Genomic DNA, 109,845 nt, shown 5'->3' with positions numbered 1-109,845 from the left:
TGCCGGAGTTCGGCGATCGCCTTCTCCGGAAGCGCGGGAAAGACCGCGTTGGACTGGACGGGATAGCGGAGCGAGACCCCCGGGAGATCGGCGACACCGTCGGCCAGGCGACGGGCCATGGCGTTGGCGTGGTCGGCGTTCTCGCGCCAGAGGCCGTCGGTGAGGAGTGCGGTCAGCTGCGCGGAGACGAAGCGCATTTTGGAGGCGAGCTGCATTCCCTGCTTGCGAAGGAACAGCGCCGGAGCGTCCAGTTCGGGATTGAGGATGACGAGCGCTTCGGCGCCCATGGCGCCGTTCTTGGTGCCGCCGAAACTGAGGAGATCCACATTCACGTCGGTGGTGAGCGCGCGCATCGAGCACCCGAGTTCGGCCGCCGCGTTGGCCAGGCGGGCGCCGTCCATGTGGAGGAAGAGGCCATGCGCGTGGGCGAACTCCGCGAGTTCGGCGATCTCGTCGGCGGTGTAGCAGGTGCCGCACTCTGTCACCTGGGAGATGGAGATGACGCGAGGCTGGGAGTGGTGCTCATTACCCAGAACGGAGAGCTGGTCGCGGACGGCGTCCACGGTGATCTTTCCGTTGTCCATGGAAAGAGGGATCAGCTTGGTTCCCAGCAGGCGTTCGGCCGCGCCGCATTCGTTGGTGTTGATGTGGGCGGTGGCCGGGCAGAGCACGGCGTCATAGGGGCGCAGAACGAGGCCCAGTCCTACGACGTTGGCGCCGGTGCCGTTGAACATGGGGTAGGCGGTCGCCCCGGTGCCGAACTCGGAGCGGAAGGCGTCCTCCATCGCCCGAGTCCAGGGGTCTTCGCCGTAGGCGGGAGCGTCTCCGGTGTTGGCTTCGATGATGGCGGCGAGAACCGCGGGATGCACGCCCGCGTGGTTGTCACTGGCGAAGCTCTTGGGGAAGAGCGGGAAGGTCGACACATCGCCAGCTTAGGCGAGCGGTTCTGGGAGCCGATCTCTGTGCCCGGGGGAACGCGGTCGCTCTCCAGCCGCGCCCGGCCGTACGAAGAACTCCTGCTGCCCGGAAGGAGCGCTGTCGTACGGAGGTCCGAGACGGGTGCGCAGGCGCCTCGCCGTACGGGTGCCGCGTTGAAGTCTTGTACCTCACCGTAAGGGAGGCACGGAGAGGCCTGTGGGTGAGTCTCACCGTAAGGGAGGCACGGAGAGGCCTGTGGGTGAGTCTCGCCGTACTGGAGGCACAGAGAGGCGTGCGGGGGTGAGTCTCGCCGTACGGGAGGCATGGAGAGCCGCGGGGGTGGGCCTCCCCTAAGGGAAGGCGGGAAGGCTTGTCTGCCGCCGCACGGGAGGGTGTGGAAGTCCTGCCTGCCGTTGCCTGTCTTCGTCGATCAGGAACTTCTCGGGACTCTCTGGGACGAGAAGAAGATCACGGCGTCGCGCCCCGGGGCGGCGGATTCGACCGCCGCCGCGGGTGAAGGCGAAGGGCCGTGGGAAGCCCGATGGGACCGTCAGCGAAAGCCGCGAAAATGAGCGGCGAAAGCGGGGCACCGTGGTGTCAGGTGGCGCCCCGACGTTGAGCGGTGCCGTGGCGTCAGGCGGTGCCGCGGGCGGCGGCCTGCTCCAGGAGGAGTCGGCAGAGGGTGCCGAAATCGTCGCCGGAGGCTTCGACCGCCATGGGGAAGAGAGACGTCTCGGTCATGCCGGGGGCGACGTTGACTTCGAGGAAGTGCGGCAGGCCGTTCTCGTCGACGATGAGGTCGGTACGGGAGATGTCGCGGAGGCCGAGCGCGGTGTGGGCGGTCACCGCCATCTCGGCGCAGGCGGCGGAGACCTCGGGGGACAGACGGGCGGGGGCGAAGAACTCGGTGTGCCCGGCGGTGTATCGGGCCGCGTAGTCGTAGACGCCCTCGTCGGGGACGATCTCCACCGGAGGCAGGGCAACCGGGCCGTCGCCGAGGTCGACCACGGAGACGGCGACCTCGACGCCCTCGACGCAGCGCTCGATCAACGCGGTGTCACCGTAGGCGAAGCAGCCGACCATGGCGGCCGGGAGCTCTTCGGCGACGCGGACGATCGACGCGCCGAGCGCGGAGCCGCCGCGGGACGGCTTGACGAACAGGGGAAGGCCCAGCCGTTCCACGATGCGGGTCAGCACCGTGGAGGCACCGAGATCGTGGAACGTCTCCTTGGGAAGCGTCACGGAGTCGGGGGTGCGCAGGCCGACGGAGCGGACGACCGTCTTGGCGGTGGGCTTGTCGAAGGCGATCCGGCAGGCGTCGGGACCGGCACCGACGTAGGGAACGGAGAGCAGTTCGAGCACCGAGCGGATGGCGCCGTCCTCACCCGCTCCGCCGTGGAGGGTGACGAAGACCGCGTCCGGCGGGTCGGCGAGCACGGAGGGCACCAGTGAGGCGTCGGTGTCACGGGTCTCCACGGAGATTCCCGCCCCGCGCAGCACCTCGCTCACCCGGCGGCCCGAGCGGAGGGACACCTCCCGCTCGTAGGACAGTCCGCCTGCCAGGACGAGCACATGGCCCAGATCACTCATCCGAAACACCTCTCCTTTATGGCCCATGCCGAGCTTGCGGGGTCGTTCTCACCACGACCGGGGCGATCGCCGCACAACGACGCCGGAAGTCACCGTACGGCACCTCGCCGCCTTGGTGTGCACGCGAGAGCCCCATGTCGGCAGACGGATGCATCTCGCGAGGCGTCTGCCATGCGAGGGCGCCGGATCGTGTCCTGCGGATCTTTGCCTGCTCGGTGGATCTTCCGCGTGGTCGCGGCCTTCATCTCATGAAGCGCTTCACCCCGCGGCACCGCTGTCCGGCATCCTCCCGGCCCTTGAAGGGCAGGACGACGCCCGGTGGTTCGCGACCCGCCCCAGTGGCCCGAGGGCTCTCCACGCCACCGACCTCACGCCCTGAGACGGGCCGGACGACACCGGCTCAGACGACATCGGCTCGGGCGACACCGGTTTGGTCGTCGGCGGCCTGGTTGTCGCCGGCACGGTCGTCTCGATCCGGCGCCCCCATCCGATCCTGTCGGCTCTCCGCCCGCCGCGACGGCTCCGGACTGATACCCGTGGCGGCGCCACGTACTCTCCCCGGAGCCCCGAGAGGCGTCCGGGCGTCCGTTCAGGTTGCCGGCTCCGGTGGCTCCTCTGGCTCCTCCGCCCTGCGAGGCGTCCGTCTGGATCGCCGCTCACGGCGGAGGAGACCCGGGAGAACTCTCTAGGCGAGATCGGGCCCCGGAGTGTCGACCCCGATGTGGTCGGCGGACGAGCCGGTGCCGAAGGTGTCGCGCAGCCGTAATTCCTGCTCGATCACCCCGGCCAGGCGTCGAACACCCTCACGGATGCGCTCGGGCTCCGGGTAGCAGTAGGACAGCCGCATGTGGCGTCCGCCGCTGCCGTCGGCGTAGAAGCCGGTGCCCGGCACGAAGGCCACCCGCTCGGCGACCGCGCGGGGCAGGAGCGCCTTGGAGTCCAGCCCTTCGGGAAGGGTGGCCCATACGAAGAACCCGCCACCCGGGCGGGTCCAGGTGAGGCCGGCGGGCATCAGGGCTTCGAGCGAGCTGAGCATGGCGTCTCGGCGCTCGCGGTAGAGCTCCCTGAAGGTCTTGATCTGCTCGCGCCACGGCTGGACGGCGAGATACTGACCGACGGCGAGCTGGGTGAAGGAGGAGTGGGACAGGACCGCGGACTCCATCGCCAGGATGAGCTTGTCGCGGATGGCGTGCGGGGCCAGGGCCCAGCCGACCCGGAAGCCGGGGGCCAGGGTCTTGGAGAACGAGCCCAGATAGACGACCCCGTCGGCGTTGTCGGCGCGCAGCGCCCGCATGGGCTCGTCGTCGAAGCCGAGCAGGCCGTACGGGTTGTCCTCGACGATCAGCACGCCCGCCCGCTGGCAGATCTCCAGCACCTGCTGCCTGCGCGTCTGGTTGAGCGTCACGCCGGCGGGGTTCTGGAAGGTCGGGATCGTGTACAGGAACTTGATCGGGCTGCCCGCGGTCTGCAGGGCGTAGATGGTCTGGGCGAGCGACTCGGGGACGATCCCCTCGTCGTCCACGGCGATGTGGACGACCTTGGCCTGGTAGGCCGCGAAGGTGCCCAGCGCGCCCACGTAGGAGGGCCCCTCGGCGAGCACGACGTCGCCGGGGTCGATGAAGATGCGGGTGATCAGGTCGAGGGCCTGCTGGGAGCCGACGGTCACGACGACGTCGTCGGCGTTGGCCTCGATCCCCTCCATGCGCATGACGTCGCAGATCTGCTCGCGCAGGTGCGGATCACCCTGGCCGGAGCCGTACTGGAGCGCGACCGGGCCGCGACGGGACACCAGGTCGGCGACGAGTTCGCCCACCACGTCGAGGGGGAGGGCGGTGACGTACGGCATGCCGCCGGCCAGCGAGACCACCTCGGGCCTCGATGCGACGGCGAAAAGAGCTCGGATCTCGGAGGCGACCATGCCGGTTGCCCGGGCAGCGTACCGATCGACATAGGCGTCGATCCGCGACCCGTGGGCCGCGAGGGTCTGACCGTGATCTGACTCTTGGGGCACGGTCCACCTCCTAGATCATGAGGAGCACGAGTGCTCATGCTAGAGAAACCAGCGTACGTCAGTGGCTGTAGTCGCCCGCGTGGGGGGACGGGACACCCTGAAACCAAGGGCCTTACTGGGCTACGATGCCAGCTGAAGACGCCGTTTTCGCGCGTTTTTCGCCATGGCTTGCACTCGTCTCGCCAGGATTGGGGCCAACAGGTGTCGCGTCGGCTGGCAAACGTCACTCTCGACAATCTCGACGACCTGCCGCACCGCTGCCGCCGGTGCGTCTTCTGGGAGCTGGATCCCGTGAACGGGAACCGGGCGGTCGAAGCGGGTGACCCCGGGCTGGAAAAAGAGGCGTGGATCTCGTCCACGCTGCTGGAGTGGGGAAGCTGCGGGAAGATCGCCTATGTGGACGGCGTGGCGGCGGGCTTCGTGCTCTACGCGCCGCCGCACTACGTGCCGCGCTCGGTGGCCTTCCCCACCTCGCCGGTCAGCGCGGACGCCGTGCTGCTGATGACCGCGCACATCATCCCGGAGTTCTCCGGCGGCGGCCTGGGCCGGATGCTGGTGCAGGGCGTGGCCAAAGACCTGACCCGGCGTGGGGTGCGGGCGATCGAGGCGTTCGGCGACCTGAAGTGGGAGCAGCCGGGGGCGTGTGTGATGCCCGCCGACTATCTGCTCTCGGTGGGCTTCAAGACGGTTCGGCCGCATCTGCGCTTCCCCCGGCTTCGCCTTGAGCTCAAGACCGCCGTGTCGTGGCGTGAGGACGTCGAGGTCGCGCTGGAGAGGCTTCTGGGCTCCATGAGCCCGGAACGGGCCCTACGACCCGTCTAGGGCCATCTGAGCCGCTTCCAGGAGACACGAAAGCCCCCTGCCGTCAGGCGAGGGGGCTTTCGCTGGGTGGGTGTGCCGCTCGGAAGCGGGTGGTACGGCATGGCGCTGTGGGGTGCGGCAGGCCGCAGGGGGCGTTTCCGGGCCCTCCCTCGGTCTCTCCCGCCCGGGTCGCCCGGACGGCGCCTCACCGCGACGTCGTGACGCGCCACCCGGCTGATCCGCGATGGGGTGAGATCTGCGGGAAGGGCTCAGATGATGCCCTCAAGCTCGCGAAGCAGCATGGCCTTCGGCTTGGCGCCGATGATCTGCTTCACAACCTCTCCGTTCTTATAGACGTTCAGCGTCGGGATCTGGAGTACACCGTAGGTGCGGGCGGTTTCCGGGTTCTCGTCGACGTTCAGCTTGACGACGTTCAGCCTGTCGGCCTGCTCCTTGGCGATCTCTTCCAGGATCGGCGCGACCTGACGGCACGGACCGCACCACTCGGCCCAGAAGTCGACGACGACGGGCTTGTCGCTCTTGAGGACGTCGGCATCGAAGCTGGCGTCGGTCACATTCTTGATGGCGCCCAAGGTTCCTGTTCTCCCTCTATCCGGGTGTTGCGGTCGGTCTCAGTTCTCGTGGTCGGCCAGCCAGCGCTCGGCGTCCAGCGCCGCGGCGGAGCCGGTGCCCGCGGCGGTGATCGCCTGGCGGTAGATGTGGTCGACGACGTCACCGGCGGCGAAGACACCGTCCAGGTTGGTGCGCGTGGAGGGTGAGTCGACCTTGATGTAGCCCTCGTCGTCGAGATCGATCTGGCCCTTGACGAGTTCGGTGCGCGGGTCGTGGCCGATCGCGATGAACAGGCCGGTGGCCGCGAGCTCGCTCTCCTCGCCGGTCTTGAGGTTGCGCAGGCGCACCCCGGCGACCTTGGATTCGCCCAGGACCTCGACGACCTCGCTGTCCCAGACGAAGCGGATCTTCTCGTTCGCGAACGCGCGGTCCTGCATGATCTTGCTGGCGCGCAGCTCGTCGCGGCGGTGCACGACGGTCACCGAGCTGGCGAACCGGGTGAGGAAGGTGGCCTCCTCCATGGCGGTGTCGCCGCCGCCGACGACCACGATGTCCTGGCCGCGGAAGAAGAAGCCGTCACAGGTGGCGCACCAGGAGACACCGTGGCCGGACAGGCGCTTCTCGTTGGGCACACCCAGCTCGCGGTAGCCGGAGCCGGTGGCCAGGATGACGGCCTTGGCGTAGTAGGTGTCGGTGGCGGTCTTGACGACCTTGGGGCTGACGGCCAGGTCGACCTCGACCACGTCGTCGGCGACCAGCTCGGCGCCGAACCGCTCGGCCTGCTTGCGCATGTTGTCCATGAGGTCGGGGCCCATGATGCCGTCGGAGAAACCGGGGAAGTTCTCCACCTCGGTGGTGTTCATCAGCGCGCCGCCGGCGGTCACCGAACCCTCGAAGACCAGGGGCTTCAGGTCGGCGCGCGCGGAATACACGGCCGCTGTGTAGCCTGCGGGACCCGATCCGATGATGATCACATTCCGGACGTCGCTCACTGATACGCCTTTCCCTCTGTCGTTGCCAGTGGCGACAACAGATCCTAGGCGCAGGTGATTCCCTCTTGACACGGGCAAAGCCCGGCATGGACGAATCCATACCGGGCTTGTCTCCGATGAGCCGACAGTTCGGGTCAGTTCCAGTGCGCGAGAGCCGGCTTGCGCACGGCCTCGCACTGCGGGCCCACGACGTGGACACGCACCGAGTTCTTGGCCTGGTTCTGCCAGAAGACCAGGATGTTGGCCTCCTGCCCGTTGTAGAAGCCCTGGTCCACGGCGAACGGGGACTTTCCGACCTTGTTCGAGATCCGCTGGACACATTGCTCGATCTTGGACGCCTTGGTTCCCTCCAGGGCGTCCGCCATCTGTGCCGGACCGATGTATTCCAGCAGCGAGCCGCTGAGATCCTGCTCGGTGTAGTTCCAGTTGCTGTCGGTCAGCTGGTAGACCGGCTTGCTGGCAGACGCCTCCGGAGGAAGCGTCTGAGCGACGTTCGCGCCGGGTGCCGAGAGCACTCCGGTCGTCATCACCACCGTGCCGATCACCGCCGCCGCAACTCCCGCCGACGCGACGGCGGGCAACGCCCACCGGCGCCGCCGGGTGGCCTTACGCCGCCTCGCCGGAACGACGGTGCCGTCGTCGCCGACGACTCCCAGCCGTGTCACAGGCTCCGGCTCGGGGAGAGGCGTCGTCTCCTGCTCCCACGGCGCGTCGCGCATTATGTCGTCCCAGGCCGGTGCTTCCACCAGGCCCACTCCACCTCCACGGAAGCTTTCGGCCTCAGCAGCCAGTGCGCGGTCGATCCTCAGGGCGACCCCCATCGGCATTGCCGGTGTGGGCGTCGCCGCAAGCACCTCACGGACCGCTGCGAGGTCGGCGAGGCTTTCGCCACAGGGATCGCAGATCGCGAGATGCTCGCGTACCTGCAGGGCCGTGGCGGCGTCGAGAAGACCCTCGGCCAGCTCGGCGAGGATCTCCAGGTCGTAGTGCGTATCACCCGTCACGAAGTTCTGCTCCCTTCGCGGATGAGACGCGAGACAGGTTGGATCGGTTCCGTAAATGGGAAAGAATTGGGGCAAGCTTCGCCCGTCCACGCGCGCATCTGCTCTTGACTGTTCCACTTGGCACCTCAAGGACCTGGGCGGCGTCCTCTACGGAGTAGCCCATCATGTCCACGAGCACCAGTGCGGCCCGCTGGTCGGAGGGCAGCAGCTTGAGCGCCGCCGACACCTCCATGGAAACCTCGCGCTCGGCTGTCTGGTCGAGCACCGGGGTCTCACGCTCGGCGGCCTCGACGAGCTCGTCGTCGGCGACCGGCCGGATGGATTTCCTGCGCATGCGGTCCAGGCAGGCGTTCACCACGATGCGGTGCAGCCACGTGGTGACGGCCGCCTCGCCGCGAAAGCTCTCGGCCTTGCGATAGGCCGAGACGAAGGCGTCCTGTACGGCGTCGGCCGCCTCGTCGGGGTCGCCCAGCGTGCGCAGGGCGACCGCCCACATGCGGTCTCGGTGCCGCTTCACTATCTCGCTGAAAGCGTTCGGATCCCCGGCGATGTGCCGGGTCAGCAGATCGGCATCGGACATTGCCGCCCGCGCCATCTGCTGTTCCGCCGCTGGCGGGGTGTCTGGTGGGGAATTCACAAGGAAAGTCCTGCTATGCCGGTCCGGGGAGAACACCACTACGTGATAGATGGTGCCACGAAATCTCCCATGATCGGCAAGAAGCCGGGTAAAACCGATCAAATCGCACCGGCGTCACTTCGTTGCGAGGACCTTCACGTCGAACACGGTGCCACGGAACTTGCCCTGGTAGGTGGGCAACTTGGTGAACCAGACCACGACGTAGCGGCCCTTCTGCGGAGAGTCCGCGCTGAAGGTCTTCTTGCCCGAGGCGTCGGTGGACTTGCCGACCGTTTCCATGGCCTTCAGATCTTGGGAGTCGCCGACCCTGATTTCCACGGTGCCGCCGGAGCCGCCGCCGAAGTCGACCGAGACCTGCTTCACCGGCACGTTCTGCCCCATGTCGAGCAGGAGGCCGACGCCCTCCTTCAACCGGCCGAAGTCGACCGAGTTGTAGGACTCGGAATGCCAGTCAGTGGAGGACTTGCCGTCCACCGCGTTGAGGGCGAGCTCGCTCCGTTCCTCGCCGTCTTCGCTCAGCGGGTCGAAGCCGGTGACCCGGGCGGGCTTCACCTCGCGGGTGGCGACGGCGGAGGCGGTGGGTGCGGGTTTGGCGGTCTCGCCGGCGGCGGGGGTTCCGGTGTTGCCGATGCTGCGGCCGAGCGTCCAGGCGCTCAGGCCGACGGCCACCATCACCAGCAGCACGACCAGGGTCATGGCCACCTTGTTGAGCGTCCCGCCACCCGACGGGCGCGGTTGGTGGGGCTGCGTCGGCACGGAGGCGGGAATGCTGGGGCGCTGAGGGGGCGCCGCGGCGCCCGGGGTCTCCGGTCGCGAGGCCGGCACCGGGTGCAGCGCCGGCATGGGCATGGGCATGGGAGCGGGCCGGGGCACCGAGCTGAGGGCCTCGGCGAAGTCCGCGGGTGTCGTCAGCGGCTCAAGTCCTCGCCTGCTCTCCGGCAGCAGCGCGCGGCAGGTGATGGTGTCGAGATAGCCGGGGACGCCCGCGGTGACCTGACGCGGCGTGCAGAAGTGGCCGTCGCTCATGGGAGCGGCGGGGAGCCCGCCCTCCTGCTCGTCGCCCGGCCAGTGGCCGGTCAGCCCGGCGTACAGCAGGCGGCCGAGGCCTTCGGCGTCGTCGCGGGCCGGATCGTCGCTCGTCCGGTTGTCCAGGGCGGCGTCGATCCCCACCCCGAGCAGCTTGACCGTGCCGCCCGCCGTCCAGACCAGGTGCTTGGGGGTCAGGCAGAGGTGGGCGAGGTTCGCCTCGTGGGCGTGGGCCAGCGCCTCGGCGGCCTCCGCGACCAGCGCGGCGGCCCGCTCGGGATCCAGCGGCCCACCGGCGATCATGTCGGCGAAGGTCTCTCCGCTCACCCACTCGCTGACGACGTAGGAATGCCCGTCATCCTGGGTGGCGTCGAAGACCTGGGTCAGCCGGGGGTCGGTCAGCCTGCTGGCGGCACGGGCGGCCGTGACGACCTCGGGCAGGCGGGAGAAGCCGGGGGCGAAGGTGTGGATGGCGACGGGCCGGGCGAGCACCTCGTCAATGGCCTTCCACAGCGTGGCCCCGCTGGACTCGTGGACACGATCCTCAAGTCGGAAACGCTCTGCCAGCTTCGTGCCGGGCTCGACGGCGGGCGAACTCATGAGCTCTCCTCAACCGGGCACGCACTGGCGTCATGCCAGGTAGAAATATCAGGACACATCACGCGATGCCGGGTGGATCCGCCCACGCCCTCCTGCTTCCATTAGCCGCATGTCGTCACACGCGTCGCACCATGGTAGTCCCGCGCCGGTTCCGCCCGTGTCTTGCTTGTCAGACGCTTGGGACAAGTCTTGGGGTTACCGGCCTAGCCGTCCCGCGACCATTCCAACGATCGAACTCACCTCCGGGATGCGCATCCGGTTCGCGATGACCAGGTAGAGAACCATACCGAGCCCGCCGCCCGCGGCCAGCATGATGGCCGCGCTGAGCGGGGTCAGACCGGCCAGTTCCCGCGTGAGCCACAGAACGCCGAGGGCGATCGCCGCGGCGGGAACCGCCGCGATGTGCATCTGTGACAGCCCGGCGGCCACCTTGCCGCCCTGAAGGCCCCCCACGCGACGGCTGGCGAGGGTCCAGGCGACCACGGTGCCCACCACGTAGGTGACGGTGAACGCGAAGGCCAGCCCCATCACGACGTATTTCGCCGGAAGGATGAAGTAAGCGGCGAGGCTGAGCACGGCGCTCACCGCCACGTTGCCGACGGCGATGAAGACCGGCGTGCGGGTGTCCCCGAAGGCGTAGAAAACCCTCAGCAGGAGCTGGAAGAGCGAGAAAGGGACCAGTGCCAGGCCGAAGACCTGGAGCACGTTGCCGATGTAGATCGCGTCGTCCACGGTCATGGTGCCCCACGAGAAGATCAGCACGGTCACCGCTGGGCCCAGTACCATCAGCAGCAGCCCGGCGGGCACCATCAGCACCGAGACCAGCCGCACGCCCGAGGCGAACTCCTCGCGGACCTGGCCCAGTTCCCCGTCGGACACCGAGCGGCTCATCCGGGGCAGCATTGCGGTGATTATCGAGACCGCGATGATCCCATAGGGAAGCTGGAAGAACTGGAAGGCGTAGGCGTAGGCGGAGTTGCCGGCGCCCTGGACCGCGTCACCCGCGCCGGACGAGAGCTTGGTGGTGATCAGAAAGCCGATCTGGTTGACGCCCACGAAGGCGAAGGTCCAGACCGCGGTCCGGCCCATCTCGCCGAGCCCCACGCCGCGCAGGTCGAACCGGGGCCGAAACCGGAAGCCCACCCGGTGCAGCGAGACGATCAATACCAGGCACTGGGCCACGATCCCGGCGGTGGTGCCCAGGCCGAGCAGGGCGAGGTCGGCGTCGCTCACCGTGCCGACGTTGGCGCCCGCCTGCCCGGCCATCAGCGAGTAGGCCACCAGGACGCCGATCATCACGATGTTGTTCAGCACCGGAGCCCACATCGGAGCGGCGAACCGGTCCCGGGTGTTGAGGATCGCCCCGGCGATCGCCCCGATGCCGAAGAAGGCGATCTGCGGGAGGATGTACTGCGCCAGCATGACGGCGACGTCGAGTTTCCTGCCTGTCCAGCCCTCCGTGTAGAGGCTGATCAGCGGCCGGGCGAGCAGCACGGCGACCACCGCCACCAGCGTCAGCCCGATGATCCCGATCGTCATCAGCCGCTGCTCGTAGGCTCGGCCGCCGTCGGGGTCGCTCTTCTGCCGCCGGACGATCATCGGCACGACCACGCTGCTCAGGACCCCGCCGATGAGGAGGTCGAACAGAATGAACGGGATCGCGTAGGCCACGTTGTAGGCGTCGCCGAGCGCACCCGTGGTGATCGCCGCCGCGAGCACCGCCGTACGGACGAAACCCGTGACGCGGGAGACCATCGTCCCCGCCGCCATGATCGCGCTCGCACGCAGGACCCTGCTCATGCGCTTTCCTCCGCTAGGTGCTCAGGACTCATTGCCGGCCGGTGCGCCCGCGGGTCTCGGCGGTATGGCAGCCGTGGCGCGACGGGCTCCTCGGCGGCGCAGGACGCGCATGATCACGGCGGCCAGCATCACCATGAGGGCCGCGCCCACGATCACCAGCGCGATCCCGGTGTAGCCGGTGGTCCGCACGGTCAGCTCGACCGGCTTGCCGTACTTCCGGCCGTCGCTGGTGGTGAGCTGGACCGTCACGGTGGTCTGGCCGCTCGCCGTCGGCGTCGCCGTCATCGGGACCCGGATGGTCTGGTTCTGGCCACTCCGGATGATGATCGGGTCTTCCTGGTTCTCGTAGGGCTCGATCTTCAGCAGGTCGGGCTTGTCGGAGGTGACCTTGAGCCGGACCGCGACCTCGCTGTTCGGGCTCCTCAGCTCGTTGCGGACGCTGATCGGCACTTCTCCGTCGGCACCGGCCAGGGTGCGGAACTGCGGCTGGTCGCCGCCGGTGATGTAGACCTTGCCGATCCGCCCGTCGACCGTCGTCCCGATCTGCTTGACGTACGGCGCCGCTGCCGATGTCCTGCCCCGCCAGGCGGAGGAGGTGAGCCGGAGCAGCGCCAGGTCGAAGAGATGGAGGTCTTTGTTCTTGGTGACCGCGGTGGTCAGGTCGATACGGGCGCTGACGCGCTTGACCTTCGACATGTAGGACTTGTCGAGCTCTTTGCGCCGGTCCTGGTCGGTGTAGGCGAGATCGGCCCGGGGCGTCCGGGCGGTCTTGGCCGGTTTCATCGTGTCGAGCGTGGCCGGTGCGAGCCAGGGCAGGGCGGCGGCCGTCTTCACCAGCTTGGTCACGTAGGCCGGGTCGGGATCCCATCGCCGGTCCGGGGCGGCGACCACGGTTCTCGGCGTGGTGACGGGCTCGGAGCTGATCATCGCGGTCTCGGCGATGAACCGCTGGCGGTTCAGCAGGGCCGCGCCGGGGGTCGAGGTCTCCGCGTCGATGATCTCGCTCAGTGCGGCGTCGGCGACCAGGGCGGTGACCGGGCCGTTCACGCTCGCCACGGTCGTGGCGGCGTCCGGGGTGGTGACGACGGGCGGAACCGCCTGCGACGGGTTCGACGGGCTCGACGGGTTCGGCAGGTTCGGTGCGTTCAGCAGCACGGTGTCGACCCCGCCGACCCCGCCGCTGGACAGCAGGTCCAGCCCGTCGTAGTCGATCGATCCGTTCGCCGGCCAGTTCACGTTGGTGATGACGTCGCGGCCGAGGGCCTGCCTGGCGACGAGTTTCGCCGCCTCGGTCCCTTCCCTCGTCACGTCGTCGACGCCGTTGTGGGCCAGGGCGGTCACGTCGGGGTCGCCGTAGGGGGTGGCCACGACCGGAGGCTTGGCGAGAGCCGTACGGAGGTCGTTGAGCCACTTGGCGGCCGCCGGGTTCGCGGGCGCCTGCGTGGACTTGACCGTGTGCGGCTTGCCCATCGCCTGCGCGTCGTCGAGCACGGCGGGGTCGAACACCCAGGTGATGTTCTTGGCCGAGGCGGTGTCCTGGGCGATCTTCAGCAGGTCGCCGAGGCGTTTGCCGGTGGCCATGGAGGCGGGCAGGGTGTCGTCGATGAAGGTGCTGTCGTCGGCCCGGCGCGGCTGGTCGATGATCGGCAGGACCAGGGCGAGCCTGGTGCGGGTCACCTTGGCGTTCTTGGGCATGTAGGACACGAAGGTCCGCTGGACGGCGATCTGCTGGCCGAGGGAGTCGAGCGCCTCGATCATGATCGGGTAGACGCCGAACCGGGAGATGCCCAGCTGCTGCGGCGTGAAGGCGAACTCCCACGGCGCCTTCGCCGAGGGCGCGACGGTCCCCCCCTGCTGGAGGTACTGCTCGTTACGCCAGGCGGACGGCTGCGGGCCCTGACCGCTCTGGTAGGCCTGCAGGTCGGCGCGCCGGGTGAACGGCTGGGGCGCGTAGTGCATCCGGACGCGCACGCCGCTGAGAGCCTCGGTGCCGGCGTTGACGAAGGACCCGGAGATCTTGATCTCGGTGGTGGGCTCGCGGGGCACGTCCGGGCCGATCGCCTCCACCAGAAGCTGAGGGGTCTGGCGGCTCACCGCGGTCGCCTGGGCGTTCGCCATACCGGGAAGAGCCACGGCCGCGGGAGAGAGCAGCGTGGCGGTCAGCATGGTGAGCAGCGCGGCCTTGCGGATCACGTTCCGGCCAGGGATCGAATACGGCGCACGCCCGTAATGCTATGGCCTATCCGGCGAGCGGAAAGGTCGCAGGCTCTCTCCGTGACCGCGACTGGACCAGGTCGATGGTCTTCCCTGAAACAAGGGTGAGCAGGTGATCGGCGCGGATCAGCAGTGCCGTGCGGCGTTCTCCGGTGGGGGTGTAAACGAACTCCGCGCTCCCGGCCAGCCGCTCGTCAACCAGCACGGGAAGTTCTTCGGGGAGCAGAAGCGGACAGACCAGCCCAGCCGCGTAGTCTGTGGCGGAGTTGACGGTGAAGGCAGAGGCGGGACGAACCCGGCGGGCGCCCAGCACGCCGCCGATCGGGCCCGGCTGGGGAGGGGATCCGACTGAGGCGACGACCGCGACGGGTTCGCGCCCGATCCGAGTCGTGACCTCGAAGACCGTGACCGCGACGCAGGTCGCCGGGCTCGCCGACAGCAGCTCCGGCAACTCGTCGGCGCTCGTCATCGCGCGGGGAAGGCGTACGATCTCATGGTGGACCTGGTGTGCGAGGAGCCAGCGGTGGATCGCGAGGGCGTCCTTCATGTATGTGCTCCTTGCCTCGACGCACGGCCCCCGACGGTCTCTTGACTGACCGTAACCTGGTGATCGCTTCAGGTGTAATCCCCAGAGGGGAACATGTTCCGTAACCGAAGGACCTACCCGGCTTGTCCCTTTCAAATCTGACTGAGAGCCAGCAGCACGGCATGAGCGAGCTGTTCCGGAAGATCGCGCCTGTGGCCGATGAGCTCGGAGAGCTGTTCGCGAAACGGGGCTACCAAATCGCCCTTGTGGGCGGTTCCGTTCGCGACGTCTTCCTCGGCAGGATCGGCAACGACCTCGACCTGACCACGGACGCGCGTCCGGAGACGGTCTTGGAGCTCGTCCGCGACTGGGCCGACTCCATCTGGACGATCGGCATCGACTTCGGCACCGTCGGCGTGCGCAAGGGCAACTGGCTGCTGGAGATCACCACCTACCGCAGCGAGTCGTACGACCCCAGGTCGCGCAAGCCCGACGTGGTCTACGGCGACACGCTGGAGGGCGACCTGGCCCGGCGTGACTTCGCAATCAACGCGATGGCGTTGCGCCTGCCGTCCCGCGAGTTCGTGGACCCGCACGGCGGGCTCGACGACCTGCACGCCAAGGTGCTGCGCACCCCCGGCCCCCCCGAGCGGTCCTTCGACGACGACCCGCTGCGGATGCTTCGCGCCGCCAGGTTCGCCAGCCAGCTCGGTTTCACCGTGGACCCGGCGGCGTTCGCCGCGATGACCGCGATGGCCGAGCGGATCGAGATCGTCTCCGCCGAGCGGATCCGCGACGAGCTGAACAAACTGATCTGCGGCGACCATCCCCGTGAGGGGCTCAAGATCCTCGTGGATTCCGGGCTCGCCTCCCACGTCCTGCCCGAGCTGCCCAAGCTGCGGCTGGAGATCGACGAGCACCACCGGCACAAGGACGTCTACGAGCACACGCTGATCGTGCTGGAGCAGGCGATCGGCCTGGAGGACAGCGGCCCCGACCGGACCCTGCGCTGGGCCGCGCTGCTGCACGACGTGGGCAAGCCCAAGACCCGCCGTCACGAGCCCGGTGGCCGTGTCTCCTTCCACCACCACGAGGTGGTCGGCGCCCAGCTCACCAAGAAGCGCATGACGGAGCTGAAATTCCCCAAGGACGTGGTGGCCGACGTGTCCCGCCTCGTGGAGCTGCACCTGCGCTTCCACGGGTACGGCACGGGCGAGTGGACCGACTCGGCCGTCCGCCGCTACGCCCGCGACGCCGGGCACCTGCTCGAACGGCTGCACAAGCTGACCCGCGCCGACTGCACCACCCGCAACAGGCGCAAGGCCCAGCTGCTGTCCCAGACCTACGACCAGCTTGAGGAGCGCATCGCCCGGCTGGCCGAGGAGGAGGAGCTCGGCAAGATCCGCCCGGAGCTCGACGGCAACGAGATCCAGGAGCTCCTGGGCGTCCCGCCGGGTCCCGTCATCGGCCGTGCCTACAAGTTCCTCCTGGAGATGCGCCTGGACAAGGGCGTCGTCGGCAAGGACGCCGCGGCCGAGGCCCTCCGCGAGTGGGCCCGGGAGAACGGACTCGTCTCCTGAGCGGTGTGCCTGATCTTGACCGTGAGCACGTGTGGCATCCGTACGCCGCGATTCCGCCGAGGGGACCTGTGCACGTGGTCTCCAGGGCCGAGGGCGTACGGCTGACGCTCGCGGACGGGCGGCAGCTGGTCGACGGGATGTCGTCGTGGTGGGCGGCGATTCACGGCTACAACCACCCGAGGCTCAACCGGGCGCTGAAGGACCAGCTGGAGAACATGGCGCACGTCATGTTCGGCGGGCTCACCCACGAGCCCGCCGTACGGCTGGCGCACACGCTGGCAACCATGACCGGGCTGCCGAAGGTGTTCATCGCCGACTCGGGTTCGGTGGCCGTCGAGGTCGCGATCAAGATGGCGTTCCAGTTCACCGGCAGGAGCCGCCTGTTCACGGTCAGGGGCGGCTACCACGGCGACACCTTCGGGGCGATGGCAGTCTGCGACCCGGTCAACGGCATGCATCACCTGTTCTCCGGCGCGCTGCCCCGGCACGTGTTCGCCGAACGACCTCCGGCCGTGTTCGACGAGCGCTACGCGGCCGGGTTGGAGGAGATGGTCGCCGCGCATGCCCATGAGCTCGCGGCGATCATCGTGGAGCCGGTCGTGCAGGGCGCGGGCGGCATGCACTTCTACCACCCCGCCTATCTGCGCAGGCTCCGCGAGCTGGCCGACGAGCACGGCATCCTGCTGATCGCCGACGAGATCGCCACGGGGTTCGGCCGGACCGGGGAGATGTTCGGGTGCGACCACGCCGGGGTGCGCCCGGACATCATGTGCCTGGGCAAGGCGCTGACCGGCGGTTACATGTCGCTGGCGGCGACGTTGTGCACCGAGCGGGTGGCGGAGGGCATCGGGGTCCTGATGCACGGGCCGACCTTCATGGGCAACCCGCTGGCCACGGCCGTGGCGGGCGCCTCCCTTGAGCTCCTTCAGGAGCGCCCATGGCGTGAGGAGGTCGGGCGGATCGAGGCCGGGCTCACGCGGGGGCTGGCGGAGGCCGCGGAGGCGCCTGGGGTGAAGGACGTGCGGGTGCTCGGCGCGATCGGGGTCATCGAGACCCACGAACCCGTCGACGTCCCGAGAATTCAGGACATCGCCATGAAGCACGGCGTCTGGCTCCGCCCGTTCAACCGGCTGATCTACACGATGCCGCCCTACTCGATCGGCGACGACCTGGAGATGGTCACGACGGCGATGACGGCAGCGGCTCGGGCGCTCGGTTCGGCGTGACGGCCCGGTAGAGCACCCCGCCGCCCACATATCCGGCGGCGATGAGCCCCAGCACCATCAGCGACTTGCCGTCCTTCGGCAGGAGCGCCGCGGACAGGGCCGCGGCCAGCACGTAGGTGCCGTTGAAGAGCATGTCGTAGATCGAGAAGGCGCGGCCCAGGTAGGCGTCGTCGACGTCCCGCTGAACGCTCGTGTCCGCGCAGATCTTGATGCTCTGCCCGGCTATGCCGAGCACGAAGCCGCAGGCCGCGAAACCCCACTGCTGGAAGGACACGCAGAGCGCGAACGTCAGCACCCCGGCGGTCACGAGCATGGCCGTGACCCACTTCTCGATGCCGAAGCGCTCGGTGGCCCACGGCGTGACCAGGATGGCCAGGGCGTAGCCCACCCCGGAGGTGGCGACCACGAGGGTGGCCGCGGCGAGCGCCTTCTCGGCGCTCTCGGCGAAGTAGTAGCGGGACAGCAGCACCAGCATCGCCGTGCACATGCCGTACACGAACCGGTGGGTGGCCATCGCCCCCATCGCGGCGGCGGCGGCCCGGTGGTGGACGATGTGCCGCACGCCGTCGGCCAGGCCGCTCAGCACGTGGCGCACGGCCTGGCGGACCTGCGGGAGGTCCGGGTCGTAGGCCGGGCCGAGCAGATCCCTGGGCATGGTCCTGGCGATCAGCGCGCTGAGCCCGAAGACGACGCCGGAGAAAACCATCAGCACCGCCGTGCCCCAGTGGTCCGGCCCGAAGACCATCCGCAGCAGATAGCCCACGCCAACGCCGCAGAAGGTCAGCACCGTGCCGGAGGTGGGGGTGACCGCGTTGGCCACCAGCAGCCGTTCGGCGGGAACCACGTGAGGGAGCGAGGCCCCGAGCGCGGCGAGAAAGAACCGGTTCACCCCGAGGACGGCGAGCGCCACGGTGTAGAAGAGCACGTCGGGGGCGTTCGCGGCGAGGAGTGCGGCGGTCACCAGCAGGAGGGCCCCGCGGACCAGCGGCGCGATCACCAGGATCTGCCGGCGGGACCAGCGATCGATGAACACGCCCACGAAGGGGCCGAGAATCGAGTACGGCAGGAGCAGCACCGCCAGTCCGGCGGCGATCTCGGCGGCGTTTGTGCTCTTGTCGGGGTTGAAAAACGCGAATCCGGCCACCGCGAACTGGAAGATCCCGTCGGAGAACTGTGAGACCAGGCGAGTGGCGAACAGCCGCCGGAAGCCCCGACCTTCCAGGACCACGCGTAGATCGGATACGAATGACACGCGCTCAGCCTACGCGCGACCACCCCTGTTCAGGCATCGGGAACATCCCTGAAGCGCGAACGCGACACTTCCAGACCTTCTATGATCTAACGCTGATCAGGTATAACAAGCCGACATGATCACGTACCCTCGATCGGGTGACACCTGATGAACGCGTTGTACTCGTCGACGCCGAGGGGAACGCGATCGGCACTGCGCCCAAGGCGACGGTGCACGGCCCGGACACGCCCTTGCACCTTGCCTTCTCCTGCTACGTGTTCGACGACCAGGGCCGTGTGCTCCTCACCCGCCGGGCGTCACACAAGATCACCTGGCCGGGTGTGTGGACCAACAGCTGCTGCGGTCACCCGCTGCCCGGCGAGCCGCTCCCGCGGGCGGTGACCCGTCGGCTCTCCTACGAGCTGGGGCTGCGGGCGGAGGAGGCCGACCTGCTGCTGCCGAACTTCTCCTACCGGGCGGTCATGGACAACGGGATCGTCGAGCGGGAGCTCTGCCCGGTCTATCGGGTGGTCGCCGGGGCCGACGCCGTGCCCAACCCCGACGAGGTCGAGGACACACGCTGGATGCCGTGGAAGGAGTTCGCCGACGAGGTGCTCGGCCACCGTCTGGCGATCTCTCCGTGGTGTCGCGAGCAGGTCGCCCATCTCGTCGAGCTGGGCGCCGACCCCCTCCGCTGGCCGGCCGCCGACCCCGCCGGCCTTCCGCCCGCCGCCCGCTGATCGGACGGCGGGCGGGTGCTCAGCGCTCGACCTCGCCGCGGATGAACTTCTCCACGTATTCGCGGGCCTCGTCGTCGGAGTACTGCTCCGGCGGGGACTTCATGAAGTAGGAGGAGGCCGACAGGATCGGTCCGGCGATGCCCCGGTCGAGGGCGATCTTGGCGGCGCGGACCGCGTCGATGATGATGCCGGCGGAGTTGGGGGAGTCCCAGACCTCCAGCTTGTACTCCAGGTTCAGCGGGGTGTCGCCGAAGGACCTGCCCTCCAGGCGGACGTAGGCCCACTTGCGGTCGTCGAGCCACGGCACGTGGTCCGACGGGCCGATGTGCACGTCGGCCTTGCCCATCTCGTGCGGGATCTGGGAGGTGACCGACTGGGTCTTGGAGATCTTCTTGGACTGCAGGCGCTTGCGCTCCAGCATGTTCATGAAGTCCATGTTGCCGCCGAAGTTCAGCTGGTACGTGCGCAGCAGCTCGACGCCGCGGTCTTCGAACAGCTTGGCCATCACGCGGTGCGTGATGGTCGCGCCGACCTGGGACTTGATGTCGTCACCGACGATGGGGACACCGGCGTCGGTGAACTTCTGGGCCCACTCCGGGTCGGAGGCGATGAACACCGGAAGCGCGTTGACGAAGGCGACCTTGGCGTCGATGGCGCACTGGGCGTAGAAGCGGTCGGCCTCCTCCGACCCGACGGGCAGGTAGGAGACGACGACGTCGACCTTGTTGTCCTTGAGGACCTGCACGACGTCGACCGGGGCGTCGTCGGACTCCTCGATCATCTCCTGGTAGTACTCGCCGAGGCCGTCGAAGGTGTGGCCGCGCTGCACGGTCACGCCCAGCGGCGGCACGTCGCAGATCTTGATGGTGTTGTTCTCCGAGGCGACGATCGCCTCGGACAGGTCACGTCCCACCTTCTTGGCGTCGACGTCGAACGCCGCCACGAACTCGACGTCACCGACGTGGTAGTCGCCGAACTTGACGTGCATCAGACCCGGCACCCGGGTGCCGGGATCGGCGTCCTTGTAGAAGTGCACGCCCTGCACGAGCGACGCGGCACAGTTGCCTACACCGACAATGGCTACGCGCACCGAACCCATGGCACTCGCTCCCCTTGTTCTGAGTGATCAGTTGTCTTCCGGGGCGGCGTGCCGCCCCGTGTCATCGGCTCCGGGCGCGGGCGCCCGGGATGGTTCTTCTTGTGTGGGCTGCCGCTCTTCGCTCGCCGAGGACTCTCGCCGCTCTGTGGCGATCAGCTCGTTCAGCCAGCGCACTTCGCGCTCGACCGACTCCAGGCCGTGGCGCTGGAGTTCGAGGGTGTAGCTGTCCAGCCGTTCCCGCGTGCGGGCCAGGGCCGTACGCACGGCGTCGAGCCGCTCTTCCAGCCGGCTGCGGCGCCCCTCAAGGATGCGCAGGCGCACCTCGGCCTCGGTGTGCCGGAAGAAGGCGAAGTGGATCCCGAAGCTCTCGTCTTCCCAGGCGGACGGACCGGCCTGAGTGAGCAACTCCTGGAGCCGCTCCTTGCCCTCCGCGGTCAGCCTGTAGACGATCTTCGATCGACGGCCGGTGAGCGTGATGGGGCTCTCGGTAGCGGCGGAGGCCGCGTCGGACGCGACGTCCTCCACGATGAGCCCGTCGGCCAGGAGCTGACGCAGGCAGGGATAGAGCGAGCCGTAGGAGAAGGCGCGGAACATGCCCAGCAGAGAATTGAGCCGTTTCCGCAGCTCATAGCCGTGTAGCGGGGTCTCGTGCAGCGACCCGAGCACGGCGAGCTCCAGCACGCCACCACGTCCGCCGGCCACTGGAAACCACCACCTCTCGCGTCGATGTATCGAGCCGATACATCGTGAGGATACGTCGGGCAAACATATCTCTGCAATCAACGACTTTCCCAAGAGGTTGGGGGCAAACGGTAAAAAGCCGTAGTGTGGCGCTTATGTGGTCGCAGCGAGCGGTGATAGGGCATAGCCCCCGCACAGCCGGGGCCACCGTCCAATGCGGGGAATGCCAGGCGCATCCGGGAGAGGTCTGCCAAGGTTGTTCGCGGAACCGCCTGACGATCTCGTCCGTTCCTGGTAACGGAGATCCACCCGTATAGGTCGGCTACTTGTCAGCCAAGGTGATGAGATTTTCCGCCCCCGGGAGGTAATCTCACCCGCCTGCACGCCGTCGTAGACCCCAATGACCGAACGAGGACGCGTGAGTTACAGCCACAGCAATGACCCGGAGCCGGGCGGACGTCAGCAGCGCCCGGACGCCTCGGCTCGCCAGGGCCGGCGCCGTCGCTCGAACCAAGGCGCGGCTCCCCGTGCAGTTCCCCCGTCCCAGCCGTCCCAAACCGGCGACATGAGCTGGGGATCGTCCCAGGCCCAGCCGGGGTGGCCACAGCAGGGTGCCGGGTCCGGCTCGCAGGACACGGTGCGGCTGCCTCAGGGCGTGGGGCCCGACCCCCGGAGCACGGGACGGCCGCCGCACGGCGCCTCCGCGCCCGGCCCCGTGAGCGGCGGGACGCGCCAGCGCGACACCGGCCCCGGCGGCGGGCGCCGTCCGGAGGCGGCCTTCGAGGACACCCAGGCCATGCTCGCCGCCCAGGCGAGGGACGCTCGTTCCCAGGGTGACGCCACCGAGTTGATGGGCACTCGCTCCCCGGGCAACGCCGGCGGGCGGGGCAGGCGCGCCCGCGGCGGGCGCGGCGCGGGCGGCCCGGCCGGTCCCACAGGCCCGGGTGGGCGGGGACCCGGGGACGGGGACGGTGACGGTGACGACAAGCCTGGCCGTACGGGATGGAAACGCTTCCTGCCCAGCTGGAAGATCGTCGTGGCGAGCTTCGTGATCCTCTCCGCGGGCGTCTTCGGCATGATCGCGATCGCCTACGCCAACACGCCGATCCCCAAGGCCGAGCAGGCAGACGTGGACGACCAGGGGAGCGTCATCTACTACGGCGACGGAAAGACGGTGCTCGCCCGTCTCGGCGTCAAACGCGTGGTGGTGACGATCGACAAGATCCCGAGGCACGTCCAGGACGCGGTGATCGCGGCCGAGAACCGCAGCTTCCGCGAGGACAACGGCATCGACTTCAAGGGCATGTTGCGGTCGGCCTGGAGCACCGTGAGCGGTACTCAGGTCCAGGGTGCCTCGACCATCACCCAGCAGATGGTCCGCAACTACTACGACGGCCTCAGCCAGGAGCGGTCGGTCAAGCGGAAGATCACGGAGATCTTCGTCGCGATCAAGGTCGACAAGACGCTGTCCAAGGACCAGATCCTGCAGCAGTACCTCAACACCATTTACTTCGGGCGCGGCGCCTACGGCATTCAGGCCGCCGCGCAGGCCTTCTTCCGCAAGAACGTCGATGAGCTCACTCCAGAGCAGGGCGCCTACCTCGCCGGCCGCATCCAGAACCCTGACGCGTTCGACAAGGCCGAGAACAGCAAGGACCTGTCCGCCACTCAGAGGCGCTACGACTACGTGATCAAGGGTATGGCCGCCATCGATCCCCCCAAGTACGGCTCGCTGCCCGCCAAGTCCCCCACGGCTCCCAAGCGGATCACCTACCAGCAGAAGGACTACTACCAGGGGATCAAGGGCTACATGATCACCGAGGTCCTCAAGGAGCTCAAGAGTAGAAGCATCAGCCAGGAGGACGTCGAGCGGGGTGGCTTCAAGATCTATTCCACGTTCGACAAGGACCTGATGATCGCGGCCAAGAAGGCCGTCCAGGAGAACACCTCCAGCCTCTCCCCTGAGATCCACACCGGGCTCGCGGCCGTGGACCCCCGTAACGGGCGGGTCATCGCCTTCTACGGAGGTCCGAACTTCGTCAAGCGCGAGTGGAACGACGCGTTCATGTCCGAGAAGCAGGCGGCGTCGGCGTTCAAGCCCTATGTCCTGGCCGCCTGGCTGGAGGAAGGCAACAGCCTCAACAGCTACCTGCTGGGCAAGGGGCCGATCACGGCGCCGGGCACCAATCCGATCAAGAACTCTCATGACATACCCGGCGGTTCGGTGAACACGATCAGGGCCACCGCCGAATCCATCAACACGGCTTTCGTGCAGATGGGCGAGGAGGTCGGTCTGGACAAGGTCATCGAGATCGCGGCCGGGGCGGGCATCAGCGAGAAGAACCTCAAGGAGACCAAGGAGAAGCACTCCTTCGCCCTGACCATCGGCTCCGGTCCGGTCACCCCGGTCCAGCAGGCGGGCGGGTACTCGATCTTCGCCAACGAGGGCAAGCACTTTCAGAACCACGTTGTGATCAAGGTCGTCGGCCGCGACAAGACGACGGGTAAGAAGGTGACGGTGCTCAAGGAGAGCAGCCAGCCCACCCAGGTCATCAGCCGCGAGAGCGCGGCCGATGCCATCGTCGCGCTTCAGCAGGTGGTGAAGGATCCCCGTGGCACCGGCAGGGCCGCGGCCCTGTCCGACCGGCCGGTGGCAGGCAAGACCGGCACCAACGACGAGAACAAGGAGGCGTGGTTCGTCGGGTTCACCCCGCAACTCTCCACGGCCGTCGGCATGTACCGGCAGGACAAGAAGACGAACGCCGAGGAGACACTGGGCGATATCCAGGGCGCCACCTACCCCACGCGTGTGTGGCACGCCTTTATGGTGGAGGCCATGAAGGGCCAGGAGGTCATGCAGTTCCCGCCGCGTGCCAACGTCGGGTCCGACAAGAACCTCGCGCCCAAGCCCGAGCCCACGCCGACGCCGACGACGGACGACCCGTTCGACACCGACGACCCCGGCGACCTCGGCGACGACGGCTTCCCCAATGAGGACGGCACCCAGACGCCCCCGCCCGGCGAGGGAGAGTGCGTGCCCGGGGACATCAGCTGTGACTCCACGGGAGAGGACACCGGCGATCCCGACGGCGGCGACATCGGAACCAGCGGTGGCGCGGCGATCGATCCGAACCCCCGGCCGTCCGGACGCCGTCCTTGACTAGGAGCATCCAGCCGGTGCGGAGCGAGCGGTCCGGGCTCGGCGCACGAGCGCTTCCGTACGCCCCCCTGGCCCTGTTCGCGGGGCTGGGGGCGGTGCTCGCCTACCTGTGGAAGTGGCCCTGCCGCTTCGGCGGGGCCTGGAACGACGGAACCCTCCAGTTCACGAACTTCTGTTACACCGACATCTATCCGCTGTGGTGGAACGAGAAGCTCAGCGAGGGCAAGATCCCCTACTTCGGGCATCCGGTCGAGTATCCCGTCGGCATCGGCGGGATCATGGAGTTCTTCCGCCGGATCGTCGCGCCGATGGGCGATCCCGGGACGGGGTTCTACGACCTGACCGTGATCCTCATGGCCTTCTGCCTGCTCGTGGGCGTGCTGCTGACGGCCGCGCTGGCGGGGCCGACCCGGCGTTGGGACGCGCTCTGGTACGCCCTCGCCCCCGCGCTGATCCTCACCGCCTACATCAACTGGGACCTTGCCGCGGGCGCCCTCGCGCTGGGCGCGCTGCTCGCCTGGGCCAGGCGGAGGCAGTGGCTGGCGGGCGTCCTGCTCGGGCTGGCGATCGCCACCAAGTTCTACCCGCTGATGTTCCTCGGCCCGCTGTTCCTGCTGACGTTGCGCACCGGCAAGTGGATGCCGTTCCTCAAGACGGTCGGCGCCGTGGCCGGGACCTGGCTCGCCGTCAACCTGCCGATCATGATCTTCGCCTTCGACGGCTGGAAGCGGTTCTACGTCTTCAGCCAGGAGCGGCCGGCCGACTGGGGGTCGATCTGGTATTTCTTCAACCAGAAGCAGTGGCCGATCCTCGGTGACGCCGACCGGCTCGACATGCTGGGCGTCCTGTCGCTCGGCGCGTTCTGCCTGGCGATCGCCGTGCTCGCGGTGACCGCTCCGACCCGGCCCCGGCTGGCGCAGCTGTGCTTCCTCACCCTGGCCGCGTTCATGCTGACGAACAAGGTGTGGTCGCCGCAGTACGTGCTCTGGCTGATCCCCTTCGCGGTGCTGGCCCGGCCCAACTGGAAGCCGATCGCGCTCTGGCAGGTCGCCGAGTGCTGGTACTTCTTCGCGATCTGGCTCTACCTGGTCGGTCTCCAGCCCGGAAACGAGGCCCTGGGCATCTCCGGCGACACCTACTTCACCGCCGTGTGGGGTCGCGCGATCACCATTCTGATCATGATGGCCTTCGTCGTGCGCGACATCCTCCGGCCGGACAAGGACGTGATCAGGCAGGGTGGGATCGACGACCAGTCCGGTGGCGTCTTCGACGGAGCCCCTGACCGGTTCCGCATCGCGCTGTCCTAGCCCTCAGATCACCCCGGCGCCCCGCCGCGTCCCCGATGTCCTCCTTGGCGTCCCCTCAGCACACCCGGCCCTCCCGGCTCCGGCGGCCGCTTCACCGGCAGGCCGAGGTCACAACATCACGGGTGGCCAGAAGACAGGTCAATCCACCACAATTCCACCGTATGATCATCCCCCTTGGGCCTTCACGCCGTACCGCGGTGGAGGCATTACTGCTCTGGCTGAGTTCCCGGCTGGGGATCATCGTCCTCGCCGTCGTGGGAGCCGGAGCCCTGACGGGGGGAGAGACCGTTGCGCCGTTCCTGGAGCGCTGGAAGCACTGGGACGCCCAACTCCTCATCACTATCGCCGAACACGGATACGACGGCGACCCCGCCGCGGAGCCGGACGAGGGATTGCCCGCGTTCTTCCCGGGCATGCCGTTGACGCTCCGCGCGGTGCATCTGTTCGTGGGTGACTGGACGCTCGCCGGGCTGCTGATCTCCTTCGTGGCGGGCGCCGTCGCGATGGTGGCGCTGGCCAGGCTGGCCGAGTTCGAGGGACCGCGGGGAACCGGGTGGCGCGCGGTGCTGGCGCTGCTGCTCTGGCCGATGTCGGTCTTCCTGTTCACGGGGTACAGCGAGGCCCTGTTCCTGGCCTTCGCGATCCCGGCCTGGCTGGCGGCGCGTCAGGGACGGTGGCCGCTGGCCGCCGCTCTCGGGGCGGGCGCCTCCTGCATGCGGATCACCGGCCTGTTCCTGGCCCTCGCCCTGATCGTGGAGTTCTTCACCGGCCGGCAGCCCGTACGGCGGGCGGGATGGCTGGCGCTGCCGTTCGTGCCGCTGGTGCTCTACTCCGCCTATCACTACAGCCGCAACGGTGACTGGATGGCCTGGAAGCACGCCCAGGAGGCCGGCTGGGGACGGCACATGGTGTGGCCGTGGGAGTCGTTCGTCACGACGCTGGACTCGGCCATGGGGGACGGCCGGTTCGCGTGGGCGTTCCGGCTGGAGATCGCCGGGGCGGTCGTCGGGGTCGGGCTCGTGCTGGTGCTGCTCTATCTGCGGCGGTGGAGCGAGCTCGTTTACGTGGGGCTTCAGGTCGGCGCTCTGGTCTGCTCCGCCTACTACCTGTCGATCCCGCGCTCGGCGCTGCTGTGGTGGCCGCTCTTCCTGCTCATCGCCCGGGCGAGCACCCCCGGCTCGCGCTGGAGACAGTGGGTCATCGTCGTGTACGCGCTGGTGGTGGGCCCGTTGATGGTGCTCAACACGCTGACTTTCATGAACGGTGCCTGGGTGGGGTGACCCTCCTTACCCCTTCTTGGCGCGAAGTAATCCAGAAAAGTTATCCACAGGCTGGGGATTACAGGCTCTTCCTGAGGAGGGCGATGTCGTCGGCCTGGCCGTCGAACGGGGTCTCCACCACGATCGGCGCGTTCGCGCTCCGGCACACGCCGAGGATCAGCTCGGTGTCGATCTGACCCGCGCCGAGGTTGGCGTGCCGGTCGGCGCCGGAGCCCGCGGCGTCACGCGAGTCGTTGCAGTGGATCAGGTCGATCCGGCCGGTGATGGCCATGATCCGCTCGACCACGTCGGCCAGCTCCTCACCGGCCGCGTGGGCGTGACAGGTGTCCAGGCAGAACCCCACGTCGAAGCCGTCGAGGGCGTCCCACAGGCGGGCGATGCGCTCCAGCCTGCGCGCCATCGCGTTGCCGCCGCCCGCGGTGTTCTCGATGAGCACGGGGACCCCGTGATCCTCCATGCGCTCGAACACCTTGCGCCAGTTGTCGAAGCCCTGCTGCGGGTCGTCGTCCTTGCCGACGTGCCCGCCGTGGACGATCAGACCCTTGGCGCCCAGCTCGGCAGCCGCCGCGAGGTGTGAACCCAGCAGCTTCCGGCTGGGGATGCGGATCCGGTTGTTGGAGGTGGCCACGTTGATCACATAGGGCGCGTGGATGTAGACGTCCACGTCGGAGTCCTTGATCTCCCGGGCCTTCTCACTGATGACCGGGCCCTTCCACCCCTGTGGATCGCCGAGGAAGAACTGAACGACCTCGGCGTTGCGCGCCCTGGCGTGGAACAGCGGGTCGTCCTGGTCGACATGAGCTCCGATACGCGGCATGTGTCTGAGCGTAGCCGTTTCAACGGTCCGCCCAGGGGCAGTCGCAGGGCGCGCCCCGGTGCCCGCCCCCCAGCGGGCTGAACGCGAGGAGTCGAAGTGGCTTACCACCGCAGAGGAATCAGCCTGATCGGCCTGATCTACATCCTGATCGGCCTCTACGTGGCCTGGGTCTACGACTACATCACCCCCGGGCTTCTCAAGGACGTCGCCGAGGCACTGCTGGCGGTCTTCCTGTGGTTCCTCGTCCTGCTCGGCGTCGACCTGCGCCTGGGCGGCTAGCCCGCGAGACGCGTCCGGTCGCGGCCTTGGGCTCTACGGGTAGTAACCGCCGTGGTAGATGCCGAGGGCCACGCCCACGAACGAGGCCACGATGCCCACGATGTTCAGCGCACGCTCCGGCGTCGTCGCCGAGACGTACTGCGAATAGAGGCCCCCGAGGAACCCCACTGTTCCCAGCCACGCCCCGATCGCGTGTGCGCTCGGGAAGAACGCGCTCACGAAGGCCACCAGCCCGCAGGTGAGTGTGACGACGCTCAGGACGTTCTCCAAAGGGTGCCGCTGTCCGTCGCTGTTCAGCCTGAACCGGGACGGCCGGCCTCTGGCAGGACGAGACGCACGCGCCATGACCCATCACCCCCTCTTTCCTCTGGTACGGGGGTTCCCGGCGAGGTGACCGCCCAACCCTTGACAGCCTGGTAGGCTGGCACGGCTGCGTTGCATGGGCGTGTCATTGCCCGCCCTCCACCACGATCGCCGAAATGGGCGTTCGGGTGAAGACGTCAGCGTCCTCCTGTCACGGCACGGTGTCGTGACCGCAACAGTCCAGAGGAGGTTGGAAGCCAGCATGCGTCGTTACGAAGTGATGGTCATTCTCGACCCTTCGCTCGATGAGCGTACGGTGGCCCCTTCCCTCGACCAGTTCCTCACGGTGGTCCGCAACGATGGCGGCACGGTGGAGAAGGTCGACGTGTGGGGTCGTCGCCGGCTGTCCTACGACATCGCCAAGAAGCCCGAGGGCATCTACGCCGTCATCGACCTGACCGCGGAGCCCGCCACGGTCAAGGAGCTCGACCGGCAGATGAACCTCAACGAGGGCATCCTGCGCACCAAGGTCCTGCGACCGGACGTGCACTAACCGCCGACATTTTGTCGGGCGGCAGCCGTACTCTGAGCCGATAATCAGCGAAGGCCGCAGGAAAGGCAACGCTAGCCATGGCAGCAGGCGACACCACGATCACCATCGTCGGCAACCTCGTCGACGACCCGGAACTGCGCTATACCCCTTCGGGGCAGGCGGTGGCCCGGTTCCGCATCGCATCCACTCCGAGGTTTCTGGACAAGCAGACCAACGAGTGGAAGGACGGCGAAGGCCTGTTCCTGACCTGCAACGTGTGGCGGCAGGCGGCCGAGAACGTCGGCGAGAGCCTGCAGCGCGGCATGAGGGTCATCGTTCAGGGACGGCTGCGCCAGCGGTCCTACGAGACCAAGGAAGGCGAGAAGCGCACGGTCTACGAGGTTGAGGTCGACGAGGTCGGCCCCTCCCTGCGGAACGCGACCGCCAAGGTCAACAAGACCGCCCGTCAGGGTGGTGGCGGTGGCTTCGGCGGTCCGGCCAACGACCCGTGGGCCTCCGCGGCGCCCGCCGCACCTCAGGGTGGCGGCTTCGGCGGCGGTGGCTACGGCGGCGGCGGCCAGCAGGGCGGCGGCAACTTCGGCGGCGGCGACTTCAGCGACGAACCGCCTTTCTAGTCGGCTCTGGCCGGCGGTCCCCAGGGACGGTCGAAGACCGCATCCTGAAACCCAGTCCATATCCGCAGCGACCATTCCCGCCTCACGGCGGGGCTCTGAAAGGAGCACCACGATGGCCAAGCAGGCACTGCGCAAGCCTAAGAAGAAGGTTTGCCTGTTCTGTCACGACAAGATCTCCTACGTCGACTACAAGGACACGGCGCTGCTTCGGAAGTTCATCTCCGACCGCGGCAAGATCCGTGCTCGCCGGGTGACGGGCAACTGCACCCAGCACCAGCGTGACGTGGCGACCGCTATCAAGAACGCTCGTGAGATGGCGCTCCTGCCGTACATGAGCACCGCGCGCTAAGGGAGGTCCGGACAAATGAAGCTCATTCTCACCAGTGAGGTCTCCGGCCTCGGCACCCCCGGCGACATCGTCGAGGTCAAGGGCGGTTACGGCCGTAACTACCTGCTTCCCCGCGGCTACGCGATCCTGTGGACGCGCGGTGGCGAGAAGCAGATCGCCTCGATCAAGAAGGCGCGCGACGCCCGCGAGATCCGCGACCTTGGCACCGCCAAGGAGGTCGCCGGTCAGCTCAAGGCCCTGAAGGTGGTCCTGAAGACGAAGGCCGGCGAGTCCGGTCGCCTCTTCGGTTCGGTCACCACGGGTGACGTCGCCGAGGCCGTCAAGGCCGCCGGTGGCCCCGAGCTCGACCGCCGCCGCATCGAGATCGCTCCCGCGATCAAGAGCCTCGGCTCCCACCAGGTCAGCGTCAAGCTGCACCCGGAGGTCTCCGCGACCCTCGACGTCGAGGTCGTCTCGGTCTGATCGCCGCGTGACAAGGGCCCTTCCCAGTCATGGGGAGGGCCTTTGTCCGTATGGTGAGGCGGTGTCACTCCCGGTCACCCGAGTACATACAATTCGGTGGTCTTTGGTCCACGTTGGAGGTTTGCCATGGTTCGTCCTTCGATGCTGCTCGTGCTCGGTGCCTTGGCGGTGGCTGCGGTAGCCTGTGCGCCGGCCTCGAACACGACGGCCCAGCCCAGCGCCGGCGCCTCCTCCGCCCCGGCGAGCTGCACCAAAGACCAGCTCAAGCTGAAGACCGCGGGCAAGCTGACCATCGGCACCGACAAGCCCGCCTACGAACCGTGGTTCAAGGACGACGCCCCCGCCAACGGCAAGGGTTTCGAGAGCGCGGTGGCCTACGCCATCGCCAAGCAGCTCGGCTTCGAGAACAGCGAGGTCAACTGGGCCACCGTGAAGTTCGACTCCGCGTTCGCCCCGGGCGCCAAACAGTTCGACTTCGACGTCAACCAGGTCTCCGTGACCCCTGACCGGGCCAAGGTCGTCGACTTCAGCAAGGGCTACTACACGGTCAAGCAGGCCGTGGTGGCTCTGAACGGTTCCAAGGTCGCCTCCGCGACGGATCTGGCCGCCTTGAAGGACGTCAAGATCGGCGTGCAGGTCGGGACCACCTCGCTGCAGGCGGTCAAGGACGTCATCAAGCCGACGGCCGAGCCGAACGTCTACAACGAGCAGATCGACGCGGTGAACGCACTGAAGAACAAGCAGGTGGACGCCGTGGTGGTGGACCTGCCCACCGCCTTCTACGTGACCGCCGCCCAGGTCGAGAACTCCAAGATCGTCGGACAGTTCGCCTCCAACACCGGCACGCCCGAGGTCTTCGGCGCGGTCTTCGAGAAGGGCAGCCCGCTGGTGAGCTGCGTGAACGAGGCGATCGACAAGCTGACCTCCTCCGGCGAGCTGACCAAGATCGAAACTGAGTGGCTCGGCTCGGCCGCGGGCGCGCCGGAGCTGAAGTGAGCGGAAGCAGTCCTTCGGGCGCCGGTGTCCCGCCGACGCGGCACGCGTTTCCCGCGCGGGACACCGGAATCCGGCGGAGAACGGTGATCGTGTGACTGCCCACGCCGACTGGGTGAAGAGCGAACGGCAGGTAGAGCGGGAGCGACTCCGCCGAAAGGCGTCGGTCCGGTCGAGCTCGATCGCGACCGCCTCGACGATCCTGCTGATCGTCCTGCTCGTGTGGGCCTTCACCAACTCGCCCGGCTGGCCTCGGGTCCAGGAGACGTTCTTCAACCCCGAGCAGTTCGTGAAGGCGCTGCCGGACGTGTTGAGCGGGTTTCTGCTCAACGTCAAGATCTTCCTGATCGCCGAGCCGCTGATCCTGGTCGTCGGCCTGCTGGTCGCGCTGGCGCGCAACCTCAGGGCCCCGGTGTTCTTCCCCCTGCGTGCCCTCGCGGTGGCCTACACCGACATCTTCCGCGGCGTGCCCACGATCCTGGTCATCTACCTCGTGGGGTTCGGCCTGCCCGCGCTCGGCCTTCAGGGCGTGCCCACGGACCTGGCGACGCTGGGCGTCATCGCGCTCACCCTGTCCTACGGGGCGTACGTGGCGGAGGTGTTCCGGGCGGGCATCGACTCGGTGCACCCCAGCCAGCTGGCCGCCGCCCGGTCACTCGGGCTGAGCCATGGCAAGACCATGCGCTACGTGGTGGTGCCACAGGCCGTGCGGCGGGTGGTGCCACCGCTGCTCAACGACTTCGTCTCGCTGCAGAAGGACACCGCGCTGGTCGCCACGATCGGCCCGCTGGAGGCGCTGCGCCAGGCGCAGATCCACGCCGCCAGCACGTTCAACTACACGCCTTACCTGGCGGCGGCGCTGCTGTTCATCCTGCTCACCATCCCCATGGCCCGCTTCACCGACTACCTGGCGGCCCGTTCACAGCGGCGGAGAGGCCAGTGAGCGAGCGATCCGGCGGAAACGGCCCGGCCGTCCGGCGGCCGGACGACCCGGCGGCTGAGGAGAACCCATGAGCCTGCTCACCATCGAGGGCGTCTGGAAGAACTACCACGACCACAGTGTGCTGCGCGGAGTCGACCTGTCGGTCGAGGCGCACGAGGTGGTCTGCCTGATCGGCGCCTCCGGATCGGGCAAGTCCACGCTGCTGCGCTGCGTGAACCTGCTGGAGACCGTGGACGACGGCGCGATCTACCTGGACGGCGAGGAGATCACCGACCTCCGGGCCAACGCCGACGACGTGCGCAAGCGCATGGGCATCGTTTTCCAGGCCTTCAACCTGTTCCCGCACATGACCGTGCTGGACAACATCACGCTGGCCCCGCGCAAGGTGCACGGGGTCGGCCGGGAACAGGCGGAGGCGGAGGCCCGCGAGCTGCTGACCAGGTTCGGCCTGGCGGACAAGGCGCTTTCCTATCCCGACCGGCTCTCCGGCGGCCAGCAGCAGCGCGTCGCCATCATCCGGGCCCTGGCCACCCAGCCCCGCCTGATGCTGCTGGATGAGGTCACCTCGGCACTCGACCCGGCGCTGGTCAAGGAGGTGCTCGGGGTGATCCGGGAGCTCAAGGAGGCCGGGATGACGATGATCCTGACCACTCACGAGATGGGGTTCTGCCGGGAGATCGCCGACACCGTGTGCTTTCTCGACGGCGGCGTGCTCCTGGAGCGCGGCACCCCTGAGGAGATCTTCACCGCTCCCCGGGAGCCTCGGACCAGGGAGTTCCTGCAGAGCGTGCTTGAGGCGGGACGGCTGTAGGGCCCGCCGGGGCCGTCGCCCGGGACCGGGCCGGGAACGCCGTCCGGCGGGTCGCGAGACCGTCAGCGGCGGTGCCGGCCACGGACCTCGGCGACGAGAGCGCCGCCGGGCGGCCGGATCCCGGAGAGCACGCTGTGGCGCCTGCCGTACACCAGGTAGACCAGGACGCCGAAGGCCATCCAGGCGATGAAGTACAGCCAGGTGATGACCTGGAGGTTCACCAGGAGCCACAGGCAGGCGAGGATCGAGGCGATCGGCACGCCCGGGGAGAACGGGACGCGGAAACCCCGCGGCAGGTCGGGCATCGTCCGCCGCATCCGGATCACCCCGCAGGCCACCGCGATGAACACGAACAGGGCGCCGATCACGACCAGGGGTTCGAGTGTGAGCACCGGCACGAACTCGGCCAGCAGGATCGCCACGCCACCGATGAACAGGGTGACCCGGGTCGGGCTGTGGTAGCTCCGGTTGAGCCTGGCCAGCTGGCGGGGGATCAGCCCGTCGCGGGCCATGGAGAACAGGACACGGGTCAGGCCGACGAGCAGCACCAGCACGACCGTGGTCAGTCCGAGGACCGCGCCGATGTTGATGATGTGCACCATGAAGCCGTCGCCGGCCTGGCGGAAGGCGTTGGCGAGCGGGGCGTTGGAGTCGATCTTGTCGTAGGAGGTCATGCCGACCATCACCAGCGCGACCGCGATGTAGATGACCGTGGCGATCACCAGGCCGCGGATGATCCCCCTCGGGATCGACCGGGGTGCGTCCTCGGACTCCTCGGCCGCGGTGGCCACGACGTCGAACCCGATGTAGGCGAAGGCGATGACCGCCGAGGCGGCGAAGATGCCGAACCAGCCGAACGCGCTCGTCTGGCCGAAGAGGATGCCGAGCAGCGGCGAGTGCAGGGTGTCCTCGGCCGTCCCGGCGGGGGCGGCCGGAACCGGGATGGTCGAGAGGTTCTTCTGGTCGAAATGCGTGGCGCCGACCACGATGACCGCGCCGATGGCCAGAAGCTTGGCGATCACGATGATCCACAGGGTGCGCAGGCCGACTCGGGCGCCCAGCGCCACCACGGCCGTCAGCGCCACCAGGATGAACAGCGCGAACAGGTCGAACCCCTTGACCTGGCCGGTGAACCCGGCCAGCGGGCCGGGCATGCGCACGCCGAGGTCGGTGAGCATCTGGGCGGCATAGAGCGACCAGGCACGGGCCACCACCGCGGTGGCGAGCAGGAGCTCCATCAGCAGCGCCCAGCCGACGATCCAGGCCCACACCTCGCCGAAGATGACGTAGGTGAAGGTGTAGGCGCTGCCCGAGGTCGGCAGGGCCGATGACAGCTCGGCGAAGCAGAAGGCGACGAGCAGGCTGGTGATTCCAGCGATCATGAAGGAGAGGATCACGCCGGGGCCCGCCATGGTCGCCGCCTGGCGGCCGGCGATGCTGAAGATGCCCGCGCCGATCATGACGCCGATGCCCAGGACGATGAGGTCCGCGGGGCGGTAGGCCTGCGGCAGGCCGTGGCGTGCGCCGGTCCATCGGTCTGTCGCCTCACCGGGCGGCAAGCGGCGGGAGATCGATGGGGAGGGAGCTTCGGCCACAGCGCGACCCAATCATGCTGGGTGAAAACCCGTATTGCCGGACTTGTCCCACAGTGCACCAGGGGATTCGTCCGTACAAGGGGCAGCTGGTTACGTGGTGGACACTGCCAGGTCACGCACCGGTCACCAGCCACGCGGAGCCCCGGGCGCGCGACCCCAGAGCGATCAGCCGGGCCGTCAGCCACACCCCGAGCGCCAGCCACAGCGCGACCAGTCCGCCACCGGTGACGACCACCAGCAGCGCGGCGGGCAGGTAGGCGAGTGCCGTCCATAGCTGCGCCCAGGCAAGATAACGCTGGTCACCCGCGCCGATCAAGACCCCGTCGAGCACGAAGACCGCCCCGCCGACCGGCTGCAGGATCGCCACCAGCCAGAGCAGGTCGAGCAACTCCCTGGCCACCGCCGGCTCCGCGTCGAACAGTCCAGGCACGAACGGCCTGGCCGCCAGGAGCAGGAGCCCGAGAACCACGCCGGAGCCGACCCCCCAGGTCACCATCCTCCGGGTCGCCTCCCGGGTCTCCTCCACGTCACCGCCGCCCAGGGCGCGACCGGTGATGGACTGCCCGGCGATGGCGATCGCGTCCAGGGCGAACCCGAGCAGGGTCCAGATCCTCGCGGCGATCGTGTGAGCCTCGATCTGCCCCTCTCCCATGCGGGTGGCCAGGGCGGTCGCGACGGCCAGCACCGCCTGCAGGCACAGCGCGCGGATGACCAGGGCGACTCCGGCGGACCCCGCGGACCTGATGCCCGCCAGATCGGGACGGAGCGGCGCCCTGTGCCGTCCGAACATCAGGGCGAGATAGACGGCGGCGGCCAGTGACTGGGCCAGCACCGTGCCCCAGGCCGAGCCCGCGATGCCCCACCCCAGGCCCAGGACGAACGCCGCGTTGAGCACCGCGTTGAGCGCGAATGCCCCCACGGACACCAGCAGCGGGGTCGTGGCGTCCTGCATGCCGCGCAGCACGCCGGTTCCGGCGAGCACCAGCAACATGGAAGGGACACCCAGCAGGCTGATCCTCAGGTAGGTCACCGCCTGCCGGGCGAGCTCGCCCTCGGCGCCGATCAGATGGACGAGCCAGGGGGCGAGCGGCCACACGACCGCGATGATCGCCAGCCCGACACCGGCGGCCAGCCAGAGGCCGTCCACCCCCTGCCGGATCGCCTGCCGGGTGTTGCCCGCGCCGACCTGCCGCGCCACCGCCGCCGTCGTGCCGTAGGCCAGGAAGATGCACAACCCCACCAGGACGCTGAGCACGGTGCTGGCCACCCCCAGCGCGCCGAGCGCCGGTGCGGGCAGGCGGCCGACGATGACGGTGTCCGTCAGCAGGAACAGCGGCTCGGCGACCAGGGCTCCGAAGGCCGGGACAGCCAGCCGGAGGATCTGCCTGTCGTGGTCGCTGCCGACTCTGAGGGTAAGAGGCACAGGCCTATTCTGCCTATTACCCCCGACAATTTCCCAAGCGGACGAAGACGAGTGAGCCGTACGGTGTGAGAGAGGTCTCGGCGTGTCGCCCCAACTTTCTTTCCTCCACAGGCAGTGGATGACGTTTTCGCTGGCCAGACGGGATTTCCACACCGGAGACAAGAGTTATCCACAGCACTGTCCCCAGGGTGCCCACACCTGTTGGGGAGAACTGCACACGTTATCCACACCTCTGTCGACAGGTCGCGTTGCCACTTGGTGCGGAGAGCGGCGAGACTGTCAGACTGGTCGGTTACAACTAGAGATACCGTAAGTGCGTTCGAATGAAGGGGTGTGCGGTGAGCATTGCAGAGCCACCTGTCTTCGAACCGGGATTCGAGCGCACGCCGCCGAACAACATCGAGGCCGAGCAGTCCGTCCTCGGTGGCATGCTCCTGTCGAAGGACGCCATCGCCGATGTGGTCGAGATCCTGCGGTCCGACGACTTCTACCGCCCGGCCCACCAGATCATCTACGACATCATCACCGACCTCTACGGCCGCGGTGACCCCGCCGACGCCGTCACCATCTTCGACGAGCTGCAAAAACGCGGCGAGGTCGCCCGGGTCGGCGGCGGCGCCTATCTCCACACGCTGACCGCCGTCGTTCCCACCGCAGCGAACGCCGGATACTACGCGCGGATCGTCCGCGAGCAGGCCATCCTCCGGCGCCTGATCGAGGCCGGTACCCGCATCGTCTCCTACGGGTACGGCGGGCAGGACGAGGAGGTCGACGACCTCGTCGACCGCGCCCAGGCCGAGATCTACAAGGTCACCGAGCGCCGCACCTCCGAGGACTACATCCCCCTGGCCGAGATCATGCCGGGCGCCCTCGACGAACTGGAGGCCATCGGCGGCCGAAGCGGCCAGATGGTCGGTGTCCCCACGGGTTTCCAGGACCTCGATGCCCTCACCAACGGTCTCCACCCCGGCCAGATGATCGTGGTGGCCGCGCGACCGGCCATCGGCAAGTCGACTTTGGGGCTGGATTTCGCCAGATCTGCCGCTATCAAGCACGGCATGACGACTGTCGTCTTCTCGCTGGAAATGTCCCGCAATGAGATCACGATGCGTCTGCTGTCCGCCGAGGCGCGGGTGTCGCTGCAGAACATGCGCTCGGGCACGATGACCGACGACGACTGGGCCAAGCTGGCCCGGCGGATGGGCGAGGTGGCCGAGGCTCCGCTGTTCATCGACGACTCGCCCAACATGTCGATGATGGAGATCCGGGCCAAGTGCCGCCGCCTCAAACAGCGCAACGACCTGCGCTTCGTCATCATCGACTATCTGCAGCTGATGTCCTCGCCGAAGAAGACCGAGAGCCGCCAGAACGAGGTCTCCGAGATCTCCCGGGCCATCAAGCTGCTGGCCAAGGAGCTGGAGGTTCCGGTCATCGCGATCTCCCAGCTGAACCGTGGTCCCGAGCAGCGGACCGACAAGCGCCCCATGGTCAGCGACCTTCGCGAATCTGGATCCATCGAGCAGGATGCGGACATGGTCATCCTTCTGCACCGGGAAGACGCATACGAGCGCGAGTCACCCCGTGCGGGTGAGGCCGACCTTATAGTGGCCAAGCACCGTAACGGCCCCACCGCCACGGTGACCGTGGCCTTCCAGGGGCATTACAGCCGCTTCGTCGACATGGCGCCTCACTGAGAAACCGGTCACTGGGAAACCGGCCCCGGGGTCTGGGCCCCGGGTCGCTCTTCGCCGGGTCAGCTGACGCCGCCGCGGAGGAGGGCCCAGATGAGACAGCCGAACGCGGCCGTGGACGTCACCGCCCGGACGAGGTTCCAGCGGACCCACGTGGCTTCGAACTGCTCGCGCACCGCCGCGAGGTCGGTGATGCGGTCGGGTGCTCCGGCCGCGGCGAGCTGGTCGTTGAGCGGCACGTTGAAGACGACCGTGATGATGAACGTCGCCCCGTACAGCACGAGGGCGGCCACGATCCAGGGAAGCGCGGACCGCCCGCCTCCGCCGAGATGAAGCGCCCCGGCCAGGGCGGTCAGCGCCAGTGCGCCCATGAAGCTGGCGAAGAACCAGCCGTTGAGGATGCTCACGTTGATCGACTGCATCGCGCTGACGAAGGTCCGGTCGTCTGTCCGGCCCAGACCGATCATGACGGAGCAGGAGTACGCGTAGAACAGGCCGGCGATGAGCCCCATGGACAGCGTGGCAGCGGCCAACGCGACACTTCTCACCATTTCAAACATCACACCCTCCGTGGCAGAGCCCGGCTTCCGGCGAAGAAGCCGGGCATGTTTCTGTGCGGGCTCTCGAAACGTCTCGGCCTCGCCGCCCGTGGAGCCCGGTCGCGTCACCCGTTCCAGACACCGGTGGCGGCGGCGTCCCGGGCGTAGTCGGCGAAGTCCCGGGGCTGCCTGCCCAGGGCACGCTGGATGCCGTCCTCCAGGTGGGCGTTACGGCCGTCCAGGACCTTGGTGAACAGCTCGGCCAGCATCGTCGCCTCCTCGGCCGGCACGCCGTGCTCCGTGAGCGCCTGCGCGTATTCCTCGGGAGAGACCGGGATGTACTGCACCGGCCTGCCGGAGGCCTTGGCGATCTCCTCGGCCGCGTCGGCGAAGGTCAGCAGCCGGGGGCCGGTCAGCTCGTACACCTGGCCCGCGTGCCCGTCCTCCGTCAGCGCCGCGACCGCGACGTCGGCGATGTCGTCGGCGTCGACGAACGGCTCCGCCACGTTCCCGGCGGGGAAGGCGACCACCCCGCTGAGCACCGGCTCCAGCAGGTAGTACTCGTTGAAGTTCTGGCAGAACCAGCTCGCCCGCAGGATCGTCCAGTCGGCGCCGGACTCCTGCAACGCCCGCTCGCTGACCTGGGCCTCTTCCTCGCCCCGGCCGGACAGCAGCACCAGCCGCCGGGCCCCGCTGCTCACCGCCAGCTCGGAGAACGCGCGGATCGAGGCGGCGGCCGCGGGGGACACCAGGTCCGGGTAGTACGTCACGTAGACCGCTCCCACACCTTCAAGCGCGGGCGCCCACGTGGACTGGTCGTTCCAGTCGAAGGGCGGGGTGCCGGACCGGGAGCCGATCCGCACCGGCAGGCCAAGGGCCGTGAGTCGCTCTGCCACCCGGCGTCCGGTCTTGCCCGTGCCGCCCAGGACCAACGTTGTCGTCTTCTCTTCCATGCCCATAAGTAAAGTGCCCGGAGATGAGACAAACCATGGTTGAAACGCGCAGTTCCATGTTTAAGCGTCTAAGGTGTGATGCATGGATGCACTCGCGGGTCTTCTGGACGGGCCGAGAGCCCGAGGAGCCTTCCTGCTCCGCTCGATCCTCACCCCACCCTGGTCCCTGCGAATCCAGGACCGGGCACCGCTCACGCTGGTCGCCATGCTGCGGGGTGAGGCCTGGGTGATCCCCGACAGCGGCGAAACGGTACGGATGCACCCCGGGGACGTCGCGATCATGCGTGGTCCGGATCCTTACACGATCGCCGACGACCCGGCTACCCCTCCCCACGTGGTGATTCACCCCGGGCAGCACTGCACCACCTTGGCGGGCGAGCCTCTGGCCCAGGAGATGGATCTGGGCGTTCGCACCTGGGGCAACAGCCCGGACGGCTCCACGGTGATGCTCACCGGCACTTATCAGATGCACGGGGAGATCAGCCGGCGGCTGCTCGCGGCGCTGCCACCGCTGCTGGTCCTTCCCGACGACGCCTGGGACTGCCCCCTCATCCCGCTGCTCGATGAAGCGATCGTCAGGGATGACCCGGGACAGGAGGCTGTCCTCGACCGCTTGCTCGACCTGCTGCTCATCGCCGTGCTCCGGGCGTGGTTCTCCCGCCCGGAGGCGGAAACCCCGGCCTGGTACCGCGCCCACAGCGACCCCGTGGTGGGTCGTGCCCTGCGGATGCTCCACAACAATCCAGCCCACCCCTGGACGGTGGCCGCACTGGCCGACAGGACCGGCGTCTCCCGCGCGTCGCTGGCGCGTCGCTTCACCGACATGGTCGGCGAGCCGCCCATGTCGTTCCTGACCGGCTGGAGGCTGGCCCTGGCGGCCGACCTGCTACGCGAGACCGACGCCACCATCGGAGCGGTGGCCCGGCAGGTCGGCTACGGCAGTTCCTTCGCGCTCAGTGCCGCCTTCAAGCGCACATTCGGTATCAGCCCACAGGAGCACCGCGCTCTGAAGGCTCAGGACATCGGAGAGGAGGAGAGTCATCCGTTCGTGCATGTCCCCGTTCGGGGCGCTCGCTGGCGAGAACGGCAGAACGCCTGATTCGCGTGTCCCCACGTGATGATCAGACTTCTTGGAATCACGCGTCCGGCGGCCTGCCGTCCAGCGCCCGCGGGGTGATACTTCCTAGCCGCGCTCTCTCCAGGCGCCGACCAGGCCCGCGACGGCCTGGTCGAGCAGCACGGGCGGGAGCGCGAAGCTGAGGCGCAGGCGGTCGCGGTGACGGCCGTCGGCGGAGAAGAGCGAGCCGGGAGCGACGGCGACGCCGTACCGGCGGGTGAGGGCGGCGAAGCGGTCGGTGTCGACGCCGGGCAGGCGGGCCCACAGGGACATGCCGCCGCGCGGGCGCTCCCAGGTCCACTCGGGGAGCGCGGCGGCGAGCGCGGCGGTGAGGTAGTCGCGGCGGCCGGCCAGCTCGGCGCGCCAGGCGGCGACGGGGTTGCGTTCGAGCAACTCGGCCGCCAGACGCTGGGAGACGGCGCTCGTGGCCAGGTCGGTGTCCTGTTTGGCCTCGGCCAGCCGGGCGAGCAGCGGCTCGGCCGCACCCAGCCAGCCGACCCGCAGTCCGCCCCACAGCACTTTGGACAGCGAGCCCACGGTGACCGTGCCGTGGGGGTGGGCGTCCGCGAGCGGCGCCGGGGGGTCGCCCTCGTACACCAGCTCCGTGAGGGTCCGGTCCTCGACGATCACCACGTCCTCGGCGCGGGCGAGCTCGGCCACGTGCCGCAGGTCGAGGACCGCGCCCGTGGGATTGTTGACGCTGACGACGTAGACGACCTCGGGCCTGTGCAGCTCGATCGCCGCGCGGACCGCCCGCGGGTCCGTCAGGTCGACGGGAACGGCGTGCGCCCCCGCCCGCTTGAAGACCGAGAGCGCGCCGCCGTACGTCGGATTCTCGACCAGCACCCTGTCACCTGGTCGCAACAGGACCCTCGCGGCCAGATCGATGCCCTGCTGGGCGCCGCCGGTGATCAGCACGTCTCCGCCCAGCAGCGCGCGCAGGCGGGGGTCGCCTTCGGCGTCGTACCCGTGGCCGCTGGGGGTGCGCAGGAGCGCGGCCACCTCAATCGGCGGCAGGACCAGGTGCGAGGGGTCGGGCACGACGGAGGTCGAAAGGTCGGCGAGGACGGTGCCCGCGCGCAGCAGTCCTGAGAAGGACGGCGTGCCCGTGGGGGGAGCTTCGCGCAGGTAGGTCCCGCTGCCGTGGCGGCGCTCGCACAGCCCCGTCTCGCACAGGGTGTTGAAGGCGGCGGCGACCGTGCCGCGGCTGATGCCGACGGCCTGGGCGAGGTCGCGTTCGGACGGCAGCCTGCTGCCGGGGGCCAGCGCGCCGATCTCGGCGAGGTCGCTCAGCGCCCCGGCGAGCCTGCGGCTGGGCGGCTCCTTGCCCTCGCGCAGCCGTAGCCGCTCGCGGACGAGGACGGCGAACCTGTTCAGATCCTCACTTCCCACCGAGCCATTGTGCCTCTCTTGCGTGGCTTGGTAGGTCATCGATACCTTTGCCACTTAGCTGAGAAGTGGCACATTTATGTGAAATTGAGCAAGCCACTCAAGGAGGACGCTCATGGCGCTGCCCGAGGCTGAGGCGATCTGGATGGACGGCACGCTGGTGCCGTGGGGGGAAGCGCGCGTCCACGTGCTGTCGCATGCCCTGCACTACGGCACCGCCGTACTGGAGGGCACCAAGGTGCACGACACACCGGACGGGCCTGCGGTCTTCCGGCTCGACGCCCACCTGGCCAGGCTCTACCGGAGCGCCAAGATCATCGGTCTTGCCGTGCCGTACGCCTACGGCGAGCTGCACGCCGCCACCCTGGAGACGGTCGCGGCCAACGGCCACTCCTCCTGCTACATCCGCCACCTCGTCCACCGCGGGTACGGCGAGATGGGCATCTCCGCGCGAGACTGCCCCGTCAGCGTCTCGATCGCGACCTGGGAGTGGGGCGCCTACCTGGGCGAGGGAGTGCGGCTGATGACCAGTTCCTGGCGCCGTAACGACCCCTCGGTGGTTCCCACCGTCGCCAAGGCGACAGGCCCCTACCTGAACTCGGTCCTGGCCAAAGCCGAGGCGCTGGACGCGGGCTTCGACGAGGCCGTGCTGCTCAACGCCGCCGGAAACGTGAGCGAGTGCACGGGCGCCAACCTGTTCCTCGTCAGCGACGGGGCACTCGTGACCCCGCCCTCCAGCGCGGGGGCCCTTGAGGGCATCACCCAGGACACCGTCGAGCGGCTCGCCGCCGACCTCGGCCTGCCCGCCCGGCGGCGTGACATCCTCCGCGCCGAGCTCTACACGGCCGACGAGGTGTTCCTGTGCGGGACGGCCGCCGGGATCGTGTCCGTGGCCTCCGTCGACCGCCGCGAGATCGGCGCGGAGGGTCCGGTGACCGCCAAGCTCAAAGCCGCCTACGAGGCGGCCGTGCACGGCCGCGACGACCGCTACCGTGACTGGCTCACCCCGGTCGGTCAGGACGTGCCTGCCTCGTGATACGGCAGCCGGGCGATTCCCGGCTGCCGTCACGACCCCGGACTACCAGGCGCTGTGAGACGCGTAGAGCTGGCCGCGCACCGCGCCGCCGTCGAATTCCGTGGTGTGCAGGTTGGTGTACCAGTTCTTGGGGTTCTTCTTGATTCCCCGGGCGATGTCGGGCTTCACCGGCGCGGTGCCGGCGATCCCGGTGACGGACGCGGGCAGCCCGTCCGTGTCGGCGAACAGGTCGGCCACGACCGGGCCGTTCTTCCCCTTCTCGCCCCGGTGGATGTGCCCGTTGGTGGGGGCGGCGATCCCGGCCCAGACGGTGGCGTAGCGCAGCTTCGCGCCGTGGACGCCGACGAGCCACTGAGCCTGGCCGTCGGGGTCGCCGACCTTCTTGCCGTCGGCGGGCACCTCCTGGGCACCGTCGGCCTTGGCATGGAGCGAGGGATGGGTCCCGTCGGCCAGGATCGCGGCCAGGTCGACCGGGTTGATCCTGTACAGCTGGGCGCGCACCGCTCCGCCGGGGAACTCGCCGGTGTGCAGGTTGAGATACCAGTTCTTCGGGTTCTTCCTGATCCCGGCCAGCAGATCGCCGTCGTCGACCTTGACGGAGCCGGCCACGGCCTCCGCGCTTCCCGGCAGGGCCTCGCCGAAGAAGCCGATCTTGACGTCGCCGTTGACACCGGCCTTGCCCTGGTGGATGTGGAAGGCGGTGGGCGCGGCCGTCCTCTTCCAGCGCACGGCGTAGGAAACCCTGTTGCCGCTGATGCGGATCACGGCGTAGGCGCTGCCGTTCTTGTCGCCCACGGCCGGGCCGTTCTTGGCGGGCACCTCGTTCGCCCCGACGAGGCGGGCGGCGAAGTAGGCGTCCGAGAACTCCGTGGTCCCGGCCTGCGCTGCGGCCGGAGCCAGTGCGGCGGCGGTCAGGGCGGTGGCGAGGGCCATTCCGGGAAGGGCGAGGGCGCGCTTGAACATGATGAACCTCTCATCGACGTGCGGTGACTGAAGCCGTTGTGCTGTTCCGCCTGTTGTACGGCGCGCCGAGCGTGAGAGGTTCAAGCCGCGAATCCGTAAAATTACACACTCCCGATGGCCGAAGAAAAAGCCCTCTCGCCAGGCGAGAGGGCTAGGTAAGGGTTGCGCGGGCGGTGTCGTGGGTTGTGTGAGGCGGTGTCGCGGTGTCACACGTCGACGGTGAGCAACGTTCCGCCACCGGTCGCGCTCACCTCGAAACGGTCGATCTCACCGGGTGAGAACGCGGTCCCGCCGTGCACGTAAAGCGGTTCCGGGGAGCCGGGGACCCCGTATCCCTTCTCCGGCACCGCCCATCCGGTGACGACCCGTCTTTCACCGGTCTTGGAGACGGCGACCAGCTCGCACTCCAGCGGTCCCCTGACGCCCTTGAGTTCGAGAGCGGCATGGGTGCCCCAGGCCTTCGTCTCCAGCACCAGGCCGCCGGAGACACCGGAAACGCCGGTTCCCGCGATCGGCTTTCCCTGCCTGTAGAACTCCTCCGCCGGGCCGTGCGCGCTGTGGTGGCCACCCGGCGCGGCCCCGCCGCCGGAGATCGTCGCGCCCACCGTGACCCCGCCGCCGACCAGGACGACGGCCGCGGCGGCGCCGAGCAGGAACGTTCTCCTGCGGGCGCGCCGATCGGCCGCCTGCTTCCGCCGGATCAGGTCGATCACCTGGGCCGGGGCCTCCCCGGCGCGGTCGCCGCCCTTGTCCTCCTCGTCCTCGACGGGCTCGATGCCGACGAGGGCGGCCGCCGTGCCGGACAGCTCGGCCAGCTCCGCCGTACAGGAGGGGCAGCCGGAAAGGTGCGCGGAGAAGGCGCGGCGGTCGGCCTCCTCAAGCAGCCCGAGGGCGTAGGCGCCCACGTCGGTGTGCTCCACCTGCGAGCTCATGCCGTCACCCCCCTCTCCTCCAGTGCGACACGCAGCGCGCGGAGGGCGTAGTAGACCCGGGACTTCACGGTGCCCACCGGGATGCCGAGCACGTCGGCGGCCTCGTTCACCGATCGGTCCCGGAGGATCGTCTCGTTCAGGATCTCGCGGTGAGCGGGCGACAAGGACTTGAGCGCGTCCGACACGATCACCTGGTGCAGGAGACCTTCCGTCTGATCGGGCATCGGCACACCCTCCAGAGGTCCGTCACCCGCCTCGTGGGGACGTGCGTCCTTACGGCGTTGGTCGTCGATCACGATACGCCGGGCGACCGTCGCCAGCCAAGGCATCAGGGAGGAGGCCGCCGAGTCGAACCGGTCGGCACTGCGCCATGCCCTGACCATGGTCTCCTGCACCACGTCCTCGGCCCACTGCAGATCGCCCCAGGTGAGCCGTACGACGAAGGAGAGCAGCGGCTGGTGGTACTCGCGGTACAGCTCCGAAACGATCAACTCGTCGTCCGAGGTCCTGGCCGGACGCAGGTCACGAAGCCGGCTCCGTTTCCCGCCCGGTCCGCGGGAGGCGTTCACCATGGGCTCGGCTCCGATCATGATCACGCCCCCTTCTCAGGCGCGGCGGCCTGGCGATTCCGGCGTCAGCAGGCAGTACGGGGCCGGATCCGCGGAGGGTTCAAACGGATTGCAGGGAATTTTTCCGGAGCGCTCCCACCTGCCGGGTTCCGGCTCCAGACCTGACGAAAGTCGGGGGTCGGTCCTGCCGATCGTGCCATGTGAGGAGACCCCCTCGATCATTAGCTTCGTGGCCGTACGAACTGGAAAACCCGAAGGACGGCCTTGTGAACGCCCGGATATTTGTCGTTGGCGCCGCTCTGATCGCACCCCTGGCGGTGGGCCCGGCCGCGTCCGGCGCCTCGCTGACCACCGCGAACGTCGACCGGTACGTCAAGGAGTACATGGAGCGGACCGGGCTCCCCGGCGCGATCGTCACGGTCACCAAGGGCGATCAGGTGGTGCACGCCGCCGGGTACGGTCGCGACGCGTACGGCAAGGCCATCACCCGGGACACGCCGATGCCGCTCGCCTCCCTCTCCAAGTCGTTCACCGCCCTGGGGGTGATGCGCCTGGTCGACGCGGGGAAGGTAAATCTGGACGCGCCCGTGCGCCAGTACCTGCCCGAATTCACCATGGCCGATCCACGCGCCGAGAAGATCACCGTCCGGCAGCTGCTGAACCAGACCTCGGGCATGGCCGACTCCACCTTTCCCGAGCTCACGCTCCCCGCGCCGGACACCCTCAAGGATTCTGTCGCGATGCTGCGCGGCGCGAGGCTGGCCGCCCGGCCGGGCACGAAGATGACCTATCACAACCCCAACTACACCGTCGCGGCGCGCCTGGTCGAGGTGGTGGCCGGGAAGCCGTTCGCCGACTACATGGCCGCCGAGGTGTTTCGCCCGTTCGGCATGCGCTCGACCACCACCGTCGACACCACGGCCCAGCTGCCCGGCGAGGCCAGGGGCTACATCCGGGCCTACCGCCAGGTGATACCGCGCTCCCACCCCAGATGGTTCGTCAACGGCGGCTTCGGCGTCGTGAGCACCGCCGGCGACATGGCGCACTGGCTGATCAAGCAGAACGGCGGCGACAGGGCGGTCCAGGCCACCCACACGCCTTCCGCGGTGGCGGGCAGTGACTACGGCATGGGCTGGTGGGCCAGAAAGACCGCCGGGGGCACGCCGATGCTGCAGCACACCGGATGGCTGCTCACCCACAACTCCGCCCAGACGCTCCTGCCGGGCACCGGGTACGGCATCGCCGTCGTCACCAACACCGGGATGATGTCTGGGGACGACAGCTTGATCATCAGCGAGGGCCTGATCGAGCTGGCCGAGGGCAGGACGCCGCCGGTCGCGGAGCCCTTCACCATGACCGCTGACCTCGTGCTCGCGGCGCTCACCCTGGTGGCCGTCGCGCTCGTGCTCGCGGGGGTCTTCCGCGCCCGCGCCTGGGCCGGTCGCGTGGGCGGCCGCCCGCTGTGGCGGATCGCGATACGGCTCGCGCCGTACGCGCTGCCGGTCGTGGCCTTCGCCACCCTGGCCGACCTGCTGGGCCTCCTGATGAACCGGTCCGGCACCCTGGACCAGATCACCTACGCCTGGCTCGCCCTGTATGTCTTCTTCGCGGCTATGGCCCTGGCCGGTGCGGGGGTCATCGCCGCGCGCACCGTCCACCTGATCCGCTCACGGCTCCACCACCGGCCGCCGCGCTGACAGGTCGCGCGGGCTGTCGCCCCGGGGGTCGAGGGGACGTTCGAAGAAGGTCTCCAGCACGACCACCGTCTGGGTGCTGGTGACCCCGGGGACGTCGTGCAGGTGCCTGAGCACGGCCTGCAGGTCTTCGGGGCTGGACGTGCGCACCTTGACCAGCAGGGAGGCGGCTCCGGCGACGATGTGAGCCTCCTCGATCCAGGGCAGCGCGGCAAGCGCGGCGGCCGTCTCCGCGCCGCCCATCCACGCGTTCGCGTCGATCATCACGAACGCCGCCACGCCTTTGCCGACCGCCGCCGGGTCGACGTCCACCGACGTCCGCCTGATGACGCCGCGCTGGCGGAGCTTGCGCACGCGCTCGTGGGTGGCTCCGCTGGACAGGCCCACGGCCTCACCGAGCGCCGCGTACGACTGCGTGGCGTCGGCTTGGAGCAGGGCGAGGAGCTCACGATCGATGTTATCCACGACAGACATCGTAGCGCCGAATGTCAATCGGAGATTAACTGGCTTGACCGAATGTCATCCTGTGTTCTTTAGTAATACCGGATGAAATCTGGAGGGTGAGTGATGGAGACGGTTGAGGCGCGCTTCGAGACGCTGGACGACCGGTTCAAGGCATGTCGCGGTGACGACCGGATCGAGCGGCTCTACACGGGGTGCCGATGGGCCGAGGGCCCGGTCTACTTCCCGGCCGGTCGGTTCCTGGTCTGGAGTGACATCCCCAACGACCGGATGCTTCGCTGGGACGAGATGACCGGCGCGGTCGGCCCGTTCCGGCAGCCCGCCGGTTACACCAACGGCAACACCGTCGACCGCGAGGGCCGGCTGGTCTCCTGCGAGCAGGGCAACCGCAGGGTCACCCGGACCGAGCACGACGGCTCCATCACGGTGATCGCCGACCGCTGGGAGGGCAAGCGGCTGAACAGCCCCAACGACGTGGTGGTGAAGTCGGACGGATCGATCTGGTTCACCGACCCGTCCTACGGCATCGACACCGACTACGAGGGCCATCGAGCGGAGAGCGAGATCGGAGCCTGCCACGTCTATCGCGTGGACCCGGTCACCGGGGAGGTCCGGATCGTCGCCGACGACTTCGTCCGCCCCAACGGCCTGGCGTTCTCCGTGGACGAGTCCAGGCTCTACGTCGTCGACACCAGGATCAACCACATCAGGGTGTTCGGGGTGAACGAGGACGGCACGCTCTCCGGCGGTGACGTGCCGGCCAAGTGCACCGCCGGCGTCTTCGACGGCATCCGCGTCGATACCGCCGGGCGGATCTGGGCCGCGGCCGGGGACGGCGTGCACTGCTTCGACCCCGACGGCACGCTGATCGGCAAGATCCACATTCCCGAGGCGGCCGTGTCCAACCTCTGCTTCGGCGGCCTCAAGCGCAACCGGATGTTCATCACGGCCTCGGCCTCGGTCTACTCCATCATGCTCACCGTGAACGGCGCCACCCGGCCTGGGTCCTGATCAGGCGGTGGAGCCGCCGTCCACCACGATGTCGCTGCCGACCACGAAGCCCGCGTCGTCGGAGGCCAGCCAGAGGACGGTGCCGGTGATCTCGTCGAGGGAGCCGACTCGCCCGATCGGGAGCTGGGTCTTCAGGCGAGCCGCCCGGTCGGACTCCGTCTCACCCGGCCGCATGGACATCGCGGTGTCGTGCGGCCCGGGGCTGATCGCGTTGATCCGGATGCCCCGGCCGATGTACTCCAGGGCCGCGGTGCGCGTCAGCGCCGTCACCCCGGCCTTGGACGCGGAGTAGGCGCCGAACCCGGGGAGGCGTTTGTGCTGTCCGATCTGGGAGCTGAAGTTGACGATGACCCCGCCGCCACCGGCCAGCATCGCCGGGATCTCGTGCTTCATCGACAGGAAGACCCCGTTCAGGTTGACGTCGATCACGCGGGCGAAGTCTTCCTCGGCCTGGTCGGCGACCTCGCCGGCGGCGAGCACCCCGGCGTTGTTGATCGCGATGTCCAGCCGGCCGTACCGCTCCATGATCTGCTCGACCAACCCGGCGACCGAGGCGGAGTCGGAGACGTCCGCGCTCAGCGCGGTGGCCCGGCCGCCGTCGGACTCGATCAGCTTCACGGTCTGGTCGAGCGCGTCCCGGCCTCGCGCGGCCACCACGACCTGGGCGCCCTCCCGCGCGAACCCCTGCGCGACGGCCCGGCCGATGCCCGCCCCGCCTCCGGTCACCAAAACCACTTTGTCCTGAAATTTCATGATTATCCCCATATTTTAGATCGATCAGTTCAAAATGGTGAGGGCCTGGGCCGCGGCGTCGCGCAGCCGGGCCGGGTCCGGCGGCCCCTTGGCGACCAGCCGCAGCCCTTGCAGGAAGACCAGCAGGAACCGGGCCAGCGCCCGCGGGTCGCGGTCCCGGGACAGCTCTCCCTGCGCCTGGGCCCGGATGAGCGCCGAGGTCAGCGCGGTCTCCAGCGCGGTCCAGTTCGCATCCACGAACCGGGCCACCTTCTCGTCGCCGGGAAGCATCTCGCCGGCCGCGTTCACGATGGCGCAGCCGCGCCGCCGCTGGTCACGAATGGAATCCTCGGTGTAGAGCTCGACCAGCCCCCGTACGGCCGGCAGCGCGGGCCCCGGCTGCGACAGCATCACCACAGGTGACGGGTCGCGGGTCTCCAGGTAGCGTTCCAGGGCCTTCAGATAGAGCTCGTGCTTGTTTCCGAACGTCGCGTACAGGCTCGCCCGGCCGATTCCCAGATGGTCGACCAGGTCGCTCATGGAGGTCGCCTCATAGCCCCGTTCCCAGAACAGCTCCAACGCGGCCTGAAGGGCGGTCTCCGGGTCGAACTCCTTCGTCCTCGCCATGCGAGAACCGTACGCCTAATAAGAACGATCAGTCAAATAAGGTACGGCCTGCTTCCGAGGAGCAGGCCGTACGGGACCGTGACTACTCCCACCGGAACAGCCGCGTGGCCAGCACACCGGTGACCAGCACGGTCGCCGCCATCACCGCCAGGTGCAGCGGCTGCGGCGCGTGGCCCGCCCACGTGTCGCGGAGTGACTGGGCGAACGGCGCCATCGGCAGGAAGTCGCCGATCCGCCGTACCAGGCCGGGGAGCAGCTCCCGCGGGACCCACATGCCGGCCATGAAGAGCAGCGGGAACATCAGGAGCGAGCCGATGGCGGGAGCGGACTTGGCGCTGGGCGCCATGGCGGCGATCAGCAGGCCCAGGCCGAACATCGAGGCGCTGCCCAGCACGAAGACGCCCACGAACGGCAGCGGGCTCCTGGGCATGGCCACGCCGAGGACGAGGTTGCCCAGGCCGATCAGCAGGGCGGTAGCGACGAGCACCACCGCGATGTTGTTCACGACCTGGGCGACCAGCAGCCGGACCGGGCTGACCGGGGTGGTGGACATCCGGCGCAGCACGCCGTTCTCCCGGTAGGTCACCAGGACGGCCGGCAGCGCGGTCAGCGCCATCGTCACCACGGACAGGATCACCATCATGCCGGGGAGCTGGGTGTCGATCACCCGTTGGCCGCCCAGTTCGGGGCTCGCCTCCTGGAATCCGGGGATGCTTCCCAGCCCCAGCAGGAGCGCGAGGGGAAGCAGGACCGCGAAGATCGGGCCGCTCGGCTCGCGGAGGAAGAGCTTGGCCTCGGTGAGAATCATCTTGTTCATGAGGTGATCTTCTTTCCGGTGAGGGCGAGGAAGGCATCGTCGAGGGTCGCCTGCTCCACCCGGAGGTCGGAGGGGGTCACCCCGGCCGCGGCCAGGGCGGTGGTGACCGCCAGGAGCAGGTCGCCGGTGCCGGTGACCTCGACCTGGCCGCCGCTGCGGCTCACCCCGGTCACCTCGGGCAGGGCACTGAGCACCGCGTCGTCGAAGGCGCGGGAGGACCGGAACCTGACACGCTGTGAATCCCCGATCCGGGACACCAGCCCGGACGGGCTGTCGATGGCGACCACCCGGCCGGAGTCGATCAGCGCGAGCCGGTCGCAGAGCCGCTCGGCCTCCTCCATGAAGTGGGTGACCAGCACGACCGTCACCCCGTCCGCGCGGACCTGCTCGATCAGCTCCCAGGTGTCCCGGCGGGCCTGGGGATCCAGACCGGTGGTCAGCTCGTCCAGGATCGCCACGCGAGGGTTGCCGATCAACGCCAGCGCGATGGACAGCCGCTGCTGCTGGCCGCCGGAGAGCTTGCCGTAGGGGGTGTCCCGCTTGTCCGCGAGTCCCACCCGCTCCATCAGGGCGACCCAGTCCGCGGGCGTCCGGTAGAAGGAGGCGTACAGGTCGAGCGCCTCCCAGACCTTGATCCTCGGGGGCATCGCGGAGCTCTGCAGCTGGACGCCGAGCCGCTCCTTGAGCTTGGTGCCGCTGAGGCCGCCGAGCACCTTCACGGTGCCGGAATCGGGGGTGCGCAGGCCGGCGACGCACTCGACGGTGGTCGTCTTGCCGGCCCCGTTGGGGCCGAGGACGCCGAAAATCTCGCCCTCTTCGACGGCGAACGACACGTCGTCCACCGCGAGCCGGTCGCGGTAGCGCTTTCGGAGGTTGCTGACCTCGATGACCTTCATGCCGACGACGGTAGGAATCCTCCGAGCCGCCCGGAATCCGTCTGGGCACCGGGCAGGGGTGTAGCTATCCCCACCTTCGGGTGGTGTTCAGCGCCAATGGTCACGGCGCGTCCGATCGCCGAGACTTCTGGCCATGAGACGACATGCGGTGATGATCGGCCGGGCTCTGGCACTGGGGCTGCTGGCCCTGGCGGACGTCGTCCTGGCGGCGATCGCCCTGATCGCCGCGGTGATGATGGGGGTAGGCCTGATCCTCCTCTTTCCCCCGCTGATCAAGCTGATCAGGCGCCGCACGATGCTCGCGAGGAAGCTGACCGGCCGGTGGCTGGGCACGGAGGTAGCGCCGTCCTACCTGCCCCCGCCGCCCCCGCCGCGGCCCCAGCCCGACGGCTGGTACCGCTACCAGCGCCAGCTCTACAAGACGCCGTGGTGGCCCGCATGGAACGACCGCATGAGGTGGTTGTTCACCGACCCGGCCACCTGGCGGGACGGCCTGTGGCTGTGCCTGAACCCGGTGATCGCCGGGACGTTCCTGCTGCTGCCCTTCGTCGTGATCGGAGGCTGCCTGGCGGCGCCGTGGTACCCGAGCCCGGTCGCCACACCTGCGGGGTTCGTCGCGGCCCTCGCCGCGGTGGCCGCGACGCCCTGGCTACTGAGGGCGTACGGGTGGTGGAACCACCTGCTGCTGTCGCCCACGGCCAAGGCCCTGCTGGCCGGCCGGGTCCAGCAGCTCGACCAGGCCCGCCTGGAGGCCGCCGACTCCCAGGCGGCCGAGCTGCGGCGGATCGAGCGCGACCTGCACGACGGGGCCCAGGCCAGGCTCGTCGCCATGGGGATGACGCTCGGCGCCGTCGAGGAGCTGATGGACAAGGACCCGGCGGCGGCCAAGGTACTGCTGGCCAAGGTGCGCGACGCCTCCTCCGCGGCGCTCACCGAGCTGCGTGACCTGGTCAGGGGCATTCATCCGCCGGTCCTGGCCGAGCGCGGGCTCGGCGACGCCGTACGGGCTCTGGCGCTGGACAGCCCGCTGAAGGTCACGGTCACCGTCGAGCTGGAGACGCGACCGGACCCGCCCGTCGAGTCGGCGGCCTATTTCTCGATCAGCGAGCTGCTCACCAACGCGACCCGGCACGGCGGCGCCGAACGCGTGTGGATCGACATCAGCCGGCAGGGCCGGACGCTGCGCGTCACCGTCACCGACGACGGCGCGGGCGGCGCGGACCCTTCGCGGGGCAGCGGCCTGCGGGGCGTCGAGCGGCGGCTGGCGGCCTTCGACGGGGTGCTCGCGATCAGCAGCCCGCCGGGCGGCCCGACCACGGCCACGATCGACCTGCCGTACGCGCTGGCCTGGTCGGAGCCTGACGAGAAGGTCCAGATGCCACGCTGGAAGCACGCGGTCGTCGCGTTCGGCTGGGGGCTCGGCTGGCTCCCCCTGTTCCCGCAGGGCCTGGTCGTGATGGTCCTGAAAATCATCGATTTCGAGGAGCGCAGCTGGTTCCTCGCGCTCTACCTGCCCGAGCCGTGGCAGTGGCCGCTGATCGTCTTCAACATCCTCCTGGGCCTCACCATGTACGGCGTGGCCATGGCGATCCCCGCCGTGCACGCGCGCCGGCACTTGATGGCGCGGGCCGCGTCGGCGCGTCTAGGGTTGGACCGGTGAGCCTGAGAGTCGTCATCGCTGAGGACCTGTATCTCCTGAGGGACGGCCTGGTTCACCTGCTCCAGGCGCACGACTTCGAGGTCGTCGCCGCGGTCGAATCCGGGCCCGAGCTGCTCAGGGCGCTGACGGAGAAGCGGCCCGACGTGGCCGTGGTCGACGTACGGCTTCCGCCCACGTTCACCGACGAAGGGCTCCAGGCCGCGCTGGCCGCCCGCAAGGCCGTCGCCGGCCTGCCGGTGCTCGTGCTCTCCCAGCACGTCGAGCAGCTGTACGCACGCGAGCTGCTGGCCGACGGCTCCGGAGGGATCGGCTACCTCCTCAAGGACCGGGTGTTCAACGCCGAGCAGTTCGTCGACGCGGTCCGCCGGGTCGCCGCCGGGGGCACCGCGATGGACCCCGAGGTGATCGCCAAGCTCCTGGCCAGCACCGCCCGGCACGAGCCGCTCGGCGCGCTGACCCCGCGCGAGCGCGAGGTGCTGGAGTTGATGGCCGAAGGCCGTTCCAACGCCGCCATCTCCCAGCGCCTGTTCCTGAGCGAGAGCGCGGTCGGCAAGCACACGGCCAGCATCTTCGGCAAGCTCGATCTCGCCCCTTCCGACGACGACAACCGCCGCGTCCTGGCCGTCCTGGCCTACCTCAACGCCGCCCGCGGCTGAGGAGCGGCCCGCGGAGGCCACCCCTCGGCGGGCTCCTACGACCGCTCCCCGGAGTCGCCGGCCTGGGCACGGCTGAAGGGGGCCAAGGCCTTACAGCCACCAGGGACCTGCCGGGCCTGGGCGTGCATGGCGTCCGACAGGCGAGAGAGCAGCTCGACGAGCTGGGTGCGCTCCTCGGCGGAGAAGCTCTGGCTGAGGGCCATCTCGATCGCCGAGGCGGCGATGTCGGCCTGCTCCAGAACCCGGCGGCCCTCGTCGGTGAGCGTGGTCTCCAGCACGTTGCGGTGCCACGGGTGGGGGGTGCGCTCGATGAGGCCCTTGTTCTCCAGGTTGCCGAGGATCGTGGCCATCGTCTGCGGCGTCACCAGGCACGCCCTCGCCAGCGCGGCGGCCGACATGCCGGGGGCATCCGCCAGGCAGTAGAGCGCCGAATATTGCGGCACGGTCAGCCCTGAGGGCTTGAGCGCCACGTGTTTGAGCGCCATCAGCTCCTGTTCCGCTCGCTTGACGTGGATGCCCAGTCGCTCCTCCGGAGGCATTCGCATGCCCGCCAGCATACCTGGCCTCTTACTGATATCAGGGTTTGACTGATTATCAGAACTCTGTCTATCGTCAGCTCTCGTTCGTTGCAGTGAGTTCTGAGAGGCGATGGCGTGGCACTTTCACAACAGGCCAGGCACCGGCCGGGAGTCACCCTGGTCGCGGTGGCGGTGGCGGGGACGATGCTGCCGCTGTCGGTGATGGCCCCGGCGCTGGCCCTGTCCGCCCTCGGCCGGCAGCTGGACGCCGGACTGGTGGGCCAGCAGTGGGTCCTGCACGGATACAACGTCGCGTTCGCCGCGTGCATGCTTCCCGCGGGGGCATTGGCCGACCGGTTCGGCCGCAGGCGGGTCTTCGCGCTCGGCACCCTGCTGTTCGCCCTCGCCTCGCTGGTCTGCGCCCTCGCCCCGACGATCCTGGTGATGAACGTGGCCAGGGTCGTCCAGGGCGCCGCGGCGACCGGCGTGCTCACCGCGGGCAGCGCCGTCCTGGCCGCCACCTTCGAGGGGAAGGCCCGCGCCCGGGCGTTCGGCCTCCTCGGCACGGCCTTCGGAGCGGGCATCGCGTTCGGGCCGATCGTCGGTGGAGGGCTGCTGGCCCTGGGCGGATGGCGGGCGGGTTTCCTGTCCAACGTCGTGGTCGGAGTGGCCGTCGTCGCGCTCGGCGTGCCGTACATGAAGGAATCCCGTGATCCGCGGGCCACACGGTTCGACAGGGCGGGGGCGCTGACCTTCACCGGCGCGCTCGCCTTGTTCACCCTGGGGACCGTCGAGGGGCCCCAGCTCGGCTGGACGCACTGGAGCGTGGCGGCGATGTTCGCGGGGGTGGTCGCCCTGCTCCTGATCTTCGTCAGGATCGAATGGCTGGGCACCCAGCCGATGCTGGATCTGAGCCTGCTGCGTGATCGCCGGTTCCTGGCGGTCATCTGGATGGTGTTCGCGATGGGCTTCGGATTCGTCGCCCCCGCCACTTACCTGCCGCTCTATCTCCGCTCGGCCGCAGGAGCCGGTCCCTTCGAGGCCGGTCTCGCCATGGCACCGCTGGGCCTGCCGGTGGTGCTGGTGCCGATGGCGGCGGGAACGCTCCTCCGAAGGTTCTCGCTGCGGGCGCTGCTGACCGCAAGCCTGGTCCTGATCGCCATGGGCGACCTGTGGCTGGTGACCTTGACCCCCTCGGGCGGCTGGACCCAGGTGACGGGCCCGCTGTTCCTCCTCGGCCTCGGGGTCGGGCTGGCATTCGGCCTGATCGACAACGCGGCGGTCAGCGCCGCGCCGCCCGAGCGCGCGGGGATGGCCTCCGGGGTGTTCAACACCATGCGCCTGGCCGGTGAGGCGGTGGCGGTCAGCGTCACCGGAGCCCTGCTGGTCAGCTTGACCCAGTCGAGTCTGGACGGTGACCGTGACCTCGCCAACCGCGTGGTCGCCGGAGACCTGGCCGGGACCCCGCCGCACGCCGTCGACGTCTACACCGGCTCCTTCCATCTGACCCTCATCATGATCGCTCTCTTCACCGTCGCCTCCGCGTGCGTCTTCCTCCGCCTTCATCGCCGACCTGGCTGAACCGCCGCTTCCCCACCTGGTTGCCGAGATGCGCCGGCAACCGGTGCTTCCCCGTGCTTTCACCTGACACCCCGTCTTTCAAGGAGACATCCATGCCGTTCGTGACCGTGGGAACCACATCCGTCGACTACCGCGTCACCGGTTCGGGACCGGGCCTGGTGCTTGTCCACGGCACCGGCGCCGACGCCGACAACAACTGGGCGCCGCTCGTCGAGGCTGTCGGGCACCGGTTCACCGTGGTGGCTCCCAATCTGCCCGGTGCCGGAGAGACCGCCGACCAGGGTGAGCCGCTGACCGTCGAGGCTCTCGCCGACCAGGTGGCCGCGGCCGCGGCCGACGCCGGGCTGAGGGAGTATCACGTCGTCGGCCACTCCCTCGGCGCGGTCGTCGCCACTGCTGTGGCCACCCGCCACCGTGCCAAGGTCCTGACGCTGTTCGCCCACGCGGGGTGGGTCACCAGCGGTCCCCGCGAGATTTTCCAGTTCGACTACTGGACCCGGCTGCTCCGCACCGACAAGGAACTGCTCGCCCGGCTTCTCCAGATCACCGCGATGGGCCCGGAGACGGTCGCGGCCCGCAGCACCCGTGACTTCGAGGAGGCCTCCGCCGGATTCGCCGCGCTGCTCCACGAGCGGATCCTGCGCCAGATCGAACTGGACAGCCGGGTGGACATCTCCTCGATGCTCCAGGAGATCAAGGCCCCGACGATGATCCTCGCCAGTGCCCATGATCTGATCGTGCCCCCGCACCACCAGCGAGAGATGGCCGACCGGATCCACGGCGCGAGCTATCAGGAGGTCCCGGCCGGCCACGGGCTGCCCTTCGAGAACCCGGACCTGTTCGTGGCGGCCGTCACGGAGTGGCTGGGCAAGTTCTGAGCGAGCCGATCCGGTGAGCCGAGGGAGGCCGGGAAAACGGGCCCCGGCGGCTGAACAACCAGTCTGAACATCTCTTCGCGCAGGTCACCTACCTTTCATCCGGGGAGGGGGAGATGACCGTCTGAAGGTTCTGTCGGTCACACCGGCTACCGTTCTGTTGGAGTGCGGTTTCTCGCACTTGGCGTGCCGTTCAGGACGAAGGGATGATCGGGTGAAGCTGAGGGTTAACCGTGATGTCCTGGCCGACGCGGTGGCTTGGGCCGCCCGAGTGCTGCCGAATCGTCCGGCTGTCCCCGTGCTCTCCGGCCTGCTCCTGGAAGCTGATGTCGATCTCGTGCTGTCGGCCTTCGACTACGACGTCTCCGCCCGTGCCTCGGTCGAGGCCGACGTCGTGGAGCCCGGCAGGGTGCTGATCCCCGGCCGGATCCTCGCGGAGATCAGCCGCAGCCTGCCTGCCGGGTGGGTGGAGATCGTCGCCAGTGGCTCCGAGGCGGTGCTGACCTGCGGCAGCGCCGAATTCGCCCTGCTCACCATGCCGGTGGAAGACTTCCCGACCCTGCCGGCGACGCCGCCCAAGGTCGGTGCGATCGGCGGCGGGATCTTCGCGAGCGCGGTCGGTCAGGTGGCCCCCGCGTCCAGCCGAGACGAGGCGCTTCCCATGCTGACCGGCGTCCGGATCGACATCGCCGGTGAGACCGTGACCATGGCCGCCACCGACCGTTACCGCATCGCGGCCAGAGAGTTCGACTGGCGTCCAGAGCGGGCCGACGTCACGGCCGCCGCGATGGTGCCCGCCCGCGTGCTCGTCGAGGTGGCCAGGTCGCTGCGCGGGGGTGAGGTGTCGGTGGGGTTGGGCGACGGTGTCGCCGGGTTCGAGAGCGTCGGCCGGAGCACCACGGTCCGCCTGCTGGATGAGCAGTTCATCGACTATCGCTCGCGGCTGACCGACGACTGGCCGATCCGGGCCGACGTGCGCGTGGCCCCGTTCATCGAAGCGATCAAGCGCGTCGCGCTGGTCGCCGAGCGCAACACCGCGATCCGGTTGTCGTTCGGTCAGGGACGGGTGCTCATCCAGGCCGGAGGCGGCGAGATCGGCCGCGGTGCCGAGGTGCTGGACGCCGAGCTGTCCGGTGACGACATCCAGATCGCCTTCCAGTCGCAGTTCCTGCTGGACGGCCTGGCCGGGGTCGAGACCGAGTTCGTCCGGCTCAACATGCAGTCCCCGGGCCGCGCCGCTCTGATCACCGAGGTCCCCGGCGACGCCGAGCCCGCCTTCCGCTACCTGGTGATGTCCCGGCGCCTCCCCTGACGCACCCGGCGAAACCCATCGGCCAACGGAAAAGCCCCACCCCCCGGGACGGCTTGGGTTCTCGTGATCGTCGCTACACCCGAGCTTCGGGAGACGACCACGAGAACCCATGCGGGGGGTGGGGCCCTTGTCGTTGGAGCGGACCGGTTGTCGCGGAACCGGACTAGGCGGACAGCTCCTGAGCCTCGGTCAGGGCGATCAGGATGTGCTCCATGCACGCGTGACCGGCGCGCTCGGCCGCGGCCGCGTCACCGGCCGCGATGGCCCGGGCGATGGCGTCGTGGGGGATGTAGGTGCTGTTGAGCGAGGTTCCCGCGGCGGTGATGCTGGCACGCAGGGCAGCCGAGAAGTCCTCGTAGAGGTCGCTCAGAACCCGGTTGTGGGTCGCCTTGACGACCGCGACGTGGAAGGCGAGGTCCGCCTCGACGAACGCGTTGGGCTCGCCGCGCTCCCAGGCTCGCTCGCGCTCGGCCAGGGCGGCCTCGATCTGGACGATGTCGGCCTCGGTGCGCCTCGTCGCCGCCAGACGGGCGGCCTCCACTTCCAGCGCACGCCGTACTTCGAGGATCTCCAGCTGCTCGGCGGTGCGCAGCCGCCGCAGCATGGCCCCCGACAGCTCGCTCGTGGCGCGAACATAGGTGCCGTCGCCCTGGCGGCATTCCAGCAGACCGGCGTGGGTGAGTGCCCTTACCGCTTCGCGCACGGTGTTCCGCCCGACCCCTAGCTGTTCGGCGAGCACGGTCTCGGTGGGGATCTTCGCGTGCATCTGCCAGGAGTTCGAAGTGATCTGCTCCTTGAGCTGATCGATCACCTGGTCGACAAGGGACGCTCGCTGCGCCGTACGCAGACTCACGGTCCGCCTCCTCCGGGGAAACCAATCATCCTATGAGTCAATGACTGGTCGACCCTAATTATTCCGGACGCAGAAAAACAAATCCGGAGCTCAAAGGAGGCGGAGGGTCTTACCGCACCAGCGCCGAATCGACCGTCACCCCCACCATCGCACTACGCACTCCGGCGGTTTCAAGCGCCCTACGATACGCGCTCATCTGCTCCTCACCGGCGCCGACGCGACCGTACAGGTCGCCGAGCTCACGCCAGACCCGCGCGACCTCCCGGTCGGGGGCGGAGAGCCCCGGCCGCAGGGCATCGAGCAGCTGGCAGGCGCTGTGCAGGATGGCCGCCGCGTTGTCCTCGCCGCGCGCGAGCGCGACCTCGGCGAGAACCAGGTGCGCGGTGGCCGCGACCGGGCTGGCCTGGTTGTTCAGTGCGTCGAGAGCGGATTGGGCCAGGTGAGCGGCCTTGTCCGCGTCGCCGCTCCTGAGCTGGACGTAGGCGAGCACGACAAGGCTCTTGGCGTGCTCGTAGGCGCGGTCGGGGAACTTGGCGAAGACTTCGCTCGCGGAGGCGGCGAGCTTGCCGGCTTCGTCGAGCGACTGTTCGCCGAGAGCGGCGGTGAGCCGGGCCCACTCCATCGCGATGCGAGCGAGCCGGAACGCCATCCGAGCCGGACGACCCGTCGCGATCGCGTCGTCGGCGAGGCGGACGGCCAGGGCCGAATCCTCGCCCTCGGCGGCGGCGATGCTCGCCTGCCAGAGAGAGTGGATCTCGGCGGTGCGGTTGACCGCGGCGGGGACGCCGTTGACCGACAGAATGCGCTGAACGTAGGCCAGGCCCGGTGAGTGCGGGCTGCGGCCTGACTCGGTCTCCACGAGGGAGGCGGCCAGGTCCACGGCGATCTCACCCTGGGTGAGGGCCAGCCGGTTCACCTGGGCGAGCGCGTGGGCGGCCAGGTCGTGGGCACGCAGGGTGTCTCCGGCGCGCTGGTAGCAGCGGCTCAGCGCCACCGTCAGGGGCAGGTCGGCCAGCCGTTCGGGATGGGCGGCCGCCTCACGGCGGAGCCGCTCGAACGCTTCCACCGCCGGGCCGAGCTTGCCCTGGGACTCCAGGGACCGCGCCCGGCCAAGCCGGGCGTGCGCGGCCAGCATGGCGTTTTCCTCGCCGGCGACCTTGACGATTTCACCGAACCGTTCCGCGGCCACGGACGGATCGCCGTGCTGCAGCTCCAGCTCCGCGTGGCGGAGACCGAGCTCGGTGTCGATACGCTGGCGCGGCTCGATCCCGTGCAGCAGAAACTCTGTGGTGCACCCCAGCCGTTCGGCGAGAAGGCGCGCGACCACGGGGGTCGGCGTGCGCTTGCCGGACTCGATGAGGGAGACGTAGCTGTCGGAGAGGTCAGGCCCGGCCAATTGGGCCTGAGACATGCGCCTGCTCAGCCGCAGTCCGCGGACGCGGTCACCGATGGTTCCCTGACTCGGCATCTGATCTCTCAGGGCGGGGGATGGTCAATGTTTCCGCCATGATTGCATGAAGCAGGCGAATCGGGTAACCCCACGTGAAGAATCCTCTGGCTGACTCTTTCCTACCCCCCTGCCATAAGGGGCCTGAAGACGCTAATCATCCGAGTCGTTCCCCCCGGGGAACAGCATCTGGCAGACCTCAAGGTAGAGGGTCTCCGGGTAGGGGATGTAGGTGACCGTCGACAGGGCCTGATCCTGACCAGCCGATTCCAGGACGAACTCGCCGTATCCCAGCATGCGGCCCAGAAGCGAACGCTGGAAGCTCATGTCGGTCACCTTGCCCAGCGGCATCATCGCCACCTTGCGGGTGATCAGGCCCGTGGTGAGCAGCATGCGCTTGGAGGTGACCACGAAGTAGTCGACCGACCACTCCGCGACCTTCCAGACGAAGCGGATCAGGAGCAGGAGCCACGCCCACCACACGATGACGAGCGCGCCGCTGCCGCCTTGGTCACCGAACCACTTGCTCAGCAGTCCAGCGAGGATCAGGCCGCCGAAGACCTCGGCAACCGGACGAAGTAGCACGGCCGGGTGACGCCGCACCATGATGACCTGGTGTTCGTGGGGGAGTAGGTAGCGGTTGACCGACGAGGGAGCCGAGTCCCCGTGGGTCACAAGCCTCATGACAGATGGGAAACGAACTGGGCCAGAGAATCGGCCGCGTTATACACCGTGTCCATGGCCCCCCTGACTGCGTTCGCGGCGTCACCTGGTCTCGTGAACAGGAAAAACGCCACGAAAGCGATGCCGCCGTATGTGAGAACTTTCTTGACCTGCACTTTGGCCTCCTACCGCCCACTCACCCACTGCACCCGCCGTATACATTACCCACGCCATTCGTGAGGTAAAGCGCATCAACCCATTCGGTCTCGGCTTGCCGAAAAAAGACCCGCCGAGCCGATGTGATCTTCGTTATCCGCGTTCGCTCGCGACCAGTGCGAGGACCTCGAGATGCTTGCGGGCGATCCGCTCGACCAGCCCGGGGTGGGCATGACCGGTGACCTCCAGTGCCCCGTAGTGCGCCGCCTCTATGCAACGGGTCACCGTGGCAGCCGGATGGACCTCGGAGAACTCATCCCGCAGTGCGGCACTGACGCTCTCGTAGGGGTCCGGCTCCGTGTCCGGAATGATTCGCTCGCTCATGGTTCTCCCTGGTGTGCGCCCGCGGTCGCGCGGACCGGGAACACAGAAGAGATATCTTCGCTACTCCTGGTACCCACATAATCACACTCTGTAACGAAGAAGTGTTGGAGCGATTCTCCTCCCGGAATGGAAGATCCCTCAGACGACGCCGTAGAGGCGGTCGCCGGCGTCGCCGAGCCCCGGAACGATGTAGCCGTTCTCGTTCAGCCGCTCGTCCAGAGCCGCGGTCACCAGGCGGATCGGCTTGTTGCTCCCCGCGAAGACCTTGTCCATGTAGGCGATGCCCTCGGGGGCGGCCAGCAGGCACAGGGCGGTCACATCGTCGGCGCCGCGCTCGAAGAGGAACTCGATCGCCGCCGCCAGGGTGCCCCCGGTGGCCAGCATCGGGTCGACCACGTAGACCTGGCGGCCGGACAGGTCGTCGGGGAGCCGGGTGGCGTAGGTCTCCGCCTTCAGCGTGGACTCGTTGCGGATCATCCCGAGGAACCCGACCTCCGCCGTCGGCAGCAGCCGGGTCATGCCGTCCAGCATGCCCAGACCGGCGCGGAGGATCGGAACCACCAGCGGGTACGGCTGGGCCAGCCGCACGCCTCGGGCCGGGGCGACGGGGGTCTCCACCGTCACCTCGGTGACGCGGACCTGACGGGTCGCCTCGTAGGCGAGCAACGTCACCAACTCGTCGGCGAGGCGCCGGAAAGTGGGTGAATCCGTGTCCGCGTCCCGCAGTGCGGTCAGCTTGTGGGCCACCAGCGGGTGGTCGACGACCAGGGTCTCCATGGGAGCCAACGGTATCCTGAATGGCTGCTCAGGGGATAACAGGCTGGGGGAAGCGGGGCAGGGCGCGCGCACGCGGATTTGATCACAATTTGGTCGGAGAGGCGTACGCTCATGGGCCGCTTCTGAAAGCATTGACATCCGTAGAGGACGTATCGCTGGGGATGGCCATGTCAGACGAAGACTCGCTGGACTTTGCCATCGTGGTCTATCGCGAGGAGGGCAGCTGGGAAGCGGAGATGCTCCCGGTGGCGCTCACCTCGGATCTCCACGGCCTGATTCATGCCCTGCGTCAGCAGCCGAGCATGAACGGAACGATTGGCCTGGTCGCCGTGGGGGATGAGTTCTTCGTGGCGTTACGAGTGTTCGGCGAGCGGGTAGAGGTCTTCCTCTCCGACATCGCCGCGTCTTGGGACTTCCCGCTCGCGGAGCAGGTGCTGGAATACCTCGACGTGCCGGTGCCCGACGAGGACGAGCTCGACGCGATCCTCCAGGACGAGGAGACGGCACTCCCCGCCGGGGATCTGTCGATCTTCGCCGATCTGGGCCTCGACGAGATGGAGCTCGGCATCCTCTCCGGAGACATCGACCTGCTTCCCGAGGACGTGTTGTCCAGCATCGCCGCGCGGCTCGGCTTCTCCGAGCCGTTCGAACGCGCCATCGACTCGATGTTCGGCTGACCTTGGGAGATCGGCCATGTCCTCCAGACCCTCAGGCAACAGCGTGTTCTCGGCAGCCTTCGTCCGCACCGCGGACGGATGGAACGGTGCAGAAATCGATCTCGAATCTGTCGAGATCGCCGATGACCTAGGCGATGCCGTCCAGGAGCATCTCGGGCTCAACGGTGACGAACTGGCTCTGCTGTGCGTCGAAGTGGAGGACGAGTGGTTCGCGATCGTCCGCTACCAGGGTGACGAGGAACCCCGCGCGTTCCTGTCCGACGCCCAGGCCGGTCTTACCGACGGCCTCGGGGAGCTCTTCACCGAGCTGGCCGGGGTCGTACCGGACAAGGAGAACTCTGAGCTGGGCATACGGCCCGCGGGTGACTTCGAGCTTCTGAGCGATCTCGGCGTGAGCCCCGAGGAGCTCATCGAGCTCAGCATGGAAGAGGGCGTGCTCCCGGCGGACACGCTCTCGGTGATCGCCGAGCGGCTGGCCTTCGCGGACGAGCTCGATCGGCTGCGGTGACGGACGACCGCCGCGGGGCCGGGCGGCTGCGGTGACGGACTACGTCCCGGAGATGCGGCTCGCCCTGGCCCAGGCCGTACAGGCCGGCGCCCGCGGGGAGGTGCCGGTCGGCGCGGTCGTCGTCGGCCCGGACGGATCCGTGCTGGCCCAGGCCGGAAACGACCGGGAGTCCCTGAGCGATCCCACCGCGCACGCCGAGATCCTCGCCCTCCGGGAAGCGGCGCGGGCGCGCGGGGAATGGCGGCTGACCGGCTGCACGCTGGTGGTCACGCTGGAACCCTGCACGATGTGCGCGGGGGCCTCGGTGCTGGCCAGAGTCGACCGGATCGTCTACGGTGCCGTGGACCCCAAGGGGGGCGCCACCGGCTCTTTGTGGGACGTGGTCAGGGACCGCCGCCTCAACCACCGGCCCGAGGTCGTCATGGGAGTGCTTGAGGACGAATGCGCCGAAGTCCTGACCGAGTTCTTCGCCGTTCGCCGGATGCGCGAGCAATAGCGGTTATCCGGTAAGCTGCTCGGCGGTGGAGTCGCCTAGTGGCCGAGGGCGCACGCCTCGAAAGCGTGTGATGGGGCAACCTATCCGTGGGTTCAAATCCCACCTCCACCGCCACGAAAAAGGGCTCCCGGCAACGGGGGCCCTTTTCGCGTCCCCGGCCCCTGTTCGTAGATCATTGAACGTCGGCGCAGCCCCCGTGCGGCTGACGAGCGCGTCACCGGCCGCCCCCGGCCTGTTCAGCGGAACAGATTCGTTGCAGCGACCACCTGCGCCGCCATGTCAGTCCCACCATGCCCCTCATCGACGACTACCAGCTCGCTGCCAGGCCAGTTCTTGTGTAGTTCCCAAGCCGTCTCAAGAGGCCCGCTCACGTCGAGCTTGCCGTGGACCAGCACCCCGGGAATGCCCTGGTCATATGGCTCAATCGGGGAATACACAGGCGCAAAGGTAACGGCCTTGCTGCCCAGCCCAGGCCTTGCCGATCAGCGGTCGCCGGAGGTGCAGGAGTACGGCCTGGCCCTCATGGCCGGGCACAGCTACCGGTGGGGCCGAAACGTCACATCCTTCGGCGAGATCGTGCTGGGTTGAAGTCGCCCACCGCTGAACTTCAGACCGCCGCGAGCCCGTCGGACCCCCACCTGACGAGCGCCGCCTGGTGGCCGAGCTGTACACCGGTGTGTGGGTCGATCTTGAAGGCGCCGAACAGCGTGTTCGTCGTCAGCGCCGCGGCCGCCGACCACAAGGCGTCGCGCCCCGTACCGCCGGCCGCTGTCGCGCAGTGGGTCGCGATGGCCGCGGAGGCCGCCGCCTGAACGGCTGGATAGTCGGGGAGCACTCCGGCGCGATCCTGATAGGCAGCCAGAAAGTCGGGCTCCTCGATACCCAACTCTGCCGGACTTCCGGTGCCGGGAAACCACTGCCCGACCCCGTAGACGCCGCGAGGGTCATCGAGCGCTTGGCCGAATTCACGAACGCCTGCTGCCACAGCGCACACCGTCCGCGGTGGCATGGGCAACGCCCTGGCTCGCTTGATCGTTTCGACGTCCTCCTCGAAGGCGCCGGCACAAAAGAGGGCCCACGCTTCCCCGGCTGTCTGCGGTAGGTCGTCCCCGGGGCCGAGCAGGACCGTGTCGATACCGAGGGAGCGAGCGATCGCCTCGGCGCCGGCTGCCACCTGCCGGCCGAAGCTGCCCTCGCCGTGGACGATTCGCACGGGGAGCGCCTCGGCGCCGGCCAGATGCCGTAGGAACGGCTCTGCGTATCGGCTGGCAGGCGTCAAAACTGAGACGATGTGTCCAGGGTGGGCCGCCTCGACGTCGTCACCTGACCCGCCGTGGTTCCAGATCAGGCGGCCGAGTTCGGCGGCGATGTCGCCGGCCTTCCGCATCAGCTGGGTCGAGTACGGGCCGAGCAGGATGTCGCATCGATCCGATAGTCCGCGGAGCGATGCCTGCAGGACTGCGGGGTCGCTCCGGTCGTCCTCGATCACCAGGTCCAGCGCGCCGTTCGAGGCGTGCCAGACCTCCAGGCCGAGCCGGGCCTGCGTGCCGAACCGGGCATGCTTCCCCGAGAGGGACAGGCAGGCGCCGATGGTGAGCGTCACCGCATCTTCACCTCGTATCGGAACTCGTGGCTGTCTGCGGCCACGATCGACTCCTGAACCTCCAGGGGTCGTTTCCCGGAGTCGTAAACCGTCCGCAGAACCCGGACCACCGGCACGCCTGGCATGAGGTCGAGTGCGGATGCTTCCTCCCGGGTCGCCAACCGATTTCCCCGGCGAAACAGTGATGATGCGACCGAACTGCTCGCGGAGGTCTTCGCCGATGTTCGATGAAGAGGGAATGGACGCCTTCATCGAGAGGTACTTCACTCGATCGGCCTTCCGCCTGGAGGTCCTCCCTCAGTACATGGTCGACTCTGACCAGGGAAACGTCACGGCGTACCTCACCGGTGCCCCGGAGCCGAACTGAGCACACGGAGGACCATGGTTCGACCACCTTGCCGCAGAACGCGCCGCTGGCAGACGACGACCTCACCGGTGCCGAAATCCCGTCGACAAAGCTGTTGCTGGCCACCTATGTTGCAGGTCATGACAGAGAGCCCCGTCAGCGGTCAGTGCGACTGCGGCGCAATTGCCGGCCCGCTGGGCGCATGTGTGGACTATTACCACGCCATCCTCTCTGAAGAGCAGGCCGATCCTCAGATGTACAGCTGGCACGCGCCTGTGGTCTGTGCGTATCTCCTGCAGCATCCTTCCCGCGCTCGCGAGAAGTACCTTGACGGTCAATTCCGTCAGCTGCAGCTCTACGTGGACAAGGGCCTTGACGCGATGCTTCGCGTAGCGGCTCATCAGGTGGCGCGGAACAAGCACAGGGCACAGTCGAGCTACGACATGGCGCCATTGGCGGCATACGAGCCGCTCCCACCAGGCGGACCTCCCAGGCACTTCCGCGCTACGTTCTGCGGGTTGCCGTTCAGGGACGGCAGCTTCGTGTCTGATGGGCATCTGGCATACGGACAGCACATCGAGGCCATCGCCGAAGCGACTGTGGAGGCCTGGAGATCTATCCAGGTCTGATACTCGAAGGCCGCGACAGGACCCATCCCAAAAAGCGGAATCCCTGGAAAGCGCCGGAGGGCTGGCAGGGCTAGCTGTCCGGGAGTTCCAGCACCCGGGCGTGGAGGAACGAGCGCTGGTGCAGTGCCGAGCGCAGGGCGCGGTGCAGTCCGTCTTCCAGGTAGAGGTCGCCGCGCCACTGGACCACGTGCGGGAACAGGTCACCGTAGAACGTGGAGTCCTTCGCGAGGAGGGAGTGCAGGTCCAGCACCGCCTTCGTGGTGATCAGCGTGTCGAGCCGGACCTGCCGTGGCGGTATCTGCGCCCACTCGCGATGCGAGAGGCCGTGTTCTGGGTAGGGCCGTCCATCGCCGATCAACTTAAAGATCACACTGTATAGTTTAAGAGAGAATTCGGACTCTTTGCCTGCTCTTGCACCTTTATCGTCGGTCGGCGGTCACTCAGATGGCCCCGGAGAACGTGTCGCATCTGCGAGGGTCGCCAGTCTGGTAGCCAGTGGTGAACCACCTGACACGCTGCGCTGATGTTCCGTGAGTGAAGCCCTCGGGGTTGATCCGGCCCTGGGTGCGCTTCTGGATGCTGTCGTCGCCCACGGCCGCCGCCGCGCTGAGCGCCTCCTCGATGTCCGTCCTGGTGAACGGCTTCTCGAACAAGCCGGTCTCGTAGGCGTTCTTCGCCCAGGCACCGGCGTAGCAGTCGGCCTGCAGCTCCAGCCGGACCGAGCCGCTCCGCGGGCCCTGCCTGCCGTCCTGGGCCCTGGCGTTGGTGCCGAGCAGGTTCTGCACGTGGTGGCCGTACTCGTGCCCGATGACGTACGCCTGGGCGAACGGCCCGCCCTTGGCCCCGAACCGGCTCTGGAGCTGGTCGAAGAAACTCAGGTCCAGATAGACCCGGCGGTCGGCCGGGCAGTAGAACGGGCCGACCGAGGAGTCGGCGGTGCCGCAGGCGGTGTTCACCACGCCGGAGAACATGACGGTCTTGGCCGGTTCGTAGCCCTGCACGACCGTGGGCCAGTAATCCTGGATGCTGTTCACCACACCGACCACCCGGCACTCCTCGTTCTGGTCGGCGTCCAGGCCGGTTCTACATTTCGCGCCCAGGTCGGAGCCTGATCCGACCGGTGCCGGTTCGCTCCCCGTGATGTCGCCGGGGTTGATCCCGAATATCAGCGCCACGATGAGCACGAGAATCCCGGCCGCACCACCGCCGACCGCGAGCCCACCTCCGGGAATTCTTCCCCGGCCGCCGCTCTCGACCTGCGAGCTGTCCAACTGGGCATCGTCTTTGAAGTCCATCGCCGACGTCCCTTCGATCCGCTTGGGACCCTCCACTGCCCTCGGGAGGACCGGACACTCTTTGAGTGTCCCCGCCTGTGCCTGTGGCATGCGAAGACTCCGGCGCGGGACGGCGAGCGCGATCTTCGTCGGTCATCGAAGCGGGGCGCCGGACGGGCGTCGCCGTCGAGCTCCGCCGCTACTTGCCGCTCGCGGGCCCGTATCACTGGAGCGCCTGCCCGGTGACAGCCCAACGCATTCGAAATCACGGTCTCGGTGCAACAAGGTCAGACCCTGCAGTTCCGCCGTGGCCGCCACGACGAGATCCACCGGCCCGGCACCCCGGTGCTGTCCGCGCTTGGTCAGCGCCTCCTGCACCTGCCACGCGCGATCGTAGGCACGATCATCGACGGGCACCCATCCGGACAGCAGCCGTATGTGCGGCACCGAGACGGTCGGGCTGATGCGGCGTCTCGCGGACCAGATCGCCGCCTTCCTGGGCACCTGGCCGCCCGAGGAGGCCCAGGCGTTCGCCAGGAGCCTGCGCCGATTCGTTGAGGGAGGTCCGTTCAGAGGACCGCTCCGCGGCCCGGCGTGGCAATGAAACCGTGGCCCGGCGCGGCGATGAAGGGGCGGCCGAAACCACAGAACGCGAAAGGCCCGGCTGGATAGGTCCGGGCCTTTCGCGTTCTTGCTGCTCAACCAAGCGCGGAGGATAGGAGATTCGAACTCCTGAGGGGTTGCCCCCAACACGCTTTCCAAGCGTGCGCCCTAGGCCAACTAGGCGAATCCTCCGCCGAGAAGCTTACCGAACTTTCGGGAGTGCGTAGACCACATATTCGCTACGCCGAACACTCAAATCAGGGGATAGACTGTGCCAGGACCCCTCGCGCGGCGTCATCCTGTGAACCTCCCCAGGGCCGGAAGGCAGCAAGGATAAGCAGGCTCTGGCGGGTGTGCGAGGGGTCTCTTCGTTTCAGAACCCCTCGCAGGTGGGATCGTCGCATGAGTCTTGCGCTTTACCGCAAGTACCGGCCCGGGACCTTCGCCGAGGTCAAGGGGCAGGAGCACGTCACCGAGCCGCTGCGGCAGGCGCTGCGGAGCGGCCGGATCAACCACGCCTATCTGTTCAGCGGGCCCCGAGGGTGCGGCAAGACGTCCAGCGCCCGGATCCTGGCCCGCTCACTGAACTGCGAGAAGGGCCCGACCCCCGACCCGTGCGGGGAGTGCGAGTCCTGTGTGGCGCTGGCCCCCACCGGCCCCGGCCACCTCGATGTCATCGAGATCGACGCCGCCTCGCACGGTGGCGTGGACGACGCCCGTGACCTGCGTGAGCGGGCCTTCTTCGCGCCTGTTTCGGCGCGCTACAAGATCTACATCATCGACGAGGCGCACATGGTGACCCGTGAGGGTTTCAACGCGCTGCTCAAACTCGTCGAAGAGCCTCCTCCGCACCTGAAGTTCGTCTTCGCGACCACCGAGCCCGAGAAGGTCATCGGGACGATCAAGTCCCGGACCCACCACTATCCCTTCCGGCTGATCCCGCCCGCGGCGCTGCGCGCGCTCATGGAGGAGATTCTCACCTCCGAGAACGTCCCGTTCGAGCCCGCCGCGCTGCCGCTGGTGATCCGGGCGGGCGCGGGTTCGGCCCGTGACTCGCTGTCGATCCTCGACCAGCTGTTCGCCGGTTCCGACGAGGCGGGCATCACCTACGCGCGCGCGGTCTCCTTGCTGGGCTACACCGACGGTGACCTGCTTGACGACGTGATCGCCGCCTTCGCGAGCCGCGACGGCGCCCAGGTGTTCCAGACCGTGAACAGGGTGATCGACGGAGGCCATGACCCCCGCCGGTTCGCCATGGATCTGCTGGAGCGGTTCCGGGATCTGGTGATCCTGGCCAACGTGCCTGAGGCGGCCACCAGCGGCCTGCTCGACCGGCCCGCCGACGAGCTGGAGCGGCTTCAGGCGCAGGCCGCGTCGATGGGCCCGGCCGAGCTGACCCGCGCCGCGGAGATCTTCAACGCCGGTCTGACCGAGATGCGTGGCGCGGCCTCGCCCCGGCTGCTGCTGGAGCTCATGTGCGCCAGGACGCTGCTTCCGGGGGCCGCGCAGGGCGAGGCGGCGCTGCTGGCCAGGCTGGAGCGGCTGGAGAAGGGCGGCGTGGTGGCGGCTCCCGCGGCCTACGCGGCCCCGGTCGCTGCTCCGGTTGCTGCTCCGGTCATCCCGGCCGCCGCTCCGGCGATCCAGGCGGTTCCTCCGGTGATCCAGGCCGCGCCCTCGCCGGGCGGGGCACCTGCGACCGGTACGGCTTCCGTAACGGGTATGACCGGTATGGCACCCGCCGGTACGGCTCCCGCCGCTTCCCCCGAGCAGTCCCGTCCCCAGCGGGACGACTGGCCCGCTGCGGCCAGGCCTGGCGGCCCGGTTTCCGACCCCCAGCCCCATCCCCAGGCTTCCGGCGTTCCGGCGGCCGCTCCGGTCGCGCCGGTCGCCGGTTCCGGAGCCGGCGCGCTCCAGCAGGCATGGCCGCAGGTGCTCGGCGCGCTCAAGCAACGCAGCATCGTCGTCTGGGCGAACGTGAACACCAACGCCCAGGTCGTCGGGGTCGAGGGCAATATCGTCACCCTGGGATTCGCCCAGGTCGGCGCGATGAAGAACTTCACCGGCGGCGGCAAGGACACGGTGGTCGCGGCGGCGCTGCAGGACGTGCTGGGCGGCAATTGGAAGGTCGAGGCCGTCGTCGGCGGAGGTGGCGGGCCTGCCCCGGCTGGGGGAGCCCGTCCCATGGCCGCGCCGCCCCAGCCTCCGGCTCCGCCGCGTCAGGAGGCCGCCCCGAGGCCGGACCCCACGCCCGTTCCGGCGTCTCCGGTGGCTGCGGCGCCTCCGGTGGCTCCGGCCGCTCCGATGGCTCCGGCTGCTCAGGAAACCCCAGCCCGCCAGGCTCCGTCCGTCACCGACGAGTCCTGGCCGGACGCACCGCTTCCCGACGACCCCGGCACGCCTCCCGCCCCAGCCTCCGGTCTCACCCCGGCCCCCGGTCTCGCCGCGGCCCGCTCGGCGGCCAAGGCCGCCGCTCAGGCGGGCCCCAGGGCCGGGGGTGGCAACAAGCCGGCCTGGCCGGACGCGGTGCCGGGCCGTAAGCCCGCCACCGACGTCGACGAGGTCGACCCGCTGAACGACGCGGACGCCGACGTCGACGCGCTCACCGGCATGGCTCTCATCCAGCGTGAGCTCGGCGGCCAGGTCATCGGCGAGATCGACCACACCTGACAGCTGGCTCGCCGCCGCGCCGTACCGGTGCGCACCTGACAGCTGGCTTGCCGCCGCGCCGTACCGGCGGCGGCTATGCCAGGTCGAGGGCGGCGAGCCGGATCCGCGCGGCCACGGCGCGATGGTCGTCCGGGGGGAGCATGGCGACGAGGCGCTCCAGGATGTGGATGTCGTTCTTGGCGTATTCGGTCTCCGCGTAGGCCCACAGGTCGTCGGGACCGCCCTTCAGCAGGAGGCGGGCACGGACCTGGCCTTCGAGCTCCTCACGTTCGCGGCGGATGGCGGGGGCCTCGGAACGGGGAAGCAGCGGACCGCGGTAGGCGCGGGCGATCGGAGCGGTGTCCTCGGCGGCGAGCAGGCGCTTGAGGTCGAGGAAGTCGGCCTCGACCGTGCAGGTCAGGCGGTACGGCTTGGCGGCGACGGTGGGACCGAGCTGGGCGCGGAGACGATGGATCTCCGCGCGGACGGTCACCGGGTTGCCCTCGTCGCCGTACAGGTGGAAGGAGAGCTGGCCGGTCGTCATGCCGTGGGGGTTGAGGGCGAGCAGCGTGAGGATCTCGGCGTGACGCTGGGACAGCGGGACGTGGACTCCGTCGAGCTGGACGGAGGGATGCTCGGCGCCGAGGAAGGAAAGACCGAGCACGGGCACGCGCTGCCGGCCGGAGAGGCGGAGCAGGAAGGCGCCGTCGAGCGGATCGAGGAAGGCGGTCCGGCCGTCGGGAAGGATGACCTGGCCGCCCGACTCGGGCAGGCGGATGCGAGAACCCCACCGCTGTGCCTGATCACCGGCGATGACGCGCCCGGTCGTGGTGACGAGGGCGCCCGGCTCGCCGTGCAGCGCTCTCAGATGCCGGTCGTGACGGGCCCGGAGCCGGTCGTCGCGCTCGCGCATGCGCAGCGCGAGGTGGCTCTCGGCCAGGCGCGCGGTGGTCTCGACGAGGGCGACGGTCGCCGGATGCAGGGCGCGCATGGTGCCGCTGATGTCGATGCAGCCGAGCACGTCACCGCTGTCCGGGTCGACGATCGGCGCGGCGGAGCAGGACCAGACGTGGAGCACCCTGACCATGTGCTCGGCGGAGAAGATGTGGACCGGCCGCCGGGCCGCGAGCGCGGTGCCCATGCCGTTGGTCCCGATCGCGCTTTCTCCCCAGTGGAAGCCGTCCGCCAGGCCCACCTCGTCGGCCCGGTTCATCACCTGGTGGTTGCCGTCGCGCCAGAGGACCCGGCCGTCGGCGTCGGCGACGATCAGGATGTGCGCGCTCGCGTCGGCGGCCTCCAGAAGCGTTCCGGTGACGAGCGGCAGCAGCGCGTTCATGGGATGAGCCGATCGGATCTCCCGGAGGTCCTGGGAGTCGAAGGCGGGCGGGGCCGATCTGGTCTCGGGGTCGATGCCGGCGTCCATGGAGCGCCGCCACGACGCGGAGATCAGACTCCGTGGAGCCTCGCCGGCGGGAGGCTCGCCGCTCAGCACGGCCTCGTGCAGGTGGCGCAGCCGTACCGAGTAGGCGTCCAGATCCGGGACCGGGACGGCTCTCAGGTGGCTGTCGGACATGTGCCACTCCCAGGGATGGAGCCAATGGCCGAAGCATCGGTGGTGAAAGCCTCGCTCGCAACCCATTCGGCCAAACAGGGACGCGAAGGGTGATTGGGCGAACGCAACGTGTGTGCAACGTGACTTCGGTTACCTTCGGATCACACGCAGTCGCATGCGGCCGCTCCGTTGCGTGTGACGTCGGGTCCCGGACGTCTGGAGGGGGGCCGGGACCCGATCAACCCTGCTCACTGGGAACACGTGCTCGTGCCAGTACAAGACCTGGCCGGAACCCCGTAGGCTCGTGACGACTGATGTCATGGACGAGGAGCACACGACAGTGAACCCAGGGGATGTAAACCTGCAGCAGCTGCTGGAGCAGGCACAGCTCATGCAGCAGCAGCTTGTGAGCGCCCAGCAGGAGCTGAACGACGCGGAGGTCGAGGGATCTGCGGGCGGCGGACTGGTCGTGGCCACGGTCAACGGCGGAGGCGAGCTGCTTGAGTTGAAGATCAGCCCGGAGGCGGTCGACCCGGGTGATCCGCAGGAGACGGCCGACACCATCGCCGATCTGGTCATCGCGGCCATCAGGGATGCCGTTCGCGCGGCCGCCGACCTCCAGCAGGAGAAACTCGGCCCGCTCGCACAGGGGCTGGGCGGCGGAGGCGGGCTCGGACAGTTGCCCGGATTCTGAGCCATGTACGAAGGGGTCGTTCAAAACCTGATCGACGAGCTGGGCATGCTGCCCGGCGTCGGTCCGAAGAGCGCACAACGAATCGCCTTCCATCTGCTGGCCGCGGAGCCGGCCGATGTGAAGCGCCTCGCTCACGCGTTGCTGGAAGTCAAGGAGAAGGTTCGCTTCTGCCGGATCTGCGGAAACGTCGCAGCCGAGGAGGAGTGCCGGATCTGCCGTGACACCCGGCGTGACTCCCACGTCATCTGCGTCGTCGAGGAGTCCAAGGACGTGGTGGCGATCGAGAAGACCCGCGAGTTCCGGGGCCGCTACCACGTGCTCGGCGGGGCGATCAGCCCGATCGACGGAATCGGCCCCGACGACCTGCGCATCCGCGAGCTGATGACGCGCCTGGCCGACGGCCAGGTGACCGAGTTGATCCTTGCCACGGACCCGAACCTCGAGGGAGAGGCGACGGCGACCTATCTCGCCCGTCTGGTGAAACCGATGGGTCTGAGAGTCACACGACTGGCCAGCGGCCTGCCGGTAGGCGGTGACCTCGAATATGCCGACGAGGTCACCTTGGGCCGCGCGTTCGAAGGAAGGAGGCTGCTGGATGTCTGACGACGCGTGGAGTGCTCTCGCCGACCGGATCGCGGGGCACGCGGAAAACTACATCTACGGCGTGACCCGGCTGGCGGGCGGTGAGGGCGGTGACGCCATCCTGCCGCTGCTGCTGGTGGAGGTGGCGCAGGTCAGCTCCGCGGGCGCGCAGCTCGGCGCCAGCCAGGACGTGATCCTGGCCGGCAACTGGGAGCCGCATCTGAGCGAGGACCCGGACGTCGACGGCGTCCGTACGGCTCTCGCCGAGCGACTGGGCCCGGTGGACGACTACGCCGAGGTTTTCGACCCGTACAAGGACACCTCGGTCACCGCGTACCGGTTGTCGGACGACCTGACCGCCGTGGCCGCCGATCTCATCCACGGCCTCCGGCACTACAGGGCGGGCCGGCCCCTGGAAGCTCTGTGGTGGTGGCAGTACTCCTACTTCAACACCTGGGGTAACCACGCCGGAGCAGCCATGCGCGCTCTTCAGGCCCTTGTCGCGCATACGCGACTTGACGTGGCAGAAGAGCGTACAACGGTGTGATCGTCCACATGCTGGGCTAAACCAAAGATGCTTACCAGAGCGCCAGTAGACTGAGAGCTCCACAGCCCTAGATTGCTTCGGAGACATCTCGTGGCGCTCGTTGTTCAAAAGTACGGTGGTTCGTCCGTCGCCGACGCGTCCTGCATCAAGCGGGTCGCCCAGCGGATCGTCGCGACGAAAAAAGCCGGCAACGATGTCGTCGTGGCGGTCTCCGCGATGGGCGACACGACGGACGAGTTGCTGGACCTCGCCCAGCAGGTCTCGCCGCTGCCGCCGGGTCGCGAGCTCGACATGCTGCTGACCGCAGGTGAGCGGATCTCCATGGCGCTGCTGGCGATGGCGATCGCCAACCTCGGCTACGAGGCGCGCTCGTTCACCGGTTCGCAGGCCGGTGTGATCACCACCTCCTCCCATGGGCGCGCTCGCATCATCGATGTGACCCCCGGCCGGATCCGCGAGGCCATCGACGACGGTCAGATCGCCATCGTGGCCGGATTCCAGGGTGTCTCCCAGGACACCAAGGACATCACCACACTCGGCCGGGGCGGTACGGACACGACCGCCGTCGCGCTCGCCGCCGCCCTGAACGCCGACGTGTGTGAGATCTACACCGATGTGGACGGCGTTTTCACCGCGGACCCGCGCATCGTCCCGGCCGCCCGCAAGATCCCCAAGATCTCCTACGAGGAGATGCTGGAGATGGCGGCCTGCGGCGCGAAGGTCCTGCATCTGCGCTGCGTCGAGTACGCTCGCCGCTTCAACCTGCCGATCCACGTCAGAAGCTCGTTCAGCGCCAAGGAAGGCACGTGGGTCGTCTCCGACCCCAACAGTGAAGGAACAGAGATGGAGCAGCCGATCATCTCCGGCGTCGCGCACGACCGGAGCGAGGCCAAGATCACCGTTGTCGGGGTTCCCGACAAGGTCGGCGAGGCTGCCATGATCTTCAAAACGCTGGCCGAGGCCGAAGTCAACATCGACATGATCGTGCAGAACGTGTCGGCGGCGGCGACGGGCCGGACGGACATCTCCTTCACGCTGCCCGCGAGCGACGGCTCCACGGCGCTCACCGCGCTGAAGAAGATCCAGGAAGACATCGGCTACGAATCGCTGCTCTTCGACGACCAGATCGGGAAGGTGTCGCTGATCGGCGCGGGCATGCGCTCGCACCCCGGCGTCACCGCGACGTTCTTCGCCGCCCTCGCCAACGCGGGGGTGAACATCGAGATGATCTCCACCTCGGAGATCCGCATCTCGGTGATCGTCGGGCAGGACGAGGTGGATGCCGCGGTCGCGGCCGCGCACCGCGCGTTCGATCTCGACGCCGACCAGGTTGAAGCCGTGGTTTACGGAGGTACCGGGCGATGAGCCGCAAGCCCACTCTTGCTCTGATCGGTGCGACCGGTGCCGTGGGCACCGTCATGCGCGACATCATCTCCAGCCGGGAGGACGTCTACGGCGAGATCAAGCTCGTCGCGTCCGCCCGTTCGGCCGGCAAGGTCCTGCAGGTCCGCGGGGAGGACGTGGTCGTCCAGGAGCTGACCCCCGAGGTCTTCGACGGCGTCGACATCGCCATCTTCGACGTGCCGGACGAGGTCTCCGCCGTGTGGGTGCCGATCGCCGCCGAGCGCGGGGCGGTCGCCATCGACAAGTCGGGCACCTTCCGGATGAACCCCGAGGTTCCGCTGGTCGTGCCGGAGGTCAACCCCGAGGCCGTGCGCAACCGGCCGCTGGGCATCATCTCCACCCCCAACTGCACCACGCTGTCGATGATGGCCGCGATGGGCGCGCTCCACGAGCAGTACGGCCTGCGCGAGCTGGTGGTCGCCTCCTACCAGGCGGTCTCCGGTGCGGGCGTGGCCGGTCCGGCCCGCCTCTACGACGAGGTCGAGGCTCTCGCGGGCGACCGTACGGTCGGCCAGACCGCCGGTGACGTGCGCAAGGCCCTGCAGAACAAGCTGGGTGACAGCGAGTCGCCGTTCCCCGCGCCGATGGCGTTCAACGTGGTGCCGTGGGCGGGCTCGCTCAAGGACGACGGCTGGGCCTCCGAGGAGATCAAGCTCCGCAACGAGTCCCGGAAGATCCTCGGGATCGACGACCTGAAGGTCTCGGCGACCTGTGTCCGCGTCCCGGTGATCACGACCCACTCGCTGGCCGTGCACGCGACCTTCGAGCGCGAGATCACCGTCGCCGACGCGCACCGGGTCCTGGAGGCCGCCCCGACCGTGGTCGTCATGGACGACCCGGCCAACGGCGTCTTCCCGACCCCGATCGACGTCGTCGGCACCGACCCGACCTACGTGGGCCGGGTCCGCCAGGCGCTCGACTTCCCCAGCACCCTCGACCTGTTCGTCTGCGGGGATAACCTCCGCAAGGGCGCGGCCCTGAACGCGGCCGAGATCGCCGAGCTGGTCGCGGCCGAGTTCGCGTAATTTCCGCGCGACTCCCGCGTGGGTTCGTCTCCCCGACGTGGGGCGGGGAGCGTCTTTTCGCCGTACGGCGGCGTTCGGCGCCGCCGTACGGCAAGCACGCCGTGCCGGTGTCACGGCGTGCGGTGAATCACCGTGCCGGTGTCTGCCGGTGCCGCGCGTGCGTGGTCGAGCCGGTGCGAGTCCGTGCGGGTGAGAGAAGGCTTTCAGCGGCCCCAAGCGCTCCAGACGGCCCCAGGTGATCCCAGGTGACCCCAGACGACCTCAGATGGCCCAGACAGCCTCAGATGGTCCGTGGGGGCGTCCGCTGGTCCGTGGGGACGTCTGCGGTGTTCAGCGGAAGAGAATGTCCCAGTGGTCGGGTTCGCGGGCGTAGATGGTCCGTGAGGACCGGTAGAGAGGGGCTCCGTCGCCGCGGATGCGGTCGAAGCCGTGCGTGTGCGTGATGTAGTGATTAATGCAGTTGTTGGGCTTTATATCCAGCTTGTAGCCCCGGTAGTGGCTGTAGCGGCCGGGAGCGTGGCCGGTCTCGGTGCCGCCGGTGATGACCACCGGGCAGTCGCTGCGGCGCTTCAGCGCGATCACTTTGGCCACGGTGGCCGCCCGTACGGCCTCCAGCGAGGTGCAGGTCCTCACTTCGCGGTTGTTGCATCTCCCGGATGACTTCCAGGACAGGCCGGCCTCCCTCAGCTGGCTCGCGGCCTGCCCCTGGCTGAGCCGTACCGGCAGGCGGCGCCTGGCCTCCGCCTCCGCCTTTGCTCCTGCCCCCGCCCCTGCCCCAGCTCCTGCTCCCGCCCCCGCTCCCGTGCGGGTCGCCGTCGCCCGCCGGTACAGGGCCCGCACGTAGCGCCGGGCCGCGCCCAGGATGGCGATGGGCGAGGTCCGGGCCGCCGTGGCGGTCCGGGCCCCGTAGGGCCAGGCCACCGCGGGCGAGTTCACGACCATGATGACGGTGGCTAAGCGCGCCGCCTCGGCCGCGGCGGTGCCGTCCGAGGCCAGCGCGATGATCGATATCTGCAGAGCCAGCAGTGTTCCGGCGGTAAGCCTGGCCGCTCTCTGCGCGCAGGGGCGTTTCCCCATCATTTATCCCTTGTCACGGGAGCCCTTCCACCAAAAGGATCAATCCCACATTCGAACCGGTATGACCCCTCCGGCCGATCGGATTTTGCCCTGTGGCGGTGATCACCGTGCGGCTCGATGACCTAACGGGGTCGTGAGTCGTACAGTGACGAACGTGGCCGAGCCGACCCAGAGAAACCGGAGATCAGACAAGACCCGCGAAGTCATCGTCGAAACCGCTTTGCGGCTGTTTCGCGAGCGGGGATACGAGGCCACCACTATGCGGGCCATTGCCTCCGAGGCGGGGGTCTCCGTGGGCAACGCCTACTACTACTTCGCCTCCAAGGAAGCCCTGATCCAGGCGTACTACGACCGGGCGCAAGCCGAGCACGAGGCCGCCTGCGAGGAGTTGCTGGCCACCGAGCGCTCCTTCGCGCTGCGGCTCGGCGGGGTGCTGCGGGAGTGGGTGCGGGTCTCCGAGCCGTACCACGAGTTCGCGGTGAAGTTCTTCAAGCACGCGGCGGAGCCGAGCAATCCGCTCAGCCCGTTCAGTGCCGAGTCGTCGCCCGCGCGGGACTCGTCGATCGCGATCTACCGCAGGGTGGTGGAGGGGTCGGCGGACCGGATGGACGCCGACCTCAGGGCCGAGCTGCCCGAGCTGCTCTGGTTGATGTCGATGGGCGTCGTGCTGTTCTGGGTGCACGACACCTCGGAGGGCTGCCGGCGGACCTATCGATTCATCGAGCTCATCGTTCCGCTGGTGGATCGGCTGGTCGGGCTCTCCCATCTGCCGGGTTTGCGGGGTATTGCCAGGGATTTCATCGCGGGGGTTCACGAACTTCGCATGTGAAGTCCGTTCCGAACCACGAGAATTAGCGTAACGAACACATTACCCTCGGTAGTTACTTTGGTGGCGAGTTCGAGGGGGTCTCATGGGCTGGGTGACCGTGCTGGTGATCGCGACGGTCGCGATCACGCTGATCGCGCTTCTCATGCTCAGGCGAAAGGGAAAGGGAGACGAAGGCCAGGGAGCGGCGTCGGTGGACTTCTCCGCCAACCTCGCCCTCGCCGTCTATCTGCTGGTGCTGGCCTATGCCGCGGTGCTTTGCCGGGACGCGCTGGCGACGTCGCGGACCGATGTCCAGGCCGAGGTGGAGACGCTCACCGAGATGTACTGGTCGGTGGCGCCGATCCCCGAGGCGGCGCCGGTCCGGACCCAGATCCGGGAATACTCCGCGCAGAGCGCCGCTCTCGACTGGCCGCTGATGGCCGAGGGTGAGATGTCCCCGATCCCCGGGAGGATCCTTGAGGACATGCGCGCCGCGACGATCCGCCTGCGGCCGGTAGGTGACGCGAACAAGAGCCTCCAGCAAGACGCGATCAGCCGGGCCTCCGAGGTCGCCCACGCGCGTGCGGTCCGCGCCGACGACGCCGATGCGGGCCTGGAGAGCATCTTCGTGATCTCGATGATCATCTCCGGGCTGCTGGTGATCGCGTTGCCCTGGACCCTCGGGGTGAAGCCCACACGCCCCTCGATCATCGGTGACGCGGTCCGGGCGAGCGTGGTCCTCATCGGTATCGCCTTCATCATCCTGATCAGCCATCCGTTCAACGGCCTCGGCGCGGTCGATTCCAGCGCCTTCAGGGACGTGCAGAAGCAGTACGACCAGATCGACACCCAGTTCCCGCTGCGGCTTCCCGCCGACTGACCGGCCCTTCCCGATCACGCGAATCATACGAATCACGCGAAGACCCGCCGCTGGAGCTCATCCGAGCCCGTCCACCGGCGGGTCTTCGCGTGTCCGGTCGCTATCGGCGGGACCTGCCGCTCAGCGCGGGGGCCGCGCTGACCGCGATCACGCCGGTGAAGACCATCAGGATGACCAGTTTGCGATCGGTGCCCCGGCGCCGTTCGGCGTAGCGGTCCAGCACCGACTGCCTGTTCATGACGCGGGGAGAGGCGGACGGCACCACCGGCCGGGGTTCGGGGGACCGGGAGGGGCTCGGCGTGACGACCTTCGGCGGGGCGACGGCCGGGCGGGGCCGCGGCGGGGGTGGTTCGGCGGGTGGAACCACCGTGGGCCGGGGCGTGGGCGGTTTCGGAGTCTCCGGAGGCGGCTTGGGCGTGGGGTATCCCGGCTCCACCGGCGTCGGATACGGCGACGTCGGATATCCCGGCTCGGGAGGGGGAGGGTATCCCGGCTCCGGCTCGGGAAGGGTGGGATCCAGCCCGTATCCCGACGTGGAGGTCGCTCTGAGGGCCACCGGATGTCCCGGCTTCGAGAGCGCTCTGAGGGCCGTTTTCGCGCCTGGGCCCTCGCCCAGGTCGGCGGCCGACGCCGCACCGCCCGCCAGTCCGGCCAGCACGGGCGCGGCCACACAGCTCGCCAGAACCGCCGCGCCCAGTGATCCACGTCGTTGCTTGCCTCGCCGCTTCATCATCACTTAAACGTTCTAACACCTAACGCATGGTGATGAAGGGGTAAACGACCGTACCGTAAAGATCGTTCCGGCGCGCATACCGTCCGGTTGGCATGTTCGGCCTATTGACGGCGCCCCGGGCGGGTGCGGCAAGCTGAATCAGAATTTGGTTCTGGACAGGGAGGCGGCACGATGGCTACCGGCGCACGCTGGGGGATGACGATCCCCTTCCACGACCGCACGCTGGCCGAGTCCAGGGAGCTGATCGCCGAGCTGCCCGAACTCGGCTACACCGACGTCTGGTCCGCCGAGGTCAACGGCGTCGACGGCTTCGTGCCGCTGGCCCTGTCCGCCGGATGGGCTCCCGGCGTACGGCTCGGCAGCGCGATCGTCCCCGTCTCCACCCGGGGCCCCGGCCTGCTGGCCATGTCCGCCGCCACTCTCGCCGACCTCGCCCCCCACCGGTTCGTCCTGGGCATCGGGGCCTCCTCCCCGGTCATCGTCGAGAGCTGGAACGCCGGTGAGTTCGCCAAGCCGTTCGCGAGGACCAGAGACACCCTGCGCTTCCTGAAGAGGGCCCTCGCGGGGGAGAAGGTCACCGAGAAATACGAGACGTTCGAGATCAAGGGCTTCAGGTTGGAGCGCGCTCCCGAGGTTCCGCCGAAGATCGTGCTCGCCGCGCTGCGGCCCCGCATGCTCCGGCTGGCCGCGGCCGAGGCCGACGGCGCGATCACCAACTGGCTCTCGCCGCAGGACGTGCGGAAGGTCAGGGCCGAGATCGCGCCGGACACCGAGCTGATCGCCAGGCTCTTCGTGTGCGTGAGCGAGGACGCCGACAGGGTGCGTGAGCTCGGCCGTCGGATGCTCGCCGGATATCTCACCGTCCCTGTCTACGCGGCCTTCCACGACTGGCTGGGACGCGGCGAGGTGTTGCGGCCGATGCACGAGGCCTGGGCGGCCGGTGACCGGAAGGCGGCGCTCAAGGCGATCCCGGACGAGGTCGTGGACGCGCTCATCGTGCACGGAGACGCCGAGACGTGCCGGGCCAGGATCCAGGAGTATGTGGACAGCGGGCTGAACACCCCGGTGCTCGCCCCGATCCCCATCGGCGGGGTCTCGGTCGCGCAGGCCGTACGGGATCTGGCCCCCGGCGGGAGGTGACCGTCTCCGGCGTGTGGGAACCTCGTGCGGAGGGCACGCGTTATATCGTGAGATGGCGGGGTAGGACGCCGCCAGACGAACGTGCTCCCGAGGAGGTTCCCCCATGGCGAAGGCGGCGCGTGCGGCACAGGCCTGGCGGACGTACAAGCAGGTGACCACGCCGGGCTCCCCCGGTCTCGGCACCCGCCTGCGGGCCATTCCACGGATGATCGGCGCGGTGGCGCGCGGGCGGTATCCCGGGATGGGCAGGAGCAAGCTGACCCTGATGGGTCTCGGCGTGCTCTATATGATCTCGCCGATCGATGTCATTCCGGACTTCCTGGTGCTCATCGGGGTGGCCGACGACTTCGGCGTCTTCCTGTGGCTGACGGGCTCGCTGCTCGGCGAGAGCGGGCGCTACGTCGACTGGGAGCGCAGGCGCGTCACAGCTGTTCCATCCTGAGCCAGGCCCGAGACGGCAACGGGTGGCCGAACAGGCGGGCGGCGTTGCCGTAGGCCACCCTGGCGATGTCGGCGGGCGGCAGGCTGCCCAGGCTCGCCGCGACGGCCTGCTGCGTGTCGGGCCAGGTGGAGTCGGAGTGGGGATAGCCGCTCTCCAGCAGGACGTGCTCCAGCCCCACGGCGAGGCGCACCCCCGACAGGGCGTGGTCGTTGAGCGTGCCGAAGAAGAAGTTGCGGCGCAGGACCTCGCTGGGCTTCAGGCCGCCCTCCCAGGAGGCCTCGCCCGCGACCGGGTGGTCCAGCGCGTAGTCGGCCCGCTCGGCCAGCATCGGCAGCCAGCCCACGCCGCCCTCCACGATCAGGATCCGCAGCGCGGGGAAGCGCAGCGGCACACCCGACCAGAGCCAGTCGGCGCAGGCGAACATGGCACTCGTCGGCATCAACGTGGTGATCGCCTCGATGGGGGTGTCCGGGGACGGCACCGGGGCCCAGGAGGCGGCGCCCGCGTGCAGGCAGACGACGGTGCCGGTCTCCTCGCAGGCCTGGAAGAACGGGTCCCAGTGGTCGCTGTGGATGGACGGCAGGCGCAGCCGCGTGGGGAACTCGGGGAAGAGCACGGCCTTGAAGCCGCGGGCCGCGTTGTCCCGGATCTCCTTGGCCGCGATCTCGGGATCGGTCAGCCAGGGAAGCTGCAGGGCGATGATCCGCTCCGGGTAGGTGCCCGCCCAGACCTCCACGTGCCAGTCGTTCCACGCCCGCAGGACCGCCAGGCCCAGCTCCTGGTCACGGGTTTTGGCGAAGACCATCCCTGACTGCAGGGCCAGCATGCCGGGGAAGCACAGCGCCGCCCAGACTCCGGCGCGGTCCATGTCTTCGATCCGGGCCTCGATGTCGTGGCAGCCCGGCCGCATGTGCTCGAACCGCACCGGGTCGAGCGTCCACTGCTCGCGCGGCAGGCCGGCGCCCACGTCGAGCCCGGCGCAGGGGTAGGTGGCCCCGCCGTATCGCCAGACCTGGTGACCGGAGTCGGTCTCCACCACCTTGGGGGCGAGATCGGCGTATTTCTCGGGGAGCCGGTCCTCGAACATGTCGGGCGGCTCGATCAGGTGGTCGTCGGCTGAAACGATCACATAGTCCCGCCGCCTTGGCTCGGGATCGGGCAGCAGCGGCGTAGTCACGCGGTAAACCGTACGTCGCTGGCATAACACTCATCAAGCTGCGAGGTCTCCGCTTGGTATCTCTGTCCGCCGCGACAGGCCCGGGGTCGCCGTCGGGGGAAGGCAACGACCCCGGGGGGCGGGCCCGCCGGGAGGGTGCTGCTCGTGGCGGGCCCTGAGGGATCTTCCTACCCTGAGATCGTCTAAATATTGGGATTTTTCAAAAGATGATCCTGAAGAGTTTGTATGACCTCTTTGTCTAACTCCAGCGTTCGCAGGCAGTAGTCGCGAACCGAGCCGAGTTCGGTCAGGAACAACCGCATCGCTTCGGCGGGCGCCTGGCCGAACCCCGGCCACGGCACAGGCTCGCCCGGATGCTCCTCCTGCCAGGAGGCGATCATCCGGGGCGTGGCCAGCCCGGTCAGCGCGTAGTCGGCGATCACGTCGTCCTCCGCCACCGAGAGCAGCCGCAGGATCAGGGCCGTGAGCACCCCCGTGCGGTCCTTGCCCACCGCGCAGTGGATCACCACCGGCGCGTTGTCCGCCTCGGCGATCACCTCCAGGGCGCTCCTGAGCTCAGCTTTCCCGTCGTGGGCCACCTCGTGGTAGCGGTCGGCCAGAAACCGGGCGACCCCGGCATCCGGGTGGTAGTCCTCTTGGACGTTCCAGAGCCGGTGCTCGACCGCGAGGTTGTGGTAGCGCGGCCCGTGCGGCGCCCGGCCTCGTCGCTCGATCTCCTCGGGGTGACGCAGGTCGATCACCGTCCGAACGCCGAGCGTGTGAAAACGGTCGAGGTCGTCGTCGGCGAGCCAGTGCAGCGAGCCCGACCGGTAGAGCCGCCGCCAGCGCACCTCCCGCCCGTCTTCGGTGGCGTAACCCCCCACGTCCCGGAAATTATGCAGCCGCGCGAACTCGATATGCCGGATCACGCGCTCCAACCTACCGAGGCGTGGCGGCCGGTAAAGGGGCGTCAGAGGCTCTCTTCACGCTCACCGGCGCCCGTCGCCCCCGTCATGGAATCGCAAAGTTTCGACGATGAGGTAGTAAAGAAAGCGTGATCCCGCATCCAGGTGAGGGGAAGGACGGCTGGCGGCGCGCCGCCCGGATCGGCGGACTCGCCGTCCGGATCGTGTTGCTGCTGGTCCTGCTCTGGGGTGCCCTCGTCGTCGCGCTGAGCCTGTCTCCCTCTCCGCGGACGCCGGCCGAGTTCCGCGCCGCCGTGGCGGCCGGCCATGTCTCCGACATCCGCTACCGGGTGGAGGACGGGAATGTCCGCTCCCTGCGATGGGCCGAGGGCCCGCTGAACTGGCACGAGATCGACGTGCTGTCGCTCGGCGACGGTTCGCGGGCCTACACCTCCGAGGAGTTCTGGAGGGAGGTCAGCGGGCTCTCCGTGGAGCCGGTCCAGATGGACGGCCGCACCAACCGCGGGGGGATCATTCCCGACTGGCCGTTCGAGGCGCCCTTGCCCAGGGGCGCCTGGGTGATCGGTGCGGCGTGGGTGGTCACTTTTCTGATCATGCTTGGTTCGGTGCCCCGGCTGGGCAACCGCTGGGCGTGGTTCTGGCTGTTCACCGTCGGGCAGATCGGCGCGATTCTCTTCCTGCTGCTCGAACCCCGGTCCCTCTGGTCCGGGGCCGGAGAGCGGCCCGTGCCGAAGGGGAGGCTGACCGGCGGGCAGGGATGCCTGATGTCGATCGGCCTGTCCATCCTCGCCGGGTTCGCCGCGCTGGGCGTCGGCGCACTCGTGAGGCTGGTTCTCGGTTAGACGCCACCGGCCGGTGCGTCGCAGGCCTCGGATCAGGCGTCGACGGGCTGGGTCCCTTTCCTGTCCGCCTCGGCCCTGAGGTCCGCGGCCTCCCTGCGGATCAGCAGCGCCCAGCCGCCGATCGCGATCCCGATGAACAGCCACCACTGCACGCCGTACGCCAGGTTGAGCCCGCCGCCTTCGCCGACGTCCGGTTCGGGCACCGGCGCCGGTGCGGCGGCGGCCTTGGGCGCCTGCGCGGTCAGCTCCACGTATCCGCCGAAGAGCTTGTACGGCAGGCCGCGCCCGATCGCCTCGGTGTCGATCAGCAGGACCTGCCCCGGGGGAAGGCCCTCACGGTTCCGGATGCCCGAGGACTCCTCGGTCTCTCTAGGGCGTAGCCGGCCGGTGACAGTCACCTTGCCCGGACTCGGCGCTGGGACCTCGGGAAGGGCGTCCGCCGTGGCTCCCGACCTGACCCAGCCCCGGTTCACCAGCACCGCCTGGCCGTTGCCGGTGTCCAGCGGGGTGAGCACGTAGAAGCCGACCACGCTGTCCTGGGTGCGGCGGCGGACCAGGAGCTGGTGGGCCGCGTCGAACGTTCCGGTGGCCGTCACGGTGCGGTATTTGTCTTGCTCGCGCACGCTGCCGCCGGGCGTGGTCAGCTTCTCCACGGGCACGGGGGCGGCCGCCAGGTTGCTGGTGGTCTGGTCGCTGGTGGTGGACCGCTCCTCATAACGCCCGAACTGCCACCGGCCCAGGAAGACGAAGGCGGGGATGACCAGCAGCACCACGATGTGGAGCGCGACCCAGCGGGGAGTCAGAAGGAACCGGTACACGCTCCCAAGGGTAGGCACCGTGGGCACCGCCCTGTCCTTCGAGTGCGTCTTTCGACGTAGTAGGGTGCTCCGAACCGCTCGATCGTCGAAGTCATGGAAAGTCCGCCGGACACTCCGGGCATCCCGTACGGTCGGATGGATCCGTCCCCCGGAACGTTCCGCCACCTCCGGAGCCCGCCCCTGATGACTCTGCTCCTGACGCCCCCCGCGGTTCCGATCGCATTCCCCCGCCTCGGGGCTCTGCTGCGGCATGCCGCTCCCCGGGTGCTGGAGGGCATGATCCTCCCGGTCGCCGTCTTCTACGCCGGGCTGGTGTTCTTCGGTCTGTACGGCGCGCTCGCCGTGGCGGTGGTCTGGGTTTACGGCGGAGTGGTCTGGCGGCTGGTCAGGCGCAGGCCGGTGCCCGGCACGATGCTGCTGGCGGCCGGGACGATCACGGTGCGGGCGGTGCTGGCCGGGGTGACGGGGAGCCCGATCCTGTTCTTCCTCCAGCCCTGCCTGGGGGTGTTCTGCGCGAGCATGGGCTTCCTGCTCACCGCGACGCTGCGGCGGCCACTGGTGCAGCGGGTGGCGACCGACCTGGTCCCGATCCCCGATCACCTGCTGGAACATCCGCGGATGCGCCGCTTTTTCGTGGGGCAGTCGGTGCTGTGGGGCTGTGCCCAGCTCGTCAACGCGGCGCTGAGCCTGTGGCTGCTGTTCAGCCAGACCACGGAGACCTATCTCGTCGTGCGGACCTCGGCGGTCGCGGTGCTGCTCAGCGGCACGGCGCTGATCTCGGTGCTCAGCTTCCGGCGCTGCCTGCGCGCGTTGCAGCGCTGAGGCGCAAGCCGGGTCCGGGAAGCGCGGTGACCTCCCGGGGGCCCGAGACCTCGTGGCCGTCGGCGCAGCGGAAGTGCTGCTCGATCGGGGCTCCGCAGCCGCGATGGGTGAGGATCATGGGTGGGCCGTCCTGGTCGGCGAGATAGCGGTCGCCCCACTGCATCAGCGCCACCAGGATGGGATAGAGGTCCAGCCCCATCTGCGTCAGCCGGTATTCGTCTCGCTGGCGCTGGCCGGGCTCGCGGTAGGGGACCTTGCGCAACAGCCCTTCCTCCACCAGCCGGGCCAGCCGGGCGCTGAGCACCTGCCTGGGCGCTCCCGTGGCGGTCTGCATGTCGGCGAAGCGCCGCACCCCGCTGAACGCCTCCCTGATCACCAGGAACGTCCACTTTTCACCGACGATGGACAGGGCGCGCTCGATAGAGCAGTTTTCCACCCGGAAGGGCACGTTGCGGAGGGGTGCCTCGGTCATGTCCGCATCGTAAGCCGCCATGACATCACCTCCAACGACACCTGAGTCTAATTGACATACCCAGCAGCATGACGAGAACCTAGATCTATGATGCGAACTCAGCTCGTGCGACCGCGCCGCGATCCGGTGCGGGCCACGCCCGGGGACGCCGTCGAGATCCGACCGGCGCGGGTGGACGACGAGGAGCGGGTCCGCCGCTTCCTTGAGGGACTGTCGAACCGGACGCAGGTGCAGCGGTTCTTCACCGTGCTGAGCCGCCCGAGCACGAGCCTGGTCAGGGCGCTGCTCGCGGTGGACGAGCGACGGGACGCGCTGCTCGCCGTACACGGGGAAGCCGTCGTCGGCCACGCGATGAGCTTCAAGGGGAGCGGGACCGATCTGGAGATAGCGGTGGTGGTGGCCGACGAGTGGCAGGGGCGAGGGCTCGGTTCCCGGCTCGTCCGCGAGCTGCTCCGCCGGGCTGAGGGCGCAGGGGCCCGGACGCTGGGGATGGAGGTGCTCGGCGACAACCGCAGGGTGCTCGCGATGGTCCGCCGGGCATGGCCGGAGGCGACGATGAAGGCCTCCGGCGGATCCGTCGAGGTGGTCGCGACGATGGATCCCCTGCCCGGACCGGGGCGCCCCGGCGACTGGGGCGTTATGATTTCCCTGGCCCACGGCGTCTCTGGGGTATTTGCGGAATAAGGTTCTGTTGCCGCACCATTGGCCTTGTGAAGAGTGCCAAGAGCGGACGCGACGGCCGTACCCGGATCATCGAGGGCGCCCTACGCCGGTTCAGCCAGGACGGTGTCTCGGCCACCACGCTGGCCAGCCTCCGGGCGGAAAGCGGCGTCAGCGTCGGTAGTTTCTATCACCACTTCGTCAGCAAGGAACACGTTTTCGGCGTGCTCTACGCGGACACCCAGCGGATGTACCAGGAGGCGTTCCTCGCCGAGCTGCGGCGTCACGAGGGTGCGAAGGAGGGCATCGAGGCCATCGTCGCGATGCACATGGCCTGGTGCGGTGAGAACCGCGAGCGGGCTCACCTGCTGATCAGCGAGCGCCCGCCCAAGCGTGACGAGCCGGGCGGCACCGAGGTGTCGGAGACGCGCCGGGCGTTCTTCAAGCAGGTCTCCGAATGGTGGCGGCCGCACATGAAGAACGACCTGCTCCAGCCCGTCCACGCGACCATGTGTTACGTGCTCTGGCTCGGTCCGGCCAACGAGATGTGCCGCCTGTGGTTCGCCGGAGCCCACCAGCCCACCCAGGAGGAGATAGCGGGTCTCTGCGAGGCCGCCTGGCAGAGTCTGCGCCAGCAACCCGCCTGACCGCTGAAGGTGAGAGCCGCCGCGAGAGTGCTCCGGCCCGGATCACGGGGGCTCCTCCGGGCCGGAGCGGTCTCAGTGCACCCCTGCCAGCTGCCGCAGCCGGGTGGGGACCCGCCAGATCTCCTCGTCCAGCGAGATGTCCAGTCGCAGGTCCTGGCGCCGGCGCCGCAGCCCGGGTACGCGCACCCGGTCGCAGACGTCGAACCTGCCGCGCCGGGGATAGCCGAATCCCAGCTCTCCGGGGAAGACCCGCAGCTCGTCCTGATTTCCGCACCGGGGGCAGGTCCAGGCGACCAGATCCATGCCCCGGTTGTAGTCGTGGCAGGCGCGGAAATACTCGTCAGGGCGGAAACGGGACTCACAGGCGAAACAAGGGATCAACATCACGAATCCTTTAGGGCAGGTATCGCTGCCACCAAGAATTACCGCTTCGCGCTTGAGGTCCGCTTGCAGAACGCTTACGCCGTTCTGTAACAGTCTCATCACCCAGGGTGTGGCTCGCCGGTGCGGCGTCTGACACCAGGCGCCTGCAGGATGGGCTGGCTGAGCGAGTAGCCGCAGCGCGACGAAGGCGTGCGTGACGGTGAGATAGGCCAACCGTGCCGCGGACAGCCGTCACCCCCCGGCGAGCTCGGGTCGGACTTCCCTCAGCGTGGCGTTGAGCGCCTCCGTCCTGGCCACCGTGCCCCACTGCCACTCGACGGTGGCCTCCGCGCGCCGCTCTGCGAGCCAGTCATCGAAGAGCCGCTCCTCAATCGTTCGGCGGACGGCCTCGTCGAGCACCGCCGGCCGGACGTGGAGCACCCGGGCGCTGGCGAAGCCTCCGTCCGAGGGGAAGGGACCGAGCACGTCGCCCTCCCGGGCACCCTCGGCCGGGAGGGTCTTCCTGCGCACCCCCTCCACCTGGAGGGTCGCGCCGCCGCCCAGCACCTCCCGGGTGGCTGCGGGAAAAGGGTCGTCCGCGCGCAGGAGCCCGGCCGCGATCGCCGCGGCCTCGGCTCCCGGATAGCGCAGCCGCAGGATGTACAGCAGGTCGAAGTCGTCACGACGGGCGGCGAAGACCTCCTCGGCGCGCCCCGCCACGATCCGGCGGCGCAGGCGCGCCGCAGCGGCCTGGCCGGCGACCAAGTCCTCGAGACCGGCGTGGGTGAGCCCGTGCCGGTCCATCCACTCCAGTGTGGCCCGCTCGGTCAGCAAGCCCTTGGCGCGGCGGAAGGCGTCCATGGCCTCCTGGAGCTCGGCATCGGTCAGCCCGACCGTGCCGCTGTGGACCTCCTCCTCGACCAGGCGGGCGTTGACCAGACGTTCGGCCAGCCGTACATCGTCCCAGAGCACATCCAGGATGGAGATCGCCTGGCTCATGGAAGTGTCGACCCCGTTGATGCGCATGATGATGTCGTCACCGCTGTGCTGGCTGCCGCGCAGCGGCCAGGGCAGAGCCCGGTCCGGGGAGAGGGCCAGTGAGACCGTGCCATCCGCCATCCTGATCAACAGATCGTAGTGGTACGTCCCGTCGGCGGGTTCGCGACGCCACACCAATCGCATCGGCACACCGGGATGGCGGTCATGGAGAGGAGCCAGCTGCTTCCTCGCCCCCTCCGGCTGGGTGTCCGTCATCTGGCGGAGACAGGCCAGCGCGTCCATCAGAAGGGAGGCGGGAAGACGGTCAGACGGTACGGACACGCTCAAGCTCCTTCAAGCAGGACGTCGCAGACAGCCTCGCTGATCGGCAGGCCGGTGAGCTTCTCGATCCAGAGCCACTGGCCGTTCGGGTTGATCTCCAGGAAGAAGTAGCGGCCTTCGGGGGTCAGGATCAGGTCGATGGCCCCGTACCGCAGATCGAGCCGGTTCAGCAGGGCCAGACATCGGGCGGCGACCTCGTCGGGCAGCCGGTGAACCAGGTGCGGGGTGGCCTGGATGTCGTAGCGCCGCCAGTCGAGGCGGGACCGGTTGGACGCCTGGGAGTGGATCTCGGCGGCGAAGACCCGCCCGCCCACCGCGGTGACCCGCAGTTCGACGCTTTTGGGTATCCGCTCCTGCACAATGATCGGGCAGAACCGTAGCGCGTCGGCGTAGGCCACGTCGCGGGGGGAGACCGTCTCGCAGTATCGCGCGACCATGCCGCCGTCCGCCAAGCCCTGCACCCAGGGGGTGTTCAGCGGCTTGGTGATGATCTGGCCGTCGTGCCGGTCGTGGAAGTCAAGGAAGGCCTCCGCGCTCGTGGTGATCACTGTCTCCGGGACCACGAAGCCGAGCTCGGCCGCCAGAGCCAGCTGGAACGACTTGTGCCCCGCCCGGCGGAGGATCGACTCCTTGGCAGGGAATTGGGGGCAGCCGAGGTGCTCCCAGAGCCCCGTAAGAAAAGTCTGACACTCCTTGGCGACGTAGTCCGCGATCGCCGGGTCGGTGAGGGCGGGGTCAGGCTCCACGGGCATCGGGCGACGCAGCCACAGCGCCGCCAGGCCGTCCAAGTCGACGGTCTCCCCTGACGTGCTCAGGAACCTGCGAACCTGTCCGCTCCGGTAGGTCAGATCGACCTGCCCGGCCACCGGGTAGCGCCGGGGATCGAAGATGGTGGTGCGCGCCCCGCGCCTGGCGAGGTGTTCGCGGACGAGCGTGGTATGCGGATCGTCCTCGTGATCGTAGGTGAGGACGAGCACATGAGGGGGAGGCAACGAGGTCCCTTCGTGGTGGATCCCGGTGCGGGGCGTCCGGAACGCCCCGCACCGGATGCTCCCGGGCCTAGCCCGGCCGGGAGCCCGTGCTGTCTATGGCGGCCGCCGGGCCGCCTGGCTCGCGAGAGGCCGGCCGCGCCCCACCCGCGAGGTCAGGCGATCCCGGCGGTCATTCGGCGGCTAGTAGATCCAGTCGTCGGTGTAGCAAGCGTCGTTGATGTAAGTGCCGCAGGTGTCGATCGGCGGCAACCCCCCGCTGACGCCGAGAAGCCGGCTCTCGTCCAGCTCCACGCCGACGGCGGCGATGTCGGCGAGCTTGGTGCGCGACATGGTGCTCCTTTCCCGTTGGAGACCCCTGTGGGCCTCTCGCGATCCACACTGCGCCACCCGGCTTGTGGATCACTTGTGTCTAGGCTTGTGGATCACTTGCGTCCGGTGAAACGTCTTGCGGACCCGCCAGCCGGGCGTACGGCCCGCCCGCGCGCAGCAGCTTCTCGTGGGTGCCCGCCTCCACGACGCGGCCCCTGTCCAGTACGAGGATCAGGTCGGCATCCCGCACGGTGCTCAGTCGGTGGGCGATGACGACGCGCGTCTGGTCGAGCCGCGCCAGGTTCGCCTCGATCGCCGCCTCGGTCGTCGTGTCCAGGTGGCTGGTGGCCTCATCCAGGAGCAAGAGCCTCGGCCGGGAAAGCAGCGCCCTGGCCAGAGCGATGCGCTGGCGCTGCCCACCGGACAGGCCGCTGCCTTCGGCCAGCCGGGTGTGGTATCCCATCGGCATGGCCACGATCTCCTCGTGTACACAAGCCAGCCGAGCCGCCTCAGCCACCTCCTCGGCCGAGGCGTCGGGGGCGTTGAGCGCGATGTTCTCGGCGATCGTCCCGGTGAACAGCACGGGCTCCTGCGGAACCACCCCGAACTGGCGGCGGAGCGCGCTGGGGTCGAAACGAGAGGCAGGCACCCCGTCGTACCGGATCTCACCCTCATCCGGGGAGAAAAGCCCGAGCAGTAACCGGGCGAGGGTGCTCTTGCCCGATCCCGATCGCCCCACCAGGGCAATCTTCTGCCCGGGGGTCACCTCCAAGCTGACACCCCGCACGACCCACGGCCCCTCAACCGCATAGCGGAAACCGACCCCGTCCAGACTGATGCCGCCGGCCAGGGGCATGGTCACCGCGTCGATCGGGACAGGCTCGGCTTCCACCTGCCAGACATCGGTCAGGCGCTCGGCGTACGGCCTGACCACCTGAAGCGACCGGAGACCACCAATGAGCGTGGTCAGCAGCGACAACGCCACGGCGGCCAGCGCCTGCAAAGCGAGCATCTCGCCCAGAGAGAGCTCTCCCGAGACGACCTGCCGGGCTCCAACCCAGACCAGAACCAGCGGGGCGGTGAACCGCAGGGTGTCGAGGGCCGCCTGCTGCACGCCCTGTGCCCGGCCGCTGCGCCAAGAGTGCTCCGTGTGCGTGGCCAGCAGTTCCGTCCACCGGTGCCGGACGCGCGACTCGGAGCCCGACGCCTTGACGCTCTCAATGCCGCGCACGGCCTCCACGAGCTGGCTCTGGACGTCGCTGCGGGTGGTCGTCTCGCGGTGGGCCAAGTCGCCGACATGCCGCCGGGTGGCCAGCAGCAGGCCGATCTGTGCCAGCACGAACGCCAGCAAGCAGGCGCTGATCAGCGGGCTTCGCGCTGTGATCATGGCCAGGTAGCCCAGCGCCAGCGGGCCGTCGAACAGGGCGAGAAGCGCCTGGCTGGTGAGGACCTCTCTGATCAGCACGGTGCCCATGACCCGGTTGGACAGATCCACCGAGCCGCGCAGGGCGAAGAACCGATACGGCGCCGCCAACAGCCGCGTCCCCGTGGTCTCCAGCAGGTCGGCATCGGCCCTGACCCGCAGGGACGCGAGTGCGCACGCGCGCAGTGCCCCCAAGGCCGCGTGCGCAGCGAACGCGGTCAGCACGCCCAGCCCGAGCACGGTGACCAATTCCCCCTCGGCTGAGAGCACCACTCGGTCCACGATCACCCCGGTCAGGGCGGGAAGCAGAAGCCCGAAACCCTGCAGGATGACACCAAGCAGGAACAGCAGCGCGATCAGGCCGCGCCGGGCGGCGAAGGCCGCACGGGCGAACCCGGCCCACCAGTGGCCATGCCCATCGCCGAAGCGCCCTCGGGAAAAGTCCGGCCCGGGCTCGAAGACCAACACCACCCCGCTGAAGGACGCGGCGAACTCCTCCTCGCTCACTCGGTGACGGCCCGCGCCCGGATCTACGATCTCGACCTGGCCTCGGCGATACCCCTCCACAACGACGAAGTGATGGGACCGCCAATGCGCGACCGCGGGAAGAGGGACGTGCGGGAGCTCGGAGGCGGGGATGGAAAACGCCCGCGCGGTGAGGCCTCGACGGCGGGCGGCGCGGATCAGGCTCAACGCGGTCGTACCGTCGCGCCCGACGCCTAGCTCGTCGGAGAGCGCGCGGACGGTGGTGTGGTGCCCGTGCGCGCCCAGGACCATGGCGAGGCAGGCGGCACCGCATTCGGGCAAAGCGTTCTGGAGTTTGATCTGGACTCTCGACCGACTGAACTTCACGAACCCCGAAGTGTCCTCTAGCCCACTGGCATCCGGCTTGGAGACCGCTGGAGCGCCCAGGAACCCTTGCGCTCCTGTGCGTGCCAGAAATTCGACCGCCCTACGCGACCTGCGCATACTCGTGGATTGCCGCGGGGACGGACGGGTCGAGGGAGACCCGGGGCACGGGCGAGATGCCGGCTCCTGCGGCGACCAGTGGGGCGAGGTCAGTGATGCGAGGATGGCCGGGTGAACGATCTGCTTGGCCGGCTCAGAGAACTGCTGCTCGACACCGGCTACACCATCGACGGTGTCCGCGAGCGCCTCGGCGAGGTCGCCGCCACCGCGCTGTCCCGTGAGGAAACGGTGCCCGCGCTTCGCGCCACCCGCGAAGGTGACCTGCTCGGCACGCTGATCCGGCTGTGGTGGCTCGGCGTCCCGGTGGAGGCGCCCCCGGACCTCCCGGTCGCCGAACTGGCCGCCGCGGGCCTGGTGGCCGTCGAGGGGGACCGGATCACCTCCAGGGTCCACCTGCAGCCGTGGGAGACGGGCGGTTACGTCGTCTCCGACCGTAAGGTCAGGCCCGGTGACCCGGCGCTTCGCGAGGACCACGTCGTCGGTGCGGGAGGCGCCTCGGCGAACCTGGCCCAGCTGGTGTCCCGCCGCCCGGTGGAGCGTGCCCTGGACCTCGGCACCGGGTGCGGCGTTCAGGTGCTGCACCTGGCGGACAGGGCCCAGGAGATCGTGGCGACCGACGTCAACCCCCGCGCGCTGGAGCTTGCCCGGCTGAGCTGGGCGCTGTCCGGGATCGAGGGGGTGGACGCTCGGGAGGGCTCCCTGTTCGACCCGATCCCGGACGAACGCTTCGACCTGATCGTCTCCAACCCGCCGTTCGTGATCTCTCCCGCCGGCCGGTTCACCTACCGGGAATCCGGTTTCCAGGCCGACGGTTTCTGCCGCGACCTCGTACGGCTGGCCCCCCGCTTCCTCGCCCCCGGCGGCACCTGCCAGCTCCTGGCCAACTGGCTGCACGTCGACGGCGAGGACTGGCGAGACCGGGTGGGCGGGTGGCTGACCGGGACCGGGTGCGACGGCTGGGTGGTGCAGCGGGACGTCCAGGACCCGGCCGAATATGTGGAGCTGTGGCTGAGGGACGCCGCGGAACAGGGCACCTCTCGCTATCGCGAGCTCTACGACGACTGGCTCGGGTGGTTCGAGTCCATGAACGTGACCGGGATCGGCTTCGGCTGGATCACCCTGCACGACTCCGGCAGCCTCGACCCGGTCGTGCGGGTGGAGGAGCTCGGCCAGCGGGTGGAGCTCCCGGTCGGCGCCTATGTGGACGAGGTGCTCGGCTCGATCACCGGAGCGCACCGGCTGGCCGGCGCGGAACTGCTGGGGGCCCGGCTCGCGGTGGCCGACGGTGTGCTTGAGGAGCGGATCGGTCCGCCCGGTGCCGAGGATCCGGCCAGGATCGTGCTCCGGCAGACGCGGGGGCTGCGCCGCAGCGCACAGGTGGGGACCGTGGAAGCGGCTCTCGCCGGGGTCTGCGACGGCGAGTATCCACTGGATCCGCTGCTCGCCGCGATCGCGGAGCTTACCGGGGAAAACCCAGATGACCTGCGGTCGAAGGCCCCGGACGTGCTCCGTCCACTGATTGCCGAAGGGTTTTTCCACATATCCACAGGATGACTGTCCACAGGCTGTGGATATGACTGCCGATCGGTTGTTGATCCGATGTTGAACGCCGGAGGGGAAGCTGTGGCTGTGGGCACGGAACCGGGGGGGTAAGGAGCCGTGTCGAGTCCGGCCGGCCGTCAATGTGAGGCGGCCGGCCATCGGGTGACGCAACCGGATAACCGGGCCCCCTACGCGTCACCCCGTGGCCCGACGGCCGGCCGGGCGCCCCACAGCCGACTTCCAGGTTCCAGGCAGACGGGAAACCCGGTGATCAACCACGTTTGGATGACGCGCCTCGACGACGATCTGTACGACGGGTTCGGGTCAGTTGCCGATGCGGTCACGGTCGGCGCCGTTATGGCCGGCGTCGATGCTGTCGAGCAGGACGCGCAGGTCAGCGGCCTCGGGTGCGCCGAGCCTGACGAAGATGTCATAGGCCCGCTGGAGGCAGTCGCGGCTGCGCCCGGTGCTGCCGAGACCGGCGAGCGCCCTGCCTAGAACCCACAGGGACAACGCCTCGCCGTACGGATGACCGATCTCGCGGCTCACCGTCAGGGCCTGTTCCGCATGGCGGGTCGCCTCGGAGAACCGGCCGGCGGCGATCAGCGTCTCGGCCAGCCGGGAGCAGACCCGCTGTTCCCACACCCGCTGCTTGCTGGCCCGGAAGAAGGCCAGGCACTCGGCGTGGTGATGAACCGCCTCGTTGAGCCGCCCGACCCGGGACAGCACCATGCCCAGGTGATAGCGGGCCCGGGCGGTGCCCGCGCTGGAGCCGATCTCGATGAAGCGGGCCAGCCCCTGCTCGGCGGCGGCGATCGCCTCCTCCGGCTGGCCCAGGAACAGATGGTCGCGGGCGGAGTAGCTGAGCGTCAGAGCCTCCCCGCCCGCCGCGCCGACCTCCCTGAACTCCTTGCGCGCCGCGTCGAACCAGGCCAGCGCCTCCAGGTGGCGGCGCTGGCGCCCGGCCACGACGGCCAGCGCGTTCATCGCCTCACCGGCGACGATCCGGTCGCCCCTGGCGGCCAGGTCCAGGCAGGTCCGGAACTCGCCTTCCGCCTCGGCCAGCCGGTTGGCGCCGAACAGCACCCGGCCGAGCACGTAATGGCAGCGCAGCTCGCTGGAGGTGGCGCCGAGCCGCCGGGCGACGGCGAGCATCGCCCGGGTGCGCTGGTCGAACTCATGGGTGTGGCTGCCCGACTCCAGCAACGGCTCCATGGCCAGCAGCAGATCGGCCCCGGGCAGCAGCGCCTCGGCCTCCTGCGCGCCGGTCACCCGGGCGATCGACGCGAACATCGACTCGGCCTCGACCGAGAGCCACGCCACGGCCTCGTCGGCGGAGACGAACGTGTGACCTGACCCGGTCACCACGAGCCGGTCGGCGACCATGCTGCCCTCGTAGGCAAGCCGGTGCGCCGATCGAGCGGAGGCCAGGTAGAAGTCGAGCAGCCGGCGCAGCGCGGGCCCGCTCTCCCCGTCGGTGATCGCGCCCTCTTCGATCCGCTCCGCCGTACGGCGGGCGAAAAGCCTGAGCAGGTCGTGGAAGCGGTAGCGGCCCGGTGTGGGCGCCTCCAGAAGACTGGCGTCCACCAGGGACTCCAGGATGTCCTCGGTGTCCATCGGGCTCAGCGCGAGCACCGCGGCGGCGGCTCCGATCGAGATGTCCGGGCCGCCAGGCAGGGAGAGCAGCCGGAACGCCCGGGCCTGGGCGGGGCTGAGCTGGCCGTAACCGAGGGCGAAGGTCGCCTCCACCGCGAGGTTTCCCACGCGCATCTCGTCCAGGCGACGGCGCTCGTCGGCCAGCCGGAGCACCAGCGAGGCGACCGTCCAGGAGGGCCGGGAGGCCAGGCGGGCCGCCACGATCCGCACCGCGAGAGGCAGGAAGCCGCAGGCGGCGACGACGTCCATGGCCACGGCGCGTTCCGCCGCCACCCGATCGGCGCCGACGATGGTGCCGAACAGCGTCAGCGCCTCGTCCGGTTCCATGACGTCCAGGTCGAACAGCCGGGCCGCCGCCAGATCGGCGAGCTTGCCGCGGCTGGTCACGATCGCCGCGCAGCCGGTCGAGCCGGGCAGCAGGTGGCTGACCTGGGCGGCGTCCCTGGCGTTGTCGAGCAGCACCATCATCCGCCGATCGGCCAGGAGCGAGCGGAACAGCGCGGACCGCTCGGCCAGGCCGTCCGGGATGACGTCGGCGGGCAGGCCGAGTCCGCGCAGGAACGCCGCCAGCACGGACTCGGGCGCGGTCGGCTCCTCACCGTATCCGCGCAAGTCGGCGTAGAGCTGGCCGTCGGGGAACAGGTCCTGCATGGCGTGGGCGACGTGCACCGCGAGCGTCGTCTTGCCGACGCCGCCGATGCCCGAGATGGCGGCCACCGGCATGCCGTCGGCACCGGCCTGGGCGGACAGCAGGGTGCGCAGCCGGGCGATGATCTGGCGCCGGCCGGTGAAGTCGTTCACCGCCGCGGGGAGCTGCGCAGGGCGTGGCAGCTCGTGACTCCAGGGCTCGGCGCCCTCCGCCTCACCGGCCGGTTTCTGGGATTCGGCGGGCGCGGGCCGTACCGGGTCGGCGGCGACGGTGACGGGCACGGAGGTGGCGGCGAGGCTCGGGTCGCCGGTGAGAATGCGCTGGTGCAGGGCGGTCAGGCCGGGACCCGGCTCGATGCCGAGCTCGTCGATCAACGCCTCACGGGTGTCGGTGAAGACCGCGAGGGCGTCCGCCTGCCGGCCGCACCGGTAGTAGGCCAGCATCAACTGGGCGCGGAGCCGCTCGCGGAGCGGGTGGTCGGCGGTCAGCGCGATCAGCTCGGAGACGATGTCGGCGTGCCGGCCCAGCTCCAGATCCAGGTCCATCAGGGTTTCCAGCACGCTCATCCGGCGCTCGGCGAGCCGGTCGCGCTGATGCTCGGCGTAGGGCCCGACGGCCCCGGCCAGCGGTTCTCCGGTGCACAGCGCCAGACTCGCGCGCAGGCTGGCGGCCGCGCGGTCAAGGTCGCCGGAACGCCGGGCGGTCTCGGCCTCCTGGACGCCTCGCTCGAACAGATGCAGGTCGAGGATGCCGCCGTTCAGGCGTAACGCGTAACCCCGGCCCACCGAGGTGAGCAGCTCGGGGCGGGTGCGCGGGGACCTGTCGGGCTCCAGTACGGCGCGCAGCCGGGAGACGTAGGTGCGCAGCGCTCCGAGCGCGCGGGGCGGGGCGTCCTCACCCCAGACCGCGTCGATCATCTCGGTCGGGGTCACCGCCCGGCTCTCGCGCAGGAGCAACATCGCCAGAATGGAACGTTGCAGTGGTGTGCCCAGATCGAGCTCGATGCCCTCACGCCAAGCCTGGATATGGCCGAGCACGGCGAAGCGCAGCCCCTCTTCGCTGCCCTGAACAGCCATTTCCTGGATCTCCGCCCTAACGGAAAGTTTTATGGCCAAATAATAGATCCTTCAATGCTTACTCCAAAGGTGACGGCCTGCCCGTTAACCGAGGCGTTGATCGGTCGTTAATCGGGTGTTGAGCTGTGACCGTGATGCTGAGGCATGTCGGGCATGGCGCCATACGGGGGCGGTCATGCCCGACATGTCAGCCAATTGCAGGCGTTGGTAAAGGGGTTGTAAGCGCGGTGCAGGTGGCTCGTCCTATCAATGAGCCATGACTCCCCGGCAAAAGACAGGAGTCGTCCCCACCCTCAAGGAGAACCACCATGCGCCACACGATCCGCAACATCCTGGGCCTCGCCGCAGCCACCGCCGTCATCGCGGTCGGCGCCCCGGCCCTGACCTCTTCGGCCTCGGCCGCCACGCTCACGGCGAGCTCGACCGCCAGTGACTACGACGACTACTGGGGCTCCTACTACTCCAAGTACTACAACGACTCCCGCGCCAGGGCGAAGGGGCACGTGTGGAGCGACGACGCCGACAGGATCCACGTCGACGGCAGGCTCTACGACAAGTACTCGCCGTACTGGCTCTGCGGCTACGTCCAGGTGAAGTTCGAGAACGCCGACGGCGACGAGTCCACCTACTGGGCCAAGAAGTGCGGCTCCAGCGGCTACAAGTACTTCCACTTCGCGCAGCAGGACGTCGACAACGTCCAGGTCCGGGTCTGCTACTGGGACGAGAACCAGGGCAAGAAGAAGCTGTGCGGCAAGTGGAACTACATCTACGAGATCGACGGCGACGACGAGGAGTAGTTATCAGCCGAGGAGCGGTGACAAGAGAGGCGGTAATCAGCCGCCGGATGAACATCAGGCCCGCCCGAAGCCTCGGGCGGGCCTTTTGTTCCAAAAGTCATCGAAGTGACGGGGTGCCTCTACGCTGCCTCGACCCAGCCGAGCCGCGCATGGAGCCGTTCTCGGACCAGCGGCCATTCGGAACTCAGGATCGAGTAGTACGCGGTATCTCGGACCGTGTCATCGGCGCCTCGGGTCTCCGCCCGTCGCACACCGTCGAGTTGTGCGCCGAGGGCCTCGATGGCGGCCCGGGATCGTACGTTACGTACATCGGCTTTGAGCGTGATGCGGTGGACCTGCCAGGTCTCGAAGGCGAGCGAGAGCATCAGATACTTGCTCTCCCGGTTGACACCCGTGCCCTGGGCCGAAGCGGCCAGCCAGGTGTAACCGATGTCGGCCACGGACGGGACCTCGCCCACCGCTCCCTGTGCACCCGGCGGCCAGGGCATGGGACCCTGCCAGTACTCCAGGTTCATGAGACGGGTGGCACCGACAATGCGGTCGGTGTGTAGCCACCGGATGGCGAAGGGCATCGTGCGGCCCTCCGCCTGCTCAGCCAGAGTGGCCTCCACGTAGGAGACCATCTCGCCCCGGCCATGGGGAACGCGAGTGAAGGCGTAAGTAGAACGGTCTTCACTCGCCGCGGCGACGAGGTCGTCGACCACCGCGAGGCTGAGCGGTTCCAGGCGCACGGAGCGCCCGGACAGGGTGACAAAAGCGGGCATGAGCACATGATGGGGGCTCACTGACATGCCTGGTGCCAAATGACACGAGACATCTTGGTGAGCATCCAGAAAAGTGCTCGCCTTCTCGCTGCCTGATGGGTAAAAGCCCAGGTCAGAGCATGCGGATACTATCTCAGGCGCTCCTGGCGCCTGAGTAAATTTTCCTCCAAGTGACGTCTGTCAGTGATCACCTCGCCGCCGGGGCCGGAACCAAGGGGGCGAGTCTGTGCCTGGCCGGCGCCCGCCGCAGGGCGTTGAGGCCGGTCAAAGCCTCATTCAGGTGGTCCAGAGAGGCAGAGATCCAGGGCAGTTCGAGCGGGTCGGGAGCGCTCAGCGCGGCCAGCCGCTGCTCCGTCGTCTCGCCGTACAGGAGGCTGGTCGCCACCCGCACTCGCAGGGCCCTGGGGTCGTCGCCGAAGGCGTGGCCCGGAAGCACCCCGACGCCGTGCTCGTCGAGCAGGTTCGCGGTCAGCTCGGCCGAGGTCGCGAAGTCCAGTCCGGTGAAGTCGGGATAGAGGTAGAAGCCGCCTTGCGGCGCGTCCACCCGCACGCCCGCCAGGACGAACCGTTCGTACACGGCACGCGCCACCGTGGCGTGCAGCCGCCGGCTCTCGTCGATCCGTTCGACGAGCTCGGCGGGCTCGGTGTAGGCATAGGCCGCGGCCTGCTGGACGGGAGCGGCCGGGCTGGACCAGATCTCGCTGGCCACCGCCAGCAGCCGGTCACGCAGTTCCGCGGAGGGGAGCCGGGCCACGCCGATCCGCCAGCCGCCCAGGGCCAGGCTCTTGCTGAGCCCGCTGGTGATCACGGTGCGCTCGGGGGCCAGGTCGGCCGGGCTGAGGAAGTTCGTGGCGGGATCGTGGACGAGATCACGGTAGATCTCATCGGAGATGATCGTGAGGTCGAGGTCGCGGGCGATCTCGGTGAGGCGCCGGATCGTGTGCGCGGTGGCGAGCGTGCCGCTGGGGTTGTCGGGCAGCGTGACCAGCAGTGAGCGCACGTCACGTCCCTGGGAGCGCGCGTGCAGGACCGTGGAGGCGACACGTTCGGGGTCCGGCACCCCTCCCTCGCCGGGGGGCGCCGGAACGAACAGGGGACGCGCCCCGACAAGATCCGCCTGGGCGGCGTAGCTGACCCAGCTCGGCATCGGCAGCACGATGTCGCCGCCGATCGCGAGCAGCAGGCCGTACAGCAGGGGCTTGCTGCCGGGGCCGCAGACCACCAGCTCGGGGTCGGTGGGCAGGCCTCGCCGCCGCCAGTATCCGGCCGCCGCCTCACGCAGCGTGGCCGCCCCGGCGACCGGTCCGTAACCGTTGTGCCCGGACGCGGCGGCCAGCCGCTCGCACAGTGCCGGATGAACGGGCAGCCCGGCCTCGCCGAAGGCCAGGTGCAGCACGCGCTCACCGGCGCGCCGTCTTCGCTCGATGTCCTCGTTGGCCGCCAGCGTGGCGGAGAGCGTCACGTTCATGGGGGTCCTTCCCGGTCATTGCGGAACGTTCCCAAGCCTGGTGGGGTGTAGGCATCAGGACAAGCTTCGGTTGTTGTGGGTAGGCATAAGGAAGTCTGATGCTCGATTTGCGGCGTTTAGCCCTGATCTGCGAATTTGCGCGGCGTGGAAGCATCGCGGCGACCGCCCTCTCCCTGGGCTACACTCCGTCGGCGGTCTCGCAGCAACTGGCCGCTCTGGAACGCGAGGCCGGGGCCGTGCTGCTCGACCGGACCGCCCGCAGCGCCGAGCTGACCGACGCCGGACGCCGCCTGGTCGAGCACGCCGAACGCATCCTGTCGATGGTGGAGGCCGCAGAGTCGGACTTGTCCGCCCAAGCGGTGATCCCCTCGGGCAGGGTCACCGTCACCGCCTTCCCCACCGCCGCGGTGGCCTTCGCGCCGGCCCTGGCGCGCTCGCTGCGCCGCCACACCGAGCTGACCCTGCGGATGGGGCAGGGACGCTCCGGGCGGGGGATGCGCGAGGTCCAGTCGGGCGAGGTGGACATCGCTCTGGTGGACGACTGGTACGGCCGGGTGCGCGAGTCGGACACGATGCGGGTTTTCCCGCTGCTGCACGACCCGCTGGTGCTCGTGGTGCCGCGCAGGCACCGGCTCGCCGACCTGGACGAGCCCGTGAACCTGCGGGAGCTTCGTGACGAGCCGTGGATGGCCACCCCGGACGGCGAGCCCTCCCGCCTGGCCGTGGACCGCCTGCTGGCCGACGTCGGTGGCGCCCAGCCGGTGCCGTGGGAGTTCGAGGGACTGGGCACCATTCTCGGCCTGGTGGCCAAAGGCATCGGCATCGCGGCCGTTCCCGCGCTGGCCCTGGCCTCCGGAGTCCGCGGCATCGTCGTCCGCGAGTTTCCCGGGCCCCCGGTCGGCCGTGACGTCCACGCCGTCGCCCGCGCCTCCAGCGTCCACCGTCCCGCCGTCTCCGTCACCCTGCGAGCCGTCCACGTCGCCGCCCGCCTCATCGCCGCCGACCTCGACGCGGTGGAGCTCGCCGCCCGGTAACGTCGGAGCGTGTCTCCCTCCTATGAGCTTGAGCGGTTGCTGTCGGTCGGCGGGTCGAAGCTGGTCGCCGGGGTGGACGAGGTCGGGCGAGGAGCCTGGGCGGGGCCGGTGGCGGTCTGCGCGGTGGTCACGGATCTGTCCGAGCCGCCCGCGGGACTGACCGACTCCAAGATGCTCGGTCCCGCTCGCCGCGCCGCCATGTTCGCCGAGATCACCGAGTGGGCGGCCGGGATCGGGTACGGCGAGGCGTCACACGAGGAGATCGACTCGCTCGGCATGACCGAGGCCCTGCGCCGGGCGGCCAGACGGGCGCTGGCGGAACTGCCGGTGAGACCCGACGCGGTCATCCTCGACGGCAAGCACGACTACCTGGGCGCGCCGTGGCCGGTCCGGTGCGAGATCAAGGCCGACCTGTCCTGCGTCTCCGTGGCCGCCGCCTCGGTGATCGCCAAGGTCCGCCGCGACGGCTACATGGCCTCACTCGGCTTCGAGGAGTACGGCTTCGCCGACAACGCGGGCTATCCCTCTCCGGCCCACCAGCAGGCCCTGGCCTCGCTCGGGCCGACGGAGCACCATCGCCTGTCGTGGTCCTACCTGGACGACCTGCCCCAATGGCGCCACCTCAAGAAACACCGCAACCCCCTGGCCGGCGAGGGACAGCTGGATCTGTTCGGATAGAGGGTCATCCGCCCGCCGAGCTGTCAGGTCGTTCGAGCTCTTCGGCGATGTCGGGATTGATCAGCCGGAGAAGATCGAACGCCTGCTTCCTGCGAAGCCTGGCTGGAATGGTGATCTGACCTTTCCGGTTCACTCGCACCGTATCAAGGTACTCACTATGCGTATCGGTGTCTTTCTGGTTGCGGCGGGATTTCCGGGGCGGGAGCCGGGGGAGGTGCTGCGCGACACGGTGGAGGCGATCGTGGCCGCCGAGGAGGCGGGGTTCGACGACGCGTGGATCGCCGAACACCATTTCATGTCGTACGGCGTGTGCCCGTCGGCGGCGACGCTGGCCGGGGTGGCGCTGGGCCGTACGACCAGGATCCGGATCGGGACGGCGGTGAGCGTGCTGTCCACACGGCACCCGGTCGACCTGGCGGAGCAGGCGGCGATCCTCGACCAGGTCTCGGGCGGGCGGTTCGTGCTCGGGGTGGGCAGGGGCGGGCCATGGGTGGATCTGGAGGTGTTCGGGACGGGGCTGGCGAGGTTCGAACGCGGTTTCGGCGAGTCGCTCGACCTGCTGTGCGCGGCGCTCACGCGCGACACGATCTCCGCCGAGGGGGAGTTCTTCCGGTTCAGGCGGGTGCCGATGGTCCCGGCGGCCCGGCTCCGGCCGGTCGTCGCGTGCACCTCGGCCGAGACCGTGGCGCTCGCCGCCGAACGCGGGCTGCCGATGCTGCTGGGCATGCACATCGGAGACGAGGAGAAGGCCTCCATGCTGAGGAGCTACACGAAACTGGCCGTGCGGGAGGGTGGGAAGTCGGGGAGCTGTGGGGAACCGGTCAGGCGGGGAGGCGGGACAGGGAGTCAGGGTGGGGGGTCAGATGGCTGGAGAGAGGTGGGGACGGAGTGGTCGTCCCCTCTCACTCATGTCGCGGCCGCCGTCGGTCACGTGGGCGACTCGACGGCCGAGGCCGTACGGGAGCTGAGGCGGGCCATGCCGAGGTGGCTGGAGCCGGGGCTTGCGGGCTACGTGCCGGTGGACGGCCGCGCGCGGTCAGAGCGCGACATTTCGCGATATGTGGATTTCCTCTGTGACACGCATCCGGTCGGCTCGCCCGATCGCTGCGTCGAGAAGATCAGGCGGACGGCAGAGGCCACCGGACTGCGGCACCTGATCCTCATGGTCGAGGGTGCGGGCGATCGGGCCCGCACCCTCGACAACATCAGGCGGCTCGGAGCCGACGTGCTGCCCCGAGTCCGTTAGCAGTCGACCAGCTCGGGTTTCTGGTTGAGGATCTGGGACCTGGCGGTGACGAACTCCGCGTGGGCCTTGGTGGCCGACGGGTCGAAGACCGCGACCCGGTGGCAGTTCTGGAAGGCCAGCCTGACCCCGAAATGACGTTCCAGGGCGCCGCGCATGGCGTCGCTGGCGAGACAGCGCAGGAGCTGGCCGCGGGCGGCCTCGTCCGGCGGGGGAACGGTGTTGTCGGCGAATTCGGCGCCGGTGCGGTCACGCTGCTGGACCAGCTCGCTGATCACCGACCAGGCGTAGGGCAGGGAGTCGCGTACGCAGGCGACGAATGCCGCGTCGTCCACCTCACCGGCTTTCGCCTGATCGAGAAGATCGTTTGAAACGGTCAGCGACATGCTGCGTTCTCCTCTCAGAAGGGGATCATTCAGACACTAGGTCGGGCCCGATGAGCGCTCCATCTAGCGCAGGAGCGACACTCGTGTGGGTCCGAAAACGAAGTCCGGGTCGACCTGGGCGGCGAGATCCTGCCCGGTGGCCCTGTTCGCCCAGGCCTCCGCGTTGCGGAGGTGGAACTGCACGGCCTGGCGGCCGAACCGCTCCCAGTCTTTCTCCTGGGCGTCCAGATGCTTCAGGATCTTGTCCAGGGCCCTGACGTTGGCCGGCTCCAGGTCTTCCAGGGTGAACGGGCGCCCTTGCTCCATGGCGCGGATCGCCGCCGAGTGCTCCAGGCAGACCAGGAGATCCTTGCCCACCTGCTCACGCAGGAACTCCACGTCGCCGGGGCCGTGCACCTTGTTGCCGACCACCGCGATCGGCACGTCGTAGTCGGCCGCGTAGTCGCGGTATTGGCGGTAGACGCTCACTCCCTGCCGGGTCGGCTCGGCCACCAGGAGCGTCAGGTCGAAGCGGGTGAACAACCCCGAGGCGAACGAGTCGGCTCCGGCGGTCATGTCCACCACCACGTATTCGCCGGCGCCGTCGAGCAGATGGTTGAGATAGAGCTCCACCGCGCCGACCTTGGAGTGGTAACAGGCCACCCCCAGGTCGTCGTCGCTGAACGGGCCGGTCACCATCAGCCGTGGCCCGTCGGGGGTGGCGACGGCGAAGCGCGCGTGGATGACGTCGTCGGGCTCCTCCAGGCACAGCAGTCGCGAGCCGCGGCCTGGCGGAGTGGTCTTCACCATCGCCGAGGCCGAGGAGATGCGCGGGTTGTCCCCGCGCAGATATTCCTTGATCTCTGTCAGGTGCGCGCCCATCGGGCGCGGCAACGCGCTGTCGGCCATGCCCAGAGCCATGCCCAGGTGCTGGTTGATGTCGGCGTCGATCGCCGTCACAGGCCCGCCCCGGCTCGCTGTGTATCTCGCGAACAGCGCCGACAGAGTCGTCTTGCCGCTGCCGCCCTTACCGACGAATGCCACCCTCACGACGACGATCCAATCTGATTATGAAAACCATTGCAACCTCTGCGAGTGATTATCATGCCACGCTCGGTGAGAACGCGTGGCCGCTATGGGCGAGGGCCGACCGCCAGCGGGTGGATCGCGCGGCCGCTACCGGCCGTGACCGGAGCCGCCGGACTCGCCGGACTCGCCGGACTCGCCGGCCTGAAGCCGTTCCACTGACCGGCGCAGATCTCGGAGCTCCTCCAACGCGCTGTTGAGCAGGCGGAGGGTCTCGGCCTCCCGGGCGTCGGCCTCCTCGCCGAAGCGGGAGACGAACCAGGACGCGAAGGAGGCGGCGACCACGCCGAGCAGGCAGACGCCGCCGAGCATCAGGACTCCGCCGATCAGCCGGCCTTTGCCGGTGACGGGATAGGTGTCGCCGAAGCCCGTGGTGGCGATCGTGCTGACCGCCCACCACACGGCGTCGCCGAAGCCGGTGATGTTCGCCCCCGGCACGGCGCGCTCCACGTTGAGTACGGCGAGGGCCGCGGTGAGTCCCAGCAGCAAGGTGGTGAGACCGGCGTAGGCCGCGACCCGCGTGTTGAAGTCCAGCCCGTGTGGCCGGCGCCGGATCGACGCTCTGCCGAGCACGCCTACGACCAGCAGCGGGCGGAGCGTGGGCACGACCAGGGTCAGCAGGGCCAGCCAGTTGCGCCGCAGGAACGCCCGGCGGTCGGGCGCGAGCGCCAGCCGTACGGTGATGTCGGCCGCGAACAGCAGCCAGGTGCCCAGCAGGGTCGTCCGGCACGTCGCCACCCACCCGGGAGGCAGGCCGGGCGCGAGCGTCAGGACCGCGAAGGCGGCGAGGAAGGCCAGGGAGGCGAGAATGAGCGGAACCTCGCTCATCCGCTCCCACCGCTTCAGCCGCGAGGGGGCCCTCCCGGGGGGCGGGTGCGAGGGGACGCTCCCGGAGGGCGGGTTCACGGCGGCGGGTCAGGTGCCGAGCGGGCAGGCTCCGGTGGCAGGCTCCTCCTGAACGGGCAGGCGCCGCCTCACCGTCGGGCCCGGATCGCTCGGCTTGAAGGCCATCGGTGTCCCCTTTCGCCCTTTATATCCACCCCGTAATACGCATCGTACGGAAAGTCACGGCGAAACTCGCGGGCCGGGGCGAGCGTCAGGGGAGCGCGTCCTTGGCGATGTGGGCGAGGGTGATCTCGGTGAGCAGGGTCTCCTCATGCTCGTGCAGCGCGCTCCACACATCGGCCAGCGGCCTGGCGACCCCCGGGTAGTCGTCGCGCCGGGAGTGCTCGGGGATGCCCTCGACCACCATGATCACATCTGCCAGAGTGATCTCCTCCGCGGGCCGGGCCAGCCAGTAACCCCCCTCGGGGCCGCGCTGGCTGTGGATGATCCCGGCCCGCCGTAACTGCAACAGGATGTTGTCCAGGAACCTCCGGGGAATGTTCTGCGCTACGGCGATCTTTTCGGCGGGCACGGGTCCGGGCGGTGCGGCGGCCAGTTCGGCGGCGGCTCGCAGCGCGTACTGGGTTCTGGCGGAGATCCGCATATCCGTCAGTTGCGCACCTGCTGGAGACCCCAGCGGTGGCGCAGGGAATTGTCGGCCGTCTCGAACAGCAGGTCCACACCGATACCGATGACCAGGATCACGATCATCGTGGCGAGCAGGCCCGCCGAGTCGGCCAGCTCGCGGTCGAAGAACAACCGCTCACCCAGCGAAGACTGGTGGGCGATGATGACCAGCAGCTCACCGGCCATCAGCGAGCGCCAGGCGAAGGCCCAGCCCTGCTTGAGCCCGGTGAGGAACGACGGGAGTGACGCCGGCAGGATCACGTGACGGTAGAGCTGGAGACGGCGGAAGCCGAGCACGTGCCCCGCGCGCAGCAGGATCGGTGGCGTGTAGTCCACCCCGGCGATCAGGCCGTTCGCGATGGACGGCGCGGCGCCGAGGATGACCACGAAGGTGATCGCGCTCTCGGTCAACCCGAACAGCAGGATGGCCAGCGGGAACCAGGCGATCGACGGCATGGTCTGCAGGCCGGTGATCAGCGAGCCGAAGGCGGCCCTCAGCACCCGGACCCGGGACACCAGGGCGCCGACGGAAAGCCCGACCAGCACCGAGACGGCGAAGCCGGTGACCGCCCGGCGCATCGTCACGCCGATGGCCTGCCAGTATTCGGCGCTGCCCAGACGTTCGACCAGCACCGGAACGACGTCGACGGGCCCGGCGAAGACATACTCCGGCCAGAACCCGGCCCAGACCACGCCCTGCCAGATCGCCAGCACCATGCCGATCGCCAGGGCCATCGGCCAGAGGCGGCTCCAGACGCGGGAGGCGATCCCGTGGCGCGTACCGCCGCCCAGCTCCAGCGCGTCGAGACCGGCCAGCTGCCGGGCATGGGCGTCGGAGGTCATCTGGTCAACGGCCATGGCGCATCACCTCCTCGCGCAGCCGGCCGGTCACGACGCCGGCGAGTTCGGCGACCTCCGCCGAGTCGGTACGGCGCGGCCGGTCGAGTGTGACCGGGAACTCCTCGACGACCCGGCCGGGGCGGCTGCTGAGCAGGACCACCCGGTCGCCGAGCCGTACGGCCTCCCGGACGTTGTGGGTGACGAACAGGACGCTGAGCTCGCGCTCGTTCCAGATGCGCTCCAGCTCGTCGTGAAGCAGGTCGCGGGTCATCGCGTCCAGCGCGCCGAAGGGCTCGTCCATCAGCAGCACGTCCGCGTCCTGGGCGAGCGCGCGGGCCAGGGAGACCCGCTGGCGCATGCCGCCGGACAGCTCGTGCGGGCGCTTGGCGCCGAAGCCGCCCAGGTGGACGATCTCCAGGAACTCGGCGGCTTTGCGCTGCCGCTCCCGCTTGGCCACGCCCTGGACCCGCAGCGCCATCTCGACGTTGGCCGAGACGGTGAGCCAGGGGAACAGCGCCGGCTCCTGGAACATCATGGCGATCTTGCGGCCTTCGGTGCCGATCCGGCCCGCCGTCGGCTTGTCCAGCCCGGCGACCAGCGAGAGCAGCGTGCTCTTGCCGCAGCCGGAGGCGCCGAGCAGGCAGACGAACTCGCCCGGCTCGACGGACAGGGAGACGTTGTCGAGGGCCAGGAGACCGTTCTTTCCCTGACCGTAGATCTTGGAGACGCCGTCCAGCCGGACCGCGGACGTGTCGCCCGCGGCCCGGCTGGACGCGCGCTCCTTGAGCGGAGCTATCACTTGCCCTCCCGGACGGTTCGGATGGAGCGGCTCACTTGTCGACGACCTCTGTCTGGCCCTTGGTCTTGAGGATCTCGTTGAGGGACTTCAGGTCGTAGATGCCGTTCAGGTCGACCGGCTGCAGCAGCCCGACCTTGACCGCGTGGTCGGCGCTGCCGATCAGCGAAGAGGCGATCGGGTCGTTGGTGAAGGTGATGTTCTTGAACGCGCTGTCGAGGACCTCCTGCTTGAGCGGCTTGCCGCTCAGCTTCTCCAGCGCGCTGTTGACGGTCTTGGCGGCGTCGGCGGGGTCGGCGTTGATCGCGGCGTTGGCCTCGACGTGCCCCTCGAGCAGCTGCTTGACCGTCTCCGGGTGCTCGGCGGCGAACTCCTGACGGACGATCAGGTGGGTGATCACGAACTGCTTGTTCGGCCAGAGGTCACGCTCGTCGACGAGGATCTTGCCCTTGCTCTCCAGGACCAGGCGGCTGGCGAACGGCTCGGGCACCCAGGCGCCGTCGATG

The 109,845-nt window shown here is 68.9% G+C and carries 115 protein-coding genes, 2 tRNA genes and 1 other RNA gene (2 of these 118 running past the window's edge); 53 read left to right on the top strand and 65 right to left on the bottom strand.

Annotation, left to right across the window (positions count from 1 at the left end):
• From ACFY2X_RS04350 to ACFY2X_RS04340, 3 genes are all read right to left on the bottom strand, one after another.
• Positions 1 to 923: the 5' portion of a threonine aldolase family protein gene (locus ACFY2X_RS04350; RefSeq protein ID WP_389932048.1), read on the bottom strand. The gene continues 136 nt to the left of window position 1, outside the view; only the first 923 of its 1,059 coding nucleotides appear in the window; its start codon is at positions 921 to 923; the stop codon falls past the left edge of the window.
• A gap of 628 nt (positions 924 to 1,551) precedes the next feature.
• A complete protein-coding gene (locus tag ACFY2X_RS04345; RefSeq protein ID WP_389932047.1) occupies positions 1,552 to 2,508 on the bottom strand; it encodes a D-alanine--D-alanine ligase in 957 nt (318 codons plus the stop codon).
• 685 nt (positions 2,509 to 3,193) lie between these two features.
• The gene (locus ACFY2X_RS04340) at positions 3,194 to 4,426 is read right to left on the bottom strand and encodes a PLP-dependent aminotransferase family protein (protein WP_389932346.1); all 1,233 of its coding nucleotides are present in this window, start codon (positions 4,424 to 4,426) and stop codon (positions 3,194 to 3,196) included.
• A gap of 294 nt (positions 4,427 to 4,720) precedes the next feature.
• Between ACFY2X_RS04340 and ACFY2X_RS04335 the strand changes: the two genes are divergently transcribed.
• Positions 4,721 to 5,341 carry a GNAT family N-acetyltransferase gene (locus tag ACFY2X_RS04335; RefSeq protein ID WP_389932045.1) on the top strand — a complete coding sequence of 207 codons (621 nt, stop codon included), beginning with the start codon at positions 4,721 to 4,723 and terminating at the stop codon, positions 5,339 to 5,341.
• Between the two features lie 248 nt (positions 5,342 to 5,589).
• On the opposite strand, the gene trxA is transcribed toward ACFY2X_RS04335, so the two are convergent.
• From trxA to ACFY2X_RS04295, 8 genes are all read right to left on the bottom strand, one after another.
• A complete protein-coding gene (gene trxA, locus ACFY2X_RS04330) occupies positions 5,590 to 5,913 on the bottom strand; it encodes a thioredoxin (protein WP_389932043.1) in 324 nt (107 codons plus the stop codon).
• Between the two features lie 39 nt (positions 5,914 to 5,952).
• A complete protein-coding gene (gene trxB, locus ACFY2X_RS04325; RefSeq protein WP_389932041.1) occupies positions 5,953 to 6,885 on the bottom strand; it encodes a thioredoxin-disulfide reductase in 933 nt (310 codons plus the stop codon).
• A gap of 134 nt (positions 6,886 to 7,019) precedes the next feature.
• On the bottom strand, positions 7,020 to 7,889 hold the full coding sequence (locus ACFY2X_RS04320; RefSeq protein WP_389932039.1) for an anti-sigma factor family protein: 870 nt from the start codon (positions 7,887 to 7,889) through the stop codon (positions 7,020 to 7,022).
• Positions 7,879 to 8,469: an RNA polymerase sigma factor SigM gene (gene sigM, locus ACFY2X_RS04315; RefSeq protein ID WP_389932037.1), complete on the bottom strand. Its 591-nt coding sequence runs from the start codon at positions 8,467 to 8,469 to the stop codon at positions 7,879 to 7,881. The genes ACFY2X_RS04320 and sigM overlap by 11 nt, the downstream gene beginning before the upstream one ends.
• 171 nt (positions 8,470 to 8,640) lie before the next feature.
• Positions 8,641 to 10,152: a protein kinase family protein gene (locus ACFY2X_RS04310; RefSeq protein ID WP_389932035.1), complete on the bottom strand. Its 1,512-nt coding sequence runs from the start codon at positions 10,150 to 10,152 to the stop codon at positions 8,641 to 8,643.
• Positions 10,153 to 10,347: 195 nt separating this feature from the next.
• Complete coding sequence (murJ, locus tag ACFY2X_RS04305; protein ID WP_389932033.1) at positions 10,348 to 11,952, bottom strand: murein biosynthesis integral membrane protein MurJ; 1,605 nt, start codon at positions 11,950 to 11,952, stop codon at positions 10,348 to 10,350.
• Positions 11,953 to 11,973: 21 nt separating this feature from the next.
• Positions 11,974 to 14,145 carry a DUF6049 family protein gene (locus ACFY2X_RS04300; RefSeq protein ID WP_389932031.1) on the bottom strand — a complete coding sequence of 724 codons (2,172 nt, stop codon included), beginning with the start codon at positions 14,143 to 14,145 and terminating at the stop codon, positions 11,974 to 11,976.
• Between the two features lie 46 nt (positions 14,146 to 14,191).
• Positions 14,192 to 14,713: an aminoacyl-tRNA deacylase gene (locus tag ACFY2X_RS04295; protein ID WP_389932029.1), complete on the bottom strand. Its 522-nt coding sequence runs from the start codon at positions 14,711 to 14,713 to the stop codon at positions 14,192 to 14,194.
• 161 nt (positions 14,714 to 14,874) lie between these two features.
• On the opposite strand from ACFY2X_RS04295, the gene ACFY2X_RS04290 reads away from it, so the two are divergent.
• Together ACFY2X_RS04290 and ACFY2X_RS04285 are read left to right on the top strand one after the other, a co-directional pair.
• Entirely contained in the window at positions 14,875 to 16,272 is a 1,398-nt protein-coding gene (locus ACFY2X_RS04290; protein ID WP_389932027.1) for a CCA tRNA nucleotidyltransferase, read from the top strand.
• Between the two features lie 5 nt (positions 16,273 to 16,277).
• On the top strand, positions 16,278 to 17,498 hold the full coding sequence (locus tag ACFY2X_RS04285; protein ID WP_389932025.1) for an adenosylmethionine--8-amino-7-oxononanoate transaminase: 1,221 nt from the start codon (positions 16,278 to 16,280) through the stop codon (positions 17,496 to 17,498).
• On the opposite strand, the gene ACFY2X_RS04280 is transcribed toward ACFY2X_RS04285, so the two are convergent.
• Positions 17,452 to 18,750, bottom strand: a complete 1,299-nt coding sequence (locus ACFY2X_RS04280; protein ID WP_389932023.1) for an MFS transporter — start codon at positions 18,748 to 18,750, stop codon at positions 17,452 to 17,454. The genes ACFY2X_RS04285 and ACFY2X_RS04280 overlap by 47 nt on opposite strands.
• A 137-nt stretch (positions 18,751 to 18,887) precedes the next feature.
• Here ACFY2X_RS04280 and idi point away from each other — a divergent pair, with 137 nt between their 5' ends.
• On the top strand, positions 18,888 to 19,469 hold the full coding sequence (gene idi / locus ACFY2X_RS04275) for an isopentenyl-diphosphate Delta-isomerase (RefSeq protein WP_389932020.1): 582 nt from the start codon (positions 18,888 to 18,890) through the stop codon (positions 19,467 to 19,469).
• A gap of 19 nt (positions 19,470 to 19,488) precedes the next feature.
• Here the strand turns inward: idi and ACFY2X_RS04270 are convergent, their stop codons facing one another.
• A complete protein-coding gene (locus ACFY2X_RS04270) occupies positions 19,489 to 20,568 on the bottom strand; it encodes an inositol-3-phosphate synthase (RefSeq protein WP_389932017.1) in 1,080 nt (359 codons plus the stop codon).
• A gap of 27 nt (positions 20,569 to 20,595) precedes the next feature.
• Entirely contained in the window at positions 20,596 to 21,270 is a 675-nt protein-coding gene (locus tag ACFY2X_RS04265) for a helix-turn-helix transcriptional regulator (protein WP_389932015.1), read from the bottom strand.
• A gap of 544 nt (positions 21,271 to 21,814) precedes the next feature.
• On the opposite strand from ACFY2X_RS04265, the gene ACFY2X_RS04260 reads away from it, so the two are divergent.
• The 3 genes from ACFY2X_RS04260 to ACFY2X_RS04250 all read left to right on the top strand — a co-directional run bounded on the left by ACFY2X_RS04260 (position 21,815) and on the right by ACFY2X_RS04250 (position 26,996).
• Positions 21,815 to 24,409: a transglycosylase domain-containing protein gene (locus ACFY2X_RS04260; RefSeq protein WP_389932013.1), complete on the top strand. Its 2,595-nt coding sequence runs from the start codon at positions 21,815 to 21,817 to the stop codon at positions 24,407 to 24,409.
• A gap of 17 nt (positions 24,410 to 24,426) precedes the next feature.
• Positions 24,427 to 25,716 carry a glycosyltransferase family 87 protein gene (locus tag ACFY2X_RS04255; RefSeq protein WP_389932011.1) on the top strand — a complete coding sequence of 430 codons (1,290 nt, stop codon included), beginning with the start codon at positions 24,427 to 24,429 and terminating at the stop codon, positions 25,714 to 25,716.
• A 161-nt stretch (positions 25,717 to 25,877) separates the two neighbouring features.
• Positions 25,878 to 26,996 (top strand): mannosyltransferase family protein, encoded by a 1,119-nt coding sequence (locus tag ACFY2X_RS04250; protein ID WP_389932009.1) that lies wholly within the window; start codon positions 25,878 to 25,880, stop codon positions 26,994 to 26,996.
• 58 nt (positions 26,997 to 27,054) lie between these two features.
• Here ACFY2X_RS04250 and ACFY2X_RS04245 read toward each other — a convergent pair whose 3' ends face one another.
• Positions 27,055 to 27,813, bottom strand: a complete 759-nt coding sequence (locus ACFY2X_RS04245; protein WP_389932007.1) for a deoxyribonuclease IV — start codon at positions 27,811 to 27,813, stop codon at positions 27,055 to 27,057.
• A gap of 96 nt (positions 27,814 to 27,909) precedes the next feature.
• Here ACFY2X_RS04245 and ACFY2X_RS04240 point away from each other — a divergent pair, with 96 nt between their 5' ends.
• Positions 27,910 to 28,092, top strand: coding sequence for a hypothetical protein (locus ACFY2X_RS04240; protein ID WP_389932005.1), 183 nt, complete (start codon positions 27,910 to 27,912; stop codon positions 28,090 to 28,092).
• 33 nt (positions 28,093 to 28,125) lie between these two features.
• On the opposite strand, the gene ACFY2X_RS04235 is transcribed toward ACFY2X_RS04240, so the two are convergent.
• Positions 28,126 to 28,437 carry a hypothetical protein gene (locus ACFY2X_RS04235; RefSeq protein WP_389932003.1) on the bottom strand — a complete coding sequence of 104 codons (312 nt, stop codon included), beginning with the start codon at positions 28,435 to 28,437 and terminating at the stop codon, positions 28,126 to 28,128.
• Positions 28,438 to 28,657: 220 nt separating this feature from the next.
• Between ACFY2X_RS04235 and rpsF the strand changes: the two genes are divergently transcribed.
• From rpsF to ACFY2X_RS04200, 7 genes are all read left to right on the top strand, one after another.
• Positions 28,658 to 28,948, top strand: a complete 291-nt coding sequence (gene rpsF / locus ACFY2X_RS04230; protein WP_184947277.1) for a 30S ribosomal protein S6 — start codon at positions 28,658 to 28,660, stop codon at positions 28,946 to 28,948.
• Between the two features lie 77 nt (positions 28,949 to 29,025).
• Entirely contained in the window at positions 29,026 to 29,562 is a 537-nt protein-coding gene (locus ACFY2X_RS04225) for a single-stranded DNA-binding protein (RefSeq protein WP_389932001.1), read from the top strand.
• 112 nt (positions 29,563 to 29,674) lie between these two features.
• A complete protein-coding gene (gene rpsR, locus ACFY2X_RS04220; protein ID WP_389931999.1) occupies positions 29,675 to 29,911 on the top strand; it encodes a 30S ribosomal protein S18 in 237 nt (78 codons plus the stop codon).
• Positions 29,912 to 29,926: 15 nt separating this feature from the next.
• Positions 29,927 to 30,373: a 50S ribosomal protein L9 gene (gene rplI, locus ACFY2X_RS04215; protein ID WP_389931997.1), complete on the top strand. Its 447-nt coding sequence runs from the start codon at positions 29,927 to 29,929 to the stop codon at positions 30,371 to 30,373.
• Between the two features lie 126 nt (positions 30,374 to 30,499).
• Positions 30,500 to 31,369, top strand: coding sequence for an ABC transporter substrate-binding protein (locus tag ACFY2X_RS04210; RefSeq protein ID WP_389931995.1), 870 nt, complete (start codon positions 30,500 to 30,502; stop codon positions 31,367 to 31,369).
• 91 nt (positions 31,370 to 31,460) lie between these two features.
• Positions 31,461 to 32,309: an amino acid ABC transporter permease gene (locus ACFY2X_RS04205; protein ID WP_389931993.1), complete on the top strand. Its 849-nt coding sequence runs from the start codon at positions 31,461 to 31,463 to the stop codon at positions 32,307 to 32,309.
• Positions 32,310 to 32,376: 67 nt separating this feature from the next.
• Positions 32,377 to 33,120: an amino acid ABC transporter ATP-binding protein gene (locus tag ACFY2X_RS04200; protein ID WP_389931991.1), complete on the top strand. Its 744-nt coding sequence runs from the start codon at positions 32,377 to 32,379 to the stop codon at positions 33,118 to 33,120.
• Positions 33,121 to 33,182: 62 nt separating this feature from the next.
• On the opposite strand, the gene ACFY2X_RS04195 is transcribed toward ACFY2X_RS04200, so the two are convergent.
• Positions 33,183 to 34,715 (bottom strand): APC family permease, encoded by a 1,533-nt coding sequence (locus ACFY2X_RS04195; protein ID WP_389931989.1) that lies wholly within the window; start codon positions 34,713 to 34,715, stop codon positions 33,183 to 33,185.
• Between the two features lie 112 nt (positions 34,716 to 34,827).
• Positions 34,828 to 36,138 (bottom strand): MATE family efflux transporter, encoded by a 1,311-nt coding sequence (locus tag ACFY2X_RS04190; RefSeq protein ID WP_389931987.1) that lies wholly within the window; start codon positions 36,136 to 36,138, stop codon positions 34,828 to 34,830.
• Between the two features lie 338 nt (positions 36,139 to 36,476).
• Here ACFY2X_RS04190 and dnaB point away from each other — a divergent pair, with 338 nt between their 5' ends.
• The gene (dnaB, locus tag ACFY2X_RS04185) at positions 36,477 to 37,832 is read left to right on the top strand and encodes a replicative DNA helicase (protein ID WP_389931985.1); all 1,356 of its coding nucleotides are present in this window, start codon (positions 36,477 to 36,479) and stop codon (positions 37,830 to 37,832) included.
• Positions 37,833 to 37,891: 59 nt separating this feature from the next.
• Here the strand turns inward: dnaB and ACFY2X_RS04180 are convergent, their stop codons facing one another.
• Both ACFY2X_RS04180 and ACFY2X_RS04175 read right to left on the bottom strand, forming a co-directional pair.
• A complete protein-coding gene (locus tag ACFY2X_RS04180) occupies positions 37,892 to 38,380 on the bottom strand; it encodes a DUF1772 domain-containing protein (protein ID WP_389931984.1) in 489 nt (162 codons plus the stop codon).
• A 113-nt stretch (positions 38,381 to 38,493) separates the two neighbouring features.
• Complete coding sequence (locus tag ACFY2X_RS04175; RefSeq protein WP_389931982.1) at positions 38,494 to 39,321, bottom strand: NmrA family transcriptional regulator; 828 nt, start codon at positions 39,319 to 39,321, stop codon at positions 38,494 to 38,496.
• A gap of 82 nt (positions 39,322 to 39,403) precedes the next feature.
• Between ACFY2X_RS04175 and ACFY2X_RS04170 the strand changes: the two genes are divergently transcribed.
• Positions 39,404 to 40,420 (top strand): AraC family transcriptional regulator, encoded by a 1,017-nt coding sequence (locus ACFY2X_RS04170; protein WP_389931981.1) that lies wholly within the window; start codon positions 39,404 to 39,406, stop codon positions 40,418 to 40,420.
• Between the two features lie 84 nt (positions 40,421 to 40,504).
• Here the strand turns inward: ACFY2X_RS04170 and ACFY2X_RS04165 are convergent, their stop codons facing one another.
• The gene (locus tag ACFY2X_RS04165; protein WP_389931979.1) at positions 40,505 to 41,830 is read right to left on the bottom strand and encodes a PLP-dependent aminotransferase family protein; all 1,326 of its coding nucleotides are present in this window, start codon (positions 41,828 to 41,830) and stop codon (positions 40,505 to 40,507) included.
• A 112-nt stretch (positions 41,831 to 41,942) separates the two neighbouring features.
• Here ACFY2X_RS04165 and ACFY2X_RS04160 point away from each other — a divergent pair, with 112 nt between their 5' ends.
• A complete protein-coding gene (locus ACFY2X_RS04160; protein ID WP_389931977.1) occupies positions 41,943 to 42,863 on the top strand; it encodes a branched-chain amino acid transaminase in 921 nt (306 codons plus the stop codon).
• A gap of 42 nt (positions 42,864 to 42,905) precedes the next feature.
• Here the strand turns inward: ACFY2X_RS04160 and ACFY2X_RS04155 are convergent, their stop codons facing one another.
• The 3 genes from ACFY2X_RS04155 to ACFY2X_RS04145 all read right to left on the bottom strand — a co-directional run bounded on the left by ACFY2X_RS04155 (position 42,906) and on the right by ACFY2X_RS04145 (position 45,354).
• The gene (locus ACFY2X_RS04155) at positions 42,906 to 43,826 is read right to left on the bottom strand and encodes a CHRD domain-containing protein (protein ID WP_389931975.1); all 921 of its coding nucleotides are present in this window, start codon (positions 43,824 to 43,826) and stop codon (positions 42,906 to 42,908) included.
• Positions 43,827 to 44,032: 206 nt separating this feature from the next.
• Complete coding sequence (locus ACFY2X_RS04150; RefSeq protein ID WP_389931973.1) at positions 44,033 to 44,758, bottom strand: anti-sigma factor family protein; 726 nt, start codon at positions 44,756 to 44,758, stop codon at positions 44,033 to 44,035.
• On the bottom strand, positions 44,755 to 45,354 hold the full coding sequence (locus ACFY2X_RS04145) for a sigma-70 family RNA polymerase sigma factor (RefSeq protein ID WP_389931971.1): 600 nt from the start codon (positions 45,352 to 45,354) through the stop codon (positions 44,755 to 44,757). Before ACFY2X_RS04145 ends, ACFY2X_RS04150 begins: the two co-directional genes overlap by 4 nt.
• A 239-nt stretch (positions 45,355 to 45,593) precedes the next feature.
• On the opposite strand from ACFY2X_RS04145, the gene ACFY2X_RS04140 reads away from it, so the two are divergent.
• Positions 45,594 to 47,024, top strand: a complete 1,431-nt coding sequence (locus ACFY2X_RS04140; protein WP_389931969.1) for a serine hydrolase domain-containing protein — start codon at positions 45,594 to 45,596, stop codon at positions 47,022 to 47,024.
• On the opposite strand, the gene ACFY2X_RS04135 is transcribed toward ACFY2X_RS04140, so the two are convergent.
• Positions 46,995 to 47,486 carry an Lrp/AsnC family transcriptional regulator gene (locus ACFY2X_RS04135; RefSeq protein WP_389931967.1) on the bottom strand — a complete coding sequence of 164 codons (492 nt, stop codon included), beginning with the start codon at positions 47,484 to 47,486 and terminating at the stop codon, positions 46,995 to 46,997. The genes ACFY2X_RS04140 and ACFY2X_RS04135 overlap by 30 nt on opposite strands.
• A gap of 102 nt (positions 47,487 to 47,588) precedes the next feature.
• Between ACFY2X_RS04135 and ACFY2X_RS04130 the strand changes: the two genes are divergently transcribed.
• Complete coding sequence (locus ACFY2X_RS04130; RefSeq protein WP_389931966.1) at positions 47,589 to 48,494, top strand: SMP-30/gluconolactonase/LRE family protein; 906 nt, start codon at positions 47,589 to 47,591, stop codon at positions 48,492 to 48,494.
• Here the strand turns inward: ACFY2X_RS04130 and ACFY2X_RS04125 are convergent, their stop codons facing one another.
• The 4 genes from ACFY2X_RS04125 to ACFY2X_RS04110 all read right to left on the bottom strand — a co-directional run bounded on the left by ACFY2X_RS04125 (position 48,495) and on the right by ACFY2X_RS04110 (position 51,566).
• Positions 48,495 to 49,247 (bottom strand): SDR family NAD(P)-dependent oxidoreductase, encoded by a 753-nt coding sequence (locus tag ACFY2X_RS04125; RefSeq protein ID WP_389931965.1) that lies wholly within the window; start codon positions 49,245 to 49,247, stop codon positions 48,495 to 48,497.
• A 24-nt stretch (positions 49,248 to 49,271) separates the two neighbouring features.
• Complete coding sequence (locus tag ACFY2X_RS04120) at positions 49,272 to 49,853, bottom strand: TetR/AcrR family transcriptional regulator (RefSeq protein ID WP_389931963.1); 582 nt, start codon at positions 49,851 to 49,853, stop codon at positions 49,272 to 49,274.
• An 82-nt stretch (positions 49,854 to 49,935) separates the two neighbouring features.
• Positions 49,936 to 50,670, bottom strand: a complete 735-nt coding sequence (locus ACFY2X_RS04115) for an ABC transporter permease (protein WP_389931961.1) — start codon at positions 50,668 to 50,670, stop codon at positions 49,936 to 49,938.
• Positions 50,667 to 51,566, bottom strand: a complete 900-nt coding sequence (locus tag ACFY2X_RS04110) for an ABC transporter ATP-binding protein (RefSeq protein ID WP_389931959.1) — start codon at positions 51,564 to 51,566, stop codon at positions 50,667 to 50,669. Before ACFY2X_RS04110 ends, ACFY2X_RS04115 begins: the two co-directional genes overlap by 4 nt.
• A 133-nt stretch (positions 51,567 to 51,699) precedes the next feature.
• Here ACFY2X_RS04110 and ACFY2X_RS04105 point away from each other — a divergent pair, with 133 nt between their 5' ends.
• Together ACFY2X_RS04105 and ACFY2X_RS04100 are read left to right on the top strand one after the other, a co-directional pair.
• On the top strand, positions 51,700 to 53,226 hold the full coding sequence (locus ACFY2X_RS04105; RefSeq protein WP_389931957.1) for a sensor histidine kinase: 1,527 nt from the start codon (positions 51,700 to 51,702) through the stop codon (positions 53,224 to 53,226).
• Between the two features lie 2 nt (positions 53,227 to 53,228).
• A complete protein-coding gene (locus tag ACFY2X_RS04100; RefSeq protein ID WP_389932343.1) occupies positions 53,229 to 53,882 on the top strand; it encodes a LuxR C-terminal-related transcriptional regulator in 654 nt (217 codons plus the stop codon).
• Between the two features lie 35 nt (positions 53,883 to 53,917).
• Here the strand turns inward: ACFY2X_RS04100 and ACFY2X_RS04095 are convergent, their stop codons facing one another.
• Positions 53,918 to 54,427, bottom strand: coding sequence for a MarR family winged helix-turn-helix transcriptional regulator (locus tag ACFY2X_RS04095; protein WP_389931955.1), 510 nt, complete (start codon positions 54,425 to 54,427; stop codon positions 53,918 to 53,920).
• 108 nt (positions 54,428 to 54,535) lie between these two features.
• Here ACFY2X_RS04095 and ACFY2X_RS04090 point away from each other — a divergent pair, with 108 nt between their 5' ends.
• The 3 genes from ACFY2X_RS04090 (at position 54,536) to dnaN (ending at position 58,168) form a co-directional block, all read left to right on the top strand.
• Positions 54,536 to 55,981, top strand: a complete 1,446-nt coding sequence (locus ACFY2X_RS04090; protein ID WP_389931953.1) for an MFS transporter — start codon at positions 54,536 to 54,538, stop codon at positions 55,979 to 55,981.
• A 92-nt stretch (positions 55,982 to 56,073) separates the two neighbouring features.
• Positions 56,074 to 56,859: an alpha/beta fold hydrolase gene (locus ACFY2X_RS04085; RefSeq protein ID WP_389931951.1), complete on the top strand. Its 786-nt coding sequence runs from the start codon at positions 56,074 to 56,076 to the stop codon at positions 56,857 to 56,859.
• Between the two features lie 211 nt (positions 56,860 to 57,070).
• Positions 57,071 to 58,168 carry a DNA polymerase III subunit beta gene (gene dnaN / locus ACFY2X_RS04080; RefSeq protein WP_389931949.1) on the top strand — a complete coding sequence of 366 codons (1,098 nt, stop codon included), beginning with the start codon at positions 57,071 to 57,073 and terminating at the stop codon, positions 58,166 to 58,168.
• A 163-nt stretch (positions 58,169 to 58,331) separates the two neighbouring features.
• Here dnaN and ACFY2X_RS04075 read toward each other — a convergent pair whose 3' ends face one another.
• The 5 genes from ACFY2X_RS04075 to upp all read right to left on the bottom strand — a co-directional run bounded on the left by ACFY2X_RS04075 (position 58,332) and on the right by upp (position 62,448).
• A complete protein-coding gene (locus ACFY2X_RS04075) occupies positions 58,332 to 59,021 on the bottom strand; it encodes a FadR/GntR family transcriptional regulator (RefSeq protein ID WP_389931947.1) in 690 nt (229 codons plus the stop codon).
• Between the two features lie 109 nt (positions 59,022 to 59,130).
• On the bottom strand, positions 59,131 to 60,489 hold the full coding sequence (locus ACFY2X_RS04070) for a helix-turn-helix domain-containing protein (protein WP_389931945.1): 1,359 nt from the start codon (positions 60,487 to 60,489) through the stop codon (positions 59,131 to 59,133).
• A gap of 132 nt (positions 60,490 to 60,621) precedes the next feature.
• Positions 60,622 to 61,152: a PH domain-containing protein gene (locus tag ACFY2X_RS04065; RefSeq protein WP_389931943.1), complete on the bottom strand. Its 531-nt coding sequence runs from the start codon at positions 61,150 to 61,152 to the stop codon at positions 60,622 to 60,624.
• Between the two features lie 288 nt (positions 61,153 to 61,440).
• Positions 61,441 to 61,671 (bottom strand): hypothetical protein, encoded by a 231-nt coding sequence (locus ACFY2X_RS04060; RefSeq protein ID WP_389931941.1) that lies wholly within the window; start codon positions 61,669 to 61,671, stop codon positions 61,441 to 61,443.
• Between the two features lie 138 nt (positions 61,672 to 61,809).
• The gene (gene upp / locus ACFY2X_RS04055) at positions 61,810 to 62,448 is read right to left on the bottom strand and encodes a uracil phosphoribosyltransferase (RefSeq protein ID WP_389931939.1); all 639 of its coding nucleotides are present in this window, start codon (positions 62,446 to 62,448) and stop codon (positions 61,810 to 61,812) included.
• A 167-nt stretch (positions 62,449 to 62,615) separates the two neighbouring features.
• Here upp and ACFY2X_RS04050 point away from each other — a divergent pair, with 167 nt between their 5' ends.
• The 4 genes from ACFY2X_RS04050 (at position 62,616) to ACFY2X_RS04035 (ending at position 64,243) form a co-directional block, all read left to right on the top strand.
• Positions 62,616 to 63,125: a tRNA adenosine deaminase-associated protein gene (locus ACFY2X_RS04050; protein ID WP_389931937.1), complete on the top strand. Its 510-nt coding sequence runs from the start codon at positions 62,616 to 62,618 to the stop codon at positions 63,123 to 63,125.
• A gap of 16 nt (positions 63,126 to 63,141) precedes the next feature.
• Positions 63,142 to 63,633, top strand: a complete 492-nt coding sequence (locus tag ACFY2X_RS04045; RefSeq protein WP_389931936.1) for a tRNA adenosine deaminase-associated protein — start codon at positions 63,142 to 63,144, stop codon at positions 63,631 to 63,633.
• Between the two features lie 52 nt (positions 63,634 to 63,685).
• A complete protein-coding gene (gene tadA, locus ACFY2X_RS04040) occupies positions 63,686 to 64,129 on the top strand; it encodes a tRNA adenosine(34) deaminase TadA (protein WP_389932340.1) in 444 nt (147 codons plus the stop codon).
• A gap of 24 nt (positions 64,130 to 64,153) precedes the next feature.
• A tRNA-Ser gene (locus tag ACFY2X_RS04035) sits at positions 64,154 to 64,243 on the top strand.
• Positions 64,244 to 64,365: 122 nt separating this feature from the next.
• Here ACFY2X_RS04035 and ACFY2X_RS04030 read toward each other — a convergent pair.
• Entirely contained in the window at positions 64,366 to 64,566 is a 201-nt protein-coding gene (locus tag ACFY2X_RS04030) for an alpha/beta fold hydrolase (RefSeq protein ID WP_389931934.1), read from the bottom strand.
• A gap of 19 nt (positions 64,567 to 64,585) precedes the next feature.
• On the opposite strand from ACFY2X_RS04030, the gene ACFY2X_RS04025 reads away from it, so the two are divergent.
• Positions 64,586 to 64,717: a hypothetical protein gene (locus tag ACFY2X_RS04025; RefSeq protein ID WP_389931933.1), complete on the top strand. Its 132-nt coding sequence runs from the start codon at positions 64,586 to 64,588 to the stop codon at positions 64,715 to 64,717.
• Between the two features lie 19 nt (positions 64,718 to 64,736).
• Here the strand turns inward: ACFY2X_RS04025 and ACFY2X_RS04020 are convergent, their stop codons facing one another.
• The gene (locus tag ACFY2X_RS04020) at positions 64,737 to 65,732 is read right to left on the bottom strand and encodes an ABC transporter substrate-binding protein (protein WP_389931931.1); all 996 of its coding nucleotides are present in this window, start codon (positions 65,730 to 65,732) and stop codon (positions 64,737 to 64,739) included.
• A complete protein-coding gene (locus ACFY2X_RS04015) occupies positions 65,729 to 65,893 on the bottom strand; it encodes a UTRA domain-containing protein (RefSeq protein ID WP_389931929.1) in 165 nt (54 codons plus the stop codon). The genes ACFY2X_RS04020 and ACFY2X_RS04015 overlap by 4 nt, the downstream gene beginning before the upstream one ends.
• Before the next feature lie 59 nt (positions 65,894 to 65,952).
• On the opposite strand from ACFY2X_RS04015, the gene ACFY2X_RS04010 reads away from it, so the two are divergent.
• Positions 65,953 to 66,099 (top strand): DUF6879 family protein, encoded by a 147-nt coding sequence (locus ACFY2X_RS04010; protein WP_389931927.1) that lies wholly within the window; start codon positions 65,953 to 65,955, stop codon positions 66,097 to 66,099.
• A 119-nt stretch (positions 66,100 to 66,218) separates the two neighbouring features.
• Entirely contained in the window at positions 66,219 to 66,707 is a 489-nt protein-coding gene (locus ACFY2X_RS04005; protein WP_389931925.1) for a DUF5946 family protein, read from the top strand.
• A gap of 70 nt (positions 66,708 to 66,777) precedes the next feature.
• Here the strand turns inward: ACFY2X_RS04005 and ACFY2X_RS04000 are convergent, their stop codons facing one another.
• The 3 genes from ACFY2X_RS04000 to ACFY2X_RS03990 form a co-directional block, all read right to left on the bottom strand.
• Positions 66,778 to 67,077, bottom strand: a complete 300-nt coding sequence (locus tag ACFY2X_RS04000; protein ID WP_389931923.1) for a type II toxin-antitoxin system VapB family antitoxin — start codon at positions 67,075 to 67,077, stop codon at positions 66,778 to 66,780.
• A 70-nt stretch (positions 67,078 to 67,147) separates the two neighbouring features.
• Positions 67,148 to 68,002, bottom strand: a complete 855-nt coding sequence (locus ACFY2X_RS03995) for a neutral zinc metallopeptidase (protein WP_389931921.1) — start codon at positions 68,000 to 68,002, stop codon at positions 67,148 to 67,150.
• A 132-nt stretch (positions 68,003 to 68,134) separates the two neighbouring features.
• Entirely contained in the window at positions 68,135 to 68,398 is a 264-nt protein-coding gene (locus tag ACFY2X_RS03990) for a PIN domain-containing protein (RefSeq protein ID WP_389932337.1), read from the bottom strand.
• A 46-nt stretch (positions 68,399 to 68,444) separates the two neighbouring features.
• On the opposite strand from ACFY2X_RS03990, the gene ACFY2X_RS03985 reads away from it, so the two are divergent.
• Complete coding sequence (locus ACFY2X_RS03985; RefSeq protein WP_389932360.1) at positions 68,445 to 68,585, top strand: hypothetical protein; 141 nt, start codon at positions 68,445 to 68,447, stop codon at positions 68,583 to 68,585.
• 105 nt (positions 68,586 to 68,690) lie between these two features.
• On the opposite strand, the gene ACFY2X_RS03980 is transcribed toward ACFY2X_RS03985, so the two are convergent.
• Positions 68,691 to 68,776, bottom strand: a tRNA-Ser gene (locus ACFY2X_RS03980).
• A gap of 83 nt (positions 68,777 to 68,859) precedes the next feature.
• Here ACFY2X_RS03980 and ffs point away from each other — a divergent pair.
• Together ffs and ACFY2X_RS03970 are read left to right on the top strand one after the other, a co-directional pair.
• Positions 68,860 to 68,955: signal recognition particle sRNA small type (gene ffs / locus ACFY2X_RS03975), an RNA gene on the top strand.
• 31 nt (positions 68,956 to 68,986) lie between these two features.
• Positions 68,987 to 71,251, top strand: a complete 2,265-nt coding sequence (locus tag ACFY2X_RS03970; protein ID WP_389931919.1) for a DNA polymerase III subunit gamma and tau — start codon at positions 68,987 to 68,989, stop codon at positions 71,249 to 71,251.
• A 73-nt stretch (positions 71,252 to 71,324) separates the two neighbouring features.
• Here the strand turns inward: ACFY2X_RS03970 and ACFY2X_RS03965 are convergent, their stop codons facing one another.
• Positions 71,325 to 72,803: a GAF domain-containing protein gene (locus ACFY2X_RS03965; protein WP_389931917.1), complete on the bottom strand. Its 1,479-nt coding sequence runs from the start codon at positions 72,801 to 72,803 to the stop codon at positions 71,325 to 71,327.
• Positions 72,804 to 73,122: 319 nt separating this feature from the next.
• Between ACFY2X_RS03965 and ACFY2X_RS03960 the strand changes: the two genes are divergently transcribed.
• The 5 genes from ACFY2X_RS03960 (at position 73,123) to ACFY2X_RS03940 (ending at position 77,034) form a co-directional block, all read left to right on the top strand.
• Entirely contained in the window at positions 73,123 to 73,476 is a 354-nt protein-coding gene (locus ACFY2X_RS03960; protein ID WP_329087916.1) for a YbaB/EbfC family nucleoid-associated protein, read from the top strand.
• Between the two features lie 3 nt (positions 73,477 to 73,479).
• Positions 73,480 to 74,079, top strand: a complete 600-nt coding sequence (recR, locus tag ACFY2X_RS03955) for a recombination mediator RecR (protein WP_389931915.1) — start codon at positions 73,480 to 73,482, stop codon at positions 74,077 to 74,079.
• Positions 74,072 to 74,605, top strand: coding sequence for a DUF5063 domain-containing protein (locus ACFY2X_RS03950; RefSeq protein ID WP_389931913.1), 534 nt, complete (start codon positions 74,072 to 74,074; stop codon positions 74,603 to 74,605). The genes recR and ACFY2X_RS03950 overlap by 8 nt, the downstream gene beginning before the upstream one ends.
• A 90-nt stretch (positions 74,606 to 74,695) precedes the next feature.
• Complete coding sequence (locus ACFY2X_RS03945; RefSeq protein ID WP_389931911.1) at positions 74,696 to 75,970, top strand: aspartate kinase; 1,275 nt, start codon at positions 74,696 to 74,698, stop codon at positions 75,968 to 75,970.
• On the top strand, positions 75,967 to 77,034 hold the full coding sequence (locus ACFY2X_RS03940; RefSeq protein ID WP_389931909.1) for an aspartate-semialdehyde dehydrogenase: 1,068 nt from the start codon (positions 75,967 to 75,969) through the stop codon (positions 77,032 to 77,034). The genes ACFY2X_RS03945 and ACFY2X_RS03940 overlap by 4 nt, the downstream gene beginning before the upstream one ends.
• Before the next feature lie 330 nt (positions 77,035 to 77,364).
• Here ACFY2X_RS03940 and ACFY2X_RS03935 read toward each other — a convergent pair whose 3' ends face one another.
• Positions 77,365 to 78,111, bottom strand: coding sequence for a hypothetical protein (locus tag ACFY2X_RS03935; RefSeq protein WP_389931906.1), 747 nt, complete (start codon positions 78,109 to 78,111; stop codon positions 77,365 to 77,367).
• Positions 78,112 to 78,265: 154 nt separating this feature from the next.
• Here ACFY2X_RS03935 and ACFY2X_RS03930 point away from each other — a divergent pair, with 154 nt between their 5' ends.
• Together ACFY2X_RS03930 and ACFY2X_RS03925 are read left to right on the top strand one after the other, a co-directional pair.
• The gene (locus ACFY2X_RS03930; protein ID WP_389931904.1) at positions 78,266 to 78,940 is read left to right on the top strand and encodes a TetR family transcriptional regulator; all 675 of its coding nucleotides are present in this window, start codon (positions 78,266 to 78,268) and stop codon (positions 78,938 to 78,940) included.
• Positions 78,941 to 79,022: 82 nt separating this feature from the next.
• On the top strand, positions 79,023 to 79,799 hold the full coding sequence (locus ACFY2X_RS03925) for a hypothetical protein (protein WP_389931902.1): 777 nt from the start codon (positions 79,023 to 79,025) through the stop codon (positions 79,797 to 79,799).
• A 100-nt stretch (positions 79,800 to 79,899) separates the two neighbouring features.
• Here ACFY2X_RS03925 and ACFY2X_RS03920 read toward each other — a convergent pair whose 3' ends face one another.
• The gene (locus tag ACFY2X_RS03920; protein WP_389931900.1) at positions 79,900 to 80,532 is read right to left on the bottom strand and encodes a hypothetical protein; all 633 of its coding nucleotides are present in this window, start codon (positions 80,530 to 80,532) and stop codon (positions 79,900 to 79,902) included.
• 171 nt (positions 80,533 to 80,703) lie between these two features.
• On the opposite strand from ACFY2X_RS03920, the gene ACFY2X_RS03915 reads away from it, so the two are divergent.
• Complete coding sequence (locus ACFY2X_RS03915; protein ID WP_389931898.1) at positions 80,704 to 81,672, top strand: LLM class F420-dependent oxidoreductase; 969 nt, start codon at positions 80,704 to 80,706, stop codon at positions 81,670 to 81,672.
• A 103-nt stretch (positions 81,673 to 81,775) separates the two neighbouring features.
• Positions 81,776 to 82,114, top strand: coding sequence for a YkvA family protein (locus ACFY2X_RS03910; RefSeq protein WP_389931896.1), 339 nt, complete (start codon positions 81,776 to 81,778; stop codon positions 82,112 to 82,114).
• Here the strand turns inward: ACFY2X_RS03910 and ACFY2X_RS03905 are convergent.
• On the bottom strand, positions 82,095 to 83,291 hold the full coding sequence (locus ACFY2X_RS03905; protein ID WP_389931894.1) for an amidohydrolase family protein: 1,197 nt from the start codon (positions 83,289 to 83,291) through the stop codon (positions 82,095 to 82,097). The two genes, ACFY2X_RS03910 and ACFY2X_RS03905, sit on opposite strands and share 20 nt — an antisense overlap.
• A 182-nt stretch (positions 83,292 to 83,473) precedes the next feature.
• Positions 83,474 to 84,199 (bottom strand): tyrosine-protein phosphatase, encoded by a 726-nt coding sequence (locus tag ACFY2X_RS03900; protein ID WP_389931893.1) that lies wholly within the window; start codon positions 84,197 to 84,199, stop codon positions 83,474 to 83,476.
• Positions 84,200 to 84,324: 125 nt separating this feature from the next.
• Between ACFY2X_RS03900 and ACFY2X_RS03895 the strand changes: the two genes are divergently transcribed.
• Positions 84,325 to 85,038: a hypothetical protein gene (locus tag ACFY2X_RS03895; RefSeq protein ID WP_389931891.1), complete on the top strand. Its 714-nt coding sequence runs from the start codon at positions 84,325 to 84,327 to the stop codon at positions 85,036 to 85,038.
• A 32-nt stretch (positions 85,039 to 85,070) separates the two neighbouring features.
• Here the strand turns inward: ACFY2X_RS03895 and ACFY2X_RS03890 are convergent, their stop codons facing one another.
• Positions 85,071 to 85,856, bottom strand: coding sequence for an SURF1 family protein (locus ACFY2X_RS03890; protein WP_389931889.1), 786 nt, complete (start codon positions 85,854 to 85,856; stop codon positions 85,071 to 85,073).
• Positions 85,857 to 86,039: 183 nt separating this feature from the next.
• Here ACFY2X_RS03890 and ACFY2X_RS03885 point away from each other — a divergent pair, with 183 nt between their 5' ends.
• Positions 86,040 to 86,678: a VC0807 family protein gene (locus ACFY2X_RS03885; protein WP_389931887.1), complete on the top strand. Its 639-nt coding sequence runs from the start codon at positions 86,040 to 86,042 to the stop codon at positions 86,676 to 86,678.
• On the opposite strand, the gene ACFY2X_RS03880 is transcribed toward ACFY2X_RS03885, so the two are convergent.
• Positions 86,641 to 87,150, bottom strand: a complete 510-nt coding sequence (locus ACFY2X_RS03880) for a winged helix-turn-helix transcriptional regulator (protein ID WP_389931885.1) — start codon at positions 87,148 to 87,150, stop codon at positions 86,641 to 86,643. The genes ACFY2X_RS03885 and ACFY2X_RS03880 overlap by 38 nt on opposite strands.
• A gap of 87 nt (positions 87,151 to 87,237) precedes the next feature.
• Between ACFY2X_RS03880 and ACFY2X_RS03875 the strand changes: the two genes are divergently transcribed.
• Both ACFY2X_RS03875 and ACFY2X_RS03870 read left to right on the top strand, forming a co-directional pair.
• Positions 87,238 to 87,834 carry a GNAT family N-acetyltransferase gene (locus ACFY2X_RS03875; protein ID WP_389931883.1) on the top strand — a complete coding sequence of 199 codons (597 nt, stop codon included), beginning with the start codon at positions 87,238 to 87,240 and terminating at the stop codon, positions 87,832 to 87,834.
• Positions 87,835 to 87,860: 26 nt separating this feature from the next.
• Positions 87,861 to 88,457, top strand: a complete 597-nt coding sequence (locus tag ACFY2X_RS03870) for a TetR/AcrR family transcriptional regulator (protein ID WP_389931881.1) — start codon at positions 87,861 to 87,863, stop codon at positions 88,455 to 88,457.
• Positions 88,458 to 88,529: 72 nt separating this feature from the next.
• Here the strand turns inward: ACFY2X_RS03870 and ACFY2X_RS03865 are convergent, their stop codons facing one another.
• The 5 genes from ACFY2X_RS03865 to ACFY2X_RS03845 all read right to left on the bottom strand — a co-directional run bounded on the left by ACFY2X_RS03865 (position 88,530) and on the right by ACFY2X_RS03845 (position 93,716).
• Positions 88,530 to 88,841 (bottom strand): hypothetical protein, encoded by a 312-nt coding sequence (locus tag ACFY2X_RS03865; RefSeq protein WP_389931879.1) that lies wholly within the window; start codon positions 88,839 to 88,841, stop codon positions 88,530 to 88,532.
• A 231-nt stretch (positions 88,842 to 89,072) separates the two neighbouring features.
• Positions 89,073 to 90,140, bottom strand: coding sequence for a TIGR04500 family putative peptide maturation system protein (locus tag ACFY2X_RS03860; protein ID WP_389931876.1), 1,068 nt, complete (start codon positions 90,138 to 90,140; stop codon positions 89,073 to 89,075).
• A gap of 2 nt (positions 90,141 to 90,142) precedes the next feature.
• A complete protein-coding gene (locus ACFY2X_RS03855; RefSeq protein WP_389931874.1) occupies positions 90,143 to 91,132 on the bottom strand; it encodes an MvdC/MvdD family ATP grasp protein in 990 nt (329 codons plus the stop codon).
• 180 nt (positions 91,133 to 91,312) lie between these two features.
• Positions 91,313 to 91,462 (bottom strand): hypothetical protein, encoded by a 150-nt coding sequence (locus ACFY2X_RS03850; RefSeq protein WP_389931871.1) that lies wholly within the window; start codon positions 91,460 to 91,462, stop codon positions 91,313 to 91,315.
• Between the two features lie 79 nt (positions 91,463 to 91,541).
• Entirely contained in the window at positions 91,542 to 93,716 is a 2,175-nt protein-coding gene (locus ACFY2X_RS03845; RefSeq protein ID WP_389931869.1) for a peptidase domain-containing ABC transporter, read from the bottom strand.
• A gap of 228 nt (positions 93,717 to 93,944) precedes the next feature.
• Here ACFY2X_RS03845 and ACFY2X_RS03840 point away from each other — a divergent pair, with 228 nt between their 5' ends.
• Positions 93,945 to 95,387 carry a methyltransferase gene (locus tag ACFY2X_RS03840; protein ID WP_389931867.1) on the top strand — a complete coding sequence of 481 codons (1,443 nt, stop codon included), beginning with the start codon at positions 93,945 to 93,947 and terminating at the stop codon, positions 95,385 to 95,387.
• A 312-nt stretch (positions 95,388 to 95,699) separates the two neighbouring features.
• Here ACFY2X_RS03840 and ACFY2X_RS03835 read toward each other — a convergent pair whose 3' ends face one another.
• Positions 95,700 to 98,756 (bottom strand): BTAD domain-containing putative transcriptional regulator, encoded by a 3,057-nt coding sequence (locus ACFY2X_RS03835; RefSeq protein WP_389931865.1) that lies wholly within the window; start codon positions 98,754 to 98,756, stop codon positions 95,700 to 95,702.
• A 308-nt stretch (positions 98,757 to 99,064) separates the two neighbouring features.
• Between ACFY2X_RS03835 and ACFY2X_RS03830 the strand changes: the two genes are divergently transcribed.
• Positions 99,065 to 99,553: a hypothetical protein gene (locus ACFY2X_RS03830; RefSeq protein WP_389931863.1), complete on the top strand. Its 489-nt coding sequence runs from the start codon at positions 99,065 to 99,067 to the stop codon at positions 99,551 to 99,553.
• A gap of 119 nt (positions 99,554 to 99,672) precedes the next feature.
• Here ACFY2X_RS03830 and ACFY2X_RS03825 read toward each other — a convergent pair whose 3' ends face one another.
• Complete coding sequence (locus tag ACFY2X_RS03825) at positions 99,673 to 100,317, bottom strand: GNAT family N-acetyltransferase (protein ID WP_389931862.1); 645 nt, start codon at positions 100,315 to 100,317, stop codon at positions 99,673 to 99,675.
• Positions 100,318 to 100,504: 187 nt separating this feature from the next.
• Positions 100,505 to 101,785 (bottom strand): pyridoxal phosphate-dependent aminotransferase, encoded by a 1,281-nt coding sequence (locus tag ACFY2X_RS03820; RefSeq protein WP_389931860.1) that lies wholly within the window; start codon positions 101,783 to 101,785, stop codon positions 100,505 to 100,507.
• A gap of 98 nt (positions 101,786 to 101,883) precedes the next feature.
• On the opposite strand from ACFY2X_RS03820, the gene ACFY2X_RS03815 reads away from it, so the two are divergent.
• Both ACFY2X_RS03815 and ACFY2X_RS03810 read left to right on the top strand, forming a co-directional pair.
• Complete coding sequence (locus tag ACFY2X_RS03815) at positions 101,884 to 102,819, top strand: LysR family transcriptional regulator (RefSeq protein WP_389931858.1); 936 nt, start codon at positions 101,884 to 101,886, stop codon at positions 102,817 to 102,819.
• Between the two features lie 9 nt (positions 102,820 to 102,828).
• Positions 102,829 to 103,497, top strand: a complete 669-nt coding sequence (locus ACFY2X_RS03810) for a ribonuclease HII (RefSeq protein WP_389931856.1) — start codon at positions 102,829 to 102,831, stop codon at positions 103,495 to 103,497.
• A gap of 4 nt (positions 103,498 to 103,501) precedes the next feature.
• Here the strand turns inward: ACFY2X_RS03810 and ACFY2X_RS03805 are convergent, their stop codons facing one another.
• Positions 103,502 to 103,636, bottom strand: coding sequence for a hypothetical protein (locus tag ACFY2X_RS03805; RefSeq protein ID WP_389931854.1), 135 nt, complete (start codon positions 103,634 to 103,636; stop codon positions 103,502 to 103,504).
• A gap of 18 nt (positions 103,637 to 103,654) precedes the next feature.
• On the opposite strand from ACFY2X_RS03805, the gene ACFY2X_RS03800 reads away from it, so the two are divergent.
• Positions 103,655 to 104,743: an LLM class flavin-dependent oxidoreductase gene (locus tag ACFY2X_RS03800; RefSeq protein ID WP_389931852.1), complete on the top strand. Its 1,089-nt coding sequence runs from the start codon at positions 103,655 to 103,657 to the stop codon at positions 104,741 to 104,743.
• Here the strand turns inward: ACFY2X_RS03800 and ACFY2X_RS03795 are convergent.
• The 7 genes from ACFY2X_RS03795 to ACFY2X_RS03765 all read right to left on the bottom strand — a co-directional run.
• A complete protein-coding gene (locus ACFY2X_RS03795) occupies positions 104,740 to 105,126 on the bottom strand; it encodes an SCO5389 family protein (RefSeq protein ID WP_389931849.1) in 387 nt (128 codons plus the stop codon). The genes ACFY2X_RS03800 and ACFY2X_RS03795 overlap by 4 nt on opposite strands.
• 63 nt (positions 105,127 to 105,189) lie before the next feature.
• On the bottom strand, positions 105,190 to 106,155 hold the full coding sequence (locus tag ACFY2X_RS03790; protein ID WP_389931847.1) for an ATP-binding protein: 966 nt from the start codon (positions 106,153 to 106,155) through the stop codon (positions 105,190 to 105,192).
• Between the two features lie 126 nt (positions 106,156 to 106,281).
• Positions 106,282 to 107,019, bottom strand: a complete 738-nt coding sequence (locus tag ACFY2X_RS03785) for a potassium channel family protein (protein ID WP_389931845.1) — start codon at positions 107,017 to 107,019, stop codon at positions 106,282 to 106,284.
• Positions 107,020 to 107,287: 268 nt separating this feature from the next.
• Entirely contained in the window at positions 107,288 to 107,680 is a 393-nt protein-coding gene (locus ACFY2X_RS03780; RefSeq protein WP_389931843.1) for an RrF2 family transcriptional regulator, read from the bottom strand.
• Between the two features lie 5 nt (positions 107,681 to 107,685).
• Positions 107,686 to 108,561: an ABC transporter permease gene (locus ACFY2X_RS03775; protein ID WP_389931841.1), complete on the bottom strand. Its 876-nt coding sequence runs from the start codon at positions 108,559 to 108,561 to the stop codon at positions 107,686 to 107,688.
• On the bottom strand, positions 108,551 to 109,342 hold the full coding sequence (locus ACFY2X_RS03770; protein ID WP_389931839.1) for an ABC transporter ATP-binding protein: 792 nt from the start codon (positions 109,340 to 109,342) through the stop codon (positions 108,551 to 108,553). Before ACFY2X_RS03770 ends, ACFY2X_RS03775 begins: the two co-directional genes overlap by 11 nt.
• 31 nt (positions 109,343 to 109,373) lie before the next feature.
• On the bottom strand, positions 109,374 to 109,845 hold the final stretch of the coding sequence (locus ACFY2X_RS03765; RefSeq protein WP_389931837.1) for an ABC transporter substrate-binding protein. 596 nt of this gene lie beyond the right edge of the window; the window shows 472 of its 1,068 coding nt (coding positions 597-1,068); its start codon lies beyond the right edge, outside the window; it ends in the stop codon at positions 109,374 to 109,376.

Origin of the sequence: Streptosporangium sp. NPDC000396 (genome assembly GCF_042898655.1) — a bacterium.
In the GTDB taxonomy this organism is placed as follows: Bacteria; Actinomycetota; Actinomycetes; order Streptosporangiales; family Streptosporangiaceae; genus Streptosporangium.
Note: the sequence above shows the minus strand (reverse complement) of the source record. Positions and strands in the feature narration are given on the sequence as shown.

What these genes read in the sequence shown, in the direction of transcription:
- ACFY2X_RS04345 (WP_389932047.1), bottom strand. Translation starts at nt 2,508, where the DNA reads ATGAGTGATCTGGGCCATGTGCTCGTCCTGGCAGGCGGACTGTCCTAC.
- ACFY2X_RS04340 (WP_389932346.1), bottom strand. Translation starts at nt 4,426, where the DNA reads ATGGTCGCCTCCGAGATCCGAGCTCTTTTCGCCGTCGCATCGAGGCCC.
- sigM (WP_389932037.1), bottom strand. Translation starts at nt 8,469, where the DNA reads ATGTCCGATGCCGATCTGCTGACCCGGCACATCGCCGGGGATCCGAAC.
- ACFY2X_RS04310 (WP_389932035.1), bottom strand. Translation starts at nt 10,152, where the DNA reads ATGAGTTCGCCCGCCGTCGAGCCCGGCACGAAGCTGGCAGAGCGTTTC.
- murJ (WP_389932033.1), bottom strand. Translation starts at nt 11,952, where the DNA reads ATGAGCAGGGTCCTGCGTGCGAGCGCGATCATGGCGGCGGGGACGATG.
- ACFY2X_RS04295 (WP_389932029.1), bottom strand. Translation starts at nt 14,713, where the DNA reads ATGAAGGACGCCCTCGCGATCCACCGCTGGCTCCTCGCACACCAGGTC.
- ACFY2X_RS04290 (WP_389932027.1), top strand. Translation starts at nt 14,875, where the DNA reads ATGAGCGAGCTGTTCCGGAAGATCGCGCCTGTGGCCGATGAGCTCGGA.
- ACFY2X_RS04270 (WP_389932017.1), bottom strand. Translation starts at nt 20,568, where the DNA reads ATGGGTTCGGTGCGCGTAGCCATTGTCGGTGTAGGCAACTGTGCCGCG.
- ACFY2X_RS04260 (WP_389932013.1), top strand. Translation starts at nt 21,815, where the DNA reads ATGAGCTGGGGATCGTCCCAGGCCCAGCCGGGGTGGCCACAGCAGGGT.
- ACFY2X_RS04250 (WP_389932009.1), top strand. Translation starts at nt 25,878, where the DNA reads ATGATCATCCCCCTTGGGCCTTCACGCCGTACCGCGGTGGAGGCATTA.
- ACFY2X_RS04245 (WP_389932007.1), bottom strand. Translation starts at nt 27,813, where the DNA reads ATGCCGCGTATCGGAGCTCATGTCGACCAGGACGACCCGCTGTTCCAC.
- ACFY2X_RS04235 (WP_389932003.1), bottom strand. Translation starts at nt 28,437, where the DNA reads ATGGCGCGTGCGTCTCGTCCTGCCAGAGGCCGGCCGTCCCGGTTCAGG.
- rpsF (WP_184947277.1), top strand. Translation starts at nt 28,658, where the DNA reads ATGCGTCGTTACGAAGTGATGGTCATTCTCGACCCTTCGCTCGATGAG.
- ACFY2X_RS04225 (WP_389932001.1), top strand. Translation starts at nt 29,026, where the DNA reads ATGGCAGCAGGCGACACCACGATCACCATCGTCGGCAACCTCGTCGAC.
- rpsR (WP_389931999.1), top strand. Translation starts at nt 29,675, where the DNA reads ATGGCCAAGCAGGCACTGCGCAAGCCTAAGAAGAAGGTTTGCCTGTTC.
- rplI (WP_389931997.1), top strand. Translation starts at nt 29,927, where the DNA reads ATGAAGCTCATTCTCACCAGTGAGGTCTCCGGCCTCGGCACCCCCGGC.
- ACFY2X_RS04210 (WP_389931995.1), top strand. Translation starts at nt 30,500, where the DNA reads ATGGTTCGTCCTTCGATGCTGCTCGTGCTCGGTGCCTTGGCGGTGGCT.
- ACFY2X_RS04200 (WP_389931991.1), top strand. Translation starts at nt 32,377, where the DNA reads ATGAGCCTGCTCACCATCGAGGGCGTCTGGAAGAACTACCACGACCAC.
- ACFY2X_RS04180 (WP_389931984.1), bottom strand. Translation starts at nt 38,380, where the DNA reads ATGGTGAGAAGTGTCGCGTTGGCCGCTGCCACGCTGTCCATGGGGCTC.
- ACFY2X_RS04175 (WP_389931982.1), bottom strand. Translation starts at nt 39,321, where the DNA reads ATGGAAGAGAAGACGACAACGTTGGTCCTGGGCGGCACGGGCAAGACC.
- ACFY2X_RS04170 (WP_389931981.1), top strand. Translation starts at nt 39,404, where the DNA reads ATGGATGCACTCGCGGGTCTTCTGGACGGGCCGAGAGCCCGAGGAGCC.
- ACFY2X_RS04160 (WP_389931977.1), top strand. Translation starts at nt 41,943, where the DNA reads ATGGCGCTGCCCGAGGCTGAGGCGATCTGGATGGACGGCACGCTGGTG.
- ACFY2X_RS04155 (WP_389931975.1), bottom strand. Translation starts at nt 43,826, where the DNA reads ATGTTCAAGCGCGCCCTCGCCCTTCCCGGAATGGCCCTCGCCACCGCC.
- ACFY2X_RS04150 (WP_389931973.1), bottom strand. Translation starts at nt 44,758, where the DNA reads ATGAGCTCGCAGGTGGAGCACACCGACGTGGGCGCCTACGCCCTCGGG.
- ACFY2X_RS04130 (WP_389931966.1), top strand. Translation starts at nt 47,589, where the DNA reads ATGGAGACGGTTGAGGCGCGCTTCGAGACGCTGGACGACCGGTTCAAG.
- ACFY2X_RS04125 (WP_389931965.1), bottom strand. Translation starts at nt 49,247, where the DNA reads ATGAAATTTCAGGACAAAGTGGTTTTGGTGACCGGAGGCGGGGCGGGC.
- ACFY2X_RS04120 (WP_389931963.1), bottom strand. Translation starts at nt 49,853, where the DNA reads ATGGCGAGGACGAAGGAGTTCGACCCGGAGACCGCCCTTCAGGCCGCG.
- ACFY2X_RS04115 (WP_389931961.1), bottom strand. Translation starts at nt 50,670, where the DNA reads ATGAACAAGATGATTCTCACCGAGGCCAAGCTCTTCCTCCGCGAGCCG.
- ACFY2X_RS04110 (WP_389931959.1), bottom strand. Translation starts at nt 51,566, where the DNA reads ATGAAGGTCATCGAGGTCAGCAACCTCCGAAAGCGCTACCGCGACCGG.
- ACFY2X_RS04105 (WP_389931957.1), top strand. Translation starts at nt 51,700, where the DNA reads ATGAGACGACATGCGGTGATGATCGGCCGGGCTCTGGCACTGGGGCTG.
- ACFY2X_RS04095 (WP_389931955.1), bottom strand. Translation starts at nt 54,427, where the DNA reads ATGCGAATGCCTCCGGAGGAGCGACTGGGCATCCACGTCAAGCGAGCG.
- ACFY2X_RS04085 (WP_389931951.1), top strand. Translation starts at nt 56,074, where the DNA reads ATGCCGTTCGTGACCGTGGGAACCACATCCGTCGACTACCGCGTCACC.
- ACFY2X_RS04070 (WP_389931945.1), bottom strand. Translation starts at nt 60,489, where the DNA reads ATGCCGAGTCAGGGAACCATCGGTGACCGCGTCCGCGGACTGCGGCTG.
- ACFY2X_RS04065 (WP_389931943.1), bottom strand. Translation starts at nt 61,152, where the DNA reads ATGAGGCTTGTGACCCACGGGGACTCGGCTCCCTCGTCGGTCAACCGC.
- ACFY2X_RS04060 (WP_389931941.1), bottom strand. Translation starts at nt 61,671, where the DNA reads ATGAGCGAGCGAATCATTCCGGACACGGAGCCGGACCCCTACGAGAGC.
- upp (WP_389931939.1), bottom strand. Translation starts at nt 62,448, where the DNA reads ATGGAGACCCTGGTCGTCGACCACCCGCTGGTGGCCCACAAGCTGACC.
- ACFY2X_RS04050 (WP_389931937.1), top strand. Translation starts at nt 62,616, where the DNA reads ATGTCAGACGAAGACTCGCTGGACTTTGCCATCGTGGTCTATCGCGAG.
- ACFY2X_RS04045 (WP_389931936.1), top strand. Translation starts at nt 63,142, where the DNA reads ATGTCCTCCAGACCCTCAGGCAACAGCGTGTTCTCGGCAGCCTTCGTC.
- tadA (WP_389932340.1), top strand. Translation starts at nt 63,686, where the DNA reads ATGCGGCTCGCCCTGGCCCAGGCCGTACAGGCCGGCGCCCGCGGGGAG.
- ACFY2X_RS04010 (WP_389931927.1), top strand. Translation starts at nt 65,953, where the DNA reads ATGTTCGATGAAGAGGGAATGGACGCCTTCATCGAGAGGTACTTCACT.
- ACFY2X_RS04005 (WP_389931925.1), top strand. Translation starts at nt 66,219, where the DNA reads ATGACAGAGAGCCCCGTCAGCGGTCAGTGCGACTGCGGCGCAATTGCC.
- ACFY2X_RS03995 (WP_389931921.1), bottom strand. Translation starts at nt 68,002, where the DNA reads ATGGACTTCAAAGACGATGCCCAGTTGGACAGCTCGCAGGTCGAGAGC.
- ACFY2X_RS03985 (WP_389932360.1), top strand. Translation starts at nt 68,445, where the DNA reads ATGCGGCGTCTCGCGGACCAGATCGCCGCCTTCCTGGGCACCTGGCCG.
- ACFY2X_RS03970 (WP_389931919.1), top strand. Translation starts at nt 68,987, where the DNA reads ATGAGTCTTGCGCTTTACCGCAAGTACCGGCCCGGGACCTTCGCCGAG.
- ACFY2X_RS03965 (WP_389931917.1), bottom strand. Translation starts at nt 72,803, where the DNA reads ATGTCCGACAGCCACCTGAGAGCCGTCCCGGTCCCGGATCTGGACGCC.
- recR (WP_389931915.1), top strand. Translation starts at nt 73,480, where the DNA reads ATGTACGAAGGGGTCGTTCAAAACCTGATCGACGAGCTGGGCATGCTG.
- ACFY2X_RS03950 (WP_389931913.1), top strand. Translation starts at nt 74,072, where the DNA reads ATGTCTGACGACGCGTGGAGTGCTCTCGCCGACCGGATCGCGGGGCAC.
- ACFY2X_RS03940 (WP_389931909.1), top strand. Translation starts at nt 75,967, where the DNA reads ATGAGCCGCAAGCCCACTCTTGCTCTGATCGGTGCGACCGGTGCCGTG.
- ACFY2X_RS03935 (WP_389931906.1), bottom strand. Translation starts at nt 78,111, where the DNA reads ATGGGGAAACGCCCCTGCGCGCAGAGAGCGGCCAGGCTTACCGCCGGA.
- ACFY2X_RS03925 (WP_389931902.1), top strand. Translation starts at nt 79,023, where the DNA reads ATGGGCTGGGTGACCGTGCTGGTGATCGCGACGGTCGCGATCACGCTG.
- ACFY2X_RS03920 (WP_389931900.1), bottom strand. Translation starts at nt 80,532, where the DNA reads ATGATGAAGCGGCGAGGCAAGCAACGACGTGGATCACTGGGCGCGGCG.
- ACFY2X_RS03915 (WP_389931898.1), top strand. Translation starts at nt 80,704, where the DNA reads ATGGCTACCGGCGCACGCTGGGGGATGACGATCCCCTTCCACGACCGC.
- ACFY2X_RS03910 (WP_389931896.1), top strand. Translation starts at nt 81,776, where the DNA reads ATGGCGAAGGCGGCGCGTGCGGCACAGGCCTGGCGGACGTACAAGCAG.
- ACFY2X_RS03885 (WP_389931887.1), top strand. Translation starts at nt 86,040, where the DNA reads ATGACTCTGCTCCTGACGCCCCCCGCGGTTCCGATCGCATTCCCCCGC.
- ACFY2X_RS03880 (WP_389931885.1), bottom strand. Translation starts at nt 87,150, where the DNA reads ATGACCGAGGCACCCCTCCGCAACGTGCCCTTCCGGGTGGAAAACTGC.
- ACFY2X_RS03875 (WP_389931883.1), top strand. Translation starts at nt 87,238, where the DNA reads ATGATGCGAACTCAGCTCGTGCGACCGCGCCGCGATCCGGTGCGGGCC.
- ACFY2X_RS03865 (WP_389931879.1), bottom strand. Translation starts at nt 88,841, where the DNA reads ATGTTGATCCCTTGTTTCGCCTGTGAGTCCCGTTTCCGCCCTGACGAG.
- ACFY2X_RS03850 (WP_389931871.1), bottom strand. Translation starts at nt 91,462, where the DNA reads ATGTCGCGCACCAAGCTCGCCGACATCGCCGCCGTCGGCGTGGAGCTG.
- ACFY2X_RS03835 (WP_389931865.1), bottom strand. Translation starts at nt 98,756, where the DNA reads ATGGCTGTTCAGGGCAGCGAAGAGGGGCTGCGCTTCGCCGTGCTCGGC.
- ACFY2X_RS03830 (WP_389931863.1), top strand. Translation starts at nt 99,065, where the DNA reads ATGCGCCACACGATCCGCAACATCCTGGGCCTCGCCGCAGCCACCGCC.
- ACFY2X_RS03825 (WP_389931862.1), bottom strand. Translation starts at nt 100,317, where the DNA reads ATGCCCGCTTTTGTCACCCTGTCCGGGCGCTCCGTGCGCCTGGAACCG.
- ACFY2X_RS03820 (WP_389931860.1), bottom strand. Translation starts at nt 101,785, where the DNA reads ATGAACGTGACGCTCTCCGCCACGCTGGCGGCCAACGAGGACATCGAG.
- ACFY2X_RS03815 (WP_389931858.1), top strand. Translation starts at nt 101,884, where the DNA reads ATGCTCGATTTGCGGCGTTTAGCCCTGATCTGCGAATTTGCGCGGCGT.
- ACFY2X_RS03800 (WP_389931852.1), top strand. Translation starts at nt 103,655, where the DNA reads ATGCGTATCGGTGTCTTTCTGGTTGCGGCGGGATTTCCGGGGCGGGAG.
- ACFY2X_RS03795 (WP_389931849.1), bottom strand. Translation starts at nt 105,126, where the DNA reads ATGTCGCTGACCGTTTCAAACGATCTTCTCGATCAGGCGAAAGCCGGT.
- ACFY2X_RS03785 (WP_389931845.1), bottom strand. Translation starts at nt 107,019, where the DNA reads ATGAGCGAGGTTCCGCTCATTCTCGCCTCCCTGGCCTTCCTCGCCGCC.
- ACFY2X_RS03780 (WP_389931843.1), bottom strand. Translation starts at nt 107,680, where the DNA reads ATGCGGATCTCCGCCAGAACCCAGTACGCGCTGCGAGCCGCCGCCGAA.
- ACFY2X_RS03775 (WP_389931841.1), bottom strand. Translation starts at nt 108,561, where the DNA reads ATGGCCGTTGACCAGATGACCTCCGACGCCCATGCCCGGCAGCTGGCC.